Raw genomic sequence first — 115,343 nt, 5'->3', positions numbered from 1 at the left:
GGTCTCTGCTTATACAAAATGGTTTCTCAAAAGTCAGTTGCCTCCATACAACTGGAATACTCCGCTTTCGGGTAGCGGTTCAGCCTTCTTCTGAGTTGAAGACCTACTATGTAGTCCGCATAGCTCCTCTTTTTTGAAAGCCAAGTATATATCAAACGCTCTTTAAATAATCTAATCTTAACTAATGACTAGTAACTACTTTTAGTATACGTCTTCGTAAAATTATCCGTCAATAACATTTACAAAAAATTCCGTCTATTATTATTCAAAAATCAAATATTACATAGCTATAATCATAGGGTGAAACATCAATTAGTGTGGATTTTTATCCCCATTGAAGGTTTGTACCACAAGATTATGACCTAAAGGTCTTTAAACCACTCGGACATTTACTGGCAGTGGATATCTCTATTATCCATTATTGGTTTCACTTTATTGCTTTTAGTGGAAATATCACTGCCAGTTATATACGCAATAAATCGTATTAACCTAATTCCACCCCATCTTTTGTTATTTCTTATACGGAGGATACATGCCTGTTACATGTGGACAAGTTCTCTTGTTCTACAACTACCTTTCCCTTCTTGATAACTGTATCCACATGATTCATTCCATATTGATAGGATAGCATTAGATAATTTGGTACATTAAAAATCGTAATATCTGCCTGTTTACCAATTTCTAGACTCCCGATTTTATCAGCACAACCAATCGCATGTGCAGCATTGATGGTTGTTGCTGTAATAACCTCTTCAGGTGTCATCCCCATTTTTAAACAGCCAAGATTCATAATAAACTGTAAGGATAACGTTGGGGATGAACCTGGGTTTGCATCCGTAGAAAGAGCAACGGCTAAGCCTTGATCTATCATTTTTCTTGCTTGAGCAAATTCTGCCATTAGGAAAAATGCAGTACCTGGTAAAAGAACACCAATAACATCTTGTTCAGCCATTTGACGAATTCCTACATCCGATGCCTTCAATAAATGATCAGCTGAAATCGCACCAACAGCTGCAGCTAATTCTGCCCCCCCATAGGATTCAATTTCATCCGCATGAATTTTTGGAATTAGTCCATATTCCTTACCCGCCTCCAGAATTCTTCTTGATTGTTCTGGCGTAAATACGCCTCGCTCACAAAACACATCATTAAATGTTGCCAAATTCCGTTTAGCAACCTCTGGAATCATCTCTGAAATAACTCGATCTACAAAAATATCTGGATTTTCTTTTTCGGCTACTGGTACAGCATGTGCTCCCATAAATGTTGAAACAACATCCATGACATGATCCTTATTTAATTGCTTGGCAACTTCCAATTGCTTGATTTCATGTTCTGTCGTTAAACCATATCCACTCTTTGCTTCTACTGTGGTGACGCCATTTGTTAGAAATGTATCTAGACGCAGCTTCGATTCATGATAAAGTTGGTCATAATTTGCTTGCTGCGTAGCTCGAGTTGTTGCGTGAATACCGCCTCCTGCATGCATGATGTCCATATACGACTTTCCTTTTAGTCGCATTGCATACTCATTCTCCCTTGTTCCGGCATGAACAAGATGTGTATGAGGATCGATCAGACCTGGGGAAACTACTTTATTAGACGCATCGATTTGTTTAGCTTGAGCAATTTCATCGGCATACTTCGCTTGAATTTTTTCCGTCGTACCAATGGCAATAATCTCACCGTCCTTCGCAAGTAATCCACCATCTTCTATACTATTAAGCTCTCTCATTGCATCAGTTTTAGCTGGCTTATCGGTATTTCCACTTATGGTAAGTAATTGAGCTGCATGTTTAATAAATAGGATATCTGACATTTATAACGCCCCTTTACGTTGTAGCATTGGAATATGAACACCTTTTTCCTTCGCAGTATCCTCGGCTTTTTCATAGCCTGCATCCACATGACGAACAATCCCCATCCCAGGATCTGTTGTAAGGACGCGATCCAAACGCTCCTCCGCCTCTTTTGTTCCATCGGCAACAATAACCATTCCAGCATGAAGCGAGTATCCCATACCAACGCCGCCACCGTGGTGGACACTGACCCAGCTAGCTCCCCCAACACTATTAATCAACGCGTTTAATATTGGCCAGTCCGCTACCGCATCGCTTCCATCCTTCATCGCTTCCGTTTCTCGATTTGGTGAGGCTACGGAACCTGAATCAAGATGATCACGTCCGATAACAATCGGTGCTTTTAATTCACCTCGTTCAACCATACGATTAATAATTTTTCCAAAGCGGGCTCTTTCTCCATACCCTAGCCAGCAAATCCGAGAAGGGAGTCCTTGGAAACTAATTTTCTCTTGCGCCATGCGAATCCACTTACACAGCGACTCGTTCTCACTAAATTCGCGCAGGATGACCTCATCTGTCTTATAAATATCTTCTGGATCGCCGGATAATGCCACCCAGCGAAACGGTCCTTTACCTTCACAAAATTGTGGGCGAATATAAGCAGGAACAAATCCAGGAAAATCAAATGCATTCGCTACTCCTTCATCCTTGGCTACTTGGCGGATATTATTTCCATAATCAAAGGTAACCGCCCCTTTTTGCTGCATTTGCAGCATTGCCTTAACATGAACTGCAATACTTTGTTTAGATAATTGAACATAATTCCCTGGATTATTCTCCCTTAATTTAGCTGCTTCTGCTAACGTCATATGAACAGGGATATAGCCATTCAGCGGATCATGAGAGGAGGTTTGATCTGTTAGTACGTCTGGAATGAATCCTTTTGTAAGCATTTCCGGTAGAAGCTCAGCTGCATTGCCTAACAAGCCTATAGATAGCGCTTCCCCTTTACTACGCGCTTCTTCAGCAAGCTTTATTGCTTCATCTAAGCTATCCGTAGAGGTATCTAAATAATTTGTATCTAATCGACGCTGGATACGATGAGGATCTATTTCTATAGCAATACAGATCCCCTCATTTAGTATCACCGCTAAAGGTTGCGCTCCTCCCATGCCGCCTAACCCCGCCGTCACAGTAATCGTTCCTTGTAAACTACCGTCAAAATGCTGCCTAGCACATTCTGCAAATGTCTCATATGTTCCTTGCACAATTCCTTGGCTGCCAATATAGATCCAGCTGCCCGCAGTCATTTGCCCATACATCATTAAACCTTTCTGATCCAATTCATGAAAGTGCTCCCAATTCGCCCATGCTGGAACTAAATTCGAGTTAGCAATCAGCACTTTCGGAGCATCTGTATGCGTACGGAACACAGCAACGGGTTTTCCTGATTGAATGAGTAAGGTCTCATTTTCCTCTATCTGTTTTAATTCCTTCACAATCGCCTCGTAGCATTCCCAATTTCGTGCTGCTTTACCTATCCCACCATAAACCACTAGCTCGTCTGGATTTTCTGCCACCTCTGGGCTCAGATTATTATTCAACATTCGAAGAGCAGCTTCTTGTATCCATCCTTTCGTATGTAATGCTGAACCACGATATTGTTCTACTTGCATGTTCTTTTCCATTCTCATTTTCTTCATCTCCTCCCTATGTTAGCAACCTCAAATAAACCGTTTACATTTTCTGTAGTTAAAAAATTCACATTCCTTTTCCATCTGATTATCGATCCTTCTGTTTATTTGGTACTATAGATAATAGAAGACATAACATTTTTTTAATTTAATACCATACATTAAAATTATAATTATAATAATATATAATTACAAATATAAATATTCTATATTTTTATAAAATTCAACTATAAATTAAGGAGATTAGGATGGAATTTCGCCATTTAGTCTATTTTGTTACGATTGTTGAACAATCAACCTATACTCGAGCAGCAACCGTCTTACATGTATCTCAGCCATCACTTAGTGCTGCTATTAAAAAGCTAGAGAATGAAGTAGGATTGACATTAATTAAACGTAATACGAGGAGCCTCGAGGTCACAAGTGAGGGTAAAATACTTTATCAAGAGGCTAAAAAATTGTTAAATCACTATCAGCATGTATCTAAAGAAATGATCCGCTTGAAAGAGCAGGGACCGCTGGAACTCACAATCGGTTTAATAGAGTCCTCCAATTTTTGGGTACCAAAAATTTTGAAACAATTTCAGAAAGAATATCAGGATGCTCATATAAAATTATTAGAAATTCTAAGTTTAACGGATGTAGAGAAAGCTTTAACAAACTTCGATATTCATCTAGCTATAACAAATCAGAATTTGAATAATGATGCGATTGAGACATTACCTATCTATGAGGAAAAATTAGTTGCTGTTCTTCCTCAAGGGCACAACTTACAAGATCATACAGAGCTAACTATTTATGACTTGAAAGACGAAACATTTATCATTTGCAAAGAAGGCTTTCAAACAAGAGAGGATATTCTTTATGCATTTGCTAAATCAGGGATTCAGCCAATGATTCAATTTGAAATCGAGCGATTTGAAACAGCATGTCGTCTTGTTATCGAAGGTTTAGGAATCACAGTTGTTCCTGAAAACTATGTTAAAAATACAGTTCATTCAGATTATCATATAAAACATATTAACGATTCACATTTATCCAGAAGCGTATATCTAGCCTATGAGAAAAATCGTTATTTACCTCCAATTGTACTGAAGTTTATAGGATTGGTGGAAGAATTCTTTAAACAGTGATGCCCTTAGTTCACCTAGAAGTATTTCGTCCTATAGAACACGTACCACCTCAAGCATAGACTGGATGTCAACTTGTCATATTTTGATTGATTCGAGTAATTACTCTAGGTGAGATGCTTAGCTAAATTATGTTTTTCCCCACATATAACTAGCAGTAAGACCCCCGCTTCAAGCAATAAAGGAACAACACTATTGGTAACTAGGGGGACAAACAAAACCTTCAATTGATTGAAGGTTCACTTTATTTGTATGTCATTAAAGGAACAATTGAATAAACGATAGGCATCATTTCCTTGCTAAAATTCAAATAGCCTTGCGTGAAATAAGGAAATCTGTTATATTACAGACAATTAAATATTTCTTATTTCAATTATTTGAAGTGAGGATAGAGGTGCATCGGTCATCATTACACAGTTTGAGGATAATGAGATCCATTGACGATTGTGGAAAGGGATCGTTGCCGAAGTAACAGATAACTCATTATTTACTGTTGCTGGTTCTGCTATTGAATAAATACAGGACTGTCGTATAGGTAACTATATGGAGGGCTATCTGACGCAGAAAATGAAATACTACATTTCTGCAGTAGCAAACCCTTGCTGCTGTTTTTTTGCGTTAATTAGAAATGGTCTATCCATCTATTGTTTTAACTTATCACAAGGGGTGTAAAGAAATGGAATTTGGCCAAGTATTAACCGCAATGGTGACACCATTTGATCAACATGGAAAAATTGATTTTCATGCCACAAGATCTCTCGTAAATTATTTAATTAAAAATGGAACGGATGGGCTGATTGTTGCTGGAACTACAGGTGAATCAGCTACATTAACAGATGAGGAAAAGATTCAGCTTATGCGCTTCGTTGTTGAAGTAGTAAATGATCGAATTCCGGTATTAGCTGGAACTGGGGCAAATAACACAAAAGCTACTATTAATTTAACAATACAAGCGGAAAAAGTTGGAGTTAATGGTATCATGCTTGTTACTCCATACTACAATAAACCTTCGCAAACAGGAATTTATCAGCATTTCCAAGCGATTGCAGCAGCTACTAATCTCCCTATTATGCTTTATAATGTACCGGGAAGAACTGGTGTCAATTTAACTGTAGATACTACGGTACAGCTTTCTAAAATAGATAATATTGTTGCCATCAAAGAAGCGAGCGGTAACCTTGATGCGATGTCAGAAATAATTAGACGCACATCCAAGGACTTCTCCCTATACAGCGGAGATGACGGACTAACATTACCAGCATTAGCTATTGGAGGAAAAGGTGTGGTCTCAGTCGCCTCCCATATCATTGGTAATGAAATGCAAGAGATGATAAATCAATTTAGCTTTGGAAATGTCAAAGCTAGTGCAGCGCTACATCAACATTTACTTCCAATCATGAAAGCTTTGTTTGCTGCACCTAGTCCTTCGCCCGTCAAATCAGCATTATCTATGAAAGGTGTTCCAGTTGGGGATGTTCGGCTTCCAATGGTACCTCTAACACAAGAGGAAACAAACAATCTAAAACAAACATTACAGCACTTACAGTCCATCGTTTCAGCAAGTTAAACGATTATGAAGAGCGAGAGACTATAGAAATTGAGATAAGTAATGTCGAACTACTATTCGAATATGAAGTATATCAGGATAGTAGTTCGACAGTTCTTTGGAATAGTAATTATTCTACCGAGAGAAATCGATGCATGAACGTCTATCCTAGCCGAAAAAATTGTGAAAACAGCACATGTCAAATGTAACTACGCCAGTGAAAAGCGATACAAAAATTCACTAGGATTCAGCTTTTGATAGCCCTCCTCTATTCAGTTCCTTTAAAATTCTTTAAAGGCTACCGTTACTTTACAACAAATTTTGCTCGACTAGATCCTTCTTTTGTCTTCTTTACCTCGAGTACTGCTGGGAACATAGCTTTTAATTCCTGCACATGTGAGATCACGCCAATCATTCTACCCGATTGCTGTAAACCTACCAATGTATCAACTGCTTTGTTTAGTGCTTCTTCATCCAGCGTACCAAACCCTTCATCAATAAACATTGTTTCAATCGAAATATTGCCTTGAAAACTTTGAATAACATCTGACATACCTAGTGCCAAACAAAGAGCTGCATTAAACTTCTCGCCTCCGGATAAGGATTTCACATCTCTTGTCTGTCCCGTGTATGCATCGAAAACGTCGAGGCCTAGACCACTCTGTCTTCCATGCGATTCCTGCCTGTCACTACGACTCAGGAAAAATTGACCATTTGATAATCGATCTAATCGTAAATTTGCCGCATCGATAATCTGCTCCAAATACTCAATTTGTAAATACCGTTCAAAGGATATTTTCTTGTTATTTTGCCCTCTTAATACATCATGGAGATCGGTTATAGTGGCTAATTTCTTTTCCAAGTTATTAGCTTGTTCAGTGACCTCGACAATGTTTTGCTGTAGTGTAATGATTTCCTCATAGTATTTATTTGATTGATCCCATGTCTTTAATGCTTGTTCGTATTCTACTTTTAATTCTTTCAGTTTGGCTTCAATAGTCGTTAATTCAACCTGCTGCTTATCTTTCAATTCTCTGTTCAGATCACGGACCTGCTTTTGCAGCGTAAGCCGATGCTGATTATATTCTTCTATGCTATGCTTTAACTGCTTACGCTCATCCTCTTTCAGCTTAGCTTGTTGAAACACCTCCTCCGTTTGGAAGGACGCTTGGCTTAATGCATCAACAAACTGTTTGTCTGCATTCTCCCGCCTTATCTTCGTTTCCTGCAGCTGGTTGCTTGCATGACTAACATCGGATTCACTTTTAGTCAATTCTTCTTTCTCCTGCAACAGCTTTTGTTGTATTTGCTCCCAGCGCTCCTCCAATTCCTTTCGTTGCTCTTCTTTTACTTCTATTTTTTTCTCTAATTCAGACAGAGTTCTCACATCTTGAGGAATCTTTTGTATTCTTTCCTGATAAACAGCATGAGCAGTACGATAAGATGCAACTTGCTCTTGATAATATTGCTCCGTTCTTTTCACTTTAGCTTCTACATCTTTGGTTTCTTTTAATGCCTGTTCGTACATAGCTTTATATTCAGCAAGCTGTTTTCTATCATGATGTAATTGCTTCACTTCTTCACTTAGTTGCTGCCCTTGAAGTACTAATGCTTCTTTAGCACTTGTTACATCTCTCTTATTTATGGAATAGTTATTTAATTCATTTTCCCTTTCCTTTAATTGTACGCTTACTGAATTCCATTCAGCAAAGCTGTTACGATATTGCGTATCTAGTATCTGAAATTGCTGCTTCGCTTTTTCTAAATGCTCCCTCGATACGTTACGATCCCTATTTATGGCTTTTTGTGGATGATCGATACTTCCGCAGACCGGGCAAGCTTGTCCATCATGTAGATGCGCTGCTAGAATACTAGCTTGATTATTAAGCCAATCCCTTTCAATTTGTTGGTAATCAGCTTGCGCTTGAGATGCTTCTTGATGTTTTTGTTTGGATTCTTTTTCTAATTTATCGTGTTTTTTTGTTAACTCTATATAATCTATTAGGACTTTTACTTGATCTCGCATCTCTTGTAATCGTTGCTGTTTATCTGGTAACTGCTCGACTGTGAGATCGAGCTTTTCTATTTGTTCGTGAATAGCTTCTGCTCGCTGATTCTTTACATCGAGTAGTTTTTGAAGTTTCTCCAATTCGGAGGCGCCATCCTGCACTTGCTGATTCAGCTTATTCAACTGTTGGTTAGACGCATCCATTTCTTTAACTATTGGTAAATAATCCTTTAGTTGTTCCAGAATAATACGTAGTTGTTCTCTTTCTTCCTTCTTATCTTCCTCTTTTTTATACAAGGCTTGCACTTGCTTTACTCGCTCGTTAGCTGTTTTAAGCTTATTTTCTGCGTAGTGAAGATTCTTTTGTTGCATTTCCTCTTCTTTATGCCAATCATTTCGCTGTTTTTCATAAGGAATGAGGTTGTTAGCTCGCTCTGCATCGTCTAATTGTTTTTCTCGCTTTTGATATGTTGTAAGCTGATTATCTAATTCGTTTAGTCTGGCTTTTTTTTGTTGCATTTCATTGAAACGATCATTTATAGCTTTTGCTTGGTGATATTCCGCCTGTTTGTTATTATGAGCCTCATATGCTTGTTCATATCTAGCCTTATCACACGCGATTCTCTCCATATAAAAGTGACTTTCTTCTTGTAAACCAGTTATAACCTGATTGATATTGTAATGCTCACTTTCTAAAAGCTGAAATAGAAATGAATTTTCTCGTTTAGGTAACCTCACTTCAATATGCTTAATCAATTGATCACGAGCTTGGATAGCTTTATTGTATGCCTGTTCTGCATTAGCCTTCTTCTCTCTCATCCGTTCACTAATTTTTTTATACGGTTCCGTCTTAAATAGTCGACGTAATATTTCTTCTTTATTATCCGTTTTCGAGGTGAGTAGCTTACGGAATTCTCCTTGCGGAAGCATAACAATCTGCTTAAATTGATCCTGCGTTAAACCAATTAAAGCTTCTATTTTTTTGTTTATTTCAGATACAATCTGCCTATCTACACAAGGAATTTCATTGCCATCTATTAGCTCATAGAATTCGTATCGGTCACCTGTCTTCGTTTTATTCCCTTGCTTCACATGGCCTAGTTGGCGCAGAATTCGAAAAATACGACCGCCTAATTCAAACAGTAACTCCACTGCTGTATGGACATTGTCATCGGCAAAATCACTTCGCAGCATATTTTCTTCTCGATCTTCTCCGCTTGCTGAGCCATATAAAGCAAAGCAAATACCATCAAATATAGTCGTCTTACCGGCACCAGTATTTCCAGAAATAACAAATAAACGATACGCTTCTATTTCCGTAAAATCTATTGTTTCCGTATCTTTATATGGGCCAAGCGCTGTCATTGTTAACTTTAAAGGTCTCAATTATTCCACTCCCTTCTGCATTAAATGGTAAGATAAGGCTTCAACTTTTCTGTTTGTGTTACATCTGATTCCTCATGCAGCCATTCATTCAGTACTTCTTTAAAAAGCTGTTCCGTTTCTTGTGTTGCTTCTGTTCCCTTCACTTCTTTGTAAAAAGCATGAAATAATTCAAGTTCTGACAGCTTGGTGCGTTCTACCCGATTATTCTCCTCATCATCAGCAAGAGAAAATTGATTATGCTTCCGTTCAACATGCAACGCATTTGGGTAAACAGATCGCACCTTTTCCATCGGTGAAAGTACTGGTAACTCGTCTGTTAAGCGAATAAATACATAATCATCATTGATAGGGTGTGTCAGCAACTCATTTATAGAAGCTTCAACTGTGCGCACATCTCTTCTCGGATGCAGTATACGTTTCTCAACATTAACAGCACCTTCTCCATCTATTTCCACAACATAGAATCCTTTCTTATGATGCTCCTCTGAAATAGAGTACTTCAATGGAGATCCAGCATAACGTATCGTCTCGTTCCATACATAATGCGCTTGATGCAGGTGTCCTAACGCTGTGTAATGAAATTTTGCAAAGTGCTCAGCAGCTACGTATTCCGATCCACCAATAGATAATGGACGTTCTGAATCACTCGTATTTTCTTCTTCTGCTCCATAAGGAGTAACGAAAGCATGTCCTACAAATACATGTCTAGCATGTGAATCCATTCTCCTCTCAATCTGCTCGATAATTTTCTTTGCTGCATCATTATGTGTACGAACCGTATCATCCTGAAAAGTAGTTCTTACCACACTTGGATCACAATAAGGAACTAAATGAAAATGAACTTCTCCATCATGATCATGTAAAACAATTGGTTGTAAATCATTCGTGAGCGTCCCTACAATATGGCAGCCATTATCTCGCATAATTTTACTACCAAAATTTAATCGGCTCGGACTATCATGATTCCCAGCAATTGCCAAAACCGGAATACGAAGTTGAAGTACGATTCTCTCTAAAATTTCATCTAAGAGATGTACCGCTTCTGTTGGCGGCACTGCTCTATCATATAAATCTCCTGCAATAATAACAGCATCAGGTTTTTCATTTTCAATAGCCTCGATGAATTGATAAAGTATGTACGCTTGATCTTCTGTCATATAGACACCCTGTACTAATTTGCCAAGATGCCAATCAGCAGTGTGAATAAATTTCATTCCATATTCCTCCTTATAATAAGATTCATCTATTATTCTTCGATTACTGTAAAATTCCATATTTCATAGTATAAAGTGAAACTTCCATCCGTAGGGGATTTTGTTTATCCCCACGGATGGTTAGCACCACAAGGGTATGACCTAGAGGCCTTTAAACCAACGGACATTTACTGGCAGTCGATTTCCCCCTTATCCATATTGCTTTCTCTCTATTGCTTGAAGCAGGGAACTTACTGCAAGTTATATGTGGGATAAATCGTTAAAAGTAAGAAACCATATCTTCATTCTACCTGCATGCTAGACTAGATGATTCTATGTTTCTCAATCATAATTTTAACATAATGATTCACATCTACGAACTAACTACTAAAGGTAAACTTCTAACAAAATCACCCAAATGAATTCCGATTGACCCATAACTTATAGACTACAAACAATATATTTTCTAATTTGTATATTACTTGTAAAATTATCTTGACTAATATGTGAAGTTTCGACAGAAATAGACAAATTATAAAATAAGAATGGTATACTAAAGTAGTAATTTAATTATTTCCATCTGAGTAATAAGGAGGATAATTCCATGAAAGCTGCAGTATGGTACGGTAAAAAAGATGTACGAGTAGAAGAACGAGAATTGAAACCTTTAAAAGAAACTGAAGTAAAGGTGAGAGTAGCTTGGGCAGGCATTTGCGGAAGTGATCTTCATGAATATGAGGAAGGACCTGTATTTGTTCCTGTAGAAAAAGAAGATCCTTTAACAGGTGATACAACTCCATTAACATTTGGGCATGAGTTTGCAGGAGTTGTAGAAGAAGTAGGTGCAAAGGTTACCACATATAAGCCGGGCGACCGAGTAGCAGTAAATCCTACCCTTACATTCGGAAATAAATCAGAGGATCTTGACCCATATGATGGCTTTGCCTTTATCGGTTTAAATACAGATGGTGGATTTACATCATTTACAAATGTTCCAGAAAAAAATGTATATCACCTACCTGAGCCATTAACATTACAAGACGGAGCTTTAGTTGAACCGACAGCAGTTGCTGTTCAAGCAATAAAAGAAGGCGGACTAGTATTTGGCGACACTGTTGCAGTATTCGGTGCTGGACCGATTGGATTATTAACAATCATTGCAGCAAAAGCAGCAGGTGCAAGCAAAATTATTGCACTAGACCTGTCGGAAACAAGGCTGCAAAAAGCAAAAGAAGTCGGAGCAACACATATTATTAATTCTGGGGAAACTGATCCAGTAAAAGCTATTACAGATATCGTACCTGAAGGTGTAGATGTTTCCTTTGAAGTTGCTGGCGTAGCTCCTACATTTGAGCAATCTATTCAAGCAACGAAACCAAGAGGAACCATGGTAATCGTATCAATCTTTGCTAGACCGATTGAATGGAACCCATTCCAATTAACAGGTAAAGGTGTGAAAATCACTTCATCTATAGCTTATACACCTACTTCTTTTCAGCAAACGATTGATTTAATGGCATCTGGTCAAATACAGCCACAATCTGTTATCACGGATGAAATACAGCTGGATGACATAATTGAAAAAGGCTTTGAAGCATTATCTAAGGACAAGTCTCAAGCAAAAATATTAGTAGAATTAAGTGGGGAAAAATAAGAAATAACGTTTAATTGTAATTAACCAGATATAGAGCATGGGATGTGCACACTATATAGATAAAGTGAAACAACGATCCGTGGAGGGATGTTTATCCTCCACGGATTGTTAGTACCACAAGGGTATAACCTAAAGGCCTTGGAACCAATCTGACCTATAACTGGTAGTTGATCCCCTTCTTATCCATATTGAGGGCATACTGCACGTGATATGCGGGATACAAGCTCCCGATTGGAAACATAGCGAGTGGAGCGAGTCAACGGAAATAAGGAAATCACAGTGAGCTTGCGAGCCGATGATGAATTATCGTGAGACGATTCGTGAAGTCACATCGTTTCTGGGCGCTGGAGCTGGACGCGGCTTAACACGCATATTTATCCACATGGACAAATTTTATCATTTCCTTCATTTCCGATGACTACCAAAAAATAGATTTCAAAGCAGGTATTTATACTTTAAAATCCATTTTATCTAGCCTATATAGCTAAATTATGTTAATAACTTCATCTATACCATCGCAACAGCAATTAAACCTAATATAAATTCTACCGTTCGTTTCATAGCTAACTCCTTATTTATATTTATCATTTATATACGAACACATTCATTTAATGGTTCCATCAATTATGAATGAAGATCAGCGGTACCAAGCTGGGATACACGTTGTAAAGTTTTTATGATCTCTAATAACATCTAGCGAATAGGTCAGCATGGTCTGATAGTTGCCCATTTTCCTTCCCCACACAAGCGAGGATACAATATGCATGGCACTATATAATGCATATAGTTCCCAAAACTTTATAGAAACATCATTTTCGTTATAACCATCAACAATTCCCCTTGTAAACGCATTGCTTACTCGATTAGAAAAAAAGCCGAGTTTTTGGAGATCATGAATAGGATCACCCCAGTCTATTCTCTGAAAATCAATTATTCCTGCAAATCTGCCTTCGTTGATCAATAGATTAGCAGGATGAAAGTCATCATGCTGAAATGTATTTGGCCTATTGTATAATAATTGCTCATTTTCCTTAATATACGACCGAAGCATCCTTTTCATGTTTACATCAACATCGATAGCCTCCAATTCTGACAGATATTTATTACTTTTTCGTCTTTTAATTTCGTACCATGATGGTATATTTTCTGGGGCTGGAAAGGCGTGCAGCTTCTTTAATTCCATACCAGCTTGAATTCCCGCTTCGTACTGTTCATCTTCTGTTAAACATTGTAAGACAGCTTCTCCATCCTTACCGGTAATATAAGTAAGTATCATATATGAATAATCCGTATCCGTTATAGAGCCAAATTCAACTGCTTCAGGGACATACTTGGAATAAGTTTGTAAGCGCATGATTGTCTTAAATTCCTTTTCCCTACTCGCTTCCTGTTCACTTGAAAAAACTCGGATAAGATAGCGATTATCAACTACAAATTTTTTATCAGCTGAAAAACCCTTCTTAATTTTCTTTATTCTTGAATCGTGATTAACAAAAGGTATCTTATCTATTAGTTGATCCATACCATTCACCACCTTAATCTAAAATTTACGCATTAATATTCGACATAATTATGCAAATATCCTGTAAATTATAGACTAAATGTATACATATGAAAAGAGAAACTTTTAGATAAAGTAAAGCTTCAATCAGTGGGGGTTTTTTGTTTATCAATTATTGTTTATCCCCCACTGATTACTAGTTGAACAAATAAGTGTGTTTTACCCTTACTCCGCAAAAAAATAATGCCTACTAAGCATTTATTATATCGACACTTCTTTTAATCACCTCTCATACTTCACAAACTGCCCCTTAATCTGATGTTGGTTTCGGTCAACAAAAGGTAGCATCGATCGATAGGTACCCAGTTCATAGACTTCACTTATTTCAGTAATGCGCGCAATCCTAGATAAGCCTTAGCTTCTATTTTGCAGGGTGATAATCTCGCCTAAATCGTTAAGTAAAATAATGTCGGAGAAATAGTCTCTCGGGTCTGCCCCCCACAATGTGCGATACAGTGTGAAGTCTCAGCAACTAATATTTAGTTATGCTATCTACTACTTTTGCTTTCATTTTCCGATGTGAATGTTTGATCTATAAATGCTTTAATAAACTCCTGATATTTTTTCTTATTATAACCATGGTATAATTCACTTGCTAATACATTAGGAACACCAAAGAAAAATCGCTCATATTGTGTTTGTCTGGAACCAAATGGGCTCATTGTCAAATCCCATGCTAATCGAAATAACTTCACCCTTTCCACTGCATCTTTTGTTGCACTCTGCAAATATTGATCCAAATCCATCCGTATAGACGAATTAAAATCTTCCTCTGTAGGTATAGTCATTAATCCGCTAGCAGCAAGTAATTGAATGATTTCCACTGCCCGTGGGTAAATTTTGGGAAATGCGCTACTTGCTGCCTGTAACGAAGCTAATTCCGGTCGCATCAGTCCAAACTCATCCAGTGTCGCATTCACCTCTGATTTAATTAACAATGCTTTTATTGTCTCTAAACCGACAATGATTTCTGCCATCTTCTCTTGTACATTCTCGTACGTACCAGTATGGATTGACTCGATAATCTCCTCAGCAATACCCAAAACGAATTCTAGCTTTACAACCTGCCTATTAATCACTTGATGCAGACTAAAAGGCAAAAACGCACTTTCTCGTTGAAAACGATTACCTACCTCGATGTTTTTATAAAAAAAGACCCGCTCCCATGGTATGAAAACATTATCAAATACAATCATCGTATCCATTTCTTCAAATCGAGAACTTAATGGATAATTAAAAGAGGAATCTCCCTTACAGAATGATTCGCGACAAATGAATTTTAGCCCATTAGCATCACTAGGAACAGATAAAAAGTATGCATTATTTTCTTCAAATATTCTTCCAGCTGAAAAAACAAGCAGCTCATCTGTCATTCCGCCCTGTGTTGCCAAAAGCCGGGCACCTTTTATAATTAAACCTGCTTCTGTTTCATCTACAATTTTGGCAGCAATTGGTTCTTCGCTATCTTCTATATAATACTTTGACCGATTGAATTGTGGGTTAATAAAGGTATGTGTAAACGACATATCTTCTTCCCTAGCCCTTTCATAAAATTGAACAAGCCGCTTCGGAAAGCAATTTGCTTTTCCTTCCAATAACCTTGCAGAAGAAGCGAAGGCCATTAATACGGTGTTCATATAATCTGGACTCCTACCCATCATTCCACCATGTATTTTTGCCCATATTTGTATCATACGACTACGTTTCTTTAATTCCTGTATCGTCCTAGGCTGTATATAAGAAGTTCCAATACGATCACCTGTATGAGGTGAATGATAGGTCATTTCTTCAATATAATCATCCCTCAGCTGCAAATCATAGAGCATGGCTTGACTTTGAATCGCGCCTTTAAAAGCTGGATGCTGAGAAATCCTCCCATTTATTTTCCCCCCCGCTATACCAAATTTCTGTGTTCAACTGATCAATCCGCTTTATATAATCGTCACCTGAAATGGCAGGCATTTGTTACACCCCTTACAATTTCCAAATTAAATGCATCGTATCATTTAAAAAGATTTTCTTTCTTAAAGTGAAACTTCCATCCGGCTTTTACTGAAACAAATACGTACAAAGGCTTAAATCGCCACGTCCTGTGGCAACGCCTTTGTGACCTACTTCCATGTAGGCCCGAACAAATCGGACATTTACTGGCAGTTGAACCCCTTCTTATCTATATTGCTTTCACTTTATTCCTTGAGGTGAGGGGCTTACTGCCAGTTATATGCGGGATAAAAACATCTATATACCAATATATTAGGCAGCCCAAATTATGTTAAAAAATCAAAGCATGCAAATTAAAACTATTTCATCTATAATGAAAGGACACCATTTAAAATTGTTTTTCTTGATCAAGTCATTTATCTTAGACATACTTAATATATATACATAAGTTTCTTTTAGAGGAGGATAAGCATGCGAAATCAAACTATATTTTTAAAGAATTTGAATCAGCATACGTTAAAACTTGATGTTAATCGAATGGCCATTTATAAACAAAGTAAGGTTATAGAAGCCACTGACCTCCAGCAGCAACGATATTATTTATTTTTCCATAACGATAAGTATTTAACGTATGACAGCTCAAGGACCACCCGAAAAACATCTCACCTAAGGAAAGCTTTCCAATACGGACTCGTACTTTCTTCTCCACATCCATTTATCGAATTACAAATCTCACCTTATTCCCAATTTAAGAAACGAAAATATAGTTCCCTTTTTCAAAAACTATTAAATGAATACACACTTCAGGAAACTGCATTAATCACTACCTACTTCGAATCCTTTATAAAAAAAGAAAAGCTAGCAAATTTTATTGAAAAATGCTTTTATAAAGAGCGACGAGATGGAAAATTACTATCTTGTTACCGTATTTTTAGGATCCTTAGAGGCTTTGCTCCTAATCACCGATTAGTTGATACGTTTTCCAGTGATTTAACATTTGCAAAGTACGAGGAACTATACAAACATAAAGATGAGAAAATGCTTATGAAAGACCCCATTTATGTAGAAGAAATTTGTTATGACCATAAATACGAAGATTTTCAAAAGCTTGCACACATATATAAGCAGCAGGAACGATGGATGGATTTAGCCGCTATCCATATAAGCCAAGCTGTCTATACACAACGTAATGCCGATTATCAGGAATTAAAAGCCACGTTAGACCAACACTACCCTGCTATCTCTTTAATAGAGGTTTTGGAAGATTTATATACACGCGGACTTACCTTAGATACATTCCTCAAAGACTTATTGAATGTATATTTATCAACAAAAAACGTACAAAAATTAATGGTTTTGCAAAGCAAGCACAGCCTCTCCTTGGAACCTACCCAATCCAAATCGTTAGTAAATACAATCGAACAAATTACCGTCAATCCCGTCTCACTGAATTCTAAAGAACTCCAGCAGCTCATTCTCACATTACATACGATAGATAGGAAGCAGGCAGATAGGATGTTACATCAAGCTATCTGCCGATTACTCTCTGAACTACCCCTTCCCGATATTTTAAAATGGCTAGAGCCATTTATGACGAAACCATTTGCAAAGCGGATTATTAATCTGGTTCATGAAATAAATGAACTTGCTGAAGACCCTAATCAACAGCGACGTCTGGGTGAACTCTATCATTATTTTAAACAGCAAGAATTAGCTATTGAATGCATGAGTTGGGATATGGAACTATATCCTGATGACCCTAAACCAGTAGAATGGTTATCCATTCTCTATTCTGAGTTAGGTATGGAAGCAGAACATAAAGCATATCAACAGCTTTATATTGATATGGTAAAAAGATCTTCTTAATTCCAATATGTAGAAATTATGTTTGATCAAATAAAAGAAACTCGATAACCTATTTTTCTGCAAAAGGAGCGGTTCAAATGAAATCTGTGAGCGATACGTTATTTACAAAGCCATTCATTGCTAATCCTTATCCAACTTATAATCAATTAAGAAAGGAAGAGCCAATTACCCAAATACGACTTCCAGATGGTCAGTATGCATGGTTTATTACGAGATATGAAGATGCGTTAGCAGCATTAAAGGACCAACGATTTATTAAAGATTTTAGAAAACTGATACATGAAGATGAATTAAATTATTATACCGTTTTAGATGAAAATATGTTGTTTGCAGATATGCCTGATCACAGACGCTTACGTGGTCTTGTTTCTAAGGCATTTACTCCACAAATGATTGTAGGAATGAGAGGTCGTATTCAAGAAATAACAGACCATCTCCTTGACGAAATGGCTAATCACCAGTCTGTTGACGTAATCGATTCACTTGCTTTCCCACTACCAATCATCGTTATTTGTGAAATGTTAGGAATCCCAACAGAAGATCGTGATAAATTTCGCATTTGGTCAAATGTCTTAATTGAAGGAACAAATGGTGCCATGGTACAAGAGGATATGGAACAGCACATGGATAATTTCATCCACTATTTAAAGGAACGGTTTGCTATCGTACGTGTAAATCCTGGTGAAGATTTAATTAGTAAGTTGGTCATTACGGAGGCAGAAGGGAACCAACTTACTGAAAAAGAGTTATACGGTGTTGTATCATTATTAATAATTGCAGGACACGAGACAACCGTTAATTTTATTGGGAATAGCATTATGAATTTATTAGAACACCCTGAGCAGCTAGAATTATTAAAAAAGCAGCCAACATTAATCACCAATGCGTTGGAAGAAACACTGCGATTTAATGGTCCGGTTGAATACAGTACATCGCGTTGGGCTGGAGAAGATATCCTATTTAAAGAACAATCTATGAAAAAAGGGGATCTAGTCATCATTTCCCTTAATTCTGCCAATCACGATCCAGAGCAATTCAAAGATCCAGAAATTCTAGATATTACGCGAGAAAAAAGGAAGCATTTAGCATTTGGTAAGGGAATTCACGCATGCTTAGGTGCTCCGCTTGCTCGTTTAGAAGGTGAAATTGCGATTTCTAGCTTCTTTAAACGTTATCCGCACGCTGCCTTGAATATTACCAAACAAGATTTAGAATGGCGAACAGGCATGATTGTACGCGGTGTGAAAAGACTACCCATCCTTCTTAATCATTAAAGTAATTAGCGTTTCGTAGTGAAAAAGGATAAAACGTATGGGAGGCAATCGAGTGAGAGGGAAAGCGAAGTACAGCATTTTCCCTCTCACCAACGTTTTTTTATAATCATGCTTTTATTAATCTTTTTCCTGTTAATTCCCTCTTTGTAGGGAGCATTTAAATTGGATCCATTTCTCACCGATAATGATGTAATAAGTTATCTTTGAATCTATTCCTTATAAAACTTATACTTACCGTAGATCGCTATAGAAAGGATGATTCATATGGGACAAGTTATCAAAGGTAAAGTTGCCTACATTACAGGTGCTAGTAGTGGTATTGGACGAACTACTGCTCTCGTATTAGCAAAAGAGGGAGTCCATGTTGGCCTAATCGCCCGCACAAAAAGCAAGCTAGAAGAAGTTGCAAAGGAAGCAGCAGCCCATGGTGTTAAAGCAAGCTTTGCTACTGCTGATATAGCTAATCTAGAAGAAGTTGAGCAAGCGATTGATTACTTACAAAAAGAAATTGGCTCAGCAGATATACTTATAAATAATGCTGGTATTGGAGCATACGGTGCTTTTCTAGAGATGGACCCAGTAACATGGAAGCATACTTTCGAGGTTAATGTTTTTGGAACATACCACGTTACACGTGCTGTCTTGCCACAAATGGTTGAAAAGAATCAAGGAGACATTATTACTATTTCTTCTAGTAATGGACTAAAAGGCACAGCAGGTTCTACCTCCTATAGTGGATCTAAATTTGCTATTCAAGGTATGACAGAAGCACTAATGCAGGAAGTTCGTAAAAACAATATTCGCGTGTTCACGATGAATCCAAGTCTTGTTGCTACAGAACTTGCCTTCGGAGACCAATTAGCAGAAAAAAATGAGGATAAGTATATGCAGCCTGAAGATCTAGCGGAATATATGGTCGCTCAACTAAAACTACATCCTCGTATTTTCATTAAACAATCTTTACAATGGGCAACAAACCCATTTTAAGATAAGTTGTATAGGTCCACTTTTAAAATTAACAAAGCAGAAGTCCCATCCCTTGGTCTTCTGCTTTCACTTACTTTATAAGTGTATTAGATTAGTAACCTCACCCTTCAACTATCTACATAGCAATATTAAACCATGTATCCTTATTTCATGACAGAAGATCTGTGGATAGCAGATGGAACAGTAGTAGCCCCATTCCATAACGCTTCACGATCCTCTTCCTAATACTAGCTATAATCGGATAATACTATGACCAACGTTTGCTTGATCACCTGTCTTATAATATTTCCTTTTATTCCCTCCACTGGCTTCCGCCGTCATATTCTACTTTATAGAGAAAAAACTTCATCCAGTGTACCACCTTAAAAACTACGCGCCAATATAGCGCTGATATAATTGCTTGGCAGTATTCACATCGCTAACGCCATGTATTAAGGTTCTGCCATCTTGAAACACGACAAAACGAACATCGTCAATTTCAAAAATGAGGACTTCACCATTATCTCTAATTTTATCCGTAAGGTTACCGATCTCTTTCACTAAATTAGAAACTGATAAGCTCCCTTTTTCTCCTGGTCTTACTTGTACCGTATCTCTTCCACAAAGCATAGCCGTTTTCAACCCTTTTTCCTTGGTTAAATAAGGATAAATTGCTGATTGAGAACAAGATGAACAAATGGGATCTACTAACCTACTTACATTAATCGCACTATATGACCGTCCCCATATATCGACTTGTACTAACTCCGGAGATGTACCATTATCTGTTAAGTATTTTAAGCACTCCGTTGTCTGATAGGCAGCTGTCACCTGTACCGCAGGAGAAATAATTCCAACCGTATCACAGGTTTTCCCTTCCTGAGGAAGGTGATCAATTAAACATTGTAAACAAGGAGTTTTTCCAGGAATAATGGTAAGTGCGATGGCAGTACTCTGTAAGCAGCCACCATATGCCCAAGGTTTACGATGTTTTGCTAACACATCATTCATTACAAAACGCGTTTGAAAATTATCTGTTCCATCAATAACAAAATCGGCATCTTGTACTATTTTCTCTCCATTCTCCTCAGAAAACTCTTCTACAATTCCCGTAATCTCCACTTCCGGATTAATCGCTTTTAATCTTCGTTGAGCTGCTTTTGCCTTCGTTCGATTCTGTCTCGCATCATCTTCTGTATAAAGCTGCTGACGCTGAAGATTACTAAGTTCGATATAATCGCGATCAACCAGCGTCAGCTTACCTATTCCTGCTCGAACAAGCATTTCCGCATTTGCACTTCCTAATGCTCCAGCGCCAATTACGACAACATGTTTGGTCACTAATTGGCGCTGGCCAGTCTGTCCAATTGGGGCAAAGCGTTCCTGGCGAGCATACCGTCCTGTTATCATTCAATCATCGCCGTCTCTGGACTACTCTTCATTCCGTACATTCGTTTGGGAATACGGCCTGCTTTATATCCTAATCGTCCAGATTGTACAGCCAACCTCATCGCTTCCGCCATTTGAATTGGATCTTTTGCGCCAGATACAGCTGTATTTAATAAAACCCCATCTGCTCCAAGCTCCATGGCATAAGCGGCATCACTCGGAGAACCAATCCCTGCATCGACAATTACGGGGATGTCGGATTGTTCGATAATAAATTGCAAATTCATTGTATTAATAATGCCTTGACCCGATCCAATTGGTGAAGCCCCTGGCATAATTGCATGTACACCTGCTTCTTCCAATCGTTTTGCTAATACAACATCATCAGAGGTATAGGTTAATACAGTGAAGCCCTCCTCTAGCAGTTGTACTGAAGCTTTCATCGTTTCAAAAGGATCAGGCAGCAAGGTTTTCTCACAACCGATAACTTCCACTTTAATCATGTCACATAAACCTGTAGCCTTAGCTAAACGGGCAATTCTTACCGCCTCATTTGCTGTCTTAGCGCCAGCAGTATTTGGTAGTAAATCATATTGCTGCAAATCTAATTCTTCTAACAGATTCGGCTCGTTTTCATCAAATATGTTCATTCTCCTGACGGCAAAGGTTAATATTTCTGTTTTGGATGCTATCACCGCCTTCTTTTGACTTTGAAATGTCGGGTACTTTCCAGTACCTAGCATCAGTCGGGAATGAAATGATTTTCCGCCAATTGTTAACATGACTTATCCTCCTCCTACAAAATGAACAATTTCAATAGTATCCCCATTAGTTAATATTGCTTCGTCATACACTGTTTTATTAATAATTTGTTGATTCTGTTCGACTACCGCGAGTTTCGCTTGAATGTTAAAGCTTTTTAGTAACTCGCCAATAGTTGAATCCTTAGCTACCTCCACCTGACGTCCGTTCACGTGTATCTGCATATGTGATCCCCTCTTTCCTGAAACGGTTTGGTGTAAAAAGACGCTGGATCGATGATGGTACATAACGCTTTAAGACCATATCACTAACTAGTTTCCCTGTAGCAGGAGCAAGAAGAATACCATTTCGATAATGTCCGGTTGCAAAATACAAATGGGGAATCTCAGGATGTTCTCCAATAATTGGCTTACCATCTTTGGTGCCCGGACGAACACCAGTCCAACAGCTATGCAGTTCTTCCTGCTTAAACGATGGGAACAACTTCAATAAGTGATTCATTAATTCAAAAATGCCACCTGTTGACGTATAACTATTGCTATCATCATGATAGCTAGTTGCACCAATAATATAGCGTCCGTCTCGTTTTGGTACCAAATACAGATTGTGAAAGAATAACGTCTGCTGAATAGATTGAATGCTTGGCTTTATGGCAAAGCATTCTCCTTTTGTTGGGACCATTGGATTCATTAATCCTGTCGCTTCAAACCACCTCCCACTTTTTACACCTGCCGCTACAACAACATGATCAGCTGAGATAACATCGTTATCGATTTGAATATGAAAAACATCATGGTCATGGACTATTTCTCCAACTTGACAATTCTCGATCAACTGACCTCCCATTGATAAAGATGCCTGTTTAAAAGCTTCACACACTTTCAATGGTTCTACATGTCCATCTCGCCGCATATATAATCCCCCTACTGCCTGGGATAAAGCTGATGTTCGTTGCCTAATCCCTTCCGCATCCAACCATTCTAAGCCTTCAAATGCATTTTGTTTTGCTCGCAGTCTTTGCTTCTGTTCTTCATTCGTAGCTATCTCGAGCATACCGTTGGTGGAAAGCTGAATATCAATCCCTGATAACGAAAATAGTTCTTTGCTTAGAGATGCATACATATTTCTACTTGCTTGGCAAAATTGATAATACGTACCTTCCTGATCATTTTCTGTGTGTACACCAAGCATGCCCGCAGCAGCTTGTGTAGCTTTTCTTCCACTTCTACCTTGTTCAATTACCGTCGTTACAACCCTACTTTTACTTAAATAGTAAGCAATGGATTGCCCAATAACGCCTCCACCTATAACCACTACATCAACGTGTCTCTTCATATCGATTCACCTCCTTTCGAAACGATTGCACTGCCTGCAGTGGATTATTTTGACTAAAAACACCTGACATTACAGCAATCCCACTTGCCTTCGCTTGATAAATATCCGTTACCTTTGCGCTTGTGATTCCACCGATTGCATAAACGGGAATGCTCACCTCTTTTGCAACTGCTGCTAATTTCTCTACTCCTTTTGGTTTCACCCCTTTCTTGCTCGCTGTCGAAAAGACATGACCATACAAAATATACGTAGCACCTAGCTGCTCCGCTCTCTTAGCTACTTCGTTGGAGTGCGTCGATACCCCTACTTGTAAACCGGGGGATTGTTTTCGGAGATCGTGTACCTCTTGTATTCGCTTTTCTGAAAGGTGAAGTGTCTTCACATTCGTTTCACCAGGTAGTGTTGTATGGCCATGAATAATTAGTTTTTCTTCCGGAACTCCTTGTGCAAGCACACGTTGAATGAACAAAGAATAGTCCTGCTCGGTCATTTGTTTTTCTCGTAGAATGACAGCATCAAGATAGGGAATAATACTCGCTATTGTCTGGATAAGGTATTTCTCCTCCTGTTCACCGGTAGTCACCGCAATTAGTTTCATCACTTCCTCTCCTTTTCTACAAAAAAATGCCACTTTTCCAGCAAAGGAAAAGTGGCATGAATCTATAACGATATCCTAAAAAAGGTATATGTCGCTGATACACACTACTCCTGTCACTTTCCTCCGCTGGTTCTTACTCCAGTTCAGGTTCAAAGGGTCTCCATGTCACACATAGATCTCAGCCATTACGTAAAGGCACCCCTAGTGAAGCGTAATTTAATTATTCAATATGCATTTGTCTATAAAATACATGATTTTGGACTATTCGTCTACCAAAAATGAACAATTTTCTATTTTTTTGCCATTCTCTACTAACAAAAGAGCTGACCTAATGAGCCAGCCCCTTAACATCTCTTTTATTTGGTATAGCGTTTAACTTCATCAATCTTTTGTTCTTTTGCAAGTTCACGAGTTGCGCGTGGCGCGGTCCAAAATGTGGTTAACATGAGTAACGATACAGGAACAGCCGTCACCACAATAAAGGATTGTAGCGATCCAACACTATCCTCGCCAATAGTGATGAGTACAGTTGCGACAAGTCCCATAAGAATTGCCCAGAACACACGCAGGAATTTCGATGGGTCTCCATTACCTGTAATCGCCATCGAGATGGTTAATGACATCGAATCGGTTGTCGTTAATACAAACACAATAGTTGCTACTAAAAAGAAGAAACCGATAATCGTACCAAGTGGCAATTGTTCTGCGATAGCAATCATAGCTGCTGGAGGTCCAGCACTATTTAAAGCTTCAGATACGGCACCAGGGTTATTCATTTCAGCAAAAATCCCTGTGCCACCAACAACTGTAAACCAGAACGTCGTTACCACAGGTGCAATTACCGCAACAGCAGTTACAAGCTCTCGAATTGTGCGACCACGAGAAATACGACTAACAAACATCGCCATCATTGGACCATAGCCAATGAACCAAGCAAAGAAAAAAACGGTCCATAAGCCAAGCCAAGCTCCATCTCCACGGAAGGTGTTTAAGGTTAGGAAGTCTTGGACATATAATCCAAATGATTGCAAATAGGAATCAAAAATAAATAATGCTGGACCTAGAATAATCACAGCAACCATTAAACAAACTGCGAGAATAATATTATAGCTGCTTAAAATTTGGATTCCTTTATGAATTCCTGTCGCAGCAGAAATCCCAGCTGCTAGAACAATAACGATAACAATAAGACATTGTACAAATAAATTATTTGGTACACCGAACAATGCACTTAATCCATAACCTGCTTGTAATCCAAGGAATCCAATTGGACCAATCGTACCAGCTGCCACTGACACAATCGAAAAGGCATCAACAAACGTACCAAGTGCACTTTTTTTCATAATCTTATCGCCAAAGATCGGATAAAGCATCGATCTTGGCTTTAATGGTGCATTTCGATGATAATGGGAATACATGAATACAATCGTACCTAATGTTCCTAAAATTGCCCATGAGACAAAACCCCAATCGACAAAACTTGCTGCAAGTGCAGGTACTACTGCTTCTGTAGTCCCAGCCTCAATTCCTGAGAAATGTGGTGGGATGGTTAAAAAATGGCTCAACGGTTCTGCCGCTGCCCAAAAAACACCACCTGCCGCTAGCAGCGTACACATAATAATCGAAATCCACTTGAACGTTCCAATCTCAGGCTTTTCTAATTTTCCTAAACGAATTTTCCCAAACTTTGAATACCCAAGTATTAATGCAATGACTAGAGTTCCTACCATTAGAACTTGATATATCGAGCCGAAATAGGTTACCGACCAATTAAACATCGTATTAACTACATAGGTGACCATTTCCTGGTTTATTAATGCAAGAATTACAAAGGCAAGTAGCGCCCCTCCACTTAGAAAAAGAACTGGCTTATCTATGGTTTGATCTTGCTTCTTTCTATTCTTCAACAATCTGCTCCTCTCAATTCCATACAAAAAAATCTCACATAACCATATACTGACCTTTTTGCTTTTCACTTATTTAGTCAGTTGTATGTGAGATTTAATAAGCATTTTTAAATTAACACACAGCGTTAAAGGATACATTTTTTCCGAAAACCTGTCAAGTTTAATAAATTACCAAAGGAAGAATGCAGTCTTACTAACTTTTGATTATAATTTTTCCATAAAGTGAAACTTTAATCAATGAGGGTTTTGTTTTCTCTCACTGATTGTTCGTACCACAAGTGTGTGACCTAAATGCCTTTGAACCAATATTGGCAGTCTCCCATTTACCAACATTGATTTCACTTTATTGGGTTGAAGTGAGAGGCTTACTACCAGTTATATATAATAAATCTGCAAGATCGCCCGCTTATTCATAGCGATCGGGGGTATCAGTATACATCTAAAATGTTTAAGCAAAAGATAGATGCCGCAAACATGAAGCAAAGTATGTCACGAGTCGGACGATGTATTGATAATGGGCCGATGGAATCTTTTTGGGGAACACTGAAAAGCGAGAAGTATTATTTAAATAAATATGAGTCCTTTGAAGAATTATCTGCATCCATAGAGGACTATATACATTTCTATAATTATGATAGATATCAAAAACGACTAAACGGCCTTAGCCCTATCGAATTTAGAGCTAAAACCGCTTAAGTCAGTTTTTATTATTTCCACTGTCTACTTGACAGGGGGCACTTCATTCAACTAATTATCGTCCGTTTTTAATTGTTTCTTTATTCTTTTGTATCAGTCTCTTTTAAGTCTATTTCTGAAAGTCCACCTTTGCTGTTTCTAATAAATGAACATGTGATTCGCTTGGTTTTGTTTCAGCAATTATCATTCCATTACGAACTGAATAGAGTACGGAAGCTTGTTTACGAATAGCTTCGTATTCATCTTCAGCATCCAAGACGATTATGTTTGCTGGTTTTCCAGCTTCAATTCCATAATGTTCTTCGATATTCATTGTTTTTGCACTGTTTGTTGTAATGAGATCGATAGCATTAATAATTTGTTCATAACCCATTAATTGAGAAGCATGAATGCCCATATGGAGCACCTGCAACATATTTCCTGTACCAAGTGGATACCACGGATCAAAGATATCATCATGTCCGAAGCAGACATTCATTTCTGCTTCTAGTAATTCTTTCACACGCGTTAAACCACGTCGCTTCGGATAGGAATCAAATCGTCCCTGTAAATGGATATTAACGAGTGGATTGGAAATGAAATTGATATTTGAAAGTCTTAATAAACGAAACAGCTTATACGCATATGCATCATTATAGGAGCCCATAGCCGTTGTATGACTGGCCGTTACCCTGGAACCTAATCCGCGTTCATATGCCTCTGTAGCCACTACTTCTACAAAACGTGATTGCTCGTCATCAATCTCATCACAGTGAATATCAACAAGACGATCATACCTTTCTGCTAGGTCGAAAGCGATCTTCATCGAATCCACACCATACTCACGGGTAAATTCAAAGTGGGGGATTCCACCAACCACGTCCGCACCTAACTTTAATGCTTCTTCTACTAATTCTTTACCATTTGGATAGGACAGGATTCCCTCTTGAGGAAAAGCTACCAACTGTAAATCTACATAAGGTGCCATTTCTTCTTTAACTTCTAATAATGCTTGTAAAGCTATTAATTTCGGATCAGTAACATCAACATGTGTACGTACATGTTGAATTCCTTGAGCAATTTGCCATGTCAATGCTTTCTTAGCACGGGTTTTTACATCCTTTTTCGTTAAGGAAGCTTTCCGTTCTGACCAACGTTGTATCCCCTCAAATAATGTTCCACTTTGATTCCATGCTGGTTCTCCTGCAGTAAGCGTCGTATCGAGATGAATATGAGGCTCAATAAATGGAGGTAACACAAGTGAACCTTTTACATCAATCGCATCTGTCCCATTCCTTTTTGTATTAGCAGGCGTAACAGACGTAATTATTTTATCCTTAATAGTAATATCCCATTTTCCAGCTTTTCCTCGTAAGGAAGCATTTTTAATAATCATTTTAATTACTCACCTTCTCTACATTAGATGTCATCACCTGTTTTTCCTTTAGTTGGACTAGTCTCATCCCCACTACATGAACGACTGCTGAACCAATTAGCGCATTAAGTGGAGCAATACCTGGTATAAATATAGCTGCGGCAATCCCTGCTCCCCACGCAACTATCGCAACCCAGTTAATCGCTTGAAACGTCATGCTTCTAAAGGCCTGGTAATTTCCCCGGTGAAGGATAAAGAAATCTGCAAGAATGATTGCTCCTATTGGTGGTAGCGCAGAACCTAATAACGTTAAAAATCCAACAAAGTTGTTATATAGCCACATCGCAGCTAATGTTCCAATGATTCCGTTAAAGATGACAAGTTTTTGCTTTGGTAGCTTCGTAATATTTGATAATCCAAGTCCAGAAGCATACAGCGCATTGTCGTTGGTCGTCCAAATATTTAAACCCAATACGACAATTGCAGGTAAAATGAGCTGTTGCATAAACATCACTTCCGAAATATCTGCATACCCTGTTGCAATGGAACCAATCGCTCCAAAAACAAACATCAGTGTATTTCCGATAAAAAAGGCAATGACTGTTGTCACAACTGCTGATCGTTTTTTACGAGCAAATCGAGTAAAATCTGGAGTTAGTGTCCCTGCACTAATAAATGAACCAATACAAATGGTTAAAGCAGCTGCTAGACTAATTGCTTCTTCTGGCTGATAATTCAATAATCCTTGCATACCACCTATACTGTCAGCTGCTTTAAAAACAGATGTACTTCCTAATATCGTAATTAATGGTACTGCAATAAAACTAATGATAGCGAGAGCCTTCATGCCAAAAAAAGCAGTAAATGTCATAGCCATACCTGCTATGGCAATCAACAGATAGATATCTATACCGGTTACTTTTTGGACCGGCACTGCAAACATCGCGGTGCCAACTCCAAACCAGCCAATTTGCGTAAAAGCAAGCAGAAACGAGGGAAGAAACGATCCTTTTTCTCCAAATGCATATCGAGCAAGTAAGTGTGTAGATAATCCAGTCTTTGCAGCTATATACGCCAATGCCCCCGTGTACCCACCAAGAATTAAATTACCCACAAGCACAATGCCAATAAATTGTACAAATGTTAGTCCTTGTCCCAATTCTCCCCCAGACATCATACTTGCTGAAAAGAAGGTCAATCCAAGCATGACCACAAGCGTTTTAAAAAATCCATTGCGTTTGTGCAACGGCACTGCTTCTAATGAAAACTCTACGTCCATTTTTTTCATCTATCTTTCCTCCTGGTTGTGGTACCAACCCAAGAAGAGAATATGGTGTAAAAAAATAAGCTTCCAGTCGCTTGCGACAAGAAGCCTATGTTCAAAGGGACTATCCATATCCAAAAACATTGCTAGCTTTACTATGGATAATTGTTAAATCAATACATATCCCTACACATATCCGCTGTCCTTGTCAGCCTCTCTGGACTGAATTAAAGGTACCATATTTAATTAACTCTATTATTACAGAATTTTAGATGGATCGTCAAGGTGAAATTTACTTCCACTTTTTAATTAGCTTATCAGCTTGTTTTTGAAAGCTATCAAAAGCTTTATCAGATATTACATCTTTTTCTAATTGTTGATCAAGTAGACTTTTCCACCCCTTCATGTGTTTCACTACTTTTTTTGCTTTTTGTTTATTTTCATAACGACTCACTGCTATCAAATGTAATTCTAATTCATGGAAAGCATCTGCCGTGTACACTTTATCACGATTATCACGAAGCGACTTCAACAATGATTGTGTACTCGTATCTTGATGCCGTTTTGAAACAAAAACATTTAGTTCTGCTGCGGAAGCAAATCCTCCAACACCTTCAATTGCTTCTAATTTAATATGCGACGCTTCTATTGAATCAAAACGAATACTTTTTTCCGCTTTATCGTTACTCCACTCTCCATTTGCTATTTCTCTAAAATTTTCACCATCGGTACTAGTATACAGCTTGTATTTAGTAATAATTCCATTAGTCCCAGACTGTCTAGGTAAATAGGTAACTTCATTAATTTCGTGCTTGCCCCCAAGGTCTAGGGTGATAGATTGTGGCAACTTATCATCTCCAGACCAATCCGTATGCCACATCGTGTTTTGGTTTCCATCAATAGCATTTTCGGCTGGGTCAGAACCTGATTGTTCGCTCGTTGCAGTTGCAGTCATCTCCGATTGTTTAAGTTTATATGGATCCATAATAGACACGTTCGAATAAGCATTAGTGGTATAATCATCTCCACTCTGTTTAAATGTCGAATGGGCTACTATATCATATTCACCTTCGCCTGTATGCTCTGGAGGTATTAATGTGAATGTGGCAGTGACCTCTTTATCCTTATCCAGCTTATTAAACAAAGCGTTTGTCGATCCATCTACTTCCCACCCATTAGGTACTTCTAATGAAAGTAGCACATCTTTCATTTTTTTGGTCGAACCATTCAGAAAGCTTGCTGTCACAGTAATGGGATCTCCAGCTTTTTTCTCATCCGGTACTTCCAAGCGAAATAATGCTGCAGGATCACCTTCGTCATCTCCTACACTACTGGATCCATGTATTGTCATTGTGAAGGATTCACTCGTTGACATTGGTTTGGTCTTTATGTGTACAATACCGTTACGATCTTCCGCATCATAGTACCAACCTTCACTTGCCTTTGCAAAATCTTCCTTCGAATCATATTCCATTAATTTCTTGCCTTTTCCGATCCCTACATTTGCAGGTTTTTCACCTGTATGAACAGTAAAGGTATACGGCCTGCTTTCTGGTTTTCCATCATATTCGCCATCGCTGGAACCAACTGTAATCTCAATATTACCTTTACCATTCTTCGGTGCGTTGGTTGTAATTAATTGTTTAGCCGAGGCTCCATCTTGATACTCCCGACTAATACCATCATCCTCATATAAGGAGAAACTACTTTCGCCATGGGGATAAATATCGAGTATCACTCGATGATCATTGGCTAATTCTTTAAAGGAATTATTTTCCGGCCACATCGGAATAATCGCACCAGCTTTAACAAACAGCGGAAGTTTATCTAATGGTGCATCATAATCGTTCACGATACGTGGTCCGTTATAAACTTTACCACTCCAATAGTCTAGCCATTTCCCTTTTGGTAAATAAATCCCATCTCGTGTTTCTGTATCTTCATATACCGGAGCAACAAGCATGGATTCGCCAAACAAGTATTGATATTGTGTCGTTTTATTCCAAGTTACAGGGTCGTCAGGATATTCTAACACCATGGAGCGAGCTAAAGGTACGCCGCTTTGATGTGCCTCTGCCGCATAGGTATATATATAAGGCAAAAGCTGTTGTCTTAGCTTTAAGTATTTTCGGTTTATGGAGGTATACGGTTCTCCATACCTCCATGGCTGTTTATCTGTATCCGCCCAGCCTGACATGCTCATTAATACTGGATTAAATACTTTCCACTGTAAGTCTCTTACGTATGTCTCTGCACTTCCACCAAAAATCCCATCAATATCTCCTGTTGTGAATGCCTGCCCAGATAATCCGGAACCAGCAATTGTTGGAATATGAAAGCGAATGTTTTCCCATGATCCTGTTTGATCACCAGTCCACTGAACAGCATAACGTTGAGCCCCGGACCAACCTTCAACCATCCAGGTAAAGCCCCGTGCGTTACTATTTTCTTCGATGCCTTGATAGGCTTCTTTTGCAGCGTTTAATGCAAATCGATAACCTGGTCCAACCCAAGCAACATCTAATTTTCTAACACGGACTCCTGCTTCACTAACTTCATATTCCTGATCTGGCAAGCCGTCTTCTGTCCATAGCCCAAGTTCAATATTCCGGTCTCTTAATTCTTGACCTACTTCCACCAGACCTTCATAGCCACAGCCATACCCATCATTAACAAGCATCCAGCCTACAGGCATGTCGTATTGTAGATACCCATTTGCCACCTCTAGAGAGTCTATAGTCGTTTGCCCTTCGTCATTATAGCAATCTGCATCGCCAAGCTCCAGACCATATAATGGCGGCATAAAAGGTCGACCAGTAAGCTCAGTATAACCGTCCAGAATCTCTTTTAAATCAGGTCCATAAAAATAATAGGAGTCAAATCTTTTTTCTTTGTGTATTGCCTTTACTGGGTCGTTAAAGGAATAAGATCCAGGAGAAAAGGTGTTTCGAAAAACGCCATAACCACTTGTACTCATATAAAATGGAACAGCATTCGGATGTCCACCATCTTCCCAATTATAAGAGGTGGATATTTCTATCGTTTCATCTCTATGAGTAAATCGACCATTTTGCATACCACCACCAAAGAACTGTTCTTCTTCAGCACGTTTTAATGTTTGTCTCGTTTCTTCATCATCCCATGATAACCCTTTCATTTCCTTCCATACAACGGTTTTATTGTCTGATTCATATAGCTCAAACCGCAATGGCTGTTTATAAACACGCAATGTCACATCTTTGGTATCAATACGATAGTAATCTCCTTCATTAGACCAATTCGTTGTTAACTCTGGAAATTCATGTTTTACGATGATATCTTCTCCAGCCGGATCCGTAAATTCTCCATCTTGAGCCAACCAAATCCGGAACATATCATCCTTGTAAAAAACAACACGAACCTTTGCATCACCAGCGGATAACGTATAGGTGTTCTCTTCCACAGAGAAGTCTGTAAGATTCCCAATTACAGTTTCATCTTTTTGCTCCTCCTGCGCAAAACTAGCTGATGCCAACATTGTAAGCGCAACTATGATAACAGCGTTAGAGACGAGGAATTTTAAAAGTTTCTCCACTTTATTAATCACTTCCTATCGTTTAAAATTATTCTCTCTTCCTAGCTATAAAACTAGCTTTTAAAAAATGACCCCTCCTTCGTAGTCGATTACGTTATTGAAGTAATACTAGCCAAAGTAATCCTTCCATTCTTCTGGCTTCCCATTAGATTTAAAAATCATGTGGTTATAACCAGTTGTTTAGAGTATAGATTCTTTCCTTAATATTTAAAAGGGTATTTTTATTCAAAATAAACACACTACTATTAGACTATCTCTATTAATTTAGTACTTACGTTTTAACCATACATAGAAAAGAGAAGTGGATGACTGATTTAATCATACAAAACGTTTACTTTTTAATTGTTTAGGAAAGTAAAAAGACTATTGCACAAATATGCAATAGTCTCTCTAATTCGTTATCACAACTAGCTTTCCTCTGTCCTATTTCCATTAGCTAATTGCTCATGAGTATACTTCCAATACTTTAAAGCTTATCTTTTGTAACTTTAGAGATAAGCGTTCAGGTTATTTACCCATCCTTTCTAACACTTTAGTCTGTTTTCGACAAATACCTACGAATACCTGAAAGCTTCTCATAATACCCTTTTGTTGTCACTGGAATGATTTCCACATCTTTTTTTGAATTTGGTGAATGAATCATCTTACCGTCACCAGCATACATCGCAACATGATGGACACTTCCCTTGCCCTGATCATGGGCAAAAAACAAGAGGTCTCCAGGCTGAATATCTTCATATGCCACCGGCTCACCATGTGTTGCTTGAATACTGGAATCACGTGGAATCGTTATCCCGTGAGATTGATACAGGGTAAATGTAAATCCAGAGCAGTCAAATCCGAATCCACTCATACCTGCCCACAGATAATGCAGGCCCAAGAATTGCTTCCCTGCCTCTACTAACGCTTGTCCCGTTGGCGTCGGAATAGCTTTTTGAGATTCATAGGTTTTGGCATCTGCTTTCTTCACCCATGCATGACTTCCAGATGGTAGCATCACACGATATGCATGCTTGGATTCACCTAGATAAGGTAAGCGTGTATTATAGCTAATCTCCATTCCTTGATGGCGGAAAGCTGGTGTATGATATAAATAACTAGTTGGTGCGTCTACCATAACAAATGGATCATCAGTTTTATTAGCGAACTTCGTTGTATAGGTGAGCTGTGAAGCTGGCATCCAACCGCTGTAACCTAATTCCTCTTTTGGTGTAGGTTGTCCATCAACAGCAACCTTCACCCACTCTCCTTCTGTTTCAAGAATGGTGACTTTATTCCCATACAGAGCCTGCGTCTCCAGCATCCCATCACCAGACAACTGCAATTCTTGTTCATACGTCATATCTTCTTTCCATTTCCAAATAGCTACTGGATTGCTCGCAGATGGTTGATCCACTTCCCGTAAGATATTAGGCTCAGTCCAAAGCGTAGCGACTGCAACATCTATATAAGCAATCATATCTTCTTCGGCTTCAAATACATGCTCCTCAGAATTGCCTGCCGCCTGTGATATGATTGGTTTTACTAAGATACATCCAATTAACGCCATTCCTAGTATTTTCATCCATTTTACAAACATGAATTTGCCTCCTTCTATGATTTTCCATGTTAATCTTTCGGTTGATTCACTGTGCCAATGCCAGCAGCAGATGATAGATGTAATTTCTCACCTTGATAATCAATTACCGTAGGCTGTTCTACTAACCATAGTGGAGCATCCAGGTCATAGTAGAGTACATTTGGATGAGCTGCGGCAAAGTGTGCTGCTGCTCCAACAGAATAACTAGATTCCATCATGCTGCCAATCATACATGGAATTCGATGCACCATAGCTAAATTAGCGATGCTTAGCGCATTCCGAATCCCACCGCATTTCATTAACTTAATATTTAACAAATCCACATAATGACCACTGACAATCGTAAATGCATCTAACGGAGAAAAGATACTCTCATCTGCCATAATTGCCGTCTGCACATGGTCTGTAACAAACTTTAGCCCTTCTAGATCCTTGGCTTTTACTGGCTGTTCAATAAACTCTATTCCCGAATCCATTCGTTCCATCTCTTTAATTAACTGGACAGCTTGTTTCGGTTGCCAGCCTTGATTCGCATCTAGCCTGAGCAACACATCCGTAGGGATAGCTTCTCTTATCGCAGAAACCCTTGCGATATCTAGTTCTGGCTTGGAGCCTACTTTAATTTTCAAACGAGAATAACCAGCTTCGACCCATTTTTTGGCATCAGCTGCCATCTTCGCTGGATCATCGACACCAACCGTCATTGATGTATGAAGTGATTGATTATCACCTAATAATTGATATAGTGGGATATTCAACCATTTGCTATATGCATCATAAAGTGCCATATCAGCCGCTGCCTTGGCACTCGTATTTCCTATACAACTATTCTGGACCGCTGCCAGCAGCGTTTGGAAATGAGAAAGGTCTTGATGCAAGATAGCCTGTTTAATTGGTCCTTCTAAAGCTGCTTGAATGCTTTGTGCAGAATCACCGGTGATCACCCAAGTCGGTGCTGCTTCTCCTTTACCTACCATGCCATTTTCTAAATGAATAATTATCGTTATACTTTCAATTTCAGTTGCCGTCCGCAATGCCGTTTTAAACGGGGTGTGCAACGGGATTTTTCGGTATGATACCTGTATATCCTCAATAAGCAACACAATTTCCTCCTTTTTCTACTTTTAAACATTGATCTATCTTTCTATTGTTCTGTGAATCTACTGATATCTTATGCCATTTTCTTAAAGAATAGCAGCTTTACAATATTTCAAGTATTTTCCCTATAAACATGCCAAAATACGTACCGAGGAAGGAACCAATTAATGCCATAACTACACCTACTGGGATTAAACTACGACTATAGGAAGCAGCAAGCATCGGTGCTGAGGCCATTCCTCCTATATTTGCTAAGCTGGCAATCCCTAGTGTAAATAAATCGTATTTGAACAGCTTTCCTAGTAACAGCATAATCACTAAATGAATGAACATAATTAAAAAACCAGAAATCAGATAAATAGGAGCTTGGGCAATCTGTGAGAAATCGGATTGCGAAGCGATTAATGCCACGATAATATACAACATTACATTGGAAACATCTAATGCGCCTGGAATTTTAGATATACGTGTTTGCCCAAGTATTAATCCAATAACAGAAGCAATTAGAATTGTCCATGTAGTCGAACTGAACACATCTCCTAAAGCTGGTAAATGATTTCCAGCTAACGTTGCTAACGCAGAGACAAGTAGACCAATCCCAAGCAAGTACATCATATGCTTAAATTCCGTACCTTGCATATCATTCATTTTGCCTGCATCCTCTGCTAAGCCATTATCCATAATCGTTGTATCTGCTTTCGTCCAACGATTAAACGCACCTGCGAACGGAACCAACCAGAACATAAACATGACCCATACTGCATAATTGATCGTATCCATCATTAACACATAACCAAAAATATTTTCTGGAACCTGTAGAATGTCTTGAAGAGCCACCATATTAGCGCTCCCACCAGTCCAACTACCTGCAAGTGCTCCAAAAGCACGCCATGTATCCGCTACATAAAATTGATTAAATATCAAGTACACAATGGCAAAACCAAGAATGATACTAATTACCGCAACAAAATATCCACCGAGCATGCGTGGGCCAAGTTTAATGATACTGCGAATATCACATTTCAATAGCATCATCATTAACATTGCAGGAAGCAGAGCATTCTTCACAGTAGAATATGCAGGTGCTGTAGCTTCATTATCAAATAAACCAATTGTCTGCAAAAAGGCCGCCCCAATATAAATTAGTACAATACCTGGGATGAATTTTAAAAAGCGGTTCGAGCTAAATTTATTCTCTATTCCAACCATCAGTGCAGCTAACGCTACCAAGACAGCAATATAAAAGAAACCATCTGTAATCATGTTGTTTTCCCCCTAATTATCAAATAATATCTTTCTTACGTTTTATACATGGAAACATCGGATTGTTGCCTCTCCCCCTTTGCCACAAAAGGTGCTCACGTATTCCATAGCAATTACTTTCCCTGTATAATTCTCCATCCAAGATGCAATTACCTTAATTTTCAGACCAAATAAAAAATCCAGCCTAACAAATAATGTCAGGCTGGATTTCGACTAGGCTTCTGTAGTCAAAGCAGCTTTCGCTTGGCTATATTTATATCTTGCATCATGATAGGCGACAACTAGCGCCTTTTGCGATGAACCTTGATATCGCTTGCGAATCGCTTCCTCAATACCCTTATCATCCACCATTCGACCAATAAATAATGATCTTACAAACGCATTGGTTAATTGTATCGTTGAGGAGCATTCGCTATCAATAATCTCATCAGTAGTCGCATCAATCACTAATGCTAGAAAAAATTGACTGTACTTTTTCGTAATTGGGTTGTTCTGCGGTGCCTTTGCATCGCCAATTACATAGATGGTATTGTCATTATACAATGAAAGAATCCCCTTTAGGATGCTGCAGATGATATAAGGGGCCAACAAGGGAAACTTGCAGTAACTTATATCATGCATACGCTTTCTTTTAAATATAGTAACATTATAATATTTTTGAAAATTTACGTCAAATACGATCATTCTTACCATAACTCTTACATAAAGTGAAACTTCCATCCGTGGGAGCTTTGTTATCCCCACGGATGGTTAGGTGAACCAATCGGACATTTACTGGCAGTTGATTCCCCTTTTACCAATTTTGGTTTCTCCTTATTGCTTGAATTGGGAATCTTACTGCCAGTTATATGCGGGATAAAGTGAAACTTCCATCCGGCTTTTACTGAAACAAATACGTACAAAGGCTTAAATCGCCACGTCCTGTGGCAACGCCTTTGTGACCTACTTCCATGTAGGCCCGAACCAATCGGACATTTACTGGCAGTTGATTCCCCTTTTACCAATTTTGGTTTCTCCTTATTGCTTGAATTGGGAATCTTACTGCCAGTTATATGCGGGATAAAAAGACATTTAACCACGCCTAGTCATTAAACGATCAAATATATCAATTACTTCATTTCTTGTTGAATTGCCCATTTTAGCGTATATTCTACTAATATGTACTTTCGTTGCCCCTTCTGATATTCCAAGGAATAATGCGATCTCTTTATTACTAAAACCCTTTCTTAATAAATATGCTATATCTATTTGTTTTCTAGTCATAGAAAAACCAGACTTTTCAATACGATAAGCAAATGCCTCTTGGTTTGCTCTTTTTCTTTCTTCAATAGCATGCAGTAATGGCGAAATCAGCTTATTCGGTAAATAATAATTAGTTCTATTTAAACTTTCAATTACCTTTGCAATATTATCAGTAACTGAATCATACTTTACAAATATACTATTTACTCCAGCATCAATGAACTTTAAATTAGTTACTCCTAAACAGGCATCTATAAAACCAATTACTCTAATCTCTCTATCTGATAAATCTTTAATTAATGATAATAAATTGTCAGTTTCGTATCTATCTAAATCAATCAATGCCACCGTATTGTTTAATTTCCTTCCAGACCTGCTTACGTCGTCGATAACCTTTATACCCTTTGTTGTGCGAAGAGTTCGTGCAATGTTTTTCATAAAGTCACTATTTGGGATGCAAACGATTTTTATCATAGTATGACCTTCATTCCTGCTTTTAAAGCATTGAGTTTTCGAATTACATACATCATACTAAATACATGGTCATATTTTTAGTTACTTTTCTATTAAATAGTCATATTTTTTCGTCTATTTTTGTAATAAACGTTGAAAATAGCTAACAAGTTCTTTGCGGTTATGAATTTGAAACGTAGTGTAAATTCCACTGATATAATTTTTCACTGTCCCTTCACTGAGAAAAAGCCTTTGGGCAATACGTTTATTAGACATATTCTCTGTTAATAGACAAGCTATATCTAGTTCTCTATTCGATAAATGGATGTTTCGATTTAAAAACGCTTTATTAAGTAGTTCTCTGTTATCATACTTTGTCTCTATAATCTTTCTTGCCAATATCTGTGAGATTTTTCCTGAAAAGACAACTTCATTATGATAAACATCTCTTATAGCTCTAAGTAAATGCTTTGAATCATGGTTTTTTAATAAATAACCTTTACAGCCTGCATTAATAGATGAAATGATTAGATCCTCATCTATAATTGTAGTTAAAACAATTACCTTGATTCCTGAATATTTCTCTATCATTTTTACAATTGCCCTAGCGGTCTGCTTGTAGGGAGTTTGCACATCCATAAGTATAATATCAGGAGTATTCTCTACCATTTTCTCTATTGCTTGATTAACACTGACAGCAGTAGCGATAACCTCTATATCTATTTCATTACTAATTAATGCTCGAAGCCCATCGATAAATAACCTTTGGTCATCTACAATCATCACCTTTATCATTCATATGACCCCTCTATCTCTAATTTCTCCCCTTACATCAAGTGAATAAAGTGAAACTTCCATCCGTGGGGGGTTTTTGTTTATCCCACGGATGGTTAGTACCACAAGGGTATGACCTAAAGGCCTCTGAACCAATCGGACATTTACCGGCAGTTGATTCCCCACTTAGCAATACTGGTTTCTCTTTATTCCTTGAAGTGGGGAGCTTACTGCCAGTTATATGCGGGATAAAGTGAAATAAAACGGTACTGATTAGTCAGTAACCAATTTATCTTTACTAACCAATTAAACATAGCTAGTATGTTTTTAAATATTAAATAGTTCTTTTGTATCATTTCTAAAGTACTATTAATTATACCAAACACTACTATATAATCATAGTTATATTTCAATTCAATGGTTAAATAGTTTAAATTTGGTAATCTGAAAACACCTTAATTTACAGTTAAAAAGAACTAATAAATCGCATAATTTTTATCAACATGAAGCAAATTTCAACAAAACCCTGATTTTCCAGGATTTTTCATAGATAAAAAGACACGAAAATTTTATTCTAAAAAACATCCATTTTCCCTAAACTTCATCCAATTTCTTCCGATAATAGAGATAATAGTTCTATATATTAGCACGTTTATGTGAGGGAGGACCTATAATGAGCAATAAAAAAATAATCATGTCCGTTACTGCAAGTGCAGCAATAGCCTCGGCAATATTTGCAGCGGAAGAGGTAGAAGCAGCGTCTCATAAAGTTAAAAGCGGCGAGTCCTTATGGACAATAGCCCAAAAGTATAATACAAATGTTGCCAAATTAAAATCGATAAACAAACTATCAGGAGATACGATCTACCCCAATCAAATCATAGAAACAGAGAATAACAACACGTCCGGTTCTAGCTCCAGTTCTTCAAAACCAACTAATAATAATTCGAATAGCTCTAAAACGTATACGGTTAAAAGCGGAGACACGCTGAGCGGAATTGCCATTAAGTATAATATCTCGTTGAGCAACCTTATGAAGTGGAACAACCTTAATTCAACATTAATTTATCCAGGTAATGTACTTGCTGTTTCAAAAAATAGTTCAAACGGATCGAGTTCTACTGGATCTAATTCAGGTTCTAGTTCTTCTAATAACAGTTCGAATCAAACAGGTTCAACAAAGGTATATATCGTAAAATCAGGTGATACTTTATCACGGATAGCTCTTCAATATAAGGTTAGTGTAGCTAATTTAAAAAAGTGGAATAACTTAAACTCTGACTTAATTTTTATCGGTCAAAAATTGAGTATAGGTAGTAGCTCAAACACTAATTCAAACGGAAATACCAATGAAAAACCATCTAACAATGTTCAATATAATGTAGAAAAGGTTATTCAAACGGCAAAGAGTATGCAGGGAGTAAAGTATGTTTGGGGAGGATCGACACCATCAGGATTTGATTGTAGTGGTTTTATTCATTACGTGTACAAAAAAGGCGGCATGAGTATAAATCGACTTTCCAGTGATGGTTATTTTAATCGCTCCCATTATGTTACAAAGCCTCAAGTAGGGGATCTTGTCTTTTTTGCAGGAACCTATCGTCCTGGCATATCTCACCTAGGCATTTATTTGGGGAATAACACCTTCATTCATGCTGGTTCAAGTGGAGTGCAAATAAGCAGTTTAAATAACTCCTACTGGAAAAAACATTTTGATAGTTTTAAACGCTTTTATTAATAGTGTAGCTAGTCATTTTTCGTTAATACAGCTAACAAAATCCTTACATCGCAAGCCAGCGACATAAGGATTTTTTGTTGTTACGATTTTATCAAAGTAATAGTTTATTTACACCATTACGATGCCTCAACCCTTGATTACCATTTTTCACGATAATTCTCTGCTCAATCCAGTAATAGACTCACCATGCCCAGCCAATACTTTCTTCATGTAAGTTTCTATTTTCTTATTTCTCATTCGCATTTATCAATAATTATTCAGCAAAATTTCGTAAAATATAGATAACTATACCAGTTAAATGATATACTGAAAACAATGAAATTACTGAAAAAGGATGTCTGCTATGTGTAACACCTATGTATTACATAATGTGTCACGTTTAAATCATCAAAAATACGACTTTTTTATTGAAGATGGAACAATAAAAGCTATTTCTGAGCCCAAAACTTTAAATGGAGAGCATGTAATTGATTGCACTGGTCTATACGTCTCAAGTGGCTGGATTGACTTGCATGTACACGCCTTTCCTGAATTTGATCCTTATGGGGATGATGTCGATGAAATCGGCATCAAGCAAGGAGTAACAACTGTTGTAGATGCAGGTAGTTGCGGAGCGGACCGCATTGCAGACCTCCACGAGCTATCCAAGCAGTGTAAAACAAATCTACTTGCTTTTTTGAACATCTCTAGCATTGGTCTAAAACGAATAGACGAATTATCTAATCTAAGCTGGATTAATAGTGATAAAGTGGTTAAGGCAGTGGAACAATTTCCTGACTTTATCGTCGGTCTAAAGGCAAGAATGAGTAAAAGCGTTGTAGGTGAACAAGGAATTAAGCCTCTACAATTGGCTCGTCGTTTATCTCTCATCACGAAACGCTCGTTAATGGTTCATATCGGTTCAAGTCCTCCTTATATAGAACAAATTTTCGATTTATTAGAAAAGGAAGACATCGTCACACATTTTTTGCACGGAAAGGCAAATCGTCTATTTGATAATAACGAGCACATCCATTCATTTGTTACGAAAGCAGTTAATAAAGGCATTCATTTAGATGTTGGACACGGTTCAGCAAGTTTTTCATTTCAAGTAGCCGAAGCAGCAAAAAGACAAGGATTAAAATTCGACACAATTAGTACGGATATTTATCGAAACAATCGACTTAATGGACCAGTATATAGTATGTCTAAAACACTATCTAAATTCCTCTATCTTGGTTATTCAATAGAGGAGGTAATTGCTGGCGTAACGATCAATGCTGCTAATTGGTTAAAGATGCCAAAACTCGGAAGAATTCAAGAAGGAGAACCAGCTAATTTAACTTTATTTTCAATAGAGAATAGCCCTGTAAAGCTAATTGACTCGGAAGGCGAGGAACAAATAGCTACCAAACATATTAAGGCTAAAGGAGTGTTTAAGAATGGAACGTACCTTACATGCTAACTATGGTTTAAAGCGTGTCATTAATGCAAGTGGTCGAATGAGTATTCTTGGAGTATCCGCTCCGACAGATTCCGTTATGGAAGCTATGAAGCAAGGAGGACAAAATTACGTTGAAATGGCAGATTTAGTGAATAAATCTGGTGACTACGTTGCCAATCACTTAGCCTCTGAAGCTGCTGTAATAGTTAATTCGGCATCTAGCGGAATTGTATTGTCTGTTGCTGGACTAATAACTGAGGGGAACCGTCGTAAAAGCGATCGCCTACATCAGGAACCAATTGAGAAGAATGAGGTTATCTTGTTAAAAGGTCATAATGTACACTATGGAGCCCCTATCGAAACAATGGTTTACTTAGGTGGTGGTACAGTTGTTGAAGCTGGATATGCTAATGAAGGTAACGCAGAGCATATCCGTGAAGCCATTTCATCAAAAACAGCAGCTATTCTATATGTTCAATCACATCATGCCGTACAAAAAAACATACTTTCCGTTGAGGAGGCTTATCAAGTCGCTCAAGAGAAGCAAATCCCTTTCATTGTAGATGCTGCGGCTGAAGGAGCGTTGCAAAAGTATATAAACTACGCTGATGTTGTTATTTACAGTGGATCAAAAGCAATCGAAGGGCCAACCTCCGGTATTGTCGCCGGTAGAAGAAAATACATCGAATGGATAAAGGTACAATTGCATGGAATTGGCCGAAGTATGAAAGTAGGTAAAGAGTCTATTTTTGGTTTACTTAAAGCGCTTGATGAATATGCGAATAAGCCTGATAATAGTCTACTGCAAAAAGAAGTCTTAACAGAATTAGAAGACTTAAATCATATTTCCGGTATAACTGTAACGGTTGTTCAAGATGAAGCAGGTCGAGCTATATATCGAGCACGAATTCAGATTGATGCCAATATTGCTTCGATCTCTGCAAAAAAATTAACCCAACAGCTTCGTAATGGCAATATAGCTATCTATACAAGAGATTATGGGGCGAACCAAGGTTTTTTTGATATCGACCCACGTTCATTAAAGAATGATGATATCCATATTATTAAAGAAAGTATTAAAACATACGTAGGAGGGATGTAACATGCTAGCCATCGAAAAACGGTTTTATAAGCAGCGTGTCGCATTGAATGTTTTAGCCAATAGCCCCGAAAATGCCAAAGCAGTTTTCCAAGCTGCTGAAGGACATGTTTTAATTGGAGTACTATCAAAAGATTATCAAACAATCGATAATGCTATTGCAGCTATGCAAGCTTATGGAGAAGCGATAGACGGAGCCATATCTATTGGACTAGGAGCGGGAGATAATAAACAAGCTTCTGTTGTTGCTGAAATTGTAAAGCATTATGCTTGTGACCACATTAATCAAGTATTCCCTGCTGTTGGAGCAACAAGAGCTAATTTAGGTGAACGTAATAGCTGGATTAATAGTTTAGTATCTCCTACGGAGGATCCAAACCTCGTTAAGATTTCCACTGGAGCAATTAGTGCTACTATAGAGGAGCAAGCTATTGTACCTATCAAATCTGCAATTGCTCTAATTCGCGATATGGGAGGAAATGCTATTAAATTCTTTCCTATGAAAGGACTTACAACGATTGAGGCATACAAGGCTGTTGCCAAGGCATGTGGGGAGGAAGATTTTGGATTAGAGCCTACTGGTGGAATAAATAAAGAAAACTTTAACACCATTTTGGAAATCGCATTAGCGGCAAATGTTCCTAAAATTATTCCTCATGTATACTCTTCCATTATTAGTAAACAGACTGGTGAAACAAATATTGAAGATATTTATGCGTTAACTGACATCATGAAGAAATTAGTTGATACATATGATTAAGCATATTGCCGCATTTGGTGAAGTCATGATGCGATTGCAGGTTCCTGATTACAAATTACTCTCACAAGCAGATTCATTAAACTATAGCTTTTCTGGTACAGGTGTCAATATTACCGGAGCTCTTACATGTTTTGGACATAGAGGTTCAATCGTAACCACGTTACCTGTTACTCCCCTAGGAGATGCAGCCCAATCCTTTTTGCAAAAATTAGGTATAGATTCCTCCTTTATTATACGACATGGTCAATCGCTTGGTATGTACTTTTTAGAAAATGGCTTTGGTGTTAGGCCAAGCAGAGTAACCTATTCTAATCGTATGGAGAGTAGCTTTAATACAGCGACTCACGATTTCTATCGTTTTGAGAAACTTGCTGAACAAATTGATATCGTTCATTTTTGTGGGATTACATTAGCGATGAATGATCTTGTTAGACAGCAATTAAAAACCTTTGCACATGCAGTAAAAAAAGCAGGCGGAACCATCATTTTTGATTGTAATTTCCGTCCTTCACTATGGGGAAAGAATGGCCATCATCAGGCTCGCAGCCATTATGAAGAAATATTTGAACTTGCTGATATCGTGATAATGAACGAAAAGGATGCCCTGCATACATTAGGCATGTATACAGAAAAGAAAAGTGAACGTAATCAACTTATGGACCTCATTCCAAAAGTTGCTAATTTGTATAATATTCCTATTATCGCTGGAACACATCGCAATATTCTTGATAATCAAACGCATCGTTTAATGGGTTTTTTATATAAGGAAGAAAGGTTTACGTTCTCTAATAAACGGACATTTTCCGTTTTAGATCGAATTGGAACTGGTGATGCCTTTGCTAGTGGGATTATTCACGGCTTAATCGAAGATTTTAGTAATCAGGACATTGTAGATTTTGCAGTAGCATCAGCGATTCTTGCTCATACAACTGTTGGCGATACACCAAGAGCAACAGAAAAAGAAGTACTCCAAGCAATGAAAACGTGTAGTACAGACGTAAGACGATGATAATAGTAAGAATAAAGACTAGTAACAAATGAGAAATGAATACGTATTAAAAATACTAGTTCTATTGAAACGATATTCGTATTTTATTGACTTTCGGTTGCCGCCTGTGCTTTTAAAAATATTTGATAAAAAGCAAAGAAATATACGTACGCAATAGCAGGCCCTGAGAAGAGTACTAAAAATAATGGATGAATTTGATAGATGATATACAATAAAATACTAACAGCTCCTGCAGCTGCTATTGTATAGGGTAAATGGAAAATCGCCATAAATAATGCTTTACGAATTGAATAAATGATGCTCACTTCAAAATGAACGGTATCAGCAAAAAAATAACTAGTAAAAGCAACAATAAAAATAGTAATGGCTATGAAAAAATAAAATAAGCCAGATCCAATTTCAACCGCTGCTAAATGATAGTTAAGTAACCACACAACCCAAGTAATTGTAAAGAACACACCACCTAAAAGACTACGAATATAATTTTCCTTATAAAAATTCCAGTATGCTCTTATGAATCCTTTCTTTTCTCGTTTCATCACCCATTCCCTTACTACGGCAAACATTGCAGTAGTTGCTGGAAAAAAAACAAAAGGGAACAGAGCCAATATTGTAATAGCTAGCAAATATACCTCCTCTTGTGTCTTCGCAAAAACCATACTTAAGATAGCGTAGGCAATTGGAAAATTAAAGAGAACCCATATGATATTCGTTGTCATGAACTTCATCAGCCAGTCAAATATATTATAAAGCGATTCTAGCCTTCCAGTTAGCATCATGTTTCTTCACACTCCGTTTATTCTTATAGGAGCTGGCACCAAAGGAGTCAGCTCCTATCTCAACTAAATATTACCTATCTGCAATCAACGAAGCATTTAACCCGTGGACTAGAAGTTCTATAATAACTTCCGATAGCAATCAAGTAATTTATCCCGCATATAACTGCCAGTAAATATCCGATTGGTTCCCCTTTGCATAATGACAGCTACATAATATGTTATTTGCCTAGTGTTTCTAAGTTTTTTTGCCATTCCTTAGTCTTGTATGCTAGTAAATCAGCATAACCTACGCTTTGTGCACTCTTCTCTGCCTCTTCCAATATCTTGATAACTTCTTCATCACTTTTCGCATTTAGTGCTTCCGCTCTTGCCACTTCAGCAATTTCCCCAACACTTTGTTGAATCTGGCCCTCGGTGGTTTCCGGTAATGGATCAATTCCTAAATAAGCAGTTGCATCATATTGTGTTTTCCACGTAATTTCATTTTGCCAATGCGTCGTCCAATTACGATCTTCCTGAGGTAATGTCTCTGTAAACTTAGCTTTTGCGGTGTCTAGAAAATTTGAATTTCCATTCCATTGGAAGTTTAATGTATCTTCTTCTATTTTCCCAGCACCTTCTGGGTCACTTACATACTTTTCTGTAAATTGAGGGTATCCTTCTTCATCAAAACCATCCCAGTACTTTCCTTCTGGTCCAAAAATAAGCACTGATTGCCCTTCTGGTCCTGTTAACCAATCCAAAAACGCAAATACTGCTTCTGGATCTTCAGCACTTTTCGTAATGACACTTACATTCCATCCCATCATGTCATAAGCCCCCGGATAGATATTATCTTTGTTCAACCCCGCTTTTGCGATCGGCCAAACCATAAAATAGCCATCATCCGAGTCTTCTTCCTGTAAATTGTAATGACCAGGCCGCGCTAAATCCGTAGGACTAGCAGATGCATATACAGCAACTCTACCACTCGATACTTTCTCTGTAACCATGTCGCGATCCTGTGTTAATGCATCTTGTGTAATAAGTCCTTCCCGATAAAGCTTACTGGCGTATTGTAGTGATTCGACATATTCCTCATTCGTAAAAATAGATGTTAGCTTATCTCCCTCAGGAACAGCATTTATTCTAATATTAGATGGAGACTGATTTTCTGCAAATGCTGAATATAAAACATTAATTCCCTGTCCTTCTACATCCGTTTCGAATGGTGTTATATTTGGATAATTTTCTTTTACTTGCTTTAAATAATTATATAAATCTTCTGTCGTTTCAAGAGGTGGCGAGCCTAGTTCTTCATAAATCCCTTTATTAACTACATAACCCGCATTACCAAATGGTTTTGCATTATACCAATTTGGATATTGATATAATTTTCCATCTTCAGAACGAAGCATGTTGATACCAGATTCTCCGAACCACTCTTGCAAATTTGTATATTTATCTAAGTAAGGATCGAGTGGAACCAGAGCTCCTCCTTTACGTAATCGTTCTACATCTGTTCCTTTATCCAACCATATAAAATCTGGAAGGTCATTACTTGCTATCATCGTACTAAGTCGCTGTGCCGCATTTCCCCCACCATCAATCGCAGTTATATCCACCTTTTTATTTTCTTTAATCCATTTTGTCGCTACATCTTCTCCCCAGGGTGGCATCGTATACCAATCATAATTACCAAACATCGTAATTTCCAATGGTTCTTCACCTAACTTAAATAATTCATCGTTTCCGCGTTTTTCTTTCCCTCCTGTATCGGCTTCGACATTAGATTCTTTGTCTTTACAGCCCGATATAATGATAGGTACAAAGCATAATACCATTATCATAATCCAAATTTTTCTTGATGATATCACTTTTTCATCCTCCTTATTTACAAAAATTTATCTTCAAAGCAAATGCTTTAAATAAGATGTTCCCTATTCCTTTAATGACCCTATCAAAACACCTTTAACGAAATACTTTTGCACAAATGGATAAACCATGATAATCGGCAAAGTAGCTACCATCATTACTGCCATTGACAAGGATTTACCTGTTACCGTGTTAGCTGCCTTACCCATATGTGCAGCTGCACCTGCATCTATTTGACTCATTTGCGAACTAACAGTATTTGAATTTAATACTTTTTGTAATAACGTTTGAATTGGAATTAAATTCTCTGACGTAATATAGATACTCGGAAAAAACCAATCATTCCAATGAAAAACTGCCGTAAATAAGGACAAAGTAGCAATTACAGGCCCAGATAAAGGCAGTACGATGCGGAAGAATATTCCCCAATATCCAGCTCCATCTATTTTCGCAGATTCCTCTAAACCCTTCGGTAACTGTTGAAAAAAGGTCCTAAAGATAATCATATTCCAAACTAATATTAATGATGGAATAATCATTACCCAAAACGAATCCATAAGACCAATGCCTCTCACTAGTAAAAATGTTGGTATTAAACCACCGCTAAAAAACATCGTTACAATACAAAAAACCATAAAATATTTTCTTCCTACTAGTTCCTTTTTGGAAAGCCCATAAGCTAGCATAGCTGTTGCAAGCACAGATAATATCGTACCAACAACAGTTCTAGCCACAGAGATCATAAACGCATTCACCAACCGTTTATCCTGAAAGACAATTTCATAATTATCTAAAGTAAAATCACGAGGCCAAAAAGTTACTCCTCCTAGCATAGTGTCCTGACCATTATTGAAAGAAATAACTAATGAATTCCAAAATGGATAAAACGTCACAAAAGCTAGTAATGTTAAAAAAATATATATCATTATTACCATAAAACGATCACCAAACGTTAATTTCAACATGCTGTATGCTCCCACTTTCCACTTGCGCTTACCATAGACTGTTACCACTCTTACGTGCAAGTTGATTTGCTAATGTTAATAATCCAACACTAATTACAGCTTTAAATAATCCTATTGCAGCAGCATAGGAATAGAGACCATCACTAATTCCAACCCGATATACATATGTATCAATAACATCAGATACTTCTCGTAAGACGGGATTCGAACCTAGTAGCAATAAATCTTCAAATCCAGCATTTAATAGGTTACCTATTTCTAAAATAAAGAAGATTACAATTACTGGCATAATGGATGGTATCGTTATTAAGAAAATCTGCTTCCATTTGCTAGCTCCATCTAAGGAAGCAGCCTCATATAATTGCTGATCAACTCCAGCAACTGCAGCTAAATAGACAATGGAAGCGAAGCCAATGGACTTCCATAAATTAGTGCTTATAATGATTGTCCAAAAATACTCTGGGATAGATAGAAAGTTGATTGGTTTATCAATGAGGTTTATTTTTTCTAGTGCCATGTTTAAACTTCCATTATCTGTTGCTAATATAGAAGTAGCGAACCCAGCAACAATAACCCATGATAAGAAGTGTGGAAGGTAGGTGATGGTTTGTACTGCCCGCTTAAACATCATATGTCTTACTTCATTTAACATTAATGCTAGAATAATTGGTGCAGGGAAACAGATAAGTATTTTAAGAACACTGAGAACGATAGTATTTCTCATGATTTCCAGAAAACGCGGATCCTCAAAAAAGCGTTCAAAATGCTTAAATCCTACCCATTCACTGCCAGCCATTCCTTCAAAGATATTATAATCTTGAAAAGCCATTAACACTCCATACATCGGAATATAATTAAAAATAAAGATAAACAATAGCCCCGGAATAACCATCATTTGCAGATCAAATTGCCTAAAGTATCGAGTTACAAGGCGCTGGTTTCCTTTAAATTGCCTCCTATGCATACTCTCAGCTCGCACGTAGAACATCCCCCCTAATTCAAGAAAGCGCTATCATTTGATAAGATGACTATACCAGTATTTTTTAATATTTTCAATATTTTTTTTATTATTTCTTTTAAAAATATAACAACTATAATACAAATCCATTTACTAAAAGTTGGTATATAATCACTATTTTATATAATTTTTTTACATAAGCAGGGTATAATTTACTAATTATCGGTTAATTCTTAATTTTCTGTTGATATTTATTTGTAGTGATGTATAATCTATATTAGCGAAAAGTTATAACAATTGTATAAAGGAAGGGGGAGTAGTACTGCTTTATTAAGTTACAGTTGTCTATACCTTTCAAAGCAATATTCATTCCAAATTCCCAATATACTTTTCGCATAAACCAGTTTTAGGAGGAGTATAATGAATTCGCTCACATTTATTCCGAAATCGATTAAGCTTACATTTGGGGCATTCGTTATGTTAATTTGCTCCATTGCATTTGCCAGCTCTGTCTCTGCTCATGGATATGTAAACAATCCAGAAAGCAGAAATTTATTATGCGCAGACGGAGCCAATTACGATTGTGGAGCAATTATCTATGAACCACAAAGCCTTGAAGCACCTGGGAATTTTCCAGAAGGAGGACCACCTGACGGAAAAATTGCTAGTGCAAACATTTTTTATGAGCTAGATGCGCAAACAGAGGATCGATGGGCAAAGGTTCCTATGACGAGCGGTCCATTTACTTTTGAGTGGACGTTAACAGCAGCACATGCAACAGATAAGTGGGATTACTATATTACGAAAGAAGGTTGGGACCCAAATGACCCTTTAGAGCGTTCTGACTTTGAGCTATTCTGTTCTATTAATGATAATGGAGAACGCCCGCCATTTACCGTTAATCATGATTGTGTAATTCCAGATCACACTGGATATCATGTTATTTTAGCCTATTGGGAAGTGGCCGACACAGCAAATGCTTTTTATAATGTAATTGATGCAAATTTTGACGGGGATTATGTTGAACCAGGTGACCCAAATAATCCTGATCCGGGTGATATTCCAGCTTGGGATCCTAATACTGCTTATTTAGGTGGTGATCAAGTTACCTATAACGGTGCTATTTACGAGGCGAAGTGGTGGACACGTGGTGAAACACCTGGTGAAGCTGGAGTTTGGAAGCTAGTTAGTCAAGGTACTGCATCAACTAACAACAACAGCAATTTTCTCCCTTATTTCTATTCATTAGGAACAATTTTAAAATAGGATAAGAACTGAAAATAGGCTCTTCTTCATGGAAGGAGGGTCTTTTCAAGACAGATGAATGTTGCTTTTAGTTATCTGGAGACAATTTCCTTCCTTAGTACGAGTGAGGGAAGTCCCAGATAAACTGACATTCATCATTTTCCTAAGTATGTGAAGAAATAAAGAAAATAAACGATGTTACAATGATTGAAATAATATCACAGGAGCAACTAGCACAGCAATCTATTAAAAAAAGGATCGTTGCTTATGAATAACAAGAAACAAGATCCAACACGAGAAACAGTTAGCGAACGTATGGAAAACTTTCTGTATCATTATAAATACCACACCATATTTTCTGTATTCTTACTCCTTCTTATAAGTTCATTAGGCTACACTATTATAGAAAAGCAGATTGCCAAATCGAATGCAGCAGATCAACTACCAGCAGATATAGACATCATGTTCTTTGGAAGCTATCAAGAAGAGAACCTTTCTCCCCTAAAGCACGAAATTCAACATATATTCCCTAATTGGGAAAGCATACATATTAACCTAGTGCAAACACCAAAGGAAGTAAATTCAGCAGAAGACATGGCAAACTTCCAAAAAGGTCAGATTGCAATCGAAGCAAATAAACCAGATATTTACATATTTGACCTCAATTACTTTCATCGTTTTGTAGAAGATGGACCGTTTCTTTCTCTAGATCAATTAGAGCTTTCAGCATCTGCCCAACTATTATTTTATCAAAAGGAGAATGATACGAAAGAACACCCATATGGCATAGATGTAACCAACCATTCATTGTTCACCAATTTAGCCATTCAAAAAAACACCAAAATTGCAGTAATACGTAAGGATGCTCAGAACAGTAAAAATGCCAAAGCTTTAATTAAGCAATTAGATAAGATAAAGTGAAGTTTCCATCCGTGGTGGGTTTTGTTACTCCCACGGATGGTTAGTACCACAAGGGTATGACCTAAAGGCCCTGAAACCAATCGGACATTTACTGGCAGTGGATACCACCTCTTATCCATATTGCTTTCACTTTATTCCTTGAGGTACGGGATTACTGCCAGTTATGCGGTATAGAGTAGGAATAATTTGTGAATCCAAGGCCGCATTCGTCTAAGTGCATCATGGTAGCAATGTTAGCTGAGCCAAGAGATCACCGTCAATTAGAAAGTATAGGTTTTAATATTATTTGTCTCGCTATCTCTCAATCTCTTCATTTATGCTAAATCATGCTCTAAAGCTATGCAAATTACATGATTCCATTTAACTTTGTCTAACAAAGCACTTACGAAGAGCTACTATCCAGAGGGTAACCCGTATCCTCGGATAGTAGCTCGAAGTTTTTATATCCTCTTCTCTTTTCTTTAAGTTCGCATCTTAAATAGTAGGTAAAGCTTTCAAACAAACTGGTGATTTAATCGGATACTCAATTCCTGTATACGTTGGAATTCCATCTCTCCCGAGCTTCATAAGTACGATTGTATTAGAATGCTCATTTGCTACCAAGAGCAAATTTTCATTCGGTATCAATGTAAAATTACGAGGCCATTCACCTATTGAGGATACACAGATAGCATCTGTTAATAATCCGTTACTATCTATTTTACAAATACCAATACTGTGATGACCGCGATTAGAAACATATAAATAGGACATATCATGAGAAATGTGAATATCTGCAGCATAATTAACACCTTCAAAGCTTTTCGGAATCGTCCGAACTTCTTGGATAAGCTCTAGCTTAGTAATGGAAGCATCATATTGATAGACCGCAACTTTTGAATTAAATTCATTGACAACATATATTTTCCGATGACTGTCCGCAATCGCTATATGTCTCGGCCCTGATTTAGCATTGGCTTTTAAATCATATAGTAGTATCAGTTTACCTTGCTGTTCATTAAATTCATAGAGATAGAGCCTATCTAGACCTAAATCCGTTACAACATATTTCTTCGACTTCGGAATAGACATAATGGTATGCGGATGGGAACCTTGCTTATAGACTACTTTATCCGTTAAAAGACCCAGCGAGCCATCTTTTAATACCTGATGTACAGTAGTAGTTCCTTCACCATAATTCACGGTTAATAAATGCGTTTCGTCTGTACTCAATGTTACATAACACGGACCATTTCCAGCTGTTTTCTGTCTGCTTTGTTCGGTTAGCTTATGATCAGCTTCATTTATACGATACGAAACCACTTCACCATCCTCTACTTCACTGCAAGCATATACTACATCTTGCGTGCTATTTACAGTAAGGTAGGAAGGATTCCTTATCCCTTTAACAGCTGACAAATATCTTAAATTTAGATTACTTGTTTGCAGGGATAGTACGTGTAAGGAATGATCATGTTCAGTGCCATAAGTACCTACATATACGTGATAAGCTCGAGAACTAGTTTCCATATGTATCCCTCCTTCTATCCTTAAATTGGCAGTACGTGAAAGAATACATTAGGTGATGCCATCCGATAATAATAACTTGACCATCCTAAGCCTGTAGAGTTTTCAATGTCATGATAATACAATCTTTTTTGTTCCAATTCGTCAATAAAATCGATTTCTCCACTTACATACTCATTAATTCGATAAATAGCAGTTTCCAGCCTTGACTTTAAGCCACCGTAGCGAATATCAATTACTTCCCAGCCAAACGGCTTATGCATATGTAGCCATTGTTTACGATGGGCCAAACGTAACACCTCTGCTTTATCTATTATTTCAGGAAGTACCTGATCTGCAATATGCTTTAATTCTTTGTTATCCCCTCTATCATAGGCTGCTTTTAATTGTACACCGATCGTTGCTTTCACACTCAACAATTCAGCCAACTTTTCTGGGACATCAAAAATATAATCCAACGCATTATTTCCATCTCTTGATACACGTATCTTGTTTGCTAATGCTTTGTAGTGGGAATATAAATCAAGTCCTTCCACATGTTTATCAAATAAACCCAATAATACATCTTGCCATAGTAAAAATTTTGATGGATTCGTTTGTTCCTTATTATTTGGATCTACACCAGGTATGGCATCAAGCTCATTTAATAGTAGGTAAGTCTCTGCATCAATACCGGTGCAAAACTTCACCCGATCATGAAGCTTGCTTCTATCCAACGTTCGTGCATACGCATGCTCAGCATATAATTGTAACCCTAACATTGCTGAAAAATAATTATTTTCATAACCGTCATCTCCCCATAGCGTTACAAATACGTCTTGAATACCCTCTTGTTTACAAGCCTGTAATGCCGCATCACTTGCCCCAAGAGACAAGCCATAATTTGTGGCAAATGTATTCCAAACCCATATTCCACCTGCAAAGGCAGGCTTCCTTCCGAATGCTTTGTGCTTTTTCATCATTGCCAGATATTCTTCCTTCTTCGTATGTGCATAATCCCAATACATGAGGGTAACATTCTTCGGTGTTGCTTCAATTATTTCATCAGGAATTTCAGTCATTAAATCATAATGGGCATCCCCCGTTTTAGAGGCAAGCTTCATGAACATATCACTCCACATCATTGGCATCAGTCCATTTTCGTCCACAATTTCAAGCACTCTATTCAGGTGACTAGTCATTAATTCCAATCTATCTTTATGTCCGAATTTATTTAGATACACGCCTCTCCCAAGTTCTTCTGCTTCATCCATACCAATATGAATTCGCTTACTTCGGAAAGGCTTCGTTACTGACTCTATCATGTCTCTAACAAATGTATAGGTAGCTTCACTTTCAACTAACAGTACACCGCGCGTATCCTTTAATCCACTTGCATCACTCCATTTTAAAAATTCCTCTAAATGAGCAAGTGTTTGAATACATGGTATAAGCTCAATACCAAATTGATGGGCATAATCATCCAGCTGGTTTAATTGATCTAGAGAATACCTTCCCCTCATATAACCGAAATATGGTTGGCTTTCAATTTCATATACATCCTCCATGTATAGCATTGCAGAATTAAAGCCCATTAGTGCTAGCTTACGAAGCATATCCTCAAATCGTTCTGGTTTCATTACTGCGTTTCGTGATAGGTCAAACATTGGACCAATAGTTTCAAACTGTGCATCCTCTTCAATATGGAATGTTTTTGACCGAGCATAGTTCTCTAACAACAAGCCTAATCCTCTGAAGAAAGCCGCTTTCTTATCATAGACAATTTCCCCTTGACCATTCTTTAATGAAACTGACAACCCTTTATCAGCTTGTTTAATTAAAATAGGGATACCATCTTCTGCTAATTCAAAATTCAAATCTGATTGTAATTCTTTTATTGCAGATAACAGATTATTTGTAGCGCCTTTCAGCATTAGCTTCATAACTAATTCCTCCAATTTCCATTATAGAATATGCTAACATCTAAATTTATAACTTAGTTAGAGATTATATGTGCCAAAGTGTCCGTGTAATCCTACGTTTATCCTTTTACTGCACCTGAGGTTGCACCTTTTTCAATTGTTTTTTGTGCAAATAAGTAAAAGATAATGACTGGGACTACTGTCATAGCTATAGCAGCTGTCATTAATCCATAATCTGTCCCATACTGAGAGCTAACATGTGATAGCAATACAACAATTGGCCGAACATGTTCTTGTTCAACTAATACAAGAGATGTGAACAAATCATTGTATGACCATAAAAAGACGAAGGTCCCTACTGTACCAAATATCGGGAGCGAAACAGGTAAGAACACTTTCGTAAACATCTTCCAGCGACTGCAACCATCCATTAATGAAGCTTCTTCTAATTCTTTAGGTATGGTAGCCATATAGCCACTAATGACCAAGATAGCAAACGGAAGATTTCCTGCTGTTTGCGGAATAATCAATGCCAAGTGCGTATTAACAAGCTCTAAATCTATCATCATCCGATAAACGGGCACGATAGTTGCAAATGCTGGAATTAATAGACTCATAACTAATATCGTCTGTAATGCCCCGCGTAACCGGAAGCTTAATCGAGCCATTACGAAGGCTGCTAATCCACCAAAGAATAATACAAAAAAAACAACTGAACCAGACATAATAAAACTATTCAGATAACTTCTACCGATATCTATTGTATCAAATGCATTGATATAATTCTGCAATGTTGGATCAGTTGGTAGTTTAAATGTATCTGTAATGATTTCTCTTGATGGTTTAAAGGAGTTTAAAAATACCCAGACTAGTGGGAAGATGGTTGAAATCGACCATATAATAAGAATGGTGTATATAAAAAGTTTTCCATACTTCGATTTTGAAAAGAATCGACCTTGAAATTTTTCCCAAAATGTAAGTCTATTAACTTCTGTACGCAAATCTTTTCACCTCTTTTTCTAATTAATAAGGTTCAAAAAATCATTGCTAATTTATACCTGTTAAGCATCTTTAATATGTTACTTCATCTTTATTACCCAAAAGCTTGTTTGTTAAAAATGCTAGAGAAAGCCCAATTACGACCATCAGCACCGCTAATGTTGCTCCGTAACCAATCGCACCATCATTAAAGGCTTTTTGATACATATATGTACCCAGTACCTCGGAGGATCTTGCTGGTCCTCCTCTTGTAATAATATAAACTAGTTCAAATATCTTCAGAGCACCTGTAATCGCTAGTACTAGACATGTTTTTAAGTCACTGACGATAAGTGGAATCGTTAATTTGGTCATTCGTTGAAAACCTGTTATACCTTCCAGCTTCGCTGCTTCGTAGTAATCATCTGGAATTTTTTCAATTGCTGTTAATATGATTAAAAAGTAAAACCCTACATAACTCCAAATTGTAGGAATAGCAACCATATAAAGCGAAGATTGTTCTGTAAGCCAAAGCACTCTATCAAACCCTAATCTCACTAATATTTCATTAAGTAATCCATTTCGATGATTATAAATTAATGTGAATAGTAGCCCGATAGCAGCACCAGAAATAACGATTGGAAAGAAGAAGGTTGTACGAAAGAAACGAACACCGTGTTTTATGGAGTCAACCATTACAGCTAATACCAAAGCAATACCTACCTGGAAAACAGCTACATACAGCATTAATTCTAATGAATTTAACGTTGCACCAATTGCAATCTCATCTTCAAAAAGTCTTTTGTAGTTATCCCAACCGATAAATTTAGAATTAAAAAAACCATCGGTGTTATAAAAACTTTGAACAATATTTTCAAAAAAAGGATAATACAAAAAGATTGCTGAAATTAAAAAAGCAGGTGCTAAAAAAAGAAATATAACTAATCTATCACCCTTCATAATAAACCCCTTTTTGATTTTATTTGCAGGAGGAGGCTGAGACAAATGTGTTTTTTATTCACATAATAATAAGAACGATTTCACCTGAATCAATTCGGATTATTTGTTTACTTGAAACAGGTTCTATCATGGCTCCAGCAAAATACTGCGCTTCGTATCAAAATTCGGCTTTTGGGTTAACTATTTTTGCTTCGCCCCAGACCCTCTTCCTGGCCATTTGAAATATACTCCCTTTCCACAGACAGCGCTTTCTTTATCGTCAGTATATATCCACTTACTACTGGAACTAAACAGTTGCTGCTTCTATTCAAACATTTTGATTATTTACTCTAGAGCAGCAGCCTCCTCCAGAACGTGTTTACCTGTTTTCTCACCGCTAACAATTTGTGGTACACTTGTACGAATATGCGTAAATGCTTCAGGTAAAATCCTATCATTAATTGGTGAAGCAACTGCATTCGCCTCCTCTACCATTTTATGACCTGCAGCGATATTTTCTGGTAGATCTGTTAATGCTCCCTTCGCAGGAACCTGTCCAGTAGCTTCTGCAATTCGTACAATATTTTCCTCAGATGTTAAGAAGTTAAAAAGCTCAACAACTGCATCACGCTTTTTATCATCTTCATAAGCCTTGGTACTGATGAACCATCCCTGTGAAGCACCACCTACAACATCACCAGTAGAGCCTCCATCACCATATACCGGCATTGGTAATACAGCTATATTTTCAGCAATCTCCTCAGGCATTGCCCCCCAAGCCCATGATCCTTCGAAAAGCATCGCAGCTTGTTCCTGATGAAATAGGCTGGCAGCGATGGATAAGTCAATTGTACCTGCGTCCTCTGGGAACGCTCCCATTTCAGCATGTTCCCCAATCTTATCCAAGCCTTCTGCCCATGCAACATTTTGATCAGCCAAGCTCGCGTTATAATTTTCAATTCCACCTGCTGCTAGTGCATAATGTTCAACTACATAATAAGAATCTTCGGTAGATGCGGCTACTGGAATAATATCTGTCTCTGCAAATTTCTTAATTGCCTCTTCATATTTCTCCCATGTGGTTGGTAGTTCAACACCATGTTCCTCAAATAACTTCTTATTTACAAATAATCCTTCATAAAATCCAGTTTGTGGTGCAGCGTAAATATTCCCATCTTCACGACGTTGCTGTTCTAGCATGGAATCATAATTTGAAAGATCAACACCTTCAGCCTCTTCCAAATTCACTACTTTACCAGCTTCAATAATTCCTTCAGCATCTACTGTATTAAAATAAAACATAAGATCTGGTTCATTATTTGACGTAAAATCAGTATTTACTTTAGTACGTATCGTTCCTGCATCAGCAGATTGCGATTCATTAATAATCGAAACATGCTCATTATCAGCTTTAAACTCTTCTAAAAGCTTCTCGAATACTTCTCCTGCTGGATCGGTACCTGCCATTGTAGTAACAACTCTTAATTCAACATCTTCCTCTGCGTTGGCTTCTTTACCGTTTGATTCCCCTGATGAATCAGTATTTTCATCACCGGTACAAGCAGCAAGAAGTAGTACGCAGATTGACATAACAAATAGTAAAAAACAAATACTCCTTTTTTCCAACATGATTTCCCCCTTGTTTTGTTATTACAAATAATACAACTAAAGTAACATTTAGTTGTCTATACCGATAGTACCAGTTTTCTGAAAAATGTCAATATTTATAAAGTGGAATTTCAATTAGTTGAGAGTCTTATTTATCTTCTACGGATGGTTAGTACCACGAGGGTATGGCCTAAGGCCCTGAAACCAATCGGACATTTACTGGCAGTCCACCCCACACTTATCCAGATTGCTTTCTCTTTATTGCTTGAAGCGAGGGGCTTACTGCCAGTTATATGCGGGATAAAAAAATAATCGTTATCATCTATTCAAATAAGTTTGTTATATCATTTTACTAGCACCATTTATCATGATCAGCTTAATTACCAGCTCAATACCTAATCAAAACAACTAACTGCTTTATGTAAAGCGAACTCTTGAAAGCCGATGCAAAATTGGTTCCGTACAATTTTTAGTTTTGCAGTAACTATTACCCATGATAAAGGACTCCAATGAATAGTAATCGTCAACTGAATTTATGATTTTCCGTAAAAATGAGTGCAGAAATTCCGTATATATGAAGAAATTTTGCCTCCATTGACTTGATTCACTACGTCCTAAATTATTTATATAGGTACATATACCAATATATTTTTATAAACGCTTTAATTATTTATAATTTTCTATTAAAAACAACAACTTCGCTAGACAACTATATAATTGGGTGCTATTCTAAAAATATATGCCTAAAAAGCTAAGTAACATTACCCATCTAAAGAAACATGAAAAATAACTTCCGTTAAAAGAGCGTCCAATATAGCTCGCTTAGGACACTCTCCAAAATGGAGGAAAACCCTAATAAAACCATACTTGTTTACATATATTCAATATTAAATGTAAATATAGATTTCAAGGAGATCTTAAAATGATTAATAAAAACTCCCCCATCCCGATCTATCATCAGTTGGAGGAATATATTAAGCAACAAATTGAAAATAATGATTTAAAACCAGGTGATGTACTACCGTCCGAACGTGAATTTGCTGAAACATATAATATTAGTCGAATGACAGTAAGACAGGCCATTACTAATCTCGTAAATGATCAGCTTCTTTATCGAATTAAAGGTAAGGGCACTTTTGTCATGGGTCCAAAATTTGAACAAAAGCTTCATGGCCTTACGAGTTTTACGGAGGAAATGCGAGCAAGAGGCATGCAAACGAGCAGTAAGCTTCTTCATTTTGAAATTGTTCCTGCCGACAATGAACTTGCATCACAGTTGAATATTCCGGAATATGCACCTGTCTATGAAATCAAACGAATTCGGCTAGCTGAAGATATTCCGATGGCATTAGAGCGTACCTATATCCCAGCAAATTTAGTAATGGGTATTACGGAAGATATTGTTCAGCATTCACTATATCAGTATATTGAGAATAACTTACAATTAAAAATCACGGACGGTTTTCAAGTCATCGAAGCAGCTATTGCCACAGAGGAGGAAGTAACGCATTTACAAATAGAAAAAAACGCACCTATTCTTTTAATGCAACGAACGACTAATTTAGAGAACAAGCATACATTAGAAGTTGTGAAGTCCTCTTACCGTGCAGATCGATACAAATTTATGATTGATCTCGTTAGACATTAGTTTTATAGAGGAACAGACAAAGCGTTCTTCCTTTTCGAGGAGTCTACGTAGAGTAGTCTTTTGTTCATCTTCAGAAGGGGCTGTTCTATATCGACCACTAAATTCTTTCTAATAAGGCATGACTGCGACGGATTTTATACAGATATTTTTTATAGTCTAGGAACTCAAATAAAATTTGCCCATGTGGATAATTATGGGCGTATTGAGCCGCGTCCAGCTCCAGCACCCAGATACGATGCGAATTCACGAATCGCCCTATGATAAGTCATCATCGGCTCGCAAGCTCACCGTGATTCCTTTATCTCCGTTGACTCGCTCCGGTCACTACGTTTCTAATCGGGTGCTTCCGCTTTTTTTATTTCATTTTCCTCTTCTATTCACGTAATAATACTTATAAACAAGAAGGAAAGGATGATGTATCATGAATACAATATTTTCTATTACTTCCAAAAAACATTCGGAGATGATCGATATTACTGCCCAATTAAAAAGCTGGGTTGGTGAAAATAATATAAGAGATGGAATTTTAGTTGTACAGTCCATGCATACAACAGCCGGAATTACAGTAAATGAAAATGCAGACCCAGATGTGAAGTCGGATATGCTAATGCGCTTGGATGAAATTTATCCATGGAATCACGTTCAAGATAAACATGTTGAAGGAAATACTGCTGCTCATTTAAAAACAAGTACTTTAGGGCACGCACAAACACTAATTATTGAAAATGGAGACCTTGTCCTTGGTACATGGCAAGGAGTTTATTTTTGTGAATTTGATGGTCCTCGCCAAAGAAGATTACATGCAAAGGTAATCTCCTGCTGAATAGGACACTTATGACTTATAATTAAGGAGTACCATAAGAAAACCAAAGCTGAAAAAGGAGGACCTTAAAAGTGTCCTCCTTTTTTCATATAACTACTTTCGATTAGCGAGATCTTGTTCAGCGATTTTTATCATTCGCTTCACCATTTCGCCCCCTACGGATCCATTCTCACGTGCAGTTGTGTCAGCTCCAAGCTCAACATGCTGCTCATTTGCGATTTCATATTTCAACGCATCCACCGCATTTTGTGCACTTGGTACTACTAGCTTATTACGATTTTCTGCCATTGGAATTCACTCCTAGGGAAAGTAGTAGAACAGTATAAGACTGTTCTCTCTTACTATGTGATTTTTTTAGGAAATTACACATTTTTTAACTTTTCCCATACCTCCGTTCGTTTTACTACTTTTTTAAGGTTCTACTTTGCCGTCATCTCCCATTGCTTAACAAAGCTCAATAATTATAAATTGGCTCTGTTTGTCAATCCTACTTTGTAAATAGTTTGAGTTTACCAATTCTCTCCACGGCTTCTACCAGACGTTGCTCAGTTACAAGCAATCCAACCCGAATATAACCTTCTCCTCTATTTCCAAAACCGTTCCCTGGAGCTACCGCAACATGCGCCTCTTCTAACAAGAGATCGGCAAAAGACTCGGATGTAAAGCCCTCTGGAACGGGTAACCAGGCGAAAAAGGTTCCTTTCGAAGGTTCTACCCTCCAACCAATCTCTTGGAGTTTGCTTACAAAGACATTTCGACGATGTTCATACGTTTTGACAAGCTTGACTACTGCAGACTGATCTCCAAGCAATGCTTCTTCAGCAGCTTTCTGTATTGCACCAAATATACTGACATACAAATGATCTTGAATGAGATTAAGACCTTCGACAACAGAATGATTTCCAACAGCAAAGCCTACTCGCCATCCTGCCATGTTATACGTCTTTGACAAGGTATACACTTCTATGCCAACATCCTTTGCTCCTTTAGATTGCAGGAAGCTTTGAGGCTTTTTCCCATCAAATCCCATTGCTCCATAGGCAAAATCGTGAACAACACATGTATGGTATCTTTTTGCAACAGCAACTGTTTCATCAAAAAACGCTTTGCTAGCGAGTGCTGCCGTTGGGTTATTCGGATAATTTAAAAACATCAGCTTTGCCTGTTCCCATTTCCTCCTGCAAATTTTAGAATAATCCGGTAGAAAATGGTTCTCTACTAGTAATGGCATTAACGCTATCTTTGCATCAGCTAATGCTATACCTGACATATAATCTGGATAACCTGGATCTGGTAGTAAAGCTAAATCACCAGGATTAAGTAGACATTGGCTTATTTCTACTAGACCAGCTTTAGCCCCAAACAAAATAGCTACTTCAGTATTTGGGTCAAGGTTTATATTATATTCACGTCTATAATATTGGGAAATAGCTTCTTTTAGAAAAAATTGGCCTCTAAATGGTGAATATTGATGATACAAAGGATTTTCAGCTGCCTCTTGTAATTCCTTGACAACATGAATAGGAGTAGGTAAATCTGGGTTTCCTTGACCTAGATTAATTACATCATGACCTTGTTCTGTTAACCGCTCAACCTTCTGCACAAGATGGGCAAAGAATTGACGCGGCAACCGTTTTAATGTATTTGAATAAGTAAAGCTTTGCACGTTCTTCATCCCCTCAGCATGAACATACTATTTTATACATGTTAGCTATTGTACGAAGAATTGTAAAGATCTTTCAAAATAGATTGACAACTAGAATAAAAAAGTAAGAAAATATGTTTTAAACTCTTTGTATTGTCAGGAAAGGTTATCGTTGGAGAAAACTAATCTTGTTCATACATATAATTCCTAAATGAGCAGCAATTGGAGGCTAGTAGCATGGGAGAATTTCTTACCATATTAAGAGATATCATTTTACCCATTTTCATCCTTATGACCATTGGCTTCTTTTTGAGAAAAAATTTAATCTCGATTTGCAAACATTAGCAAAGCTTAAATCTATTTAGTACCTAGCTCACGGATATTGTTTTAACCGATGACAAATTACAATTAGTTTTTTCTCTTTATGTTTGGACATTTGGTAAGTGTTTCGTAAAATAAGCGGCAAGTACTAATAAAAGTATGGAAATTCCCCAGCTAGCAATCCCCATTAGCTGAAACACGTATGCTACATAATTGATACATGCGGATAATAACAAGCAAATAGGCGTAAGAGCAGTCTTCATCCCTGTCACTCCTGCCCTCTTACGATTTCTTATAATAACGAAACCTGCGATCAGCATTACAAATGGAATGATACTCCATAAACCATCAGCTATCATCTTCATTTCCCCCTTCTTTTACAACGATTAGATGTGAAACTTCAATTATTAGGAATCCTACTGTCAGTTATATGTGGGGTAAACAACAGTGTATTACCTTCATTCTACCTTTTTGAAAAAAATATTCAAATTGTGAACTTCGGCGTTTTCCCTGTGAACTTCATCATTATTCAACTACAAACAACCCCACAGCAACTATGCTGTGAGGCTGTTCGCACTACACCCACCACATCTCGGTGGGCGCTTCTTTAATCGTTACCCTTTTTAAGTTCTTTACAGCTGCTTGAAAGCCTTCATCAATGGACATGATTGGATCTTCATGCTCAATGCTAATTACATAATCATACCCATACGTACGTAACGCACTAATGATGTCGGACCATTCTTTTTCACTATGACCATAGCCGACAGAGCGAAAAGTCCAGGCACGACTTTGGACACTTGCGTATGGCTGCATATCGGTAAGCCCATACATATTAACATTATCTTGATCAATATACGTATCTTTTGCATGAAAGTGATGAATTGCATTTTCTTTTCCTAAAATTTTTATTGCAGCAACAGGATCGATTCCTTGCCACCACAAATGGCTTGGATCTAGATTAGCACCGACAGCATCGTTTGTCGCTTCTCTTAATTTAAGCATCGTATACGGAGTATGCACTAGAAAGCCTGCATGTAATTCAAGGCCGATTTTCACACCATGATCCTTGGCAAATTGACCTGCTTCTTTCCAGTAAGGAATCAATTTTTTCTCCCATTGCCATTTGAGTATATCTGAATATTCGTTTGGCCATGGTGTAACGGGCCAATTCGGATATTTCGATTCCTCGTTGGAACCTGGTGTGCCAGAGAACGTATTAACAACTGGCACATTCATAAGCTCCGCTAATTTCACCGTTTTCATAAAGGTATTATGAGAGGATTGTGCATAATTCTTATTTGGAGAGACTGGATTATCGTGACAACTAAATGCACTAATCTTTAAACCTCTTGAATGAATTTTATCTAAGTATGCTTTTCGTTTCTCTTCACTTGCTAATAGTTCGTCGACATTACAATGTGCTGCTCCAGGGTTGCCGCCTGTTCCAATTTCAACTGCTTCAAGCCCTGATGCTTCGACATAATCAAGCATTTCTACAAACGATTTTTCTGCAAATAATACAGTAAATACGCCTAGTTTCATTTGTCACTCCACCCTTTCTTATGTTAATTTCACGCTGCTTCCAGTTTTACTACTTTGATAAATAGCATCGATAATTTTCGTTACCTTTAATGCCTGTTCAGGTTTTACTACTAATTCCGCTTTCCCTAAGCAGCTATTAACGAAGTTTTCTGCTTGAGCAAATCCAGCCTTAGTTTCATTATGTTCTACCTCAGCATCGCTCTTCATAAATGTTCCAAGCCTTGGTTGATACAATTCAAACGGATAGACACTTAGCCCCCCATCTACTCCAGAAATACTTAGATGCTTTGTATCTTCTTTAATATTGGCTGACCATGAACACTCTAATAACATGGAAATGCCATTTTCAAAGGTAATATAGCCAGATACATGGTCATCGACATTAAAGGTTTCATGATCAAAGCTACCCCAATCGTTAAGTTGATTCGGTAGTTTACTTAATCGATTGTATGTTGTACCCATAACCTCGACAGGCCTCGGATCTCCTAATAACCAGATTGCTAAATCTAGCAAATGACAGCCATAATCAATTAAGCTACCTCCACCTTGTAATTCTTTGTTGGTAAAAACCCCCCAACCAGGTACCTTTCTTCTTCGCAATGCTTGAACCCTTGTTACCAATGGATCGCCAATTTGCTGCTGTAAAACTGCCTGTTTCGCAAGCTGTGCTGAATCTGTATGCCGATAATGATAAGCGATGGCCAACTGTTTATCTGCTTTATCTGCAGCTTCTACCATTCGCTCACACTCAGCCGTCGTCATCGCCATCGGCTTTTCACATAGTACATGAACACCTGCTTCCAATGCGGCCACTGCAATTTCTGCATGAAACTTATTCGGTGTACAAATGACAACTGCATCCACAACAGTGAATAATTCATGATATTGCGCAAACGTTTGTGGTATCGAATAAGCTGCTGCTACTTCTAAAGCTCGCTCTTGATTAACATCTTGTACGGCAACCAACTCCACGCTTTCTTGTAATTCTTGAAACGCTGGAATATGTCTACTTTGGGCGATTCCGCCTACACCAATCAAACCTACTTGTAATTTATCCATAACTTACCTTCCTATATTTTTCTAATATTGTTTGGTTTTACTAGATTCTAAAGCTGTCAACATTACGTCAAGTGACTTGAGTCCTTCTTCGCCATTAATAAGAGGTTCTGTGTCATTAAGAATCGAACCTACAAAGTGATCCATTACATGAGTTGAGGTTTGCCCACCTGCTTCATTAGATTGAATACCACCCAAATCATGCTTGGTTACTTCTCCATTTACATAATGTACAATAAAACAATAGTTCGAATCAGCTTCTAAACGCATGATGCCTTTTTCACCATAAAACGTTGTCGCATTATCCTCTTTTGAAACATAAAGCCCAGCTTGCTGTTCCGATAATGCCGCTTTCCGTTTTTAGAATACATACAGAATTATCATCAACATCCGTCTCCGTTTTAGCATTTGTCTCCACAAAGGCAGCTACTTCTCTAATTTCTTCGCCAAGAAGATAACGAATTAAATCTGCCTTATGTACACCCATTGCTCCAATGAAAGCTTGATCTTTTTGGAAGAACCAGCTCGCTTTCCCATCGATACTCCAACCTTCTGGTCCGCCATGATCAAATGTCGTTCGGAAGCTATATATCTTTCCTAACTCACCGTTTTCAATAATTTCTTTTGCTTTCTGGTGAGAAGGTACAAATCGTTGATTATGACCAATCATTAACTTTTTACCATATTTACTCGCAGTAGCAATCATTTATTGCGCCTCTTCTGGGCTTGTTGCCATTGGCTTCTCACATAACACATGACAGCCAGCCTCCAAAGCTGCAATAGATACAGGGCTTCTCTTTCTCCAACAGTTCTTGGTAATTTGTATAAGCATTCGCTTGAAAGTCTATTGCTATCTCTTGAACTCGCTCATGAATGATATCACAGACAGCAACAATTTCGATTTGATCGTTGGCTTGATATTCTACTAAATGTCTATGTCTAGCAATACTTCCACAGCCAATCACCGCAACACGTAACGATGCCATTTCCAATCTATCCTTTCTTGGAAATTTCTTCTAACGGTTGTTTATTACCATACGTTGGCTTTTTACTTTTGGGACTCGCGGCCCATTTCACACCATTAGTAATAATTCGTTGGATTTCTTGATTATGATAGGTTGGATACGTTTCGTGTCCTGGTCGAAAGTAGAAGATTTTCCCTTGCCCTCGTTTAAATGTAGCCCCACTACGGAAAACCTCTCCTCCCTCAAACCAGCTGACAAAAACCAATTCATCTGGCGCAGGTATATCGAAGTGCTCTCCATACATTTCTTCCTTCTCGAGTTCTACATATTCGCCAACACCCTCCGTAATTGGATGACTTGGATCTACTACCCAAAGCCGCTCTTTATCATCTGCTTCACGCCATTTCAAATCACAAGTTGTTCCCATTAGCTTTTTAAATACCTTTGAAAAATGTCCGGAATGTAAAACAATTAGCCCCATTCCCTCTAGAACACGTGTCTTTACCTGTTCTGCAATCGCTTCTTCAACCTCCTCATGTGCTTTATGTCCCCACCAGACCAAAACATCCGTTTTGTCTAGTACTTCATTTGTTAAGCCATGTTCTGGTTGATCTAGTGTAGCTGTTTGTGTCTTAAAACCTGCTTCCGTTAAAAACCGGGCAATAGTATGATGAATACCCTTGGGGTAAATCGCTTCAACTATTGGATTTTCCTGTTCATGACGAAATTCGTTCCAAACTGTGATTTTCATCTTGTAGTATATCCCCTTCGCCTATTAAGTTTTTTAATTCTTATGTCACCATTATTTTGTTAACATTTTGTTAATTATAATTCGTCTTCCTTCTTGATGTGATCGAACAGATGCTTCATTTATTAACGTAAGTTTTATAAAATCATCCTTCGTAATGCTTGGTTGTTTTTGTTCTTTAATTGCTTGTACCCATTGCTCCAATGGTCTTGGCTTATCAGTCATTGGCTCATCCATTAACGTCCAATTATTTTCATTTACATGCATGCTTTTTATTTTCACTTCTCCCTCTTCTGCCAGTAAAGTTCCCTCTGTACCATATAATTCCAATTGAAATGGGCTGCCATGTGAAAGAAAACTCGTTTCAATAACTCCCAATGCTCCAGACGTATACTCGACCGTGACGACAGCTGTATCATCCACTTGATCACTCTCCTGCTGTTGTAAACGTGCATAAAGAGCTTCTGCCTCTCCTGCTAAACGATTCATTAAATAAATGGGATGTGCTCCGAGATCTATTAAAGCCCCTCCACCTGTCTGTTCCTTTCTGAAAAATCGTTCTGGGAGCCAGCCACGATCTTCTCCTTCATAAATAACACCACCATTATGTGCAAGACGACAGCGAATCATTGATAGCTTCCCAAGCCAGCCTTGCTCAAGCGCTTTCTCAGCATACAAAAACTCTTTTTCTACAAGTCTAGGAAGTGAAAGCATCACTTCAACGCCTTGCTCTTTGACAGCTTCTAGAATTGCTTCACAGTCTTTTACCGTTAATGCTAGTACTTTTTCAGTAAATATATGCTTTTTATGCTTAGCTGCCTTTATAAGTATTTCTTTATGTCTATGAGTCGGTGTCGTTACGATAACAGCATCAATGGATGGATTTGCACAGACACAATCCAAATCCGCTTCGAATGGTACACCTAACTCCCTTGCCCATTGCTCACCTCTTGCTGTATCTTCATCCCAGACCATTTGAATATTTAATGCTTTATTATCCTTTGCTTCACGCGCGTAGTCGTCCGCGTGAACATGCCATCTACTCAATAATGCTACTTGGATGATTGTCATCTACCTCCTTCACTATTAATCAAAATATACAGCCTTACCAGTTTTGGCAGATTGATAGATTGCTTCTAGTATTTGGGTTACCACTAAAGCTTCCTTCGGTTTTACAATCGGTTCGTTATCCTGCATAATTGCATCAATCCAAAGGCGTGCTTCTAAATCAGCTGCACTTTCTGTTTCTCCATCATAGAAAGCGACACCTCCAGCATCTAAATCTACATTTGTTGTATACAACTTACCAAATTCTTCTCCATTAATACGTAATCCATCCTTCATGTCTGCACCACCATCCGTTCCACTTAATGAACATTTGGCTTCATCAACGTCTAATGAATTTAGTGCCCAGCTAGATTCCAGAATGATTGTAGCTCCATTCTTCATCGTAATAAATCCAAACGCTGAATCCTCAACTGTAAAGTCTTTTGGATCCCATGCCCCCCAAGGATTAGCTGCATTTTCTTTCTTACCTAACTGATGATGTGTTGCTCCCATTACAGCTTTAGGTTCATAATTGTCCATCATCCAAAGGGTTAAATCCAATGCATGTGTACCAATATCAATTAATGGTCCACCACCCTGCTTTTCACCATCTAAAAACACGCCCCAGGTTGGAACAGCACGCCTGCGAATTGCATGTGCTTTTGCAAAATAGATGTTCCCTAAATCGCCACGCTGACAAACCTGTCGCAAATACTGACTATCCTGACGAAAACGATTGTTATAGCCAATCGTAAGTTTTTTATTTGACTTCTCTGCAGCAGCCAACATTGCTTTTGCTTCCTCCGTTGACTTTGCCATTGGTTTTTCACACATGACATGCTTCCCAGCATTTAAAGCAGCTATCGTAATTTCTGCATGAGAGATATTCGGTGTACACACATGAACGACGTCGATAGATTCGTTAGCTAAAAGCTCCTTATAATGCTCATATATCATGGCATTAGCAACGCCATACTGATCGGCCGCCTTCTGGGCTTTTTCCTTTTTTGAATCGCAAAATACTATTAATTCAACCTCACTAATTCTTGATAGACTTGGTAAGTGCTTACCAAAAGCAATTCCTCCACAGCCGATTATTGCAACACGTAGTTTTTCCATCATATTGATCACCCTTTATATTTAGTAGCGAATTCCATGTATATTGCCTAGTAAATGATTGTTTCTATATTGACATTACACTGTTTATTCTTTTACCGAACCAGATGTTAACCCGGAAACGATTCTTCTTTGGAAAAGGAGCACAATTATTACAATTGGTATGGTAACAATAACAGTAGCTGCTGAAATATCCCCCCACGGAATAGAGAATTGACTCTGGTACATGGATATCCCCACTGGAACTGTACGCCATACATCATCACTATTTATAGTTAATGCAAATAAGTATTCATTCCATGCAGCAATAAAAACTAAAATACCCGTTGTAAATACACCAGGAGCTGCTAAAGGAAAGATTATCTTTCGAAATGTCTGGAATGGGCTAGCACCGTCCAGCTTTGCTGACTCTTCTAACTCATAAGGTATTTTCTGGAAAAAAGTCGATAAAATCCAAATGGATAGTGGTAGGCTTATTGTAATATACGGTATAACTAGCCCTAGATAGCTATTACGTAATCCTAAACCTGTAACCAAATTAAACATTGGTGAAATGATCGCTATTTGCGGAAACATTGATGCCGCCAATACAAGCCCTAAAATTAATCCCTTACCTTTAATTGGTAATCGTGTTACTGCATAGGCGGTAAAGGATGCAAATACCAAGGATAATAAAGTAGTTAGTATCGATACCACAAAACTATTTAGCATATAGCGTAATAACGGTCGATTCGTCAATGCAGCCTCGTACGATGATAGTGATGGATCAGTAGTAAACCATTTAAATGAGGAAAAGATTTCATTTGTTGGTTTAATAGATGTTAAAAATACCCATATGAAAGGGAACATAACTAACAAGACAAATACGATTAAGAAAAAGTAAAATCCAATATTTCCACGTTTCTTCATGACTTCCCTCCTCATTTTGTACGCCCAGCAAATAAATCAGAGCCGATTAGTTTCACATAAATAAAGCTGATTAGGGCTACAAATAAGAAAACGATTACAGAAAGCACGGAGCCCTCTCCAAAATTCTGTTGGGCAAATAGCGTTTTATATGCATATACGGAGATCGATTCCGTAGCATTTGCTGGACCCCCACCAGTCAATACAAAAATTAAATCAAATACACGAAACGCATCAAGTGTTCTAAATAATAAAGCAACAAGTATCGAAGACTTTAATAATGGTAATGTAATTCGCCAAAACTGCTGAAATTTATTAGCTCCATCCACATTTGATGCTTCATATAACGAATTGGGAATTGTCTGTAGACCTGCTAATAACAGTAATGCCATATAAGGAGTTGTTTTCCAAACATCAGCTAATATAATAGAAAACATTCCTCCAGAAGAAGTAGATAGTAACCATGATGCATCTGGAATAATATTCAATACTTCTAAGTAATGTGCAACAATTCCTGATTGTCCATCATATAAAAATCCCCACATCATGGCGGCAACTGCTGTAGGAATTGCCCAAGGTATTAAAACCGATGCACGTATAATGCCTCTTCCTTTAAACGCACGATTGATTAGTAACGCAATGCACATACCAAGTATCAGTTCTAATGCGACTGTAACTACAGTGAAAAAAGTTGTATTCCAAATTGATTTCCACATACGTGCATCCTGTATATATTTTGCATAGTTATCAAAACCAATAAAATTTGATTTTAAAATAGCTTTTGCAGTTGCACCTAGTAGATCTGCAGCTTGCTGATAATTATCTGCCACTGCACTAGCTTCACTAGCTTCGGCAATCTTCACTAATTCAGCTTGATAACCTTTTAATGCATCACGATATGTTTCAGCAAAGTCATTATCTATCTTCTGATATTTCAGCTCAGAATCTGTAACTGGTTGGAAGTTCATAATTAATTCATCAACTTTGCCTACTTTTTCTTTCGTCTTATCATCCTCTAGCAGTTGGGAATGATAATTGTTAATTTCTTTATTTATGTTCGTAATTGTGGAGGTTATTTCTTCATCTTCTGCAGCAGTTGCCAACTCCTCTAGTTGACTATTTATATAAAAATGATTATCTACATATCTCTCTAGATCGATAGTCGCACTCAACATAAGCTCTGAACGATTCGGATCATTTAATCGATAATCAAATAAACTATTCCAAAATGATTGAGCAACTGGCCAAAGAACAACAACAAACACAAGAATTAATGAAGGTATTACCATCGCATATCCAAGCTGCTTCTCATTTAATTGAAAACTTCGTTTCTTCCTCATGGTTACCTCCCTATTGCAAGAGTAGTTAATTGAAAACCAAAATACTAGAGCCTGTAAGTTTCTATTAATAAAGTAAAACTTCAATCCGTGGAGTTTTTTTATCCCTCACTACCAATATTGGTTTCAATCTTGCTTGAAGTGGGAAATTTACTGCTAGTTATATGCGGGATAAAGGCAAGATGAGCATAATTTCCCCACCTTGCCTTATTTGTTTCTTTAACTGTATTACTCCTTCATCGCAGCTTCCATTTTAGTTTGCATATTTGTTGCGGCATCTTGCGCAGATTGATCACCAGTTAACACTTTTGAAATTTCAATTTGCATGATATCTGAAATCTCTGGATATATTGGTGATACCGGTCGAGGGACAGCAGTTTGTAATACTTCGCGAAATTCTGAATTAGCAAATAACAAGCTGACATCCTGCACTTCTGTATCATCATATAGATCAATCAATGTTGGTGCACGTCCACCTTCTATTGCAGAAATCTTTTGTCCCTCTGGTCCAGAAATAAATTTTACAAATTCCCAGGCTGCCTCTGGGTGCTCGGAATAACGGTTGATCATGGTCATCCATCCGCCTAACGCAGCAGCACTACCTTCATCTCCTGCAGGAAGCATTGCCATTTCAACATTATCTACAATTTCAGAACGTTCTTCATCATTAGAAGAAGCCATCATATAGGGCCAATTTCTAGCAAACACTGATTTCCCCTGTATCCACGCATTTTCTGTTTCTATTTCTTTAAAATTTAAAATATTTTCTGGAACAAATTCAGACCCGACAACTTCCTTCATTTTTTCTAATGCTTTCACCGTTTCTGGACTATCAGCTACGACGTTATTATCTTCATCAACAATCTGTCCACCGTATGAAGCAATATATTCGATAGCATTTGTAATCAATCCTTCATACTGTGCGGATTGCATTAGATACCCAAATTTCGTACCTTCTTCACCCTGGAATTCCTTTGCCATTGTTATTAATTCATCCCAAGTTTTCGGGGGTTCATCTACGATATCTGATCGGTAGTAGAATACACCAGCGTCAGTATATTGTGGCATTGCCCATTGTTTACCGTTAAATTTCCCAGCTGCTACAGTACCTGGGAAATATGCATTCATATCTATACCATCTTTTTTAATAAATCGATCCAATTCTAGTGCATAATTGGCTTGGGCAAATTCAGCTGGCCAGATAACATCTGCATTAAACACATCAATTTCGGAGCTTTGCGAACTGAAAGCGGTTACATATTGATCATGTGACTGCCCTGTATCTGCTGGCATCTCTCGCTCCTCCACGTTAATATTGGGATGCTTTTCTTCAAAAGCTTTAATAACTGCTTTCGTAGCAGGTGATGTATCCACTCCACGTGCATAAACAATAGTAATTTGTTCGTCATCCTTTGTTGTATCTTCAGAATTATCTGCTGAATCGTTTTCATTTTTACTCTCATCTTCTGATGCTGAATCACTACAAGCAATTAAGAAAAAAGTTAAAGCAATGAATAGCAAACTACTAAGTACATACTTGGATAACCTCAATTTTAGTCCCCCTTAAAATTATATCGATTTCACGTTTGTGCATTTATTGAATATTACAAATAATGAAATCGATTACATTATGGTTTAATTATAACCCTTATTAAAATGTTGTCAACGATTTTTTGAATATGAAAAAGTGAAACTTCAATCAGTAAGCTGATTGTTAGTACCACAAGGGTATGACCTAAAGGCCTTTGAACTAATCAGACATTTACTAGCAGTTGAACCCACACTTACCATTATTCGTTTCACTTATTGCTTAAGGTGGGGATATTATTGCCAGTTATATGTGGATAAATCACCTTACTTTCTAAGGAAAGCTCCTTCAGAATGAATGACCTGCCCAGTGATCCATGCTGATTCTTTACTTGCAAGAAAGGTGACTAGTCTTGCTGCATCCGTTGGTTGACCAATTCTCCCCATTAAAAATTGACTGCCTAGTTCCTGCTTGTCCTCATCAGACATCCACCCTGTATCTGTAGGTCCAGGATTAACAGCATTGACGGTAATCCCTAGTGGAGCTACTTCTGCGGAAAGGCTCACTGTAAATGTAGAAATAGCACCTTTTGTTGCTCCATAAGCTAATTCCTCGATCATTGGCCCTTGATCTTGACCAGATACCAAATTAATAATTCTCCCAGCGGTTTGAGTTGATTTTTTAAATAGACGTGCAAATAGAGTAGAAAGTATCATAGTTGAACGCATATTTACTGAATAGTGAACATCTAAACTACTAGCATTAAGCTTTTCATAGCCATCTCGTTCCGAATGAGCTGCATTATTTACTAAAATCGTTGGTGATCCTATGCTATTTACAGCTACGTCCAAGACTTTCTGTGGTGCATCTGGAATAGATAGATCAATACACATGTGATCACTATTTATCCCTATGTCGGCCAACTCTGCTTGAAAGTTCTCTGGCCAGTCTGCTACTGCTTTCCAATGCGTAAAGAAAATGGAACTACCCGCTTTCGCTAGCTGGCGACAAATTGCTGCTCCTATTGCTTCTCCATGGCTTACCCCCGTAACGATTGCCTTTGCATTAGACAGATTATAAATGTTCATAGCCTCCTTATGTAGATTCACGAATAACTAACTCATGTTCTAATAGCATGCTTTCTACTTCTTCACCTTTAATCTTATTAATAAGCATGGACGCTGAAATACACCCCATGCGATACATTGGCTGCGATACTGTCGTTAACGTTGGATGTGTCATATTGGAAAAACTTATTTTATCAAAGCCAATAATGGCAATATCATCCGGAACCTTCAAACCATTGGCATGAATTTCTTTGAGTGCTCCAATGGCTAGTACATCCGATACAGCAAAGACAGCATCTGGTTTTTCTTCCTGATTGAGAAGTGTTCGCATCGCTTGCTGACCACTTTCAAAATTTAGTTGGTTAATATTATATATCCTTTTCTTTTCTACAGCTATATTAAACTCACGAAAGGCTTTCTCATAGCCTGCACGCCGTTCACGAGCATACAAAAATTTTTCATCGGAATTAATGAAAGCTATTCTTTTTTTCCCAATCTTTATTAAATGCTTCACAGCTTGATATGCAGCTAACTCGTTATCAATGGAAACGTAGGAGATATTCCCTTCTTTATCAAACTCACTGCATTGTACGATTGGATGGTTCGTTGCTAGTTCCAAAACATTTTTACGATTGATAGTTGGATCCATTAAAATAATTCCATCTGCCATCCGATTTCGTACTAAATTAAAATAAATAGCTTCTCGTTTTGGATTCGAGTCTGTCTCACAAAGTAAAATATTATACCCTTCTTTAATGGAAGTATCTTCAATTCCATTAATAATTTCTGTATAAAAAGGATTGGAAATACTTGGGATTAACACAAGAAGTAGCCTGCTTTCTGAATTTCGCAAATTTCGTCCTAGAACACTTGGCTCGTAGTTCAACTCATCTATTGCTTGTTCAACTCGATTTCGTGTCTTCTCTTTTACCTTACTTCGATTATTGATAACCCTTGAAACTGTAGCGACAGAAACTCCTGCCCTTTTTGCTACCTCCTGAATTGTGACCATGATTTCACACGCACCTCTATATGTAATCGATTACAATAAAATATTACTGTTTTGCTAACTATTTGTCAATATGCGAAATAGCCACGGTTGCGTGTTTGAAATAAGAAAATCAACCTTCGAGATCCCCCTATATTTTTGCAGTTAAAATGGGGAAGTATAAATGAATAAGATTATTCTAATACGATTTCTTTTCATCGAATCATTCTCATGAATAACTTTTCAAAAGAAAATCAAAACTTTTTTACTCAGTCATACGTCTTTTTATTACAACATATTACTATTCATGTTGTATTTATGCAAAAGGAGCTCTTTTCTCATGCGCAATAAATCGAAGGATAAGCTTATCTCACTCATTTTAGAAAAAAAAGAGGATTTCTACCGATTAGCCTATAGTTATGTTAAAAACTCGGAAGATGCTTTGGATATTGTTCAAGAATCCATTGAAAAAGCAATTAAGGCTCATCATTCCATTCAGGATAATCAATCTGTTAAAAGCTGGTTTTATCGCATCGTTGTAAATACCTCACTTGATTTTTTACGGAAACATAAACGTACATCATTTGTAGATGAAAATACGCTAGACTATTATAGCTCTGGTAAAAATGATACGTATCAAAATATTGATTTAGAAAGATCTTTAGAGGAATTACCTGTAAAGTATCGCACAGTTATCATACTTAAATATTTTGAAGACCTAAAAATACATGAGGTTGCTGAAATTTTAAATGAGAACAACAACACGATTAAAACTAGATTATATCGAGCGTTAGAAATGCTGAAAGAAAAAATGGAATGAAATTAATTTAGCCAGATGTATACGGCTAATGATAATTGGAGGATCGCAATTGGATAACAAAATAAAAGAATTAAAAAAACAATATAAAAATACCCCAATCCCTAAAGAATTAGATTCTACTGTCCATAAGGCACTTCATACACGGAAGAAAAGATCTACTTTCCGAGCAAAGTGGTTTATAGGAGTAGCCGCTGCATTATGCTTATTTGTAATTAGCGTAAATACAAGCCCAGCTCTAGCTCAAAGTTTAACGAAGATACCCGTTTTGGGATCGGTTATTCAAGTAGTAACGTTTCAGGATATTCAAGTAGAGAATGGTAATTATCATGCTCATCTCAAGACACCACAGGTAAACAATCTGGATAACAAAGATCTTGAAAATAGTTTAAACCAAAAATATGTGAATGAGAATCAAAAATTGTATGATGAATTCACACAAAAAATAGAGCAAGATGAAGATGGTCATTTTCTAATCGAATCCGGCTATGAAGTAAAAACGAATAATGATCTACTACTTTCGATTGGGCGATACACAGAAGAAATACAAGCATCATCAGCCACTACGCTGAAATATGATACGATTGATAAACAAAGGCAAATTATGTTGACACTACCAATCCTATTTAAAAACAATGATTATATAAATACAATTAGCGAAGAAATAAAAGAACAAATGCGTCAGCAAATAAAAGAAGATCCAGATAAAATTTATTGGGTAGATAATGCAGGGATTGAGGATTTAGACGTAGTCGATAAGTTTGAAAAGATAGATCCTAACCAAAACTTTTATATCAATGAAGACCATAAATTAGTGATTTCATTTAACGATTATACGGTTGCACCAGGGTATATGGGAGTTGTCGAATTCGTTATTCCAACAGAGGTTATAGCTGATGATCTAGTTGGGAATCAGTATATAAAATAACATGTAAATAGGAATTTATTCGCTATTCCATAAGTTACAATTTGTTCATATTTAAATAACCGTATTAGGCATATAGATCTATTGGAAAAAGTAGTTTTTTAGGAGAGAATTTATAATGGAGTGATTCTCTCCAATTCCTTATGTATGATTTAATGATAGCTTTTATATGCCTTTAATCTATTAGAAATTAATATTAATATATTATATTAACAGGTAACAAACCTATGTTTTATTAAATTGACAGCTTTGGAAAGACAGAAAGGATATTACAGCGATGAATACATTATACACACAGAAAGAAAAATACGTTCTATATAACCATCCTCTTCACAAAGGGGGATATAAATTTGAATAAAAGGAGAAATGGTAAACGAAGGTACATATCAGAATTAGATGGGTTACGGGGACTGGCAGTATTAGCTGTCATTTTTTATCATCTTGGCTTTGATTGGGCAGCTGGTGGCTTTCTAGGTGTGTGTATATTCTTTGTTTTATCTGGATATTTAATTACGGATCTACTTGCTGATGAATGGAAGCAAAACAAGCGCATCAACTTTAAAAAATTCTGGATCAAAAGAGCAAGACGATTACTTCCCGCAATGTTAGCTATGTTAATTCTAACATTTATATGGGTATTATTATTCAAACCCACTATTATCGCATCGTTCAAATCAGACTTCATCGCTGCATTGTTTTATATCAGCAATTGGTGGTATATTTTTCAAGATCAATCCTATTTCGAAACGCTTGGAGAACCATCATTACTGACCCATTTCTGGTCACTTGCAGTAGAGGAACAATTTTATATTATATGGCCAATTCTAATGCTGTTAGGCTTGCGCTACATAACCAAGCTTTCCCTAATAAAAATCATGCTTATTACCGCAAGTGTTTCCGCAATTCTAATGATGTTACTTTATCAACCAGGTCTGGATCCTAGCAGAGTCTACTATGGAACAGACACAAGAGCTTTCTCACTGTTAATCGGTGCAGCTTTAGCAATCATATGGCCGAGCGGACAGCTTGCTAGAAAGATACCTCAGAAATTGAAGCATATACTTAATATTGCTGGTTCAATCATGCTTAGTATTTTACTAGTTATGCTTTGGACGACAAATCAGTATGAACCCTTTCTTTATTATGGTGGAATGGTCATTTTATCCATTGTAACAGCCATGCTCATAGCCGTACTTGTTCACCCGGCAAACAGTATAGGCAACCTTTTTAATTTACCGTTCCTAAGATGGGTAGGTATCCGCTCATATGCGATCTATTTATGGCACTATCCAGTTATTATGCTAACAACACCAGCCATCAATACAAATGGTATTTCTTTCATTCGAGTAACGATTCAATTGGCAATTATTCTTGGCTTATCTGCACTATCATGGAAATTTATCGAGGGGCCTATTCGTCATGATGGATTCATTAAATTTTGGAAACAGCTTTCTTTTACAAGACTTCCTTCACGTATTCCATTGAATAAATGGACCGTTATTGGTGGTAGTGTCTTAATCCTACTTACTTCGCTACAATTAGTCACCAATGCTTCCACCTCGAATGCTTCCTATAGTGAAGATAGCTTATTAACGGAATACAGTGAGTCTAAGCATATAAATGAAAACAGAGAATCAGCGGAAAAAGCAACTAAGGAAAAAATAGAAAAAGAGCAAGCTCTCAAACAAGAAAAAGAAGAAAATATACCTGCTAACACTGAGAATAAGGACAAACATGAAACGAAACTGCCAAAAGAAGAGAAGCATAATGCTACTAAAAAAGAGCAGACTCATGAGGAGGAAAAGGAAGCTGTAGCAAATGAGAATTCAGATAAGAAAGAGGTTACCGCAATTGGTGATTCGATACTAATTAATGTATCGCCTTTTCTCGAATCTTATTTCCCTTCCATCCATATAGATGCTTCCATTGGTCGACAAATGAAGCAAGCAAAAAATGTAGTAAAGCAACTGAAAGGCCAAGACAAATTAGGAGAGATCGTCATTATTGGACTTGGTACTAACGGAGCCTTTGCAAAGGATCAGCTTTTGTCTGTGCTTGAGATGATTGGTGATGACCGTCAAGTTCTATTAGTTAATACGCGTATTTCTCGACCTTGGGAACAAGTCGTTAATAGGACATTAGCAGATACGGCCTCAAAACAGGCAAATGTTACATTAGTAGATTGGCATGGTGCTAGCGCTGGACATGATAATTACTTTGCTTCTGACGGAGTCCATCCAAATAAAAAAGGGGCTAAGGTATATGCTGACATTATTAAAAAAGCTTATGATTCGCTAGATTTCTCTTCGTATAGCCAATAATCGTTCAGGGTGTAGCTTAGAAAAGCTATACAGAAATAGGCTTTAAGAAATCAGACGAAGCTAACTCCCTCACTGTGTATAATTACAATGCCCTTTTTCAAGAATGGTGGTTTAGAAATGGATGTAATTGGGAATTACTATACTACCCTTGTAACTCCCCCTTTCTTGTAATATATGAATCCAAGCAGACCTTGAGGTCATTGCTTGGATTTTTTCTTTTTAAAGAAATGAATTCGATCATTTAACAAGTCTTATTGATATTCGAGCATAGTAGTATGTGAATATGACCCAAATAACCATTCTGACAAGTATCAACCTATTCATTATTTTATAGAGCCATTTTTTAAGTGAATGATACCTAATTAACCAATAAGAGGCGGGGTTTTAATCTGGAAAAAAGACGAACAACAAGCTGTCGTAGTTTATTATTCGCCTTTAGAGTGGATATCCTTTTATGATCAAAATTTTTAGTACTTTTCAGCAGCCATTGCCTCCGCTTTTGTTTTATGGACAGTTCCAAAAGGGTGCTCAGGTGGTGCATAAATGGAGTATAATTTTAAAGGATCGGTTCCTACATTGGTTATATTATGCCATTTACCAGCAGGAACCATGATGGCATCGTCATCATTTACATTTGCTTCAAAAGTAAGTTGGTCTTTACGATCTCCCATTTGCACAAATCCTTCTCCCTCTTCAATACGCAAAAATTGATCTGTCGATGGGTGAACTTCTAAGCCAATAGATTCTCCAACATCAATACTCATAAGCGTTACTTGTAAATGGTCCCCCGTCCAAATAGCGGTACGAAAGGTGTTGTTTTGCTTCGTAGCTTCCTCTATATCAATGACAAACGGCTCTCCTCCATAATCCATTGGCCGTCGAAAATTCCCATTTTGTATTTGCTCAACATTAGAGACATTGACTTGATCTCCGTTTAGCGCAGCCAAAAAGATATTTCGTATTTGTGGATCCTGCTGTGTAAGGAAATAGCCTTTCTGATAGGCCTGGTATCCTTCGACTTCTAACTCATAAGCTCTCTGTAAACCTTGCTGATAACTTTCAAAAGTGATGTCATTTACCTGATAGTCAGGCTCTGCCCCTGTTAATTGAATATAAAGATTTGTAACATGTGCCAAATGGTCTTTCTTTCCTGCTAGGGCATGTCGAATGTTATCGGCATGTTCCTCATTTGGTGCTACATTTGCTAACTCCTGATATAACGTAGTTACACAAGCCACTCGTTTTACTTCTTCAAGTATAGATTCACAAAGGCTTTGATAATTTTCCTCTGTACTTCTTGACTGATTATTAGAATCGTACATAGCTGTGCCTACATTATTGTAATGAAAATATGGATAAGCTTGAGGCATATAATACATAACATTTCAATCCTTTCAAACATTATAATATCCATAATCATCATATGCCTACATCCACAAAATGTACTTCAACTACTTATCATCTTAATAAGACTTTTCAGTGTAAATCCTGCTTTTTAGAACGTAAAGCTCCTTCACCTAGTTAAAGTAAACGAGGTGAAGGAGCTTTATTTTGTTACTGTTTGCCTCTGAAAATTACTGGTAGAAGCTGTCTTTCAGCAAAAAGCACTACAAAACATCAATTTTTATTTGCTGGATACACCAGTCCATTTTCGTTAGATCGATTGACCCTGTCTTTTCTTCCATTGCATTTAAAACACCCATGGTTATACCAAATCGAATTAATTCGGTTTCTTGAAGCTTCCTTTCCAACCCGGCAGCAAAACCAGCGATAACAGAATCCCCAGATCCTACTGGATTAACTGCATTTATTTTTGGAGTTGTGACGTGGTAAAAATTGTTTTCGTGTTTTACCACTGCACCAGTCTCTCCTAACGTTATAACCACCCAAGATATATCGTTAAATAATGGCAACTGTAGAGCTTGCTTCATTTCATCTACGTGAAGAATTTCCGAACCGATTAAATCACCAAGCTCGTATTGGTTTGGTTTAATTAAAAATGGCTTCACATCATGCTGTAATGCTTCAGCAAGTAGTTCACCCTTAGTATCTAGTAAAACAGGAGTTCTAGCTTTTTCGGCAATTTCTAGCATCTGATTATAATAGGTTCTGTCTAACCCTGCGGGGAGACTTCCAGAAATAGTAACTACTTCCGCCTGAAGAACATTTTTTTCGAACTCCCTTAGAAAAGATGCTGCTTCATTTTCACTGATTTCTGGCCCACTTTCTAAAATCTCCGTTTGCTTACCGTTATGAATGATAGCAATACAATTACGCGTTTCTCCCTTAATAGGCGTAAAATAATTGTCAATACCATATTTTTGTAATTCAGTACTAATAAAGCTACCTAAGCTTCCACCTAGAAAGCCTGAAGCTGCTACATTCTCCTCAAGTTGATGTAACACTCGAGTTACATTCAAACCTTTTCCTCCTGCCGTCTTAGAGACATCTGTCACTCTATTAATGGCATTCTCCTGGAAGCTTGAGATGCTATATCGAATATCTACGGATGGATTTAAGGTAATGGTTAATATCACTTCTCCACTTCCTTTTCCTCATACTTATTGTATATGCAGAAAATACCGCTTCTATATATTGTGAGTTTTATGCCTTTCCTGCACTCATACAAATTGCTATTTTTTCTTTAACTGCTTCCTTCATCCTAGCTTTGGCAGGACCCATATATTTTCTTGGATCCGTTTCATTTGGATGTTCCATGAGGTGTGCTCGTAATCCAGTAGAGAAAGGAATTTTTAATTCAGTTGAAATATTGACTTTCGCACAACCTAAAGAAATACATTTCTGAACATCTTCCTTCGAAATCCCTGAAGCACCATGTAAAACAATCGGTATAGAAATTAAATTCTTAATCTTTTCTAACCGTTCAAAATCTAAATCAGGCTCTGTCTCATATAAACCATGTCCCGTACCAATAGCTACAGCCAATGAGTCAACACCTGTTTCTTCAACAAATTCAGCTACTGTATCTGGATCGGTATAAGCGGCATCCTTTGCTTCCACAACTAAATCATCCTCTTGCCCTACTAATTTCCCTAGTTCTGCCTCGACTGTAGCACCATAGGCATGTGCCGTATCAACAACTTGTTTCGAGATCGCAATATTTTCCTTAAAGGTATGATGTGACCCATCAATCATAACTGATTTTGTCCCTAACTCTAGTGATTCAACGATAGATTCATAGGTTTCATGATGATCAAGATGTAAGGCAATAGGTATATCATTTTGCTTTGCTGCTACTTCAGCAATTGCTTGAATATAAGCGCGTCCTGCATAGTTCATCGTTCCTGGAGTAGCAGCTAATATAACTGGAGATTTTAATTCTTGTGCCGTTTCTACTACAGTTTGTATCGTTTCTAGGTTATGAATATTAAAAGCAGGTACCGCATAACCTTCTCTTCTAGCTTTTCTTAGCATATCTTCTGTATTTTGCACGTATCCCATATTACTCCTCCTCATTTCCTGTTGTCATTTTTCGATATTTTATGTTCCCATTAATTGCTGTTGCTTGAACCGACAACTCGTCATCCAAAACCACATAATCGGCCAGCTTTCCCGGATGTATACTTCCTATCTCTTCTGCGCGCCCTAAACTCTTGGCAGGGGTTAAACTAGCCAAATGCCATATATCAAATAATGCTTGATCGGACCAGTTATGAAGATTTTTAACACCGTCAATTAATCTTAACGTGCTTCCAGCCAATGACCCCTCTTCTGTGCGAGCTACACCATTTTGCATAACGACAGGAAACTCTCCCAAATGATAATGTCCATCAGGCATCATTCCTGCTCGCATGCAATCCGTAATCAGCATCAGCTTTTCATTTTTTACCTTTAGTGCAAGAGTCGCTACATCAGGGTGAACATGGTAACCATCACAAATGAGTTCAGCATAAACATTGGTATCTGTTAATGCAGCACCAGCAACCCCAGGATTTCGGTGATGAAGCCCCGACATACCATTAAATAAATGAACAAAGTTTTGCGCTCCAGCTGCTATCGCTTCTTGACAGCAACCATAACTAGCATTTGTGTGCCCGATACTTACTAAGACACCTTTATCATCCATTGTTTTAATAAATTCCATAGCATACTCGCGTTCCGGAGCAAGGGCAATTTTTACAATGTTTCCCTTAGCAAGTGATTGCCATTTCTCAAATAATCCAATGTCAGGATCTTGAAAGTACTTTGGATTCTGTGCTCCTTTATACGCTTCCGTAAAAAACGGTCCTTCTAAATAAATTCCTTCGGACAATGCTCCTGGCAAGCCTTCTTCCACAGCTTCTGTAACAGCTTGAATGGCCTTGTCAAGATCAGAGCGTGAGGATGTTAACGTTGTTGGCAAGAATCTTGTAACACCTAGTGTTAACAAGGCTCCTGAAATATGGCGAACTGCTTCCTTCGTGCCATCCATGATGTCGTAGCCATTTATACCATGAATATGCGTATCCACTAGACCTGGAGCAATCATATAACCACTCCAATCAATTACTTCAGCAGAATCAGGTACCGTTTTGGTCAGATGACCAAATCGTCCATTTTCGACGGAAAGATAGCCAGCTTCTGCTATATGATTTTCCAATATAAACCGATCTGCTTTTATAAAATAGTGCATCCTGTACACTTCCCTTATCTAATGAGTAATACTGTTCGTGAATTAATTTTGTCTACTACCGCTACCCATTACTGCAGCATCTTATTTTAAATACCATCCGATTCATTGACAGCTCTCTTCTTCTTTACTTCAAAGGCTTTAATGCTTTCCTTTCCCTCTGAAATGATACTAGTAACAAAGCTATCTATCGGTTGCTGCCTTTGAAACAAGCCACTTAATAGCATTGGTGAATTCGTTCCACCAATTACATGCACTTGATCTCTAGTTGATGCGATTCGCGAGCTTACATTAAAAGGTGTACCCCCTGCTAAATCAGCAAAGCAGACTACGCCTTCCCCTTCATCAACTACTTCAATCGCTTTAAGGAGTGCTTCTTCTAATTTATCTTGATCCTCTTCAAAGGGAACGACCTCTAATTTTTCTACATCTCCTGCGATTAGCCGAACAGATTCATAAATCCCATTTGGGAATGATCCATGGCCTGTAACGACAATTCCAATCATCTCAAACATCCTTTCTCGATATAAAACTAGGATAAGGTGAACTTCAAACCTTGGGGTTTTATTTCCCCCAACGGATTGTTCGTACCACAAGGGTATGACCTAAAGGTCTTTGAACCAATCGTACATTTACTGGCAGTCGATCCCACGTCTACCCATAGTGGGGGCTTACTGCAGTTATATGTGGGATAAAATATAATTTACTTTACATAATTCCAAAGAATGAACCTACAAGACCAACGAATACAGTAAGGCCAATTAACACAATTGGTGAACGACCTTTTTTTAGTAGCCAATATACAAGTAAGGTATAGGCTAAAGGAAGCATTGCTGGCATGATTTGATCTAAAATATCTGTTTGTACATTTAATTCTGATTCACCCTGTGTCCACGTATAATCAATTTTGAAAGAAACATAAGTGGCTATTAGCCCGCCAACTACTGTTAACCCCACAATAGATGCGGCACGGGATACATGCTTTGTGCCTTCTTTCAACTTACTGATTGCCTTCACTCCAGTTTTATATCCATAACTCATTAACCCAAAACGGACTCCGAAGTGAATAACATTGAACATGATCAAAAATACAAATGGACCAAGAATATTCCCGTTTACTGCTAATGAAGCTCCAATACTAGCAGTGATTGGTAATAGGGTTAGATAAAACAAGGCATCGCCTATTCCACCTAAAGGTCCCATTGTAGCTACTTTAATACCACGAATTGCATCTCTATCTTCCTTCTTTTGCTCCATTGCTAGAATGACACCCATAATAAATGTAACTAGAAAAGGATGCGTATTGAAGAATTCCATATGATCCTTCATCGATTTACTTAGATCTTTTTTATTCTTATGAATCACTTTTAATCCAGGCAATATGGAATACAGCCACCCAGCTGCCTGCATCCGTTCATAATTAAACGATGCCTGTAAAAGCAATGACCGCCAAGCTAGATGTCGAAGTTGCTTCGGTTGTAAGTCCTGTGCGGAAGCCGTATCTTCATATTGATAACTATTAGATACCATCAGCTATCTCCTCCTCTTTCGGTGTAGGACCTTGCTTGTTCTTATTTTGATAGAAATCATACAGAGCTATTGCTAAACCAATTAATGCAATGGCTAAGATCGGAAGCTCTAGATATGCGGCTAAAATAAAGCCTACAATGAAGAACATAATATACTCCACTTTTATCATGATACGAAGTAGCATGGCAAAGCCAATTGCAGGCATAATCCCCCCCGCAACAGATAAACCATCAATAATCCACTGCGGGACTGTTTCAACAAACGCAGCCGCTCGTTCAGCTCCAAAATAGATGGGAAGAAAGGCAATTACTGCATTAAAAACAAATAGAATCCCTAGTCCCATATAGTTGATCCGTTCTATTCCTTTAGCATTTGCTTCTAATGCATATTGGTCAGCCTTATGCATGACCGGAGCAAAAACCGTGAAGAATAGTGTAATTAATCCCTGTACAGCAACGGCAAAAGGTATAGCAACTCCTACCGCAACCTTTGGATCTTGCCCTGCTATGACGCCAAAAGCAGTTCCAATAACACCACCAATTACAACGTTAGGAGGTTGGGCACCTGCGAGTGGTACCATCCCCATCCAAATTAACTCGAGTGTACCTCCAACGATTAAACCAGTAGTTACATCTCCTAAAATCAAACCTACAACAAGACCGGTAACAACTGGACGGTGAATATGTGTTAATCCATTATATAAATCTATCCCGATGATTCCGGCCCATAAGGCAATTAGTATAGCTTCCATTAACATACTCAATTCCTCCTCCTACACAAATAATGTGTTGCCATCTACGTTTAAATTAACTCAAGAATATTTTGTCCTTTTTCATTTGGTACACCACGTAGATCAAGGTTTACTCCTAGTTTATCGAGTTTCTTAAAAGCTTGAATGTCTTCGTCATCTACCGAAACAGTTGATGAAATTTGTTTTTTTCCTTCCTCATAATGCATATTTCCGACATTAATATGGTCAATTGGAACGCCACCTTCCTTTAAGGCAAGTGCGTCTTGAACATCTTTTACGACTAGAAAAATCTTTTGTTTTGGAGAAGCCTTATGAATCACATCGATCGTTTTTTTCAAAGAAAAATAACGCGCTTGAATGACATCAGGAAGCACCATATCCATTAAGCTTTGCTGTACCTCATCTTCTGAAACCTTGTCATTTGCAACTACGACAAGATTGGCTCCTAAGTGATTTACCCATGTGACCCCTACTTGGCCATGGATTAGGCGATTATCAATACGTGTTAATAAAATGTTCGGTGTTGTCATATTATTCATCCCTTCATTTATATAAATCACTTCATGTAAGTGCTATCAAATTTGTTATTTAGGAACCTAATTAGGCTCCTATGTTACGCATGGTTGTATTCGTATATGGTTACTCCTTGCACGACTCGATTTACTCTTCCATCAGGACTCGGATTATCTGGAGTAATACCAAGCTTAATAGACATTTTCAGAGCAAGTACTTGAGCAAACATAATATAGAGTAGACCTAAATAAAAATCATTCGTAAGTTGTTCACTATCACTATTTACCGGAATCACCCAGTCAGCATATCCCTCTATCTCGGAATCTGTTTTTTCTGTAACAGCGACAATTTTCATTTTAGAATCTTCTCCGGACAATTCTTTTAGCATATCTAGGTCATATCTTCTCGTATGTGGATTCTGTGACATGAAAAGGACAACAATGGTGTCGTCATTTAAAATTGATTTTGGACCATGGCGAAAACCTAATGACGATTCATGTACAGCAACCACCTTACCTGCCGTTAATTCTAGCATTTTAAGTGCTGCTTCATGAGATAATTGACTGAGCAATCCAGATCCTAAATAAACGATACGTTTTATATCGAATTGTAAAATGTCCTCGACAATAGGCGTAAGTTGGTTGACTAGTTTCCCACCATTAGCAATTACTTTAGAAACATTATCACCAGTAAACGGATACACCGTAAATAATCCATAGCAAGCTAGCATCATACTTGTGAAACTACTAGTCATAGCAAATCCTTGATCATGAGCTTGTTCTGGTGTAAGGATTGTTAAGCTATTCGCATCTTGTTCCGTGCTTTTTGCCAATTCGCCATGCGGATTACAGGTAATAACTACCTGATAAAAGTCACTAATAATCGATCCTGCTAATTGTACGGCTGCTACACTTTCTGGGCTATTTCCTGATCTTGCAAATGACACCAAGATCGTTGGAATATCCTTGAACAGATAATGAGAAGGATTAGAGACAATATCCGTTGTGGCAATTGCTTCAAATTGTACATTCCCTTGATACTGCTTTTGTAGCTCTGGAACAAGGATATCCCCTGCAAAGGCTGAGGTACCAGCCCCTGTTAATAGTACTCTTACATGATCATGCTTTGAAAAAATAGATTCAATAAAACCTCTCATTGATTCTTTATTTTCAAAAAGTGTTGTAACTGTCTCTTTCCAAACTTCAGGCTGCTGGTTGATTTCCTGCGCGGTAAAACCTGCCATCTTATTCTGCAGTTCATGCTCTGTTAAATTAAACATCTAATATCCTCCAAATCTACTTGTGGTTATGTTGTCATAACCAGTTGTTCTATTAGAATACTCTATTAAGATTTCATTTAATACTTAATAGAGTACAATCTAAGTCAATTCTACCGTATAATCAAACTTATCTCCTCTAGCCACACTAACAGTATATTCAATTAACTGATCCTGATGATAGGCAAATCGTTTGATTAGCATTGCTGGCTGCTGAGAGGGTATTCCTAAATAACGTGCCTCTGTCTCTCGAAGGCTAGCAGCAGAGAAGCGCTCAAGTGCTTTCGTTACTACTACTTGATATTCTTGGTAAAACACATCATACATTGGTCTTTCTATTAACTGTGCTTTTGTTAGATTAGGAAATCGTTTCTTTGGCAAATAGGATGTTTCATACATTAATGGCTCATTATCGGCAAGTCGTAATCGAATAATTTGAAAAACTTCATCGTGCGGTTTGATATCCATTTTTGTTGCTAGTCTTTCTTCCACCGCAATTTCTTCAAAGGACAATACTTGTGTCATGGGAACCTTACCCATCTTTTGCATTTCTTCTGTAAAGCTATAGAGCTTTACTAAATCTTGGTTATAAGATGTTGCAGAAACGAAGGTACCTTTTCCATGAAGCTTATAAATATAGCCTTCCCTCTCTAATTCCTGTAGCGCCTGCCTGACGGTTATCCTACTCAAATCATACATATCACATAATTCGCGCTCAGAAGGTAGCTTTTCATGTTCTTGATATACTTGATTGTCTATCTTCTTAATTAATTCTTCCATTAATTGTAAATACAAAGGTACCTTACTACTTTTATCCAATTCGGACTTCCACCTCCCTTACTTAAAGTGGTTATTACCAGTTGCCTTTAGTATATAAAATCCTTACAAAAATGTAAAGGCTTTAATTTCAATTATTATTAACTTAGTGCTTCAATTATGTCTAAGATCGCACACTTTTACGAATAACAAGCTTTGTTGCAATAAATATTTTCTTTGCTATTTTCCTTCCTGCCAATCGCTCAACCAACGTATCCACAGCTGTTTCTCCCATAATTTCTGTATATACTTTAATCGTGCTCAAAGAAGGATACACATACTTAGATACAGACATATCATTCAAACCAATTACACTAACTCGATCAGGAACGGGAAGGTTGGCTTCATGAAGCGCACGTAAGCTGCCAATTGCCATGACATCACTACTCGTAAAAAATGCAGTTGGCAAATCATCACCTAATTCTTCGATTGCTTGTTTCATTAGCTGATAACCATCGTCCACCGAAAACGACCCTACATACATAAACCGCTCATTATATAATGCTTTTTCTTTCATATATGATTCGAAGGTTTTTTCTCGCAGGTCAATAAGCTCTTCAACCTCTCCCTTTAACAACTCCCTACCACCAATAAACCCAATCGACTGATGATTTGTTTGAATAAAATAGTCAATAACCGTTCTTGTCGCCTTTTCAAAATCAATGACAATCGCATCATATTTATCTTCATCTGGGCTATAATCAACAAATACCACATGTGGGTTAATAGCGGTTAATTCCTTAACCTGTCCATTACTAAATTTACCTACGGCAATTATTCCATCAATGCCTTCACTAGAAATTTCATCTATACTATTAAAAAAATATACTTGAGAATTTATATTCAACGCTTTGCATCGTTCTTCAATACCAAGGCGAATTGATAGATAATACAGATCACTCAGCTCTTCTTTTTCTGTATACCAATGTACAATAGCTATATTCGTACCATGGTACTTTTTTGATGTTTTCTTTCGGTAAGACAGTTCTTCAGCTGCTTCAAAAATTTTTTTCTTTGTTTCATCTGCCACCGATAAGCTTGCATCATAATTAAGTACACGTGAAACAGTTGCCGGTGACACACCAGCTTTTTGTGCTATATCCTTAATCGTTGCCAACAACATCACTCCTAAATCCCTAATCTACTAGTAACTATTTTACCATTTCCCAATACTAGCGTCTGTTTTCTGTAAGAAAAACGGAGCAAAATTCGCTCAGTCCTTATCAAAACATGCTCCGATTTACGCTCCCCCTAGTAGCTATTATGGAATAATAGCTACTGCTTGACCACCACTCCGGCTGCCCACTTCCCTTTCCGTGGGGTTTGTCCTTCAGCTAACTTTTTTAGCAAAACCCGCTCAAAAAAGTGGATCTTCAGGTCAAACATTTCCCACAGGAGTTGAAGTGGCCGCCCTTCGCTATCATCAGGCTCTACAACGCTAGCATGAAGTAACACAGCTGCTTTTATACTCACGGATAGCGATTTTTTGTAAAAAAAGTCAACCTATTACTTATGACAAGAATTGTTGCACCTTCTCATAGCGGAGACTAATTACGTAGACTCCTGCGGGAATTGCGCGAGCCGAAAATCCACTTTGCAACGTGTTCTTCTTTGCAAAGTTAGTTGAGGCCGTGCCCGCCGAAAGCGAAGTAATTAGTCGGAGCATTGCCAATATACATCAAACATTTCAAAATAACTACTTGGCTTAACGCAGTCATTGCACTGATTTTATACTTTCTTAACTTACAAAGAAAAATGACAGAAAGATTTCTGCCATATATTAACCATTTATTTTTCGATTTAAGAAGGCACCAGTCTGTTCATTCGCATATAAAGTGAAACAGTAGGAGGTTTGTTTTATCCCTCACGGATGGTTCGTACCACACGGCTATGACCTAAAGCTTTGAATCAATCGGACATTTACTGGCAGGCGATCCCCTACTTCCCCATAGTGGTATCTTGCGTACGGGTATTACTGCCAGTTATATGTAGGATAAAGAAAAAGGGGAGATGTTCTTCATCCCCACTAATCCTAGCTGCATCACCCACTTCAACTTCTTTTAATTCTACTTTGGTTTATAGCGAAGGTGGTAGGCTTACAGGTTGCTCACTGTGATAAACTAGGTTTCCTATTCTCTTTCAGAAAATGCTCCAGTAGAATGACTTTACCATTTTCAAGTCTAGACGCCTCAGCGGCAAAAGCAATGAGATGACTCTCCAATGATTTCGTTGCAGAGGTCTTGCTTATATTGATTTCTCCATCAAAGCTTCTTACTTCTCGAAGGAAATCACGCACGATTCCTTCATCACCACCACCGTGACCACTTACAGGCTTGCTTAAATGAATAACTGTTTCATGTTTGGACAAAAAGTCATAAATTGAAATCTTATTTTCATCCATCTTCCCTCTAATTTCACCTTTCGTTCCCATAATTTGCACAATTCTAGTTTGCTCTCTTGTAAAAGCAGACATACTAAACGTAGCTGTGGCTCCATTTACGAATTCTAAATTAACAACTTGATGATCCACCACATTATTGTCAGATTGATACACACATTTCCCATAAGGAGTTGTTTCCAATGCACGTATAATTCCTTCTCGAGTATGGTCCGTCGTAAATTTCTTCGCCCAGCCCTTTCCTTCACCTAAGTAATAATTTCCAGCATGGAAGGGACATTCATTCTCAACCGGACAACCGTCCAAGCATCTTTCTGGAGCTCCATGTGGTTTATTTCCTTCATGAAAATGCATGAGTGAACCGAAAGAGCTTATATGCTTACATGGCTGATCCATTAAGTACATTAATATATCCATATCATGACAAGACTTTTGCAAAATCATTGGGCTAGAATGGTTACTATTATTCCAATTTCCTCTAACAAAACTATGAGACATATGCATAATTTCTACATTCTCATTCAATTGAATAGAAGCAATATCTCCAATCGTTCCTTCATCAATCACTCGCTTTATCGTTGACCAAAAATTTGTGTATCTAAGTACATGGCAAATTGTCAGCAACCTATTATGCTGTCTCGCTTTTCTTTCCATTTCAATACACTCTGCAGGATCTGGAGACATCGGCTTCTCCAATAAAATATGGTATCCTTTTTCAATCGCCTTTATCGTCGGTTTAAAATGTTGTCGATCCAGTGTACATATGAAGGCAACATCTGCTTCTATATTTGCTTCAAGTAATTCTTCCCACGAAGAGAAGCACTTATCTTCCGAAATATGATGCGTATCGGCAATAGATTTTCTTTTATCTTTGTTTAACTCAGCGACTGCGACAATATCTAATTCATGCGGATAATTTATTGCATAAGGAGCATATGCTTTAGCTCCTCTATCTCCTGCCCCAATTAGAACCGCTTTTATTTTTCGCACTGTGATCGCCCCTCTCCTCCTACAAATGATTTCGATTATTTAAGATAACATTACCCTTTTCGCCCTGATAGAGCGATACCTTCAACAAATGCCTTTTGGAATAACATAAAGATGATGATTAACGGCCAAGATGCTAAAAACGTTCCAGCCATTAATACGGGATAATTCGTACTATATTGCCCTTGTAATGAAGCTAACCCTGCTGATAAAGGCATCTTATCAGGAGAGCTATTAACAATTAACGGCCATAGAAAATCATTCCATGACCAGAGTATCGTAAAGATAGCAAGAGCAATTAACCCTGGTTTAGCTAATGGTAACATAATCCTCCAATAGATTTGGAAATGATTACAGCCATCTATCTTCGCAGCCTCTTCTAATTCATCTGGCATTGTCATAAAAAATTGCCGTAATAAAAACGTTCCAAAAGCACTAAATAATCCTGGAAGAACGAGGGCTGTTAATGTGTTTAACAAATCTAGATTAGCTATAATTTGGTACTGTGGTATTAAAAAAGCCTGTGGAGGTATCATTAATACAGACAAATATAAAATAAAAAAGAAATTTCTTCCTGGGAACTTAATACGCGCAAATGCGTATGCTGCTAAAGAACATAAGAATAACTGTCCAATCGTTTTAATAATAGTTGTAATAAAAGTATTCCAATAGAATCCAGCAAAAGGAAATGAGTCAAATATCTCTTTATAATTGCTCCACTGAAAGACTTCTGGAAATATTTTTGGCGGAATTTGCGCTGCTTCCCCAACTGTTTTCAATGAGGTTAATATCATCCATAAAAACGGACCAATCATTAATATTGCACCACATAGTAATAATAAGTGGATGACTAGTTTCCGAGATTTACTGACATTTTCCATACAAACACCTTCTTTCTACTCATAATGAACCCAGCGTTTTTGTAATCTAAATTGAATGATTGTTAATACGAGAATGATAATAAACAACACAAAAGCAATTGCCGCTGCAATACCTTTCTCTCCAATAACAAATGCATAATGATAGAACAAGTAAATAACGGATTGAGCACTGTCAATTGCTGGATTGGTTGGGCTGACCATCATAAATATAAAATCGAATACTTGAAAAGCAGAAATAAATGAAATAACAGCAACAAAAAAGATCGTTGGTGAAAGTAAAGGCAACGTAATCTTAAAGAATGAGTATATAGGACTAGCCCCGTCTAAAGACGCTGCTTCATATAGAGACTTTGGTATTCCTTGTAATCCAGATAATAAGATAACCATATTTGTTCCTATCGCGCTCCAGGTTCCTACTATAATGATGGATATTAAAACCCAATTAGGATCCGTGAGCCAGCTAGGACCGTCAATAGAAAACCATTCAAGCATATGATTAATAATTCCATAGTCTGCATTATATAACCATTTCCAAATCATCCCTATTGCTGCTGGCATTGTGACAACCGGAAGAAAAAACAATGTACGATATATAGTAAGACCCTTTATCTTTTGATTTAGCAATACAGCTATTACGATCGAAATAGCAATACTAAATGGAACCATTACAAACGCATAAACAAGCGTATTTCTAAATGAATACCATATTTGCGGATCATCGAACATGTCTTTATAATTTTGTAAGCCTGACCAGCTGTAATTACCAAAATCTCCCCAATCATTGAAGCTATAATAGAATGTTTGAAAGACAGGGAAAATATAAAAGATTAGTAAGCCCAATAATGTTGGTGCAATAAATAAATAACCCCAGAAAATATCATTCTTTTTTAGTGTCGACATCTGGCGTGTCGCTACCTTAGTATCCTTCATATATAATCACCTCGATGTACTGAGCTTAATATATTACTCACTTGCTAGAACTTCTTCCATCTGTTTATCTATTTTTTCACTTGCTTCTTCTACAGTTATTTGACCAGACCAAGCCTTAGCTAGATTATCCTGTATAATTGTGGACCATTTGGAAGTATCCTTGGACACAGGGTAAGGTTCTGCGACCTCAGCCATATCTAAAAATACTTGTAAATTAAAATTAGGGGTCGATTTTGTCCAAGCATCTTGTGTGCCTTCATATGCAGGAATAATTCCTGATTCCGCTTGCATAACAGCGGCTTTCTCTGAACTTAGGAACGTTACAAACTTCCAAGCTGCATCTTTGTTTTCTGAGTTCTTAGCTATGACGTTTCCTAATCCATGGATTACATTTGAGCGCTTTTGCATTTCTGGTAAAAGGGCTACATCAGCATGCTCGTTCGTATATTCATTTGCTTTAAATTGTGGAATCATATACGAAGCTTGAAACATCATCGCAACCTTTCCTGATTCAAACATACTTGTTGCATCTGTTGTTTCCATTTGGGCATGTGTCGGTGAAACCTTATGTTTGTGAATTAAATCATAATATTTTTGAATACCATCTATCGTATTTGGATCATCGAAACCCGATTCTGTCTTATCTTCAGAAATAATATAACCACCATTTGCTAGAATAGTATTAAAATAACTAGCTTGCGCATCTTGAATAAAGGCGGCAATGCCATAGATATCTTTATCTGGGTTTGTTAGTGCTTTGGCAGCTTCCACGAGATCATCCCATTTCCATGCCTCATTCGGATAATCAATCCCTGCTTCATCAAAAAGTTTTTTATTATACCATAATCCAACAGTGTCATAGTCTTTAGGTAGCGCATAGGTCTTATCCTCATATTGATATAGACCTAGCAGTCCTTTAGGATATGGAGACAAATCTAGCTCATCATCCTTGATACGATTATTTATCGGTTCAAGCATCTCATTGGAAGCATATTTTACAAAGTTCGGCCCATTCATCCAAAAAACATCCGGTAAGCTTCCACCTGTTGCAGCAGCATCTAATTTTGTAAAATATTGATCATATGGAGTTAATTCCAATTTCACCTGAATATTCGGATAATCTTTGTTAAACGCTTTCACAATATCCTTTAACATATCCTCTTGATTCTTATCCCAGTATGCATATTTAATTGTTGCTTTCCCATCAGCGCTAGCACCCTCATCATTCGAGGAACATGCCCCTAACGTAAATACGAGAAAAATAATCAATACTACATAAAATTTTTTCATCTTGTCACCTTCCTATAGCAATTTGTAAAAGACCTAGCTTCGCTTGCTTTTCCACCTCCTACTAAATGTTAGGTCTTTAAAAAGTGAAATTTTGTTCAGGAGTTGTATTACTGCACATTACATTCTCCCAACTGCAAAGTGCAGCGCCAATCACACCTGAATCTCCCTTTAATTTGCTCCCGGTAATTCGCCCAAGCGCTTCTTTTTGCTCAGAGATTAAAAACAGACCAATATTTTGTTTAATTAAATCTAGTAGAAATGGATGATGATTTATAACTCCCCCACCAAGTACAATTTGATGTGGATCTAATAAACTAATAATCGAATAAATACCTTGAGAAATCGCAAGAATAACCTCATCCATAACATCGCTAGCTAACTTATCCCCAGCAATATACGCCTGAAAAAAGTCTTGTGTTGATGTAATGGAATTCCCCATTCTCTCTCTAGCAAGCTTATATATAGCAGGCCCAGATGCTGCATTTTCTAAAGTGGTTAGTTGTCCATCAACACCTGTAATAGGACACAAGCCAATTTCTCCAGCAAATCCTTCTCCTCTCAAAAAGGATCCATTTTGGATAATAGAGCATGAAATTCCAGTACTGATCGTTACATACACACAAGTGGAATTCGGTGCTACATTTAACTTCTTCCACTCCGCATAGGCTGCCATGTAAACATCGTTATCGATAACAATATGATGAATAGAGAATGCCTCTCTAAGTCTATTAACTAATGGAAAATCAATCCAAGGTAAATTATTTTGGTAAACAGCTATCCCGTTTAAACGATCTACCTTCCCTGGAACCCCTACTCCCATTGCTTTAATTTGTGAGATAGATAGATTTGCTTTTTTTAACACCTGATCAATACAAGTAACTACTTGTTTAAACATACTTTCCGCATTATTCGTATTACTACTCACTTTTGATCGATACAAAATAACACCCTGTTCATCCACAATCACAGCAGCAATTTTTGTACCTCCAATATCAACTCCTATTGAGAAACCCAACGTTTGTCACCTCATGTCTACATTCCTAAATTCCTAAATTTTAGTAAATTCATTATTAAATATTTACTAATTGTTTTTAATACTAGCATAGCGAATTTTGAATGTCTATAATTTTTGAAAAATTATAGACTGAATACCTTCTTCTTATTTCCGATTCTAGTAAAAGGAGGAGAAACATAAGAAAACGCTCGTCACTAGCGACTGTAGCCAGTCAACGGAGATAAAGGAGCTTTTCAGCCGATAATACTTATCGTAGGACAATTCGTGAAATCGCCTAGTTTCTGGACGCTGGAGCTGTACACGGCTCAACACGCCCATATTTATCCACATGGACGAATTTTTAATTTTCTAGACTACGAAAAGAGCAACCCTTTGAGGCCGCAGCTCACAAGGTTGCCCTTTTGATTACAATCATTCAATGGTGTTTGTTAAAAATGAACAGTTTGATAAAGTGAAACAGTTATATGCGGGATAAAGTGAAACTTCCATCCAGCTTTTACTGAAACAAATACGTACAAAGGCTTAAATCGCCACGTCCTGTGGCAACGCCTTTGTGACCTACTTCCATGTAGGCCCGAACCAATCGGACATTTACTGGCAGTTGATACCCTTCTTATCCATATTGGCTTCTCTTTATTGCTTGAAGTGGAATCTTACTGCCAGTTATATGCGGGATAAAGTGAAACTTCCATCCAGCTTTTACTGAAACAAATACGTACAAAGGCTTAAATCGCCACGTCCTGTGGCAACGCCTTTGTGACCTACTTCCATGTAGGCCCGAACCAATCGGACATTTACTGGCAGTTGATACCACCTCTTATCCATATTTGTTTGTCTTTGGGATAAACGATCCATCATATTACTGGGTCAAATATTTCGGTGAGTAGCAATGATACAGCCCCTAAAATCGTCGCATCACTTCCTAGCTTTGTTACAGCTACCTTTGTTTCTTTAGCATCTTGGGTTAGTGCACAGCGTTTTATCCTCTCATGGATAGCAGGTAAGATAAAGGATGCACTATTCATCACCCCACCACCTAATATAATTTTCTCTGGGTTAATCATATGAATTAAATTGGTTAAACCGACACCGATGCAATCACCAGTTTCTTTTAAAACATCTATATAAATTTGATTTCCAGCCTTAGCCAGTTCAAAAACACTTTCTCCAGTCAATTTAAACGAGGCTGACTGACCATTCTGACTTAGCCTTCTATGTGCACGTTCAGCAATAGCAGGACCAGTGGCAAATGTTTGCAAGCAACCACGATTACCGCACTCGCAAATATCACCATTAATATCAATGGTCATATGACCAATTTCTCCGGCAATATCCTGTGCACCGTGGAATAACTTCCCTTCCGTTACGATGCCTGCACCTACACCTCTTCCCAAATTAACAGCAACCATACTGTCTAAATCACCGTGACCTCCAAACCATGCCTCACCTAAGGCCATTGCACGTGCGTCATTTTCCACTTTAACCATGACATGGAACTCTTGCTCAAGCATTTCCTTTATTGGTATATGTGTTAGATTAAGGTTTGGAGCGAATAACGAGGTTCCTGTTTCAACGTTTACCACCCCGTGCATCGCTACTCCAATCCCCATAATTTCCTCTATATCCTTATTCGTTTGACGAAGTACTTGATGAATGCATTCCTTTAAATAAGAGAGAAAAGCATCATTAGTTACAGGTAAATCAAGTGTATACGAATGCCTTGCTTGAATTCTACCAGCAAGGTCTGCAACAATGCATTCTATCTGTTCTGGTCCTGCATCAACACCTAAAATATAAAAAGCTGTTTTATTAATATGAAGCATCGTCGGTTTCCTGCCACCCATGGACTGACCACGATTACTTTCCAATACAATTTGCTGATCAATTAACTCCTTTACAATACTACTGACAGTTGGTGGAGTTAGTTTCGTATCCTTGGCAATCTGCGCCCTAGAGATTGGCTCAAATTTCCTTATTTTATTTAAAATGATTGACTTGTTTACTGATTTCATCAGTTTAAATGTACCTCGTTGCATAGCATCCTCCGAATAATAATAACGTTGTCTCTATTGTATCATGGAGCAACTATTGATAAAGTGAAACTTCCATCCGTGTGGGGTGTGTTTACCCCCCACGAAGTTACGGACATTTACTGGCAGTTGATCCCCCTCTTATCCATAGTGGCTTCACTTTATCCCTTGAAGCTGGGGACTTACTGCCAGCCATGAATTGCTTTTGAACAATTTTTTTATTATACCTCAAGCTGTTCCTTCGCTTTCGTTATATCACTAATTTCCTTTGTTGAATACACAGATAGTTTTAGCTCAAACGAAAAAGATTCAAATTTACAACGATATTTTTCTAACTGATTTTGCCCACAGGAATTAGAACCTAACCCATTTTGCTTATGATCTAAGTGAAGCACAATGTATGGCCTCTTCTCTAAATCAATCGTATGATTAGCATGTTCTAAATCGTTTATCTCATAATAACTCGCATTAAAATCAAAGGTCGACTGCGTACCTACTGCCATGATAGCGACACCGTCATGATCGACAAAACGCACCCATCGTGTATCTGTTCGATTTCCATTCTCCTGTGGATAAACATAATTAGTAAATAATTTACTAACCGAACGTTCGTATACTCCTATTTGATTGGCTTGTTTAGAGTCACTATATGACTCACCAGGACCTCTTCCATACCAACGAGTAGTATCACAATCTTTATTAAGCCGCATTTCTACACCAATTCTAGGTATCATTTTTGGTGCGTTTTCGATTATTCCACTAGGCGTACCTGAAACCTGAAACAACATATCTCCATTAGGATAAATGTGATATTGATACATGCATTCATAATACCAAGCAGAATTCGTTGTCCCATTTACTGTTTTAACAGTAATAATTATTGTATTGTCAGTACGTTTATATTGAACTTCCTCCACTACCTCATGCCATAAATGCATAAAATATTTTTCTTTGTAGTCCTTTAATATATGCATATCATTATCGATAGGAGCCCGCCAAAACTGTAATTTAGGACCTTTTTCAACAACAGCAAGGCCATTTTTCTTCCATGAAATCATTTGACCATTCACTTTATCAAAAATGATCTCAACCTCACTATTAATAATTTCTATTGTGTGCTGCGTTTCCTTTAACGTTAAAGCACCCTTTGGCAAAATAGGCTTTGTTTTTTCTACTGTAATTGGCAGCTTAAATTGGGCAGTTGCAAGCTCATGCCCCTTTGCACTCCAAGTGAAATCTCGGTTGGTCAGATATGATAATGTTAGGTAATATTCCGTACCAGGTTCTTTATAAAAGTTAAAATCAAGATCTAGTATAATTTCCTCCGCTGTTCTTGCTGGAATAGGAGGTAATGCACAAGTCCTAGCATGCAGTGCTTCTCCATCCCGCTCAATCGCATAATGTAATGTGACATGGTTTAATGATATAAAGTCGTACCTGTTCTCTACTTTTATCCTACCTTGATTCAGTTCAACAGCAGTCGTATCTATAGGCTCAATTATTTTTTTATACTCTACTAATGCTGGAGAAGGTGTACGATCAGGCATTAATAGACCATCGATGCAAAAGTTCCCATTCGTTGGATCATCTCCAAAATCTCCACCATACCGGTAATATTTGCTACCGTTTTCATCGACCGTTTCAATCCCATGATCATACCATTCCCAAATAAACCCACCTTGTAGATGCTCATATTTATTTATAAGCTCCTGATACTCTTTCAATCCTCCAGGACCATTACCCATCGCATGACCGTATTCACAATGGATATGTGGTTTTTTAGTTGTTTCAGCAATAGCTTGCATGGTTTTTCTTCCTTCTGGTGGATTTTCAAGCCATGTATACATGGTAGAATATACATCCGTTACTTCTGCTTTGCTATCACCTTCATAATGGACTAAACGCGTTGAATCTATATCTTTACAGTGTTTGGCCATTACTTTAAAATTATGACCGAATCCTGATTCATTACCTAATGACCACATGATTATCGATGGATGGTTCTTATCTCTATGCACCATTCGTATTAATCTATCTACATACATATCTTCCCATAATGGATTATCAGAGATCCAATTAAAATTATTCGTTAATTCAAAACCATGACACTCGAGATCTGCTTCATCAACTACATAGATCCCATACGTATCACATAATGTATATAGATATGGGTGGTTTGGATAATGTGCTGTACGAATCGCATTGATATTATGTTGCTTCATTAGGAGAATATCTTGTAGCATATCCTCTTTTGAGACCACTCTACCGGTAGCTGGATGGAAATCATGACGGTTTACTCCCTTTAGCTTAATTGCTACACCATTTACCGTAAACGTTTTCCCTTTGATTTCAATGTGTCGAAATCCAATTTGCTGTGGGATTACCTCGATCACTTGATCATCCAGTAGAACCGTTAAGTGTAACGTATATAAGTAGGGAGATTCTGCACTCCACAGCTCAGGTTGAGGAATTATTTCCTTAATTATAAATCTTTCACCAATACATTGATTTCCTAAAGCAACCGTTTCCTGCTGGTCATTTACTAGTTCATATTGTATGCGAATATTTTCTTGCCAGCCACGAATACTTCCACTCACTAATAATTCTCCCTTGGAAAATTGATCTTTTACGTTAGTTTCTACTTTAAAATCCTCTATTCCTGATTTAGGTTGCGTATATAGTTCAACATCTCTAAAGATTCCACTTAACCACCACATATCCTGATCTTCTAAATACGTACCATCAGACCATTGGTATACACGGACTGTTATTTCATTTTTTCCGTCCATCACATAAGGAGTAATCGTAAACTCTGATGTCATACGAGCACCTTTACTATAGCCTACCATCTCCCCATTTATCCAAATATGAAAGGCTGAATCAACTCCATGAAAGCGCAAAATCACATCATCTTTTAACCAAGTTGTATCAATTGAAAATTTCCGATGATAAATACCAGTCGGATTATCAGATGGTACATACGGCGGGCGAATGGGAAAATGATACCACACATCAGAGTAATGCATCTTACCATAACCTTCCATTTGCCAATTGCTTGGAACCTGTATAGAATCCCAACTGCTCCGATCATGATTAATTTGCTCAAAGCCTACTGGTGAGTATTCAGGGGCAGATAGAAAAAGAAAGTCCCATAACCCATTTAAGCTTTTAAAATGATGCGTATACTCTGGGTCTCCATCTATAGCTGTCTGTTTATTTGGATAAGAATAAAAAAAAGCTCGCGGTTTCATTCTATTTTGATCAGTAATTGTAATATCTTCCCACTCTTTATACATTCTCATTATTTCCCCTCCTATATAAAGTTAGCTATCCTTAGAGACGTTTACCACTTTTCTTTTCTGTCCTTTGTAATTTACTGCAATTATTCCAGTAGCTACAAGTATCAATGCTCCCATGATAAAGATGTTTAATGACTCCCCAGGGATAAACATCGCAGACAAGATCGCTCCTGAAACGGGTGTAATAAATTTAAACATACTTATCTCGCCAGCCTTATTAAATTTCAGAATAGAGTACCAGAGGCCAAAAGCGACAGCAGAAAGCAGTGCGGAGTAAATAAAAAGCATCCACCCAAGTGGTGTAAACGTTATCGCATTTTCTTGCAACTGCGGAATACCAATCACTAGCATAAGACCTGCCCCTATCGTTAACTGCCAACCAGTTAACGCAAAAGGATGGATACCGATAGCAAGCTCCTTTGCCATAATCGTCCCTATGGCGCTTGTTAAAGCTGCCAGTATCATATATCCCTCTCCCGTTACCTGAAAAGTGAGTTTAAGCTCTTCCCCCCAGTTAGCAACAATAATCCCTGCAAATCCTGCCATAAGCCCTACTGTTTTCTTCCAATTGATACGGTCATTTGTATAAAAGAAATGGGCTAAGACAACCGTAAAAAAAGTACCACTTGATAGTAAAATAGCTCCTTGCATACCAGAAACTTCTGCTAACCCATTATAAAAAAAGAAATACTGTAAACTAGTTTGAAGAATTCCGAAGATTACTAGAAAAAGAATCTGTCGCTTCGTAACGAATAATTTCTTAGGATTAGAAAAAATTAATCCCACTAAAAGAATTAGACCTGCTAATAAAAAGCGCATTCCAGCAAAAACAATCTTAGCAATTGTGTCATCTTTAGCCATTTGTAATTCTTCATAGCTTACTTTCAATACTGGAAATGCACTCCCCCATAAAATGGAACAAAAAATAGCAATACATACGACAACCCATTTTCTTTTAAGCATACTATCCATTTTATGTCATCTCCTATGTTGTTTTGTAGAATAAAGTGAAACTTCAATTAGTTGGGGGATGTTTATCACCCACTGATGGTTCGTACCACAAGGGTATGACCTAAAGACCTTTGAACAAATCGGACATTTACTGGCAGCTGATCCCGCACTTATCGATATTGGTTTCACGTTATTCCTTGAAGTGGGGTCTTACTGCCAGTTATATGCAGGGAAAAGTTACCTAGAAATCATTAAAGAGATGGCTTCTCTGTTTCTTTATTCACATATTCATGTGCCAAGATAAGAAACACACTTGACGTCCACGTAAATGCTCGATCTCGTAAGCCTTCTCCCGATACAGCATTAAAATTTTCTGCCATTCCATGTTTTAATGCCATATTACAGAATTTATGAGCTAGGTCTCTAGCAAACGCTTCTTCCCCTGATTCCATTAATCCATCAATAAGCAACATGGTGGAAGGTGCCCAAATAGGTCCACGCCAATAACCGTCCTCTAAATAATATGGGCTCTGCAAGCTTTCAGTAGCAAGGCCATGTTCCGTTAAAAACCGGTTTTCATCCTTCAACCCTTCAATTAATCTCAATCGGATTTGTTTTGGAAGTCGCTTTGCTAGAATAATTGGCATAAATAACAATAAACTATCACCAGAACGCACATTTTCACCTGCGAGCTTTGCGACAAACTGCTCACCATCCCAAAAATAGGCTAACATATCGGTTAAAAGCTGATCTGCCTGCTTCTTCCATTCTTCGTAGTCCATTTGGAAATGTAAGCGATTAGCTATTTCTGCCAATGTTTCCATTTGTAAAATTAAAAATGCACAAAGATCTGGACTTTCGATAGGTATCCCTTGATGAAACAATGTACTATTATCCCAGCCACTATCATTACCATGTTGATATTCTGGAAATCCATTGTTATCAACATCACGTTCTTTAAAGAACCAACTGGTCCACTGTTTTAATGGTTGATAAATCTCAGCTAAATTTTCTTTTGATAATTCATTTGAATGTTTTAACATCCATGCCAACGTCCACCCATGAATTGGTGGTTTACTGCAATTCCAATAAGCAAATTGATCATTCATAAAATCTGGCAAAAGGCCGTTTTTTGCTTGTACATCAAAAAATATCATGAATTGATCCCAAGCTAACTTCGGATTCTTTTTGACTAAAGCCATTGCATTAAAGCAATGATCCCAGCTCCAAATATTTGTCATCCAATTCTTTGACATATACATCGCTGACCTTGGTAAATATCCCTCTTGTTTAACAACACAGGACCATGTTATGTAAGCAGCAAGTTGTCTTCCAGCTTCATATTCCGCCGGTACCGGCAACGTGTTTTCCAACCATTTTTTGTATTCGTCATTTACGTGATCAAGGGCTGTTTCAAACGTCGGATAATCGTTTTTTTGTTCATAGATTGTAAGAAACTCTTCAATAATTCCTTCTACAGTACCATTGTCTTCTCTAGGATGAAAATCTGCAATCACATAAGAACTACCATTTATATCCCAAGGCGCACTTACATCTAACTCCCCAATAAAGGGAGTTAACATAAATCGAATGCTTTGTGAAAAAACATTCACTTGCCAGCTTCGCGCTTGATAATAAAAAGCATTATCATAAGCATTTGTAACAAGAGATAACCGTAAACCAACTTGTTCCCCATAAATACGCAGACAATGAGCTTCTGAATAAATTAATCGAACTACTCCTTCTTCCGCTTGAAGGCAGAGGCAAGTCTCCGCTGCAATTGCATTAAAAGGTATACAATGTCCATTTTTCGTCACATCTAATTTAAATAAAGCGCCGACATCGTCATCACCACCTCTGATTGTACGTAAATAAATTCCTTCCGAACGATAGTCATTTTTAGGTAAATAGGAAATACTAAGATAAGAGCCAAATCGGCTAAAGGGTATATGTTTAAGATTTATATTCAACGATATCTTCTCCTCACATTTAATCTTCTATCCTATTTTACTTTACAGATCCGGATATACCTTCGATAAAATAACGTTGCATTACTATAAATATTAAAATTACAGGCAAGAGGGATATCGATGCTCCAGCTGCCATCCCTGTCCAATCCGTTTGATATTTACCAACAAATGAGAGCATACCCACTGCCAAAGTTCGTAAATCTGGATTATTTAATGTCAAAACGAGTGGAATTAAAAAAGAGCTCCAAGTCCAAATAAATTGCATAATTACAGCAGTAGCTATAACTGGCTTCGCAGAAGGAAGAATGATTTTAAAAAATGTTTTTAGAAAACCACTTCCATCTATAGCTGCAGCTTCTTCGATTTCTTTAGGCACGCGAGAAAAAAATGCTGCAAATAATAGAATAAAAAGCACGTGCGCCCCACTGGACTCTGCAAGAACTACACCGAATAACGTGTTAGATAATCCTAAAAACTTCATTAATTCATAAAGCGGAATGATTGTATACCCTGTAGGAATGAACATCAGCGCTCCGATAATAACGATCATTGTCTTTCTACCAGGAAAATCCACTCGCCCAAGCGCATATCCTGTTAAACAGCTTAATAAAACTACTATAGTTACAGTACCTAAAGTGATGACTACAGAATTTAAAAAGTACCCAGAGAAATTGGCAACATCCCATGCTCTAGTGTAGTTCTCCCAGTTCAACGTCTCTGGTATGGGATTAATTCCAGAAGTTAAAAAAGATGCATTGGTTTTTAATGAAGAAGATATCATCCAGATAAAAGGGTATATCCAGATAAAACCAAATAGGATTAAAAAGATATGGATTATTCCCCAAGTTATTTTTGAACGCATTACTTCTCCACCTCAACTTTCAATCCATTTTTATTTTTATGTCTATTGACCTTCATAACTACCCAACCAAGTAATAAACTTATTATGAATACTGTCATGCCTAATATCACACCAACTGTAGAGGCATAACCAACCTGAGATGGACCCTCTGAAGCAAACGCGAATCGATAAATATATAACTCTAAAGTTTCGGTGGAAAAGAACGGACCACCATTTGTTAATGTTTTTACTAGGTCAAATACACGCATACTGCTAACAGTTGTAAGTAATAATATCGTGGCTCCAACTGGTGCCAACATAGGTAACGTAATATAACGTAATGTTTGCCAATGTCCTGCACCATCAATTTTTGCAGCTTCATATAACTCTTTAGGAATCATCTGTAAACCTGTTAGCCAATAAATCATGATAATTCCTATTTCTTTCCAAGATCCAACAATGATAAGAACGATCATAGCTGTAAATGGATTAACTAACCAAGGTATAGCTTGGTCGATCACACCGACCATCACGAGTACTTGGTTGATTAAACCTTGATTACCAAAGATATTTTTCATAATAATCCCAACGATAGCTGTTGTTGTTACGACAGGAAGGAAATAGATGGTTCGATAAATAGTTCTTCCCTTCAGATTTGGACTATTTAATATTAAAGCAAGTATTAAAGCAACAGATACGGAAATAGTGGTAAAGCCAGATGTATAAATAAACGTATTTTTAAATGCATTCCAAAATTTTTCTTCAGTAAACACATTTTTATAATTATCGAATCCAATAAAATCAGTCAGTGGTCCTATACCAGACCAATCATAAAAGGAGTACACATAGCTCATAATAATGGGATAAAGAGATAAGCCCAAAAACACAATTACTTGTGGCAAGATAAATAAATACGCCCATATATATCGTTTCTTTGTATGCTTACTTATCGTCTGCTTTGCTATTTTGTTCATACAAATTCTCTCCTAATCAAACAAGCTCTAATGAAAAAGAAAGAGGACAAACTACTACGTTATCTCATAGTATATTCACTTAAGTAGCTCGCCCAATTTCATCTAACCACTCTATTTCAACTCTTGATACTCTTTTTCTGTATAGGGCTCATACGGAACCCAATTTGGAAATTGAAAATCCTCTCTAGAAACATTTTCATTTTCTTGAATTGCCTTAGTGAAAGCAGCATTATAGTCATCCGTGAAATCCGTTAATGCTCCTTGTAAATCTTCCACCTGTCCCGTTAGGTAGCCCATTAAAATAGAACCTGCGTCATTATCTGGTGCGTTCTTTTGTAGCGCAAGGCGTACTTCTTGCGTTTTCGGGTTGACAACAACCGGATTAGGGACACGAACCGACATCTCAGAGAAAATCTGCGCAATGTCATTTACTTCGGAAAATGGTAGCTCGACATTAATATCAGACGCTTCCTTCGCAATCAATGGCTCACCATCCTTGAGAATTTCGCGATATATATTTTCCTGTAAAAATTCTAAAAATAGTTTTACTTCATCCCAATGCTCGGTATCTTTAGATACATAGAGACCATCGTTACTACCTAATCGAAATTCTCCATATTGCTGACCATTTGGATTCTTTGTGGGTAAGGGAACTACTCCCCAGTCATCAAATCCATTTTCATGAAGTAACTGACCCGTCCAATTCCCATCGATTAGAAAAGCTGCTTGACCAGCAGTAAAAAGTTCTCTTGCTACCGTAGAATCTGTTTCCAAGGTTGATGGTGATAAAGCATTGCTATCCAATAAATCCTTCATCAATTTTATTGTCTCTACATATCCTTCTGTGTCATATTTATAATCGCCATTTGCATAATCATAACCACTTTCTGGTGAAAGCTCTGTTGCCATTAATTGTGTTACAGCCCTTACTAACCAACCAGACTGACCACCGAATATGAGACCATAAGATGATCCATTGGATTGATCATATATTTCTATACCCACTTCCTTTAATTCCTTCCATGTTTTCGGAACTTCATCAATCCCAAGATCATTCAATACTTGTTTATTGTAGAACATATAATATGTCCCACCTTTGTATACCGGAAACAAATACACATTTCCATTTAGTGATGCATTCCCTTCATCAAAGACTCCCTCCGTGTATTGCGATTGAACGTCTTTTGGAAAAACCTCATTTAGTTCATGTACAAGATCTAAATCTACAAATTCATTTAACGTAAAGGCATCCGTACTAAATATATCAGGAAGATTACGATCAGATATTGCTGCTTGGTATTCTGCTTCACTAGATTCAACATTCAAATTATTAAGTTCAACCTTAATATCTGGATGTTCTTTTTCAAATTTTTCGATTAAGATGGGAAAATAGCTTCTCCCCGCAGCAACGTTATTCCAAAGCTTGATTGTTGTTTTATCAGCATCGTCTTTATCTGCTTTTGAACTATCACTTTGACAACCAAGTAATAGAATTCCTAAGAATAAATAACAAATCATTATAAAAAAACACTTTTTTACCATGCGCACACTCTCCTTTATTATTAATTGTAATAGCCTATTAAACTAGCATTTCAATTAGTTGGAAGCTTGTTTATCTCCCACTGATTGGTAGTACCACACAAGGGTATGACCTACAGACATTTGAACTAATCGGACATTGACTGGCAGTTGACCCCACCCTTACCCATATTAGTTTTATTTTATTGCTTGAAGGTGGACTTACTTCCAGTTATATGCGGAATAAAGTGAAGCTTCCATCCGTGGGGGGTTTTTCCCCACGGATGGTTAGGTGAACCAATCGGACATTTACTGGCAGTTGTTCCCTCACTTAGCCATATTGGTTTCTCTTTATTGCTTGAAGTGGAGAGACTTACTGCCAGTTATATGCGGGATAAACATTCTTACAAAAGGAATACAAAAAACCGTATTTGTAACTGCTTATTCATGAAAATAAGCCCCCGTCCCAAGAAACGAATTGCCTCTTCATAGAACTCAAGCCAATCCTCCACCATCAACGACTAAAGTGGTTCCGGACACCCATGCAGATAGATCACTAGCTAAAAATAGTACTCCTTTGGCAATATCCTCAGGTGTACCAATTCGTTGCAACGGTCGATTAACCCCAGATGACACTAAAAATTCTTGATCATTAACATTTAATTGCTCTGCCTCCCCTCTTAATAGCGGTGTGTCTGTATCACCTGGACATATACAATTAACACGGATATTATCCTTTCCATGATCAATTGCCATTGCCTTAGTCATATTCACCACTCCTCCCTTAGCTGCACAATAAGAAGCGGCATCATCTCCTCCTTTTAATCCCCAGCCGGATCCTGTATTAATAATGCTCCCTCCACCATGATTACGCATGATTGGGATTACATACTTAGATAGTAAAAACACGCTTTTTAGCGATACGTCCATCACAAGATCCCAATCAGATTCCGTATGATCTACCGTATTTTTCCTTCGGATAACACCAGCATTATTAAATAATATATCTATATTACCGGAAACGCTTTCAATAATAGCAACCACAGCTTGGCAATCTTCATTAGAGGTTACATCACATTGTAAAAAAGCGGCATCACCCCCAGCCTGTACAATCTTGTCAGCCTGGTAATTCCCCTCCTCTGTATTAATATCAAGCATAAACACTTTACAATCTAATTCAGCCAATATTCGAGCTGTTGCTAAACCGATCCCTGATGCAGCACCTGTAATAACAGCTACTTTATTTGTTAATCCAAATAATTGTTGATTATCCACGCTAACCGACATCCCCTCTCACCTAAGAATTATTCACTTAATTAAATTAATTAATTATTAAATTTTTAAACATGTTATCATGCTAATATAATTGTGTCAATATTCTTTTTCTTTAAAAATATGTAGAAAATAGCATACTAACTACTAACTTTAATTGTCTAACAGGTACTAATTAGATACAAATATATGTTTGAAAATTATAACTTATTATAGTAGAATTAAATAAATTAATTTAATTAATTATTTTGTAGTGGTTTTTTTCTATTTCTGCGTCGTTATTTATACGTTTATTCAACAGGAGGTACTTATGAACATTGAAGCCTTAAAAAAGGAATTTCATACTATTTTTCATGCAGAAACAACACCACGGATATTTTTTGCACCTGGAAGAATTAATCTTATTGGGGAACACACCGATTATAATGGAGGTTATGTCCTGCCTGCTGCCTTGTCATTTGGAACTTATGCATTGGGAGTAAGACGAAAAGATAAGAAATTTCGTTTTTATTCGATGAATTTTCCTGAAAAGGGGATTGTAACATGTGATATTACGCAGCTCATCTTTGATCCGGCAGATGATTGGGCGAATTATCCTAAAGGAATGATTCAGCTACTACGGGAGCACACCAAATATATTCAAACCGGTGCTGATATTCTCTTTTATGGAAACATTCCAAACAGAGCTGGCCTTTCTTCTTCTGCTTCGATAGAAATGGTAACTGGAATTCTATTAAAAAATTTGTATCAATTAAAAGTGAACCGCTTGCAATTAATTCAATTAGGGCAAAAAGTAGAGAATACATTTATAGGAGTTAATAGCGGCATTATGGATCAATTTGCAATCGGTATGGGAAAAACAGGGCAGGCGATTCTATTGAATTGCCAAAGTCTTGAATACAAATACGCTCCGTTACATTTAGAAAACTATGTCATCCTAATTATAAACACAAATAAACATCGCCAACTTGCTAGTTCAAAATATAATCAACGTCGTTCCGAATGCGAACATGCATTAAAAGCGTTACAGAGTAAGCTCCCCATTCAAACTCTTTGTGAACTGACCCGTGAAGATTTTGATGCAAATAAGCATGTAATTAGGAACAAAGTTATCCAAAAACGGGCAAGGCATGTTGTCTATGAAAATGCTAGAACATTAGATGCAGTGCAAAGCCTACAAGAACATGATCTACAGCAGTTTGGAGAATTAATGAATGCATCACATCAATCGCTTCAACAAGATTATGAAGTGACTGGTTTAGAATTAGATACTGTCGTTGAAGCTGCCTGGGGTCAGGAAGGTGTATTAGGAGCTCGTATGACAGGTGCAGGTTTTGGTGGTTGTGCAATAGCAATTGTAAAAAAGGACAAAGCTGATTTGATTATAAATCGTATTAATAAAATATATGTCAACACTGTTGGATACAATGCGACGTTTTATACAGCAGTTATGGAAGATGGAGCAAAAGAACTAAGCGAAGGAGTGCTTTAATTGCGTATTTTAGTATTAGGAGGAGCGGGTTATATTGGCTCTCATGCAGTATATCAATTAATCGATCAAGGTAAAGATGTAGTTGTCATAGACAATTTACAAACAGGTCATTCCAAAGCGATACATCCAATGGCAACCTTTTATAAGGGGGATATTAGAGACATTAACTTTTTACGTGACGTTTTCAAAAAGGATTCCGTTGATGCAGTCATACATTTTGCTGCGAACTCATTAGTTGGTGAATCTATGGAAAAGCCCTTACTCTATTTTGATAATAATGTCTATGGTACACAAGTCTTATTGCAAGTCATGGTAGAGTATGGAGTCAAGCATATTGTGTTCTCTTCAACTGCTGCCACATATGGCGAAGCTACTATCAACCCTATTCAAGAGACGATGCCTACAAATCCAACTAATGTCTATGGCGAAACGAAGCGTACAATGGAGAGATTAATAGAATGGACGGCCAAAGCCCATGGAATTAACTTTGTATCACTCCGATATTTTAATGTAGCTGGCGCACGAGAGACAGCCGAGATCGGAGAGGACCACCGTCCAGAGACACATCTTGTGCCAATCATTTTACAAGTAGCACTTGGACAGCGGGATGCGATAACGATCTTTGGTGAAGATTATGATACTGACGATGGTACCTGTATTCGCGATTATGTCCATGTCGAAGACCTTATTCAAGCACATATCCTAGCACTTGATTATGTACAAAATGGCGGTAAGAGTGATGTGTTTAATCTTGGCAGCAATACTGGATTTTCCGTTAAACAAATGATAGACTCAGCGCGACGCATTACAGGGAAATCCATTCCAGTTAAAACGGGAGAGCAACGAGCTGGTGATCCGGCTGTCCTAATTGCTAGCTCCAAAAAAGCTAAGGAAGTATTGGGATGGAAGCCAATGCGAACTTCGATTGAAACTATTTTAAGCGACGCTTGGAAATGGCATACGACACATCCGAACGGTTATGAAGGGGGATGAAAAGAATCATGATTTACCAACAACTTTCGAGACTAATTAAGCAAGCCCTTACCATTGGTTTCATTGAGGAACATGATCAAATCTATGTTAGAAATCAAGTCATGCATTTACTTAACCTAACCAACTTCCCAGAAGATACCATTCCATCGATAGAGGATTCCATACCTAATTTGCTAGAAAGCATTGTAGAGTATGCAGCTCGCCATCAAGTAATAGAAGATATTTTTGAAGAGAAAGAAATGCTGGCTGCTTCCATCATGAACTGTTTTATGGCTCGTCCATCCGATATCAATAGAACGTTTTACGCAAAATACGAACAATCACCGCAAGCAGCCACGGATTATTTTTACCAGTTAAGTCAAAACAGTAATTATATTCAATTGAAACGAATACAGAAAAATATTCATTTTAAAACAAATACACCTTACGGAAAAATGGATATTACTATTAATCTTTCCAAACCAGAAAAAGACCCTAAGGAGATTAAACGGGAAAGAGAATTAAAGCAAGACCTAAACTATCCTAAATGTGTGTTATGTATTGAAAATGAAGGGTATGCTGGACGTGTGGGCTACCCAGCACGTGCCAACCATCGTGTAATACGGGTGCCATTATTGAAAGAGAATTGGTATCTCCAATATTCACCGTATGTTTATTATAATGAACATAGTATCTTACTTGCAGAAGAACATCGCAATATGAAAATAGATAAACAGGCATTTGAACGTTTGGTACAATTTACCGAAATGTTTCCCCACTACTTTATTGGATCAAACGCTGATTTACCAATCGTCGGTGGTTCCATTTTAGGTCATGATCATTATCAAGCAGGCAATTATAAGTTTGCCATGGCGCAAGCAGAAGATGCTTTTACCTTTGCATTAGATCCATTTAAACATGTATTATGTTCCGTATTGAAATGGCCGTTATCTGTTATTCGGTTGCAAAGTAAAAACAAAGAACAATTAATAGCAGCAGCTAATTTTGTGCTGGAATCATGGAAAGGATATACAGACGAATCCGCCTCTATCTATGCCTTTTCAAATAACATTTCTCATAATACGATTACTCCAATTGCTAGACTACATACTAACGGCGTCCATGAATTGGATCTTGTCCTACGGAACAATCGCACCTCTGACGAACATCCCATGGGAATCTTTCACCCCCATGCTGATGTTCATCATATAAAAAAAGAGAATATTGGACTAATTGAAGTAATGGGGCTAGCTGTATTACCAGCTCGATTAAAGGAAGAATTAGCAGAGATTAAAAAATATCTGCTTGATGAAGCGTGCCATATTGCGGATTATCATCAAGCATGGAGTAAACAATTGAAAGAAACATATGGTTCTATTAAAGATAAAAATGAAGCATTATCCATTATCATGGAAGAACTAGGAAAGAAGTTCACTAAAGCCCTTGAAGATGCAGGCGTATTTAAAAACAAAGAGCAATTCTTACGTTTTATCAACTCACTAAATAGAAGTGACGATACAATATGAACATACTAACTAAAGCAGTTACAGAAAAATGGAAAGAATATACATTAATAAATGACAAGCGAATGTCCGTTAGTCTCTTAAATTATGGCGGTATCATCACAAAAATAATGGTTCCGGATCGAGATGGTAATATAGAAAATGTCGTACTAGGATTTAAAAATTATACAGATTATAAAATCAATCCTGCTTTTTTTGGTGCATTGGTTGGTCCAGTAGCTGGTAGGATTCAAGGTGCTTCCTTTCAGCTCAATGGCAAGGAGTATTTACTGGAGAAGAATCACGGGCTTCATCACCTTCATAGTGGTGCAAACGGATTTCACCAGGTGATCTGGGATGTCCAACCATTGCAAACAGACGATACTGTTGGTGTGAAGCTGACGCATAATACAGCAGGTAGTAATGAATTTCCGGGTAATGTGTCTGTAGCTGTGACATACACGTTAACAAATAGAAATGAACTCACGATTCATTACCATGCAACTACCGATAAAACAACTCCAGTCGCTTTAACGAATCATAGCTATTTTAACTTAAATGGAAATGCAAAACACAGCGTGAAAAATCATGTTGTGGCATTTAATAGTGATTCATTTATTGAACTAGATCATGAATTAATTCCAACCGGAAAACAGCTCGATGTCAAACAGACAACTTTTAACTTCCGCAATGGGCGTTATCTAGCAGACGGCATGTTGACTCCTTCTGAACAGCATGAGATTGCAAGTGGTGGCTATGACCATTACTTTCTGTTTGATGGGATTGGAAATATACAGGTAACCGAAAAAAAATCCGGCCGAGTGATGAATATTACTACAAGCCAACCAGGAATGGTGCTATATACAGCAAATACTTTGGAAAAAGATATGAAGTTAGCCAACGGATTCGCTGACAAGTACATGGGAGTATGCTTCGAAACACAAGGAACTCCAGCCTCTCTCCATCACAAGCAGTTCCCATCCATTCTTTTAGAGCCAAATGAAACATACCAGGAACAAACGGTATACTCCTTCCATATAAAGTGAAACTTCACTCCGTGGGGGTTATTGTTTATCCAGCACGGATGGTTCGTACCATAAGGGTATGACCTAAAGGCCCTTGAATCAATCGGACATCTACTGGCAGTTGGTCCCCAACTCATCCATATTGATGTCCCATTATTACTTGAAGAGGGATATTCCTACAAGGTTATATGTGGGACAAGACGGAGACAAAATTGTTTTGATCAGACAACAGCTAGATCTGATAGCTGCTCTGGATATATACGTCGCTTTTCCGCGAGCACATTGGTTAGCCTCCCTGTGCTAATGGTACTGGTGTTTCTCTAGTTGAATAAGAAAGACTTCGGGTAGCTCCTTCTGACGAGTAGCGAATAGAACGAAGGACATGAACCTTAAAAGATAATTTGTCGTTACCAGACTTCAGTATTCTAGAAAAGGAGATGTCCTATTTTTTTCAAACTATCATTCTACATGCCAATGCAATTAAGTGAACTACTCCCACCACTTACCACCCTTACGGATTGCTTGAAGTGGGGGTTTCTTGGGTAATCGCCACTTTTAGTAGCTGACGAAATGGACCAAGCTAACCCTCTTGTTCCAAGAGTTTATATTTTCATTAGGCACTTGCTAATAAGCGAATGCCTTCTTTTTTGATATTGAGAGCTGAATTATAATCTCTATCGAGATT

General features: G+C 37.6%; 90 protein-coding genes, 3 pseudogenes and 2 riboswitches. Of the genes and pseudogenes, 23 read left to right on the top strand and 70 right to left on the bottom strand.

Features of this window, described 5'->3' with window-relative positions:
- Positions 1-517 precede the first annotated feature (517 nt).
- On the bottom strand, positions 518-1,819 hold the full coding sequence (gene hutI, locus RVS70_RS03415; protein ID WP_026682426.1) for an imidazolonepropionase: 1,302 nt from the start codon (positions 1,817-1,819) through the stop codon (positions 518-520).
- Positions 1,820-3,496, bottom strand: coding sequence for a urocanate hydratase (gene hutU, locus RVS70_RS03410; RefSeq protein ID WP_371413980.1), 1,677 nt, complete (start codon positions 3,494-3,496; stop codon positions 1,820-1,822). It abuts the gene before it with no gap.
- Positions 3,497-3,744: 248 nt separating this feature from the next.
- On the opposite strand from hutU, the gene RVS70_RS03405 reads away from it, so the two are divergent.
- Positions 3,745-4,629, top strand: coding sequence for a LysR family transcriptional regulator (locus RVS70_RS03405; RefSeq protein ID WP_121603761.1), 885 nt, complete (start codon positions 3,745-3,747; stop codon positions 4,627-4,629).
- A gap of 378 nt (positions 4,630-5,007) precedes the next feature.
- Positions 5,008-5,188, top strand: a riboswitch (Lysine riboswitch).
- 114 nt (positions 5,189-5,302) lie between these two features.
- Positions 5,303-6,193 (top strand): 4-hydroxy-tetrahydrodipicolinate synthase, encoded by an 891-nt coding sequence (dapA, locus tag RVS70_RS03400; RefSeq protein ID WP_121603762.1) that lies wholly within the window; start codon positions 5,303-5,305, stop codon positions 6,191-6,193.
- Positions 6,194-6,476: 283 nt separating this feature from the next.
- On the opposite strand, the gene RVS70_RS03395 is transcribed toward dapA, so the two are convergent.
- Together RVS70_RS03395 and RVS70_RS03390 are read right to left on the bottom strand one after the other, a co-directional pair.
- On the bottom strand, positions 6,477-9,566 hold the full coding sequence (locus RVS70_RS03395; protein WP_321132509.1) for an SMC family ATPase: 3,090 nt from the start codon (positions 9,564-9,566) through the stop codon (positions 6,477-6,479).
- Between the two features lie 20 nt (positions 9,567-9,586).
- Positions 9,587-10,780, bottom strand: coding sequence for an exonuclease SbcCD subunit D (locus tag RVS70_RS03390; protein WP_321132508.1), 1,194 nt, complete (start codon positions 10,778-10,780; stop codon positions 9,587-9,589).
- Between the two features lie 583 nt (positions 10,781-11,363).
- On the opposite strand from RVS70_RS03390, the gene RVS70_RS03385 reads away from it, so the two are divergent.
- Positions 11,364-12,413, top strand: a complete 1,050-nt coding sequence (locus tag RVS70_RS03385; RefSeq protein WP_026682432.1) for a 2,3-butanediol dehydrogenase — start codon at positions 11,364-11,366, stop codon at positions 12,411-12,413.
- A 637-nt stretch (positions 12,414-13,050) separates the two neighbouring features.
- Here RVS70_RS03385 and RVS70_RS03380 read toward each other — a convergent pair.
- Together RVS70_RS03380 and RVS70_RS03375 are read right to left on the bottom strand one after the other, a co-directional pair.
- Positions 13,051-13,935: an aminoglycoside phosphotransferase family protein gene (locus RVS70_RS03380; RefSeq protein WP_321132506.1), complete on the bottom strand. Its 885-nt coding sequence runs from the start codon at positions 13,933-13,935 to the stop codon at positions 13,051-13,053.
- A gap of 527 nt (positions 13,936-14,462) precedes the next feature.
- On the bottom strand, positions 14,463-15,815 hold the full coding sequence (locus tag RVS70_RS03375; protein WP_321132518.1) for a 4-hydroxyphenylacetate 3-hydroxylase family protein: 1,353 nt from the start codon (positions 15,813-15,815) through the stop codon (positions 14,463-14,465).
- A 571-nt stretch (positions 15,816-16,386) separates the two neighbouring features.
- Between RVS70_RS03375 and RVS70_RS03370 the strand changes: the two genes are divergently transcribed.
- The 3 genes from RVS70_RS03370 (at position 16,387) to RVS70_RS03360 (ending at position 20,042) form a co-directional block, all read left to right on the top strand.
- Positions 16,387-17,781, top strand: a complete 1,395-nt coding sequence (locus tag RVS70_RS03370) for a hypothetical protein (RefSeq protein ID WP_321132505.1) — start codon at positions 16,387-16,389, stop codon at positions 17,779-17,781.
- Between the two features lie 77 nt (positions 17,782-17,858).
- Positions 17,859-19,055, top strand: coding sequence for a cytochrome P450 (locus RVS70_RS03365; RefSeq protein ID WP_321132504.1), 1,197 nt, complete (start codon positions 17,859-17,861; stop codon positions 19,053-19,055).
- 264 nt (positions 19,056-19,319) lie between these two features.
- Positions 19,320-20,042 carry a 3-ketoacyl-ACP reductase gene (locus RVS70_RS03360; RefSeq protein WP_026682436.1) on the top strand — a complete coding sequence of 241 codons (723 nt, stop codon included), beginning with the start codon at positions 19,320-19,322 and terminating at the stop codon, positions 20,040-20,042.
- Between the two features lie 369 nt (positions 20,043-20,411).
- Here the strand turns inward: RVS70_RS03360 and RVS70_RS03355 are convergent, their stop codons facing one another.
- The 6 genes from RVS70_RS03355 to RVS70_RS03330 form a co-directional block, all read right to left on the bottom strand.
- Positions 20,412-21,428 carry a ThiF family adenylyltransferase gene (locus tag RVS70_RS03355; RefSeq protein ID WP_121605783.1) on the bottom strand — a complete coding sequence of 339 codons (1,017 nt, stop codon included), beginning with the start codon at positions 21,426-21,428 and terminating at the stop codon, positions 20,412-20,414.
- Positions 21,428-22,192: a thiazole synthase gene (locus RVS70_RS03350; RefSeq protein WP_121603822.1), complete on the bottom strand. Its 765-nt coding sequence runs from the start codon at positions 22,190-22,192 to the stop codon at positions 21,428-21,430. The genes RVS70_RS03355 and RVS70_RS03350 overlap by 1 nt, the downstream gene beginning before the upstream one ends.
- A gap of 3 nt (positions 22,193-22,195) precedes the next feature.
- Positions 22,196-22,396: a sulfur carrier protein ThiS gene (gene thiS / locus RVS70_RS03345; RefSeq protein WP_321132503.1), complete on the bottom strand. Its 201-nt coding sequence runs from the start codon at positions 22,394-22,396 to the stop codon at positions 22,196-22,198.
- Positions 22,356-23,507: a glycine oxidase ThiO gene (gene thiO, locus RVS70_RS03340; RefSeq protein ID WP_321132502.1), complete on the bottom strand. Its 1,152-nt coding sequence runs from the start codon at positions 23,505-23,507 to the stop codon at positions 22,356-22,358. Before thiO ends, thiS begins: the two co-directional genes overlap by 41 nt.
- Positions 23,491-24,105, bottom strand: coding sequence for a thiamine phosphate synthase (locus RVS70_RS03335; RefSeq protein WP_026682440.1), 615 nt, complete (start codon positions 24,103-24,105; stop codon positions 23,491-23,493). The genes thiO and RVS70_RS03335 overlap by 17 nt, the downstream gene beginning before the upstream one ends.
- A 101-nt stretch (positions 24,106-24,206) precedes the next feature.
- Positions 24,207-24,318: riboswitch (TPP riboswitch) on the bottom strand.
- Positions 24,319-24,461: 143 nt separating this feature from the next.
- On the bottom strand, positions 24,462-26,012 hold the full coding sequence (locus tag RVS70_RS03330) for a BCCT family transporter (protein WP_026682441.1): 1,551 nt from the start codon (positions 26,010-26,012) through the stop codon (positions 24,462-24,464).
- Positions 26,013-26,411: 399 nt separating this feature from the next.
- On the opposite strand from RVS70_RS03330, the pseudogene RVS70_RS03325 reads away from it, so the two are divergent.
- Positions 26,412-26,708 (top strand): annotated as a pseudogene (locus RVS70_RS03325) (transposase); the annotation flags it as partial.
- Positions 26,709-26,817: 109 nt separating this feature from the next.
- Here the strand turns inward: RVS70_RS03325 and RVS70_RS03320 are convergent.
- From RVS70_RS03320 to RVS70_RS03280, 9 genes are all read right to left on the bottom strand, one after another.
- Positions 26,818-28,083: a cytosine deaminase gene (locus RVS70_RS03320; RefSeq protein WP_026682442.1), complete on the bottom strand. Its 1,266-nt coding sequence runs from the start codon at positions 28,081-28,083 to the stop codon at positions 26,818-26,820.
- Between the two features lies 1 nt (position 28,084).
- Positions 28,085-29,350, bottom strand: a complete 1,266-nt coding sequence (gene codB, locus RVS70_RS03315; protein WP_026682443.1) for a cytosine permease — start codon at positions 29,348-29,350, stop codon at positions 28,085-28,087.
- 268 nt (positions 29,351-29,618) lie between these two features.
- A complete protein-coding gene (locus RVS70_RS03310; RefSeq protein ID WP_321132499.1) occupies positions 29,619-32,900 on the bottom strand; it encodes a TIM-barrel domain-containing protein in 3,282 nt (1,093 codons plus the stop codon).
- A 532-nt stretch (positions 32,901-33,432) separates the two neighbouring features.
- Positions 33,433-34,464, bottom strand: coding sequence for an NlpC/P60 family protein (locus RVS70_RS03305; protein ID WP_374487857.1), 1,032 nt, complete (start codon positions 34,462-34,464; stop codon positions 33,433-33,435).
- 44 nt (positions 34,465-34,508) lie between these two features.
- Positions 34,509-35,579 carry a dipeptide epimerase gene (locus tag RVS70_RS03300; protein ID WP_026682074.1) on the bottom strand — a complete coding sequence of 357 codons (1,071 nt, stop codon included), beginning with the start codon at positions 35,577-35,579 and terminating at the stop codon, positions 34,509-34,511.
- Between the two features lie 100 nt (positions 35,580-35,679).
- Complete coding sequence (locus RVS70_RS03295; protein ID WP_321132498.1) at positions 35,680-36,840, bottom strand: DUF819 domain-containing protein; 1,161 nt, start codon at positions 36,838-36,840, stop codon at positions 35,680-35,682.
- A 213-nt stretch (positions 36,841-37,053) separates the two neighbouring features.
- On the bottom strand, positions 37,054-37,383 hold the full coding sequence (locus RVS70_RS03290; protein ID WP_026682076.1) for a DUF3870 domain-containing protein: 330 nt from the start codon (positions 37,381-37,383) through the stop codon (positions 37,054-37,056).
- A gap of 528 nt (positions 37,384-37,911) precedes the next feature.
- Positions 37,912-38,556, bottom strand: coding sequence for a LuxR C-terminal-related transcriptional regulator (locus RVS70_RS03285; protein WP_166530129.1), 645 nt, complete (start codon positions 38,554-38,556; stop codon positions 37,912-37,914).
- Positions 38,557-38,670: 114 nt separating this feature from the next.
- Positions 38,671-39,330, bottom strand: a complete 660-nt coding sequence (locus tag RVS70_RS03280; protein ID WP_166530128.1) for a response regulator transcription factor — start codon at positions 39,328-39,330, stop codon at positions 38,671-38,673.
- Between the two features lie 652 nt (positions 39,331-39,982).
- Between RVS70_RS03280 and RVS70_RS03275 the strand changes: the two genes are divergently transcribed.
- The 5 genes from RVS70_RS03275 (at position 39,983) to RVS70_RS03255 (ending at position 45,338) form a co-directional block, all read left to right on the top strand.
- Positions 39,983-41,047 carry a LysM peptidoglycan-binding domain-containing protein gene (locus tag RVS70_RS03275; protein ID WP_026682078.1) on the top strand — a complete coding sequence of 355 codons (1,065 nt, stop codon included), beginning with the start codon at positions 39,983-39,985 and terminating at the stop codon, positions 41,045-41,047.
- Between the two features lie 343 nt (positions 41,048-41,390).
- Positions 41,391-42,491 (top strand): amidohydrolase/deacetylase family metallohydrolase, encoded by a 1,101-nt coding sequence (locus RVS70_RS03270; RefSeq protein ID WP_026682079.1) that lies wholly within the window; start codon positions 41,391-41,393, stop codon positions 42,489-42,491.
- Positions 42,469-43,572: a DgaE family pyridoxal phosphate-dependent ammonia lyase gene (locus RVS70_RS03265; RefSeq protein ID WP_321132496.1), complete on the top strand. Its 1,104-nt coding sequence runs from the start codon at positions 42,469-42,471 to the stop codon at positions 43,570-43,572. Before RVS70_RS03270 ends, RVS70_RS03265 begins: the two co-directional genes overlap by 23 nt.
- 1 nt (position 43,573) lies before the next feature.
- The gene (dagF, locus tag RVS70_RS03260; protein ID WP_026682081.1) at positions 43,574-44,329 is read left to right on the top strand and encodes a 2-dehydro-3-deoxy-phosphogluconate aldolase; all 756 of its coding nucleotides are present in this window, start codon (positions 43,574-43,576) and stop codon (positions 44,327-44,329) included.
- Positions 44,322-45,338, top strand: coding sequence for a sugar kinase (locus RVS70_RS03255; protein ID WP_121605786.1), 1,017 nt, complete (start codon positions 44,322-44,324; stop codon positions 45,336-45,338). Before dagF ends, RVS70_RS03255 begins: the two co-directional genes overlap by 8 nt.
- An 83-nt stretch (positions 45,339-45,421) precedes the next feature.
- Here RVS70_RS03255 and RVS70_RS03250 read toward each other — a convergent pair whose 3' ends face one another.
- The 4 genes from RVS70_RS03250 to RVS70_RS03235 all read right to left on the bottom strand — a co-directional run bounded on the left by RVS70_RS03250 (position 45,422) and on the right by RVS70_RS03235 (position 49,900).
- Complete coding sequence (locus RVS70_RS03250; RefSeq protein ID WP_166530127.1) at positions 45,422-46,117, bottom strand: YesL family protein; 696 nt, start codon at positions 46,115-46,117, stop codon at positions 45,422-45,424.
- A 218-nt stretch (positions 46,118-46,335) separates the two neighbouring features.
- Complete coding sequence (locus RVS70_RS03245) at positions 46,336-47,946, bottom strand: extracellular solute-binding protein (protein WP_321132515.1); 1,611 nt, start codon at positions 47,944-47,946, stop codon at positions 46,336-46,338.
- 90 nt (positions 47,947-48,036) lie between these two features.
- A complete protein-coding gene (locus tag RVS70_RS03240) occupies positions 48,037-48,936 on the bottom strand; it encodes a carbohydrate ABC transporter permease (protein WP_026682085.1) in 900 nt (299 codons plus the stop codon).
- A 28-nt stretch (positions 48,937-48,964) separates the two neighbouring features.
- Positions 48,965-49,900 (bottom strand): ABC transporter permease, encoded by a 936-nt coding sequence (locus RVS70_RS03235; protein ID WP_026682086.1) that lies wholly within the window; start codon positions 49,898-49,900, stop codon positions 48,965-48,967.
- 414 nt (positions 49,901-50,314) lie between these two features.
- On the opposite strand from RVS70_RS03235, the gene RVS70_RS03230 reads away from it, so the two are divergent.
- A complete protein-coding gene (locus RVS70_RS03230; protein ID WP_321132495.1) occupies positions 50,315-51,160 on the top strand; it encodes a lytic polysaccharide monooxygenase in 846 nt (281 codons plus the stop codon).
- 246 nt (positions 51,161-51,406) lie between these two features.
- Positions 51,407-52,060 carry a hypothetical protein gene (locus tag RVS70_RS03225; protein ID WP_321132494.1) on the top strand — a complete coding sequence of 218 codons (654 nt, stop codon included), beginning with the start codon at positions 51,407-51,409 and terminating at the stop codon, positions 52,058-52,060.
- A 474-nt stretch (positions 52,061-52,534) separates the two neighbouring features.
- Here the strand turns inward: RVS70_RS03225 and RVS70_RS03220 are convergent, their stop codons facing one another.
- The 5 genes from RVS70_RS03220 to RVS70_RS03200 form a co-directional block, all read right to left on the bottom strand.
- Positions 52,535-53,569, bottom strand: coding sequence for a lactonase family protein (locus RVS70_RS03220; RefSeq protein WP_051388369.1), 1,035 nt, complete (start codon positions 53,567-53,569; stop codon positions 52,535-52,537).
- 20 nt (positions 53,570-53,589) lie between these two features.
- Positions 53,590-55,488 carry a beta-N-acetylhexosaminidase gene (locus tag RVS70_RS03215; protein WP_321132493.1) on the bottom strand — a complete coding sequence of 633 codons (1,899 nt, stop codon included), beginning with the start codon at positions 55,486-55,488 and terminating at the stop codon, positions 53,590-53,592.
- A 98-nt stretch (positions 55,489-55,586) separates the two neighbouring features.
- Positions 55,587-56,468, bottom strand: a complete 882-nt coding sequence (locus RVS70_RS03210) for a carbohydrate ABC transporter permease (protein WP_026682089.1) — start codon at positions 56,466-56,468, stop codon at positions 55,587-55,589.
- 70 nt (positions 56,469-56,538) lie between these two features.
- Positions 56,539-57,405, bottom strand: a complete 867-nt coding sequence (locus RVS70_RS03205; protein ID WP_026682090.1) for a carbohydrate ABC transporter permease — start codon at positions 57,403-57,405, stop codon at positions 56,539-56,541.
- Between the two features lie 324 nt (positions 57,406-57,729).
- Positions 57,730-59,013 (bottom strand): ABC transporter substrate-binding protein, encoded by a 1,284-nt coding sequence (locus tag RVS70_RS03200; protein WP_026682091.1) that lies wholly within the window; start codon positions 59,011-59,013, stop codon positions 57,730-57,732.
- Positions 59,014-59,914: 901 nt separating this feature from the next.
- Between RVS70_RS03200 and RVS70_RS03195 the strand changes: the two genes are divergently transcribed.
- Together RVS70_RS03195 and RVS70_RS03190 are read left to right on the top strand one after the other, a co-directional pair.
- Positions 59,915-60,640 carry a GntR family transcriptional regulator gene (locus RVS70_RS03195; RefSeq protein ID WP_121603838.1) on the top strand — a complete coding sequence of 242 codons (726 nt, stop codon included), beginning with the start codon at positions 59,915-59,917 and terminating at the stop codon, positions 60,638-60,640.
- A 421-nt stretch (positions 60,641-61,061) separates the two neighbouring features.
- A complete protein-coding gene (locus RVS70_RS03190) occupies positions 61,062-61,463 on the top strand; it encodes a secondary thiamine-phosphate synthase enzyme YjbQ (protein WP_121603839.1) in 402 nt (133 codons plus the stop codon).
- Between the two features lie 93 nt (positions 61,464-61,556).
- On the opposite strand, the gene RVS70_RS03185 is transcribed toward RVS70_RS03190, so the two are convergent.
- The 14 genes and pseudogenes from RVS70_RS03185 to RVS70_RS03120 all read right to left on the bottom strand — a co-directional run bounded on the left by RVS70_RS03185 (position 61,557) and on the right by RVS70_RS03120 (position 75,756).
- Positions 61,557-61,751 carry an alpha/beta-type small acid-soluble spore protein gene (locus RVS70_RS03185; RefSeq protein WP_026682321.1) on the bottom strand — a complete coding sequence of 65 codons (195 nt, stop codon included), beginning with the start codon at positions 61,749-61,751 and terminating at the stop codon, positions 61,557-61,559.
- A gap of 199 nt (positions 61,752-61,950) precedes the next feature.
- Positions 61,951-63,129: a pyridoxal phosphate-dependent aminotransferase gene (locus RVS70_RS03180; protein ID WP_026682320.1), complete on the bottom strand. Its 1,179-nt coding sequence runs from the start codon at positions 63,127-63,129 to the stop codon at positions 61,951-61,953.
- A 401-nt stretch (positions 63,130-63,530) separates the two neighbouring features.
- A complete protein-coding gene (locus RVS70_RS03175; protein ID WP_051388398.1) occupies positions 63,531-63,788 on the bottom strand; it encodes a hypothetical protein in 258 nt (85 codons plus the stop codon).
- 217 nt (positions 63,789-64,005) lie between these two features.
- The gene (locus tag RVS70_RS03170) at positions 64,006-64,974 is read right to left on the bottom strand and encodes a sugar phosphate isomerase/epimerase family protein (RefSeq protein ID WP_121603841.1); all 969 of its coding nucleotides are present in this window, start codon (positions 64,972-64,974) and stop codon (positions 64,006-64,008) included.
- An 18-nt stretch (positions 64,975-64,992) separates the two neighbouring features.
- A complete protein-coding gene (locus RVS70_RS03165; protein WP_026682317.1) occupies positions 64,993-66,033 on the bottom strand; it encodes a Gfo/Idh/MocA family protein in 1,041 nt (346 codons plus the stop codon).
- A 21-nt stretch (positions 66,034-66,054) separates the two neighbouring features.
- Positions 66,055-67,016: pseudogene (locus RVS70_RS03160) on the bottom strand (Gfo/Idh/MocA family protein).
- 7 nt (positions 67,017-67,023) lie between these two features.
- Positions 67,024-67,746, bottom strand: a complete 723-nt coding sequence (locus tag RVS70_RS03155; RefSeq protein WP_026682316.1) for a ThuA domain-containing protein — start codon at positions 67,744-67,746, stop codon at positions 67,024-67,026.
- A 51-nt stretch (positions 67,747-67,797) separates the two neighbouring features.
- On the bottom strand, positions 67,798-68,814 hold the full coding sequence (locus RVS70_RS03150) for a Gfo/Idh/MocA family protein (protein ID WP_321132492.1): 1,017 nt from the start codon (positions 68,812-68,814) through the stop codon (positions 67,798-67,800).
- Positions 68,815-68,829: 15 nt separating this feature from the next.
- Entirely contained in the window at positions 68,830-69,912 is a 1,083-nt protein-coding gene (locus tag RVS70_RS03145) for a Gfo/Idh/MocA family oxidoreductase (RefSeq protein ID WP_321132491.1), read from the bottom strand.
- Between the two features lie 81 nt (positions 69,913-69,993).
- Positions 69,994-70,815 (bottom strand): carbohydrate ABC transporter permease, encoded by an 822-nt coding sequence (locus RVS70_RS03140; protein ID WP_026682313.1) that lies wholly within the window; start codon positions 70,813-70,815, stop codon positions 69,994-69,996.
- Positions 70,816-70,826: 11 nt separating this feature from the next.
- Entirely contained in the window at positions 70,827-72,152 is a 1,326-nt protein-coding gene (locus RVS70_RS03135) for a carbohydrate ABC transporter permease (protein WP_026682312.1), read from the bottom strand.
- 225 nt (positions 72,153-72,377) lie between these two features.
- On the bottom strand, positions 72,378-73,700 hold the full coding sequence (locus RVS70_RS03130) for an ABC transporter substrate-binding protein (RefSeq protein WP_121603843.1): 1,323 nt from the start codon (positions 73,698-73,700) through the stop codon (positions 72,378-72,380).
- Positions 73,701-74,003: 303 nt separating this feature from the next.
- On the bottom strand, positions 74,004-74,765 hold the full coding sequence (locus RVS70_RS03125; RefSeq protein ID WP_121603844.1) for an SDR family oxidoreductase: 762 nt from the start codon (positions 74,763-74,765) through the stop codon (positions 74,004-74,006).
- Between the two features lie 7 nt (positions 74,766-74,772).
- Positions 74,773-75,756 carry a LacI family DNA-binding transcriptional regulator gene (locus tag RVS70_RS03120; RefSeq protein ID WP_026682309.1) on the bottom strand — a complete coding sequence of 328 codons (984 nt, stop codon included), beginning with the start codon at positions 75,754-75,756 and terminating at the stop codon, positions 74,773-74,775.
- A gap of 316 nt (positions 75,757-76,072) precedes the next feature.
- On the opposite strand from RVS70_RS03120, the gene RVS70_RS03115 reads away from it, so the two are divergent.
- From RVS70_RS03115 to RVS70_RS03105, 3 genes are all read left to right on the top strand, one after another.
- Positions 76,073-76,552, top strand: coding sequence for an RNA polymerase sigma factor (locus tag RVS70_RS03115; RefSeq protein ID WP_026682308.1), 480 nt, complete (start codon positions 76,073-76,075; stop codon positions 76,550-76,552).
- Positions 76,553-76,601: 49 nt separating this feature from the next.
- Positions 76,602-77,477: a DUF3298 and DUF4163 domain-containing protein gene (locus RVS70_RS03110; protein ID WP_026682307.1), complete on the top strand. Its 876-nt coding sequence runs from the start codon at positions 76,602-76,604 to the stop codon at positions 77,475-77,477.
- A 347-nt stretch (positions 77,478-77,824) separates the two neighbouring features.
- Complete coding sequence (locus RVS70_RS03105) at positions 77,825-79,795, top strand: acyltransferase family protein (protein WP_034679435.1); 1,971 nt, start codon at positions 77,825-77,827, stop codon at positions 79,793-79,795.
- A gap of 467 nt (positions 79,796-80,262) precedes the next feature.
- On the opposite strand, the gene RVS70_RS03100 is transcribed toward RVS70_RS03105, so the two are convergent.
- From RVS70_RS03100 to RVS70_RS02980, 25 genes are all read right to left on the bottom strand, one after another.
- Complete coding sequence (locus tag RVS70_RS03100) at positions 80,263-81,174, bottom strand: cupin domain-containing protein (RefSeq protein WP_166530119.1); 912 nt, start codon at positions 81,172-81,174, stop codon at positions 80,263-80,265.
- Between the two features lie 228 nt (positions 81,175-81,402).
- Positions 81,403-82,332, bottom strand: coding sequence for a hexose kinase (locus RVS70_RS03095; protein ID WP_321132490.1), 930 nt, complete (start codon positions 82,330-82,332; stop codon positions 81,403-81,405).
- A gap of 67 nt (positions 82,333-82,399) precedes the next feature.
- Complete coding sequence (locus RVS70_RS03090; RefSeq protein ID WP_026682303.1) at positions 82,400-83,257, bottom strand: tagatose-bisphosphate aldolase subunit GatY; 858 nt, start codon at positions 83,255-83,257, stop codon at positions 82,400-82,402.
- 1 nt (position 83,258) lies between these two features.
- The gene (gene nagA, locus RVS70_RS03085) at positions 83,259-84,428 is read right to left on the bottom strand and encodes an N-acetylglucosamine-6-phosphate deacetylase (RefSeq protein WP_026682302.1); all 1,170 of its coding nucleotides are present in this window, start codon (positions 84,426-84,428) and stop codon (positions 83,259-83,261) included.
- A gap of 86 nt (positions 84,429-84,514) precedes the next feature.
- Positions 84,515-84,931, bottom strand: coding sequence for a PTS sugar transporter subunit IIA (locus RVS70_RS03080; RefSeq protein WP_026682301.1), 417 nt, complete (start codon positions 84,929-84,931; stop codon positions 84,515-84,517).
- A gap of 202 nt (positions 84,932-85,133) precedes the next feature.
- Positions 85,134-85,955, bottom strand: a complete 822-nt coding sequence (locus tag RVS70_RS03075; protein WP_026682300.1) for a PTS system mannose/fructose/sorbose family transporter subunit IID — start codon at positions 85,953-85,955, stop codon at positions 85,134-85,136.
- Positions 85,945-86,712 (bottom strand): PTS N-acetylgalactosamine transporter subunit IIC, encoded by a 768-nt coding sequence (gene agaW / locus RVS70_RS03070; RefSeq protein ID WP_026682299.1) that lies wholly within the window; start codon positions 86,710-86,712, stop codon positions 85,945-85,947. Before agaW ends, RVS70_RS03075 begins: the two co-directional genes overlap by 11 nt.
- Before the next feature lie 44 nt (positions 86,713-86,756).
- Positions 86,757-87,236, bottom strand: coding sequence for a PTS N-acetylgalactosamine transporter subunit IIB (agaV, locus tag RVS70_RS03065; protein ID WP_026682298.1), 480 nt, complete (start codon positions 87,234-87,236; stop codon positions 86,757-86,759).
- Positions 87,237-87,319: 83 nt separating this feature from the next.
- The gene (locus tag RVS70_RS03060; protein ID WP_051388396.1) at positions 87,320-88,498 is read right to left on the bottom strand and encodes an SIS domain-containing protein; all 1,179 of its coding nucleotides are present in this window, start codon (positions 88,496-88,498) and stop codon (positions 87,320-87,322) included.
- A 99-nt stretch (positions 88,499-88,597) separates the two neighbouring features.
- On the bottom strand, positions 88,598-89,314 hold the full coding sequence (locus RVS70_RS03055) for a GntR family transcriptional regulator (protein WP_321132489.1): 717 nt from the start codon (positions 89,312-89,314) through the stop codon (positions 88,598-88,600).
- A 121-nt stretch (positions 89,315-89,435) separates the two neighbouring features.
- Positions 89,436-90,428 carry a LacI family DNA-binding transcriptional regulator gene (locus RVS70_RS03050; RefSeq protein WP_026682295.1) on the bottom strand — a complete coding sequence of 331 codons (993 nt, stop codon included), beginning with the start codon at positions 90,426-90,428 and terminating at the stop codon, positions 89,436-89,438.
- Positions 90,429-90,586: 158 nt separating this feature from the next.
- Positions 90,587-90,784, bottom strand: a complete 198-nt coding sequence (locus RVS70_RS03045; RefSeq protein WP_121603847.1) for a hypothetical protein — start codon at positions 90,782-90,784, stop codon at positions 90,587-90,589.
- Between the two features lie 634 nt (positions 90,785-91,418).
- Complete coding sequence (locus tag RVS70_RS03040; protein ID WP_026679626.1) at positions 91,419-92,699, bottom strand: Gfo/Idh/MocA family protein; 1,281 nt, start codon at positions 92,697-92,699, stop codon at positions 91,419-91,421.
- A gap of 50 nt (positions 92,700-92,749) precedes the next feature.
- Positions 92,750-93,577, bottom strand: coding sequence for a carbohydrate ABC transporter permease (locus tag RVS70_RS03035; RefSeq protein WP_026679627.1), 828 nt, complete (start codon positions 93,575-93,577; stop codon positions 92,750-92,752).
- Positions 93,578-93,592: 15 nt separating this feature from the next.
- Positions 93,593-94,507 (bottom strand): carbohydrate ABC transporter permease, encoded by a 915-nt coding sequence (locus RVS70_RS03030; RefSeq protein WP_026679628.1) that lies wholly within the window; start codon positions 94,505-94,507, stop codon positions 93,593-93,595.
- 33 nt (positions 94,508-94,540) lie between these two features.
- A complete protein-coding gene (locus RVS70_RS03025; protein ID WP_026679629.1) occupies positions 94,541-95,797 on the bottom strand; it encodes an ABC transporter substrate-binding protein in 1,257 nt (418 codons plus the stop codon).
- Positions 95,798-95,873: 76 nt separating this feature from the next.
- Positions 95,874-96,812, bottom strand: a complete 939-nt coding sequence (locus RVS70_RS03020) for an ROK family protein (protein WP_321132488.1) — start codon at positions 96,810-96,812, stop codon at positions 95,874-95,876.
- A gap of 854 nt (positions 96,813-97,666) precedes the next feature.
- Positions 97,667-98,848 carry an ROK family transcriptional regulator gene (locus RVS70_RS03015; RefSeq protein ID WP_026682522.1) on the bottom strand — a complete coding sequence of 394 codons (1,182 nt, stop codon included), beginning with the start codon at positions 98,846-98,848 and terminating at the stop codon, positions 97,667-97,669.
- Between the two features lie 215 nt (positions 98,849-99,063).
- The gene (gene ebgA / locus RVS70_RS03010) at positions 99,064-102,144 is read right to left on the bottom strand and encodes a beta-galactosidase subunit alpha (RefSeq protein ID WP_205389039.1); all 3,081 of its coding nucleotides are present in this window, start codon (positions 102,142-102,144) and stop codon (positions 99,064-99,066) included.
- Positions 102,145-102,165: 21 nt separating this feature from the next.
- Positions 102,166-103,113 carry a DMT family transporter gene (locus RVS70_RS03005; protein ID WP_121603849.1) on the bottom strand — a complete coding sequence of 316 codons (948 nt, stop codon included), beginning with the start codon at positions 103,111-103,113 and terminating at the stop codon, positions 102,166-102,168.
- A gap of 230 nt (positions 103,114-103,343) precedes the next feature.
- Positions 103,344-105,062 carry an amylo-alpha-1,6-glucosidase gene (locus tag RVS70_RS03000; protein WP_121603850.1) on the bottom strand — a complete coding sequence of 573 codons (1,719 nt, stop codon included), beginning with the start codon at positions 105,060-105,062 and terminating at the stop codon, positions 103,344-103,346.
- 37 nt (positions 105,063-105,099) lie between these two features.
- Complete coding sequence (locus RVS70_RS02995; RefSeq protein ID WP_026682526.1) at positions 105,100-105,924, bottom strand: carbohydrate ABC transporter permease; 825 nt, start codon at positions 105,922-105,924, stop codon at positions 105,100-105,102.
- A complete protein-coding gene (locus tag RVS70_RS02990) occupies positions 105,924-106,877 on the bottom strand; it encodes a carbohydrate ABC transporter permease (protein ID WP_051388431.1) in 954 nt (317 codons plus the stop codon). Before RVS70_RS02990 ends, RVS70_RS02995 begins: the two co-directional genes overlap by 1 nt.
- Before the next feature lie 111 nt (positions 106,878-106,988).
- Positions 106,989-108,419: an ABC transporter substrate-binding protein gene (locus RVS70_RS02985; protein ID WP_121603851.1), complete on the bottom strand. Its 1,431-nt coding sequence runs from the start codon at positions 108,417-108,419 to the stop codon at positions 106,989-106,991.
- Positions 108,420-108,890: 471 nt separating this feature from the next.
- Entirely contained in the window at positions 108,891-109,682 is a 792-nt protein-coding gene (locus tag RVS70_RS02980) for an SDR family NAD(P)-dependent oxidoreductase (protein ID WP_034679513.1), read from the bottom strand.
- A gap of 295 nt (positions 109,683-109,977) precedes the next feature.
- Between RVS70_RS02980 and RVS70_RS02975 the strand changes: the two genes are divergently transcribed.
- Genes RVS70_RS02975 through RVS70_RS02960 form a run of 4 tightly spaced genes read left to right on the top strand, consistent with a single transcriptional unit; the run spans position 109,978 to position 114,679 of the window.
- On the top strand, positions 109,978-111,159 hold the full coding sequence (locus tag RVS70_RS02975; protein ID WP_026682529.1) for a galactokinase: 1,182 nt from the start codon (positions 109,978-109,980) through the stop codon (positions 111,157-111,159).
- Positions 111,160-112,152: a UDP-glucose 4-epimerase GalE gene (gene galE, locus RVS70_RS02970; protein WP_321132486.1), complete on the top strand. Its 993-nt coding sequence runs from the start codon at positions 111,160-111,162 to the stop codon at positions 112,150-112,152.
- An 8-nt stretch (positions 112,153-112,160) separates the two neighbouring features.
- Complete coding sequence (locus RVS70_RS02965; protein ID WP_121603853.1) at positions 112,161-113,657, top strand: UDP-glucose--hexose-1-phosphate uridylyltransferase; 1,497 nt, start codon at positions 112,161-112,163, stop codon at positions 113,655-113,657.
- Complete coding sequence (locus RVS70_RS02960) at positions 113,654-114,679, top strand: aldose epimerase family protein (protein ID WP_026682532.1); 1,026 nt, start codon at positions 113,654-113,656, stop codon at positions 114,677-114,679. The genes RVS70_RS02965 and RVS70_RS02960 overlap by 4 nt, the downstream gene beginning before the upstream one ends.
- Positions 114,680-115,271: 592 nt before the next feature.
- On the opposite strand, the pseudogene RVS70_RS23355 reads toward RVS70_RS02960, so the two are convergent.
- A pseudogene (locus RVS70_RS23355) lies at positions 115,272-115,343 on the bottom strand (RNA-guided endonuclease TnpB family protein); the annotation flags it as partial.

The organism is Virgibacillus sp. M23, assembly GCF_034190895.1.
In the GTDB taxonomy this organism is placed as follows: domain Bacteria; phylum Bacillota; class Bacilli; order Bacillales; family Amphibacillaceae; genus Virgibacillus; species Virgibacillus salarius.
The sequence above is the reverse complement of the archived record's forward strand: the minus strand, read 5'-3'. Positions and strand labels throughout refer to the sequence as shown.

What these genes read in the sequence shown, in the direction of transcription:
- hutI (WP_026682426.1), bottom strand. Translation starts at nt 1,819, where the DNA reads ATGTCAGATATCCTATTTATTAAACATGCAGCTCAATTACTTACCATA.
- hutU (WP_371413980.1), bottom strand. Translation starts at nt 3,496, where the DNA reads ATGAGAATGGAAAAGAACATGCAAGTAGAACAATATCGTGGTTCAGCA.
- RVS70_RS03405 (WP_121603761.1), top strand. Translation starts at nt 3,745, where the DNA reads ATGGAATTTCGCCATTTAGTCTATTTTGTTACGATTGTTGAACAATCA.
- dapA (WP_121603762.1), top strand. Translation starts at nt 5,303, where the DNA reads ATGGAATTTGGCCAAGTATTAACCGCAATGGTGACACCATTTGATCAA.
- RVS70_RS03390 (WP_321132508.1), bottom strand. Translation starts at nt 10,780, where the DNA reads ATGAAATTTATTCACACTGCTGATTGGCATCTTGGCAAATTAGTACAG.
- RVS70_RS03385 (WP_026682432.1), top strand. Translation starts at nt 11,364, where the DNA reads ATGAAAGCTGCAGTATGGTACGGTAAAAAAGATGTACGAGTAGAAGAA.
- RVS70_RS03380 (WP_321132506.1), bottom strand. Translation starts at nt 13,935, where the DNA reads ATGGATCAACTAATAGATAAGATACCTTTTGTTAATCACGATTCAAGA.
- RVS70_RS03370 (WP_321132505.1), top strand. Translation starts at nt 16,387, where the DNA reads ATGCGAAATCAAACTATATTTTTAAAGAATTTGAATCAGCATACGTTA.
- RVS70_RS03365 (WP_321132504.1), top strand. Translation starts at nt 17,859, where the DNA reads ATGAAATCTGTGAGCGATACGTTATTTACAAAGCCATTCATTGCTAAT.
- RVS70_RS03360 (WP_026682436.1), top strand. Translation starts at nt 19,320, where the DNA reads ATGGGACAAGTTATCAAAGGTAAAGTTGCCTACATTACAGGTGCTAGT.
- RVS70_RS03350 (WP_121603822.1), bottom strand. Translation starts at nt 22,192, where the DNA reads ATGTTAACAATTGGCGGAAAATCATTTCATTCCCGACTGATGCTAGGT.
- thiS (WP_321132503.1), bottom strand. Translation starts at nt 22,396, where the DNA reads ATGCAGATACACGTGAACGGACGTCAGGTGGAGGTAGCTAAGGATTCA.
- thiO (WP_321132502.1), bottom strand. Translation starts at nt 23,507, where the DNA reads ATGAAGAGACACGTTGATGTAGTGGTTATAGGTGGAGGCGTTATTGGG.
- RVS70_RS03335 (WP_026682440.1), bottom strand. Translation starts at nt 24,105, where the DNA reads ATGAAACTAATTGCGGTGACTACCGGTGAACAGGAGGAGAAATACCTT.
- RVS70_RS03320 (WP_026682442.1), bottom strand. Translation starts at nt 28,083, where the DNA reads ATGATTATTAAAAATGCTTCCTTACGAGGAAAAGCTGGAAAATGGGAT.
- codB (WP_026682443.1), bottom strand. Translation starts at nt 29,350, where the DNA reads ATGAAAAAAATGGACGTAGAGTTTTCATTAGAAGCAGTGCCGTTGCAC.
- RVS70_RS03305 (WP_374487857.1), bottom strand. Translation starts at nt 34,464, where the DNA reads ATGAAAATACTAGGAATGGCGTTAATTGGATGTATCTTAGTAAAACCA.
- RVS70_RS03295 (WP_321132498.1), bottom strand. Translation starts at nt 36,840, where the DNA reads ATGATTACAGATGGTTTCTTTTATATTGCTGTCTTGGTAGCGTTAGCT.
- RVS70_RS03285 (WP_166530129.1), bottom strand. Translation starts at nt 38,556, where the DNA reads ATGATAAAAATCGTTTGCATCCCAAATAGTGACTTTATGAAAAACATT.
- RVS70_RS03280 (WP_166530128.1), bottom strand. Translation starts at nt 39,330, where the DNA reads ATGATAAAGGTGATGATTGTAGATGACCAAAGGTTATTTATCGATGGG.
- RVS70_RS03275 (WP_026682078.1), top strand. Translation starts at nt 39,983, where the DNA reads ATGAGCAATAAAAAAATAATCATGTCCGTTACTGCAAGTGCAGCAATA.
- RVS70_RS03270 (WP_026682079.1), top strand. Translation starts at nt 41,391, where the DNA reads ATGTGTAACACCTATGTATTACATAATGTGTCACGTTTAAATCATCAA.
- RVS70_RS03265 (WP_321132496.1), top strand. Translation starts at nt 42,469, where the DNA reads ATGGAACGTACCTTACATGCTAACTATGGTTTAAAGCGTGTCATTAAT.
- dagF (WP_026682081.1), top strand. Translation starts at nt 43,574, where the DNA reads ATGCTAGCCATCGAAAAACGGTTTTATAAGCAGCGTGTCGCATTGAAT.
- RVS70_RS03255 (WP_121605786.1), top strand. Translation starts at nt 44,322, where the DNA reads ATGATTAAGCATATTGCCGCATTTGGTGAAGTCATGATGCGATTGCAG.
- RVS70_RS03250 (WP_166530127.1), bottom strand. Translation starts at nt 46,117, where the DNA reads ATGATGCTAACTGGAAGGCTAGAATCGCTTTATAATATATTTGACTGG.
- RVS70_RS03245 (WP_321132515.1), bottom strand. Translation starts at nt 47,946, where the DNA reads ATGATAATGGTATTATGCTTTGTACCTATCATTATATCGGGCTGTAAA.
- RVS70_RS03240 (WP_026682085.1), bottom strand. Translation starts at nt 48,936, where the DNA reads ATGTTGAAATTAACGTTTGGTGATCGTTTTATGGTAATAATGATATAT.
- RVS70_RS03235 (WP_026682086.1), bottom strand. Translation starts at nt 49,900, where the DNA reads ATGCATAGGAGGCAATTTAAAGGAAACCAGCGCCTTGTAACTCGATAC.
- RVS70_RS03230 (WP_321132495.1), top strand. Translation starts at nt 50,315, where the DNA reads ATGAATTCGCTCACATTTATTCCGAAATCGATTAAGCTTACATTTGGG.
- RVS70_RS03225 (WP_321132494.1), top strand. Translation starts at nt 51,407, where the DNA reads ATGAATAACAAGAAACAAGATCCAACACGAGAAACAGTTAGCGAACGT.
- RVS70_RS03220 (WP_051388369.1), bottom strand. Translation starts at nt 53,569, where the DNA reads ATGGAAACTAGTTCTCGAGCTTATCACGTATATGTAGGTACTTATGGC.
- RVS70_RS03215 (WP_321132493.1), bottom strand. Translation starts at nt 55,488, where the DNA reads ATGAAGCTAATGCTGAAAGGCGCTACAAATAATCTGTTATCTGCAATA.
- RVS70_RS03205 (WP_026682090.1), bottom strand. Translation starts at nt 57,405, where the DNA reads ATGAAGGGTGATAGATTAGTTATATTTCTTTTTTTAGCACCTGCTTTT.
- RVS70_RS03200 (WP_026682091.1), bottom strand. Translation starts at nt 59,013, where the DNA reads ATGTTGGAAAAAAGGAGTATTTGTTTTTTACTATTTGTTATGTCAATC.
- RVS70_RS03195 (WP_121603838.1), top strand. Translation starts at nt 59,915, where the DNA reads ATGATTAATAAAAACTCCCCCATCCCGATCTATCATCAGTTGGAGGAA.
- RVS70_RS03190 (WP_121603839.1), top strand. Translation starts at nt 61,062, where the DNA reads ATGAATACAATATTTTCTATTACTTCCAAAAAACATTCGGAGATGATC.
- RVS70_RS03185 (WP_026682321.1), bottom strand. Translation starts at nt 61,751, where the DNA reads ATGGCAGAAAATCGTAATAAGCTAGTAGTACCAAGTGCACAAAATGCG.
- RVS70_RS03175 (WP_051388398.1), bottom strand. Translation starts at nt 63,788, where the DNA reads ATGATAGCTGATGGTTTATGGAGTATCATTCCATTTGTAATGCTGATC.
- RVS70_RS03170 (WP_121603841.1), bottom strand. Translation starts at nt 64,974, where the DNA reads ATGAAACTAGGCGTATTTACTGTATTATTTGCAGAAAAATCGTTTGTA.
- RVS70_RS03165 (WP_026682317.1), bottom strand. Translation starts at nt 66,033, where the DNA reads ATGGATAAATTACAAGTAGGTTTGATTGGTGTAGGCGGAATCGCCCAA.
- RVS70_RS03155 (WP_026682316.1), bottom strand. Translation starts at nt 67,746, where the DNA reads ATGAAAATCACAGTTTGGAACGAATTTCGTCATGAACAGGAAAATCCA.
- RVS70_RS03150 (WP_321132492.1), bottom strand. Translation starts at nt 68,814, where the DNA reads ATGACAATCATCCAAGTAGCATTATTGAGTAGATGGCATGTTCACGCG.
- RVS70_RS03145 (WP_321132491.1), bottom strand. Translation starts at nt 69,912, where the DNA reads ATGATGGAAAAACTACGTGTTGCAATAATCGGCTGTGGAGGAATTGCT.
- RVS70_RS03140 (WP_026682313.1), bottom strand. Translation starts at nt 70,815, where the DNA reads ATGAAGAAACGTGGAAATATTGGATTTTACTTTTTCTTAATCGTATTT.
- RVS70_RS03135 (WP_026682312.1), bottom strand. Translation starts at nt 72,152, where the DNA reads ATGAGGAAGAAACGAAGTTTTCAATTAAATGAGAAGCAGCTTGGATAT.
- RVS70_RS03125 (WP_121603844.1), bottom strand. Translation starts at nt 74,765, where the DNA reads ATGAACATTTATAATCTGTCTAATGCAAAGGCAATCGTTACGGGGGTA.
- RVS70_RS03120 (WP_026682309.1), bottom strand. Translation starts at nt 75,756, where the DNA reads ATGGTCACAATTCAGGAGGTAGCAAAAAGGGCAGGAGTTTCTGTCGCT.
- RVS70_RS03115 (WP_026682308.1), top strand. Translation starts at nt 76,073, where the DNA reads ATGCGCAATAAATCGAAGGATAAGCTTATCTCACTCATTTTAGAAAAA.
- RVS70_RS03100 (WP_166530119.1), bottom strand. Translation starts at nt 81,174, where the DNA reads ATGTATTATATGCCTCAAGCTTATCCATATTTTCATTACAATAATGTA.
- RVS70_RS03090 (WP_026682303.1), bottom strand. Translation starts at nt 83,257, where the DNA reads ATGGGATACGTGCAAAATACAGAAGATATGCTAAGAAAAGCTAGAAGA.
- nagA (WP_026682302.1), bottom strand. Translation starts at nt 84,428, where the DNA reads ATGCACTATTTTATAAAAGCAGATCGGTTTATATTGGAAAATCATATA.
- RVS70_RS03080 (WP_026682301.1), bottom strand. Translation starts at nt 84,931, where the DNA reads ATGATTGGAATTGTCGTTACAGGCCATGGATCATTCCCAAATGGGATT.
- RVS70_RS03075 (WP_026682300.1), bottom strand. Translation starts at nt 85,955, where the DNA reads ATGGTATCTAATAGTTATCAATATGAAGATACGGCTTCCGCACAGGAC.
- agaW (WP_026682299.1), bottom strand. Translation starts at nt 86,712, where the DNA reads ATGTTAATGGAAGCTATACTAATTGCCTTATGGGCCGGAATCATCGGG.
- agaV (WP_026682298.1), bottom strand. Translation starts at nt 87,236, where the DNA reads ATGACAACACCGAACATTTTATTAACACGTATTGATAATCGCCTAATC.
- RVS70_RS03060 (WP_051388396.1), bottom strand. Translation starts at nt 88,498, where the DNA reads ATGTTTAATTTAACAGAGCATGAACTGCAGAATAAGATGGCAGGTTTT.
- RVS70_RS03035 (WP_026679627.1), bottom strand. Translation starts at nt 93,577, where the DNA reads ATGGAAAATGTCAGTAAATCTCGGAAACTAGTCATCCACTTATTATTA.
- RVS70_RS03030 (WP_026679628.1), bottom strand. Translation starts at nt 94,507, where the DNA reads ATGAAGGATACTAAGGTAGCGACACGCCAGATGTCGACACTAAAAAAG.
- RVS70_RS03025 (WP_026679629.1), bottom strand. Translation starts at nt 95,797, where the DNA reads ATGAAAAAATTTTATGTAGTATTGATTATTTTTCTCGTATTTACGTTA.
- RVS70_RS03015 (WP_026682522.1), bottom strand. Translation starts at nt 98,848, where the DNA reads ATGCAACGAGGTACATTTAAACTGATGAAATCAGTAAACAAGTCAATC.
- ebgA (WP_205389039.1), bottom strand. Translation starts at nt 102,144, where the DNA reads ATGAGAATGTATAAAGAGTGGGAAGATATTACAATTACTGATCAAAAT.
- RVS70_RS03005 (WP_121603849.1), bottom strand. Translation starts at nt 103,113, where the DNA reads ATGGATAGTATGCTTAAAAGAAAATGGGTTGTCGTATGTATTGCTATT.
- RVS70_RS02995 (WP_026682526.1), bottom strand. Translation starts at nt 105,924, where the DNA reads ATGCGTTCAAAAATAACTTGGGGAATAATCCATATCTTTTTAATCCTA.
- RVS70_RS02990 (WP_051388431.1), bottom strand. Translation starts at nt 106,877, where the DNA reads ATGAACAAAATAGCAAAGCAGACGATAAGTAAGCATACAAAGAAACGA.
- RVS70_RS02985 (WP_121603851.1), bottom strand. Translation starts at nt 108,419, where the DNA reads ATGGTAAAAAAGTGTTTTTTTATAATGATTTGTTATTTATTCTTAGGA.
- RVS70_RS02980 (WP_034679513.1), bottom strand. Translation starts at nt 109,682, where the DNA reads ATGTCGGTTAGCGTGGATAATCAACAATTATTTGGATTAACAAATAAA.
- RVS70_RS02975 (WP_026682529.1), top strand. Translation starts at nt 109,978, where the DNA reads ATGAACATTGAAGCCTTAAAAAAGGAATTTCATACTATTTTTCATGCA.
- RVS70_RS02965 (WP_121603853.1), top strand. Translation starts at nt 112,161, where the DNA reads ATGATTTACCAACAACTTTCGAGACTAATTAAGCAAGCCCTTACCATT.
- RVS70_RS02960 (WP_026682532.1), top strand. Translation starts at nt 113,654, where the DNA reads ATGAACATACTAACTAAAGCAGTTACAGAAAAATGGAAAGAATATACA.